This window comes from Pedobacter sp. N36a (assembly GCF_014472395.1).
Taxonomy (GTDB): domain Bacteria; phylum Bacteroidota; class Bacteroidia; order Sphingobacteriales; family Sphingobacteriaceae; genus Pedobacter.
In genome coordinates this window covers 115343-197028 of the sequence record NZ_JACSZW010000010.1, presented here as the reverse complement: position 1 = coordinate 197028, position 81686 = coordinate 115343, and the positions used below count along the sequence as shown (strand labels likewise).

The following is an 81686-nucleotide window of genomic DNA, read 5'->3' as shown; positions in this document are numbered from 1 at the left end:
CGACTTCTACGCCGGTTCCGACACCAACTACAGACAGGTCTCTGACTAAAACTGTTGACAATGCGACACCGGCGGTAGGCAGTAACGTGGTATTTACCCTGGTAGCCAACAATAATGGTCCTAGTGATGGTGCCGGTATTACCGTCACCGATCTGCTTCCATCAGGTTATACCTATGTGAGCTCGGCTCCTGCGGCAGGTACCACTTATGATCCGCTAACGGGACTCTGGAACATTGGTACAATGATCAATGCTGCTACTGCAACCTTAACCATTACCGCTAAGGTCAATGCAGCAGGCATTTATGCCAATACTGCAACGATTACCGGAACAGAAAATGATCCGACTCCAGGTAACAACACCCCGACTTCTACGCCGGTTCCGACACCAACTACAGACAGGTCTCTGACTAAAACTGTTGACAATGCGACACCGGCGGTAGGCAGTAACGTGGTATTTACCCTGGTAGCCAACAATAATGGTCCTAGTGATGGTGCCGGTATTACCGTCACCGATCTGCTTCCATCAGGTTATACCTATGTGAGTTCTACTCCACCAGCAGGTACCACTTATGATCCGCTAACAGGACTCTGGAACATTGGCACAATGATCAATGCTGCTACTGCAACCTTAACCATTACCGCTAAGGTCAATGCAACAGGCATTTATGCCAATACCGCATCCATTACCGGAACAGAAAATGATCCGACTCCAGGTAACAACACCCCGACTTCTACGCCGGTTCCGACACCAACTACAGACAGGTCTCTGACTAAAACTGTTGATAATGCGACACCAGCGATAGGTAGTAACGTGGTATTTACCCTGGTAGCCACCAATAATGGTCCTAGTGATGGTACCGGTATTACCGTCACCGATCTGCTTCCATCAGGTTATACCTATGTGAATTCGGCCCCTGCGACTGGAACAACTTACAATGCTGCAACCGGTATATGGATTATAGGCACATTGACAAACGGCTCAAGTCGCACACTTACAATTACTGCAAGGGTAAATCCAACAGGAATTTACACTAATTCTGCCACGATATCCGGAACAGAAAATGATGCGGTAACGAGCAACAATACTGCCACAGCGACCACAACACCTGTAACTAATACAGGAATTGTACTTACTAAAACTGGACCTGCCAACATTAATGCTGGTTCAAGAATTACCTATGTAATTGTAGCCACAAATGGCGGACCTAGTGATGCCACTAACCTGGCCATTACCGATATCGTGAACGCACAAATTAGTAATGTGACCTGGACCGCGGTAGCCGCAGGCAATGCAACTGTCACAACAGGAACATCTGGAACAGGCAATTCAGTTATGGTCAACGGTAACATCACTGCGAACAGCAATGATAAAATTACCATCACCATTACCGGAACGGTATCGCCCTCATTTGCAGGTCAGATCAGCAATATTGCGACAGCGACTCCATCAGAGCCTGGAAATCCTCCGGTAGTCACCTCTACGGTAGAAACCAAGGTGACCAGAATCCCGGTGCTTTCTATTCTTAAAACCGGGCCTTCCAGCCTTAAATCAGGTGATGTGATTAACTACGTAATTGAACTGACCAATAGTTCAGCCAGTGACGCCAAAAACCTAACCCTGAGCGATCTTGTCCCTTCTGCCATAGGAGACGTAGAATGGTCTGCTTCTGTTAACGGCGCTGCCAAAATTCTATCAGCAAGTTCAGGAACAGGCAGCAACATCAGTTTATCGGCAGATTTACCTGCAGGCGTAGCCAACAAGGTGATCGTTAATATTAAAGGTAACATCAGTAAAACCTTTACAGGTAACCTGGCCAACACGGCTAAGGCGCAATCTTCCGAAAGCGGAGCATCAGAAGTATCCAGTAATACGGTGGCCACTACAGTTGAAAATGCAGACTTCATCATTCCCAATATCTTTACTCCAAATGGTGATGGCAGCAATGATCTTTTCAAAATCAAAGGACTGGAAAACCATCCTGGAACTCAGGTCACCGTATTTAACAGGTGGGGTAACGAGGTGTATCGTTCTGCCAATTATCTGAACGATTGGGATGGCAGTGATCTCAACGAAGGCACCTATTATTATCTGATACTCAGGAAAGAGAAATCTGGCAGTATAACTACATTTAAAGGATGGTTATTTCTCAAACGGTAATACCAAATTAAGACGCGCTACTTATGAAAAATTTAAAAAAAATCAGTATATTATCCATTCTCCTGCTAGCCATGAGCAATGGATACGCACAACAGACGATCCAGTTCAGTCAATATGTTTTTAATGGCCTTGCCGTTAACCCAGCTTACGCAGGTTATAAAGAAAACTGGACAGCCAACTTCAGTTTCCGCTCACAATGGGTAGGAATCCAAGGGGCTCCACGTACCGCTACCGCATCTTTTGATGGTTTAACGGACCAAGAGGGAAAGAAAATGGGATTAGGATTTATAGCCACTACTGACCGCCTGGGACCCCAGAATACCTCTGCTTTTTACGCAAATTATGCTTACCGCTTGCAATTGGATGCGGAAGATACCAAACGACTAAGTTTTGGGATTGGTGCAGGAGTCACTCAGTACAATCTGGATGGGACTAAATTTATCCCTACCGATCCCGGAGACGGTACGATTCCTATAGGAAATGAGAGTAAGCTGAGTCCCGATGTTCGTTTCGGAGTTTATTTCTACACACCCAAATTCTATATCGGTGCTTCGGTTATGGATTTATTATCCGGATTAAGGAAAAATGAAACTCAAACGGAAGGCGATTATAAAGTGATTCGTCAGGTTCGTCATATTTATCTGACAGGAGGAATGATGATTCCCTTATCGGAATCACTGGATCTGAAACCGACCTTTATGCTGAAAGAAGATTTTAGAGGACCCACAAATTTAGATCTGAATGCTTATCTGCTAATTAGCAAGGTACTTTGGCTAGGCGCCTCTTATCGTACAGGGGTGGCCTTATGGGATAAAAAAAACCTGCAAAAAGGCTTAAGTCACAGTGATGCCATAGCTGGAATTGTAGAACTTCAGATGAGCAACCATTTTCGCCTAGGGTATTCTTTTGATTATACCACGAGCAAATTATCCAGCTATCAGAGCGGGTCGCATGAGCTTTCTCTAAGTATCAGTCTTCCCGGAAAGAAAGCAAGAATATTAAGTCCACGTTATTTTTAAGCTGCAACAAATATGAAAAACATCATCACCATCAGTCTCTTTGCTTTATTTTTAATAAGCATTAGTCATGCACAGGAGCAACTGAGCAGGAAACAACAGGCAGACCTGCAGTTTAACCGTTTTGAATATTTCAATGCCGCCGGACTCTACCTTCCTCTGGCAGAGAAAAAGAAACCTGACGTTAAGGTTGTAGAAAAACTTGCCGCCTGTTACCGCATGATGAATGACTATGGACAGGCAGAAAAGTGGTACAGCGTAGCCATAGCTGATCCAAAGGCTGAAGCCCTCAGTCACTATTATTATGCTCAGGCATTGCAAACAAATCAAAAATTCGATGCTGCAAAAACCCAGTATCAGATCTATGGCAGCAAAACGGGGAAAACGGAACAAATGAGCTTCAGAATCAACTCCTGCGACAGTGCAGCATTCTGGATGAAAAACCCGGTCAACATCAGTATAAAAAATATGCAGGAACTGAATTCCAGCGCTGCAGACTGGGGAATGAATGACTATGGCCGGGATGGCTTTGTATTTACTTCAGAACGCAGTCTGCAGAAAAATCCGAAAATTAAAGATATCTACAAATGGACTGGAAATCCTTGGTTGAAATTATACCTCGCCAATGCGAAAGGGCAGCTTAAGGAAGAACTCACTGTCGCAACGGATCTGAGCCTACCTTCCAAAACCGAATACCACGTAGGTCCTATGGTATTAAATGCTGCTGGAGATACCGCTTATGTAACCATAGCAACCAGAGAACAAAGAACTGCCCTCCCGGTAGAAAAAGTAGTCACAGAGCGCTTATATACTCGTCGCCTGGAACTGATCTCGGCAGTGAAGAAAGATGGAAAATGGGGAGACCTAAAAGCTTTTCCCTATAACAATGTAAAGGAATATTCTTTGGGAAATGCAGCGATCAGCAAAGATGGACGCATCTTATATTTTACCTCAGACCGTCCGGGCGGACAAGGAAAGACAGATATCTGGTATAGTGAAAAACAGGCTGACGGAAGCTGGGGAAATCCGCTGAACTGCGGCCCTGAAATCAATACTCCTGAAGAAGAAAATTTCCCAACTATAGTCACCGATGGATCTTTATATTATTCCTCCAAAGGAAAAATAGGATTGGGAGGTTATGATATCTACCTCAGTAAAGGCGAAAAAAGCAAATGGGGCAAATCATTAAATCTTAAATATCCATTGAACACCACCAGTGATGATTTCTACCTAACCAGTGATGATGGAAGAAGCGGATATTTTTCCTCCAACAGACCGGGTGGATTGGGGAATGATGATATCTATGCTTTTAACAGACCAGATGAACCTGTGGTTGTTGCTGAAAAACCAGTCCAGCCAGTTGTTCCTAAAATCCCTTCAGATAGGCCAGAAAAAGGACAGCTATTCGTGATTTACTACGATTTTGACAGATCAAAAATCAGAACAGATGCCGTGCCGGTTTTGGATAGTTTATCTGTACTGATGCGTAAATATCCTGAAATACATGTGGCACTCTCCTCTCACACCGATTCAAGAGGTAATGATGATTACAACATGATTTTGTCAGATAAGCGTGTTAAATCCGCAATTGCTTACTTAGTCAAAAAGGGAATTGCCTCAGAGCGAATTACAGGTAAAGGATATGGCGAAACTCGTTTGCTCAATAATTGTAACAACGGAGTGAAATGCACGGAAGCGAAACATCAACTGAACAGAAGAACGGAAGCTATGATTGTAAATTAAAACCGTTCTTAGTCCACCAGAAAACTATCCAATTCATCCATCATATCCTCATTTGCGAGAGGTCGCACTGCCTCTATTACGCCTCCCAACAAATTTGCCGGAGCGTCTCATCGAAGCACAAAAATCAAGCAAGCAACCGAGCTTATTGCCCAGATAAACAACAAGTTATGACATAAAAAAACCGGAGTAAAATTTCTTGAAAAATTTTACTCCGGTGATGTGCACTTGTAGGGATTCGAACCCCAAACCTTCTCATCCGTAGTGAGATGCTCTATCCAATTGAGCTACAAATGCGTTTTTCATTTGCGTTATATCGATATCGGCTATAAAACCTATAATCGAAACGATTAACAAAAAAAACCTTAGATTTCTCTAAGGTTTTCGTGCACTTGTAGGGATTCGAACCCCAAACCTTCTCATCCGTAGTGAGATGCTCTATCCAATTGAGCTACAAATGCATTTCCTTCAAACGTTGTTTCGTTATTGGACTGCAAAAGTAGTGTTTGAAATTGAAAATACAAACTTTATTTAAAAAAAACTTCAAACACTACTGCTTAAAAACTGCGATTAGGCTTCAATTGAACGCTTAATAGCATCAAAATCAGGCATATTCCCTGCATCTTCTAAAACTTCTGCATGAATAACTTTTCCTTCTTCATCGATCACAAAAGCAGCTCTTTTTGAAATTCCTTTCATATTAAATGCGAAATCTTCGTAAAAAGCACCGTAGGCCTGAGATACTTCTTTGTTAAAATCAGAAAGTAAAGGGAACTGGTAGCTTTGATCTTCTTTAAATTTAGCCAGGGTAAAAGGAGAATCCACAGAAATACCTACTACATCTGCATTCATTCCTTCATAATAACCAAAGCTATCTCTCATGGTGCATAACTGGGCAGTACATACGCCGGTAAACGCCAATGGGAAGAAATGGATCACTAATTTCCTTCCTTTGTAGTCAGCAAGGGACACTTCTTTCAGTTCTGAGCTGAATAATTTAAAATCTGGGGCTTGATCGCCAACTTGTAATGCCATAATATATATAATTAAAGATTTAAACGGTTGCTTGCAATTGTGTATCTAATAAGGCCAGCCCTTCTTCAAAGCTGTGCGGGGCATAACCCAGATCGCGGATGGTTTTATCCAGGATAAATCCCGTTCTTGCCGGACGTTTAGCGGTTTGGTTTAAAGTTTCAGCAGAGATCTCTTTAATCAGCCCTTTATCCAGATTCCAGAAATCGGCCACTCTGCCCACTAATTCCGAAATGCTCATCATGTCTTTTCCAGAAGCATTATATATGCCCTGTGCATTTTTTTCTACGGCCAGCAGACAGCAATCGGCTAAGTCTTCTGCCAGGGTTGGCATGCGCCATTGGTCGTTCACAACATTAATAGGCTGTCCTTTTTCTAAAGTACCTTTTGCCCAAAGTACAATATTACTGCGGCTCATATCGCTCACAATACCATATACGATAATCGTTCTCAATGCGGCCCATTTGCAATTTGACTTTTGCAGTGCTTGTTCGGCCTCAACTTTGGTTTGTCCGTAATAACTTAATGGGCAGGTGGGCGCTTCTTCATCATACGGTCCATTTTTGCCATCAAAAACAAAGTCTGTAGACAAATGAACCAGCTGTACGTCGAATTTCTCACAAACTGCAATAAGTGTCTCCACTGCTTTCACATTTAGCGCATAAGCCAGCTCTTTTTGATCTTCGCAGGTATCCACATTGGTCATCGCGGCCGTATGAATGATGGCATCTGGTGTATATTTCGCTACAATTTCTTCGACATTGGCAGCATCTAAAATATCCATTTCAGCATAAACATATCCCTCTTTAATTGGATAACGGTTCTCCCCTTTTGCGGTCGCGATCAGATTAAACTGTTTTGCTGCGAGCACTCTTTCTGTGATTTTCTGCCCTAGAAGGCCATTGCTACCCGTTACTAATATTGTTTTCATGAATTTATACTGTTTCCTTATGATGAATGTAACGCCACAAATACGCTCTTTTTAACGTCAAAAACGGCTTGTTCGTACCTTGTTTTATACCGGCTAAAATATTGATTTAAAAACTGTGGAAAAACTTTTTATTTATATATGCAATTTATGTTGAAAAATCTTAACTTTGCAAACCGAATTGTGGGCTCTGAAAACGGCCTTTAACATTTTGATATTTATAATTTTACCCAAAACAATATATGCCTAACATTGGAAAAATAGCGCAGATTATAGGACCGGTAGTTGACGTGAGTTTTGCTGACGATGCTCATTTACCTCAAATTTTCTCTGCATTAGAGATTGAAAAAGAAAACGGTCAAAAGGTCGTTTTAGAAGTTCAACAACATCTTGGTGAAGACCGCGTACGTGCAATTGCAATGGACTCAACCGACGGTTTAGTTCGTGGCATGAAAGCAGTAGATACTGGCGCACCTATCAAAATGCCTGTTGGTGATCAGATTAAAGGTCGTCTATTCAATGTTGTTGGTGATGCTATCGATGGTATCAACACGATTGATAAAACTAACGGTAGACCAATCCACAATGCTCCGCCAAAATTTGACGAGCTATCAACTGAATCAGAAGTACTATTTACTGGTATCAAAGTAATCGATTTATTAGAGCCTTACGCTAAAGGTGGTAAAATCGGTTTATTCGGTGGTGCTGGTGTTGGTAAAACAGTATTGATCATGGAGTTGGTAAACAACATCGCGAAAGCGTATGCTGGTTTATCAGTATTCGCTGGTGTAGGTGAGCGTACACGTGAAGGTAATGACCTTTTACGTGAGTTTATCGAATCTGGTGTAATCAACTATGGTGAAGAATTCCTTCATTCGATGGAAAAAGGCGGATGGGATTTAAGCAAAGTTGACACAGAAAAACTAAAAGATTCTAAAGCAACATTGGTATTCGGTCAGATGAATGAACCTCCTGGAGCTCGTGCTCGTGTAGCATTATCAGGATTAACAGTTGCAGAATACTTCCGTGATGGTGATGGTGAAGGCGCAGGAAAAGACATCCTTTTCTTCGTTGATAACATCTTCCGTTTCACTCAGGCAGGTTCTGAAGTATCGGCACTTTTAGGTCGTATGCCTTCTGCGGTAGGTTACCAACCAACTTTGGCAACAGAGATGGGATTAATGCAGGAACGTATTACTTCAACTAAACGTGGATCAATTACTTCTGTACAGGCGGTTTATGTACCTGCGGATGATTTAACGGATCCAGCTCCGGCTACAACGTTTGCCCACTTAGATGCAACTACAGTATTGTCTCGTAAAATCTCTGAGCTAGGTATTTATCCTGCGGTGGATCCATTGGATTCAACTTCAAGAATCTTATCTCCAGCGGTATTAGGTGACGAGCACTATAACACTGCTCAACGTGTGAAAGAAATCTTACAACGTTACAAAGAGTTACAGGATATCATCGCGATCTTAGGTATGGACGAATTATCTGAAGAAGATAAATTAATCGTTCACCGTGCGCGCCGTGTTCAACGTTTCTTATCTCAACCATTCCACGTAGCTGAACAGTTTACAGGCTTAAAAGGTGTGTTAGTTGACATTAAAGATACCATCAAAGCATTTAACATGATTATGGATGGTGAAGTTGATGAATATCCAGAGGCTGCATTTAACTTAGTAGGTGGTATCGAAGATGCAATCGAAAAAGGTAAAAAACTATTAGCTGAAGCAAACGCTTAATTAAAGCGCATACACTTTGAATATGACACTAGAAATATTAACACCAGATAAAAAAGTCTTTGAAGGCGAAGTAACAGCTGTTACTGTACCAGGTACCATGGGTTCATTTCAAATTTTGCATGACCATGCTCCTATTATCTCAACCTTAGAAGACGGACCAGTAATTGTTAAAACCAAAACAGGTGTTGAAACCTTTAATATTAAAGGTGGCGTTGTAGAGGTTTTGAAAAACAAGATTATTGTTCTAGCCGAAGGGGTTGCTTAATATTTAAAGCATAATAAAAAAAGGATGTCCGAAACGACATCCTTTTTTTTTGTCCCCTGTTTTTGAATTTCATCGTAATCCCGTTTTTTATGAGCTCTACGAACACTTCAATTTTTATATCATGCTGTAAAAGAACGATACGCTATTTTAAAACAGCACTAGGAATTGCATTTATTTCTTTGAAAAGACCGCCAATTTTTATTTGGTTACCTCCCTCTATTTTAGTCGTATTTTCTTCAACTTTTTCGGGCATTATCCGATTTTAGGCAGAAAACGACAGAAAATACAATGCAAGCATAATACCCATACCGAATACCGATTTCATATTTGGTATAGGAGCATCCACGTAAAACAACTAATAATACAGTTTTTAAGATATTATATTTGTTTTAAAAACAAATAATACAAATTATATTTTTTTTCATTTATTTTAATGTAGCTATTGATAGTATAGATCACAAGACCTAAATTGGATTTATAAAGCAACAACAAATACAACCTGCTAATAAAGACCAACAAAATGAACTTTAACATCACCGCCTTAATTATTGTCATTATTAATGTGATTCTTCTGCTGGTAATTCAGAAGGATAAGGCGCTGCAATAGAATATTTTAAATAAAAAAATAAACTCAAGCGCCCCCCACAAGTGGCGCTTTTTTAATGAACCGATAGAACCAATACCACAACCAACACGACACCTAGCTTTAACCATCATGAAATACGTCAATTCAAATACAGTGTTATACTTAAACGGCAAGTTCCAGAAAGCCGCCAACAGCACCGCCGAGATATATGAGCAATCGCTCCACTATGGCTATGCAGTATTTGAAGGAATCAGGGCATATCAGACGCACAATGGAACCCGTGTATTTAAAGCCAGAGAACATTTTGAAAGATTAAAAAGATCTGCAGAATTGGTCAATCTGCCTTTTCCATGGGAAGTAAGTGATTTGATCAAGCAAACTTATAAGTTACTTCAATTGAATAATTTAAAAGATGCTTACATCCGTCCCTTGGTATACTGTGCCCCTAATATGTCGATGGTTGCGGCTACAGAGGTATCGATCATGATCTGTGCCTGGGAATGGGATGCCTATCCCGGTAACGAACAATTAAAAATTGGGGTGTCCAGTTATGAAAGTCCGAATCCAAAATCTTTTCCTATAGCAGCTAAAGTTACCGGCAACGATGGAAATTCCACTTTAGCGACTATCGAAGCAAAACGAAATGGATTTGATGAAGCTTTACTATTGGATATGAATGGCAATATCGCTACAGGTCCAGGAGCAAATATCTTTATCGAGAAAAACGGAAAATTATTTACCCCCCCGCTAGGTAACATCTTTCCAGGAATCACCCGCGCAACGGTAATTGAACTATGTCATATACTAGATATAGAAATTATAGAAAAACACTTGTCGGTAGCTGATGTGAAACATGCAGACAGCGCTTTCTTCAGTGGCACCGCTACAGAGATTGCAGGAATTGCATCGATAGATGACTATCAGTTTCCAATCAGATGGAATGATAGTGTTGGTGCCACCATACAACGCACTTACAAATGTTTAGTGTTAGAAAAACAAAATTACGAAGTAATCATATAATATGTCACAATCACCAGAATTAAACCGCTACAGTAAAGTATTCACGCAGGATCCAACCCAACCTGCTGCCCAGGCCATGTTGTATGGAATTGGCTTGACCAAAGAAGATATGGACAAAGCCCAGGTCGGCATTGCAAGTATGGGATACGATGGAAACACCTGCAACATGCACCTAAATGATTTAGCAAAAATCGTTAAAGAAGGAGTCTGGGATAATGGAATGGTCGGTTTAACCTTCAGCACCATCGGTGTAAGCGATGGAATGTCTAACGGTACAGATGGAATGCGTTATTCTCTGGTTTCCAGAGATGTAATTGCAGATTCAATTGAAACCATTTGTGGTGGACAATATTATGATGGCGTGATTGCATTGCCAGGCTGTGATAAAAATATGCCAGGTTCTATCATGGCAATGGGTCGGTTAAATCGCCCTGCGATCATGGTATACGGAGGAAGTATCCACTCCGGACATTATAAAGGTAAAACATTAAACATTGTATCTGCTTTTGAAGCCCTTGGCGAAAAGTTAGCAGGTAATTTAGAAGAAGAAGATTTTCAAGGTATCATCCGCAACACTTGTCCAGGTGCTGGCGCTTGCGGTGGTATGTATACTGCAAATACAATGGCTTCAGCAATCGAAGCTTTAGGAATGAGCTTACCTTATAGCTCTTCTTACCCTGCATTGAGTGCGGAAAAGAAAGAAGAATGTTTAGCTGCTGGTAAAGCCATCCGTGTTTTATTAGAAAAAAACATCCTTCCTTCCGATATCATGACAGAGAAAGCATTTCACAATGCTATTGTAACGGTAATGGTATTGGGTGGTTCGACAAATGCAGTACTGCATTTAATCGCTATGGCGAAATCAGTAGGATTAACCTTGAAATTAGATGATTTCCAAGCGGTAAGTGATGCTACTCCAGTATTGGCAGATTTGAAACCTAGTGGTAACTATCTCATGGAAGATGTTCATGAGATCGGTGGTGTTCCTGCCATTTTAAAATATCTGTTGAAAGTAGGCTTGATTCATGGCGATTGTATCACCGTAACTGGAAAAACGCTTGCTGAGAACGTTGAACAAGCATTAGACTTAGATTTTGATACGCAAAAAGTAATTCTTCCGGTAACAAACCCAATCAAGGCAACAGGTCACCTTCAAATGCTGTATGGTAACATCGCAGAAAAAGGTTCAGTAGCAAAGATCTCTGGTAAAGAAGGAGAAAGATTTGAAGGTCCGGCACGTGTATTTAATGGTGAGAAATCATTGATCGCAGGAATTCAAAGTGGTAAAGTGAAAAAAGGTGATGTAGTGGTGATCAGACAGGTAGGCCCTAAAGGTGCTCCTGGGATGCCGGAAATGTTGAAACCAACTTCTGCCATTATTGGTGCAGGATTAGGAAAATCAGTTGCTTTAATTACTGATGGTCGTTTCTCTGGTGGTACGCATGGTTTTGTGGTAGGTCACATCACTCCTGAAGCCTGGGACGGTGGAAATATCGCTTTTGTGCACGACAATGACATCATCATCATTGATGCGGTGAACAACACCTTACACCTTCAGATTACGGAAGAGGAAATGGAAAACCGTAAAGCGGTTTGGAAACAATTGCCACCACCCGTCAAAGGAGGCGTACTTTATAAATACCTGAAACAAGTAAGCGATGCCAGCGAAGGCTGTGTAACTGATGCCTACACTCACTAATCAATTTAAAAACCCATACCTAAAAATAAAATAATGGACACAGCACAAGAGGAAGCAACCACCTTAACAGAACCGAAGAAAACAGTAACTGTTTCTGGTTCTGTGGCTTTATTGGAAGGATTAATAGCGGAAGGTACCGATACCATTTTTGGTTATCCAGGTGGTGCCATCATGCCTATTTATGATGCATTATACGATTACAAAGACAAATTAAAACATATTTTAGTACGTCATGAGCAAGGCGGCACACATGCCGGTCAGGGTTATGCACGTACTTCCGGAAAAGTGGGTGTCGTATTTGCGACTAGCGGTCCGGGTGCGACAAATCTGGTAACAGGTTTGGCAGATGCACAAATCGACAGTACCCCGATGGTTTGTATCACCGGCCAGGTGTATGCTCACTTATTAGGTACTGATGCTTTCCAAGAGACAGACGTGATCAATATCACTACCCCTGTTACCAAATGGAACTACCAGATTACTGATGCTACTGAGATTCCAGCAGTATTAGCGAAAGCTTTTTATATTGCCCGCAGCGGCAGACCAGGCCCGGTACTGATCGACATTACCAAAAACGCACAATTGCAGCTATTTGAATATGCTGGTTACGTTCCTTGCGACCATGTGCGCAGCTACCGTCCGAAACCAAATGTTCGTGTAGAATACATTGAGCAAGCGGCAGCGTTAATCAATTCAGCAAAGAAACCTTTCGTATTGTTCGGTCAAGGTGTTTCCTTAGGAAATGCAGAACAGGAGTTTAAAGCTTTCGTAGAGAAAAGCGGTATTCCTTCAGCATGGACAATTTTAGGAGCTGGCGCAATCGGTACAGACCATCCATTAAATGTTGGGATGCTGGGCATGCACGGTAACTATGGCCCGAATGTGCAAACCAATTCTTGTGATGTATTGATCGCGATCGGTATGCGTTTTGACGACCGTGTAACTGGCCGTTTAGACAAATATGCAAAACAGGCGAAAGTGATTCACCTGGATATTGACCCTGCAGAGATCGACAAAAACGTAAAAGCAGATGTTCCGGTTTGGGGAGATTGTAAAGAAACCTTACCTCTTCTAACTGCATTGGTTGAAGAGAAAAAACATACCGAATGGTTGGCAGAATTCAGAGCTTTTGATAAAACGGAGCAGGAAGTTGTCATTCATCCGGAATTGAATCCTGGAACAGGAGAATTGACCATGGGCGAGGTGATCAATCAATTGAACATCTTAACGAAAGGCGAAGCTGTTGTGGTGACTGACGTTGGTCAGCATCAAATGGTAGCTTGTCGTTATGCCAAATTCAACCATACCAGAAGTAATGTAACCAGTGGTGGTTTAGGCACAATGGGTTTTGGCTTACCTGCTGCAATCGGTGCTAAATTTGGTGCTCCAGACCGTACCGTGGTTGCGGTAATTGGTGATGGTGGTTTCCAAATGACTTGTCAGGAATTAGGCACCATCATGCAAAGCGGCGTTGATGTGAAAATCATGATCTTAAATAACAGGTTCCTGGGAATGGTTCGCCAATGGCAGCAATTGTTCCATGAGAAACGCTACTCTTTTGTAGACATCACCAGTCCGGATTTCGTGAAACTTGCCGATTCGTATTATATCGCCGGCAAAAAAGTTTCAGAACGTAAAGACTTAGTGAGTTCATTAGAAGAAATGTTGAACCATAAAGGTTCATTCCTTCTAGAAGTAATGGTAGCCCAGGAGCACAATGTGTTCCCTATGGTTCCTCAAGGTAGCAGTGTAAGTGAAATCAGACTTAAATAATTAAAGATCATGAGCAATTCCCAGGATATAGAAACAAACGAAAAACAGGAATTTACGATTACTGTATACACCGAAAATCAAATCGGCTTATTGAATCGTATTGCCATCATTTTTTCAAGAAGAAAAATCAATATTGACAGCTTAAACACCTCCCCTTCGGAGATTGAGCATATTCACCGCTTCAACATCGTGATCAATGAAACAGAAGAAGTAGTACGCAAGCTGGCACGTCAGATTGAAAAACAAGTAGAAGTATTGAAAGTATATTTCAATACCAATGAAGATATCATCTGGCAGGAAATGGCGCTTTATAAGGTGCCTACAGATACGATTGCAGAATTGGTATCGGTTGAACGTTTACTTCGTGAAAACGGTGCAAGAGCGGTAGTGATCCGTAAGGATTATACCGTTTTCGAAACCACTGGTCACCGTGAAGAAACAGATAAGCTGATCGAAGTACTTCAACCTTTCGGCCTGATTGAATTTGTAAGAAGTGCAAGAGTAGCCATCATCAAAAGTAGTGATGGTTTTAACCGCAAACTCAGAGAATTTGAACGCAGAGAACCAGGACAGGAAGTGATCGAAAACGAATTCCTTGACGCAGAGAAAAACGTATTTAGCATGTAAACTCCGTTAAAAAACGGATCAGCAAATCAGGTAATATGGAACAGCATTTAAATTTCATCAGACAAACCAGAAAGAACTTCATCCAATTGCTGGAGCGTTGTTCTATTGAAGAGTTGAACCAGGTTCCTGAGGGCTTTAACAACAACATCATCTGGAACTTTGGTCACATCATCACCAGTCAGCAGGGACTTTGTTATACCTTGTCGGGTTTGACCCCAAAGATTGCCCCTTCTTACATCAATACCTATAAAAAGGGAACGAAACCAGAAGTATTCATCGGACAAGAAGAGATTGATGAATTAAAAAAGTTAGCGCTCAGTCTGATCGATGAACTGGAGGAAGACCTAAAGAACCAGGTATTTACAGGTTACAATTCCTTTACCACCAGCTACGGCGTGACTTTAAACACTACGCAAGATGCGGTACAATTTTTCCCAATACACGATTCTTATCATTATGGCTGCGCTTGGGCCATCAAAAGAATCATCACTAAAAATTAAAAGAACCTTTACAATCAAATAAAACAAAAAGATGTCAAACTATTTCAACACGTTACCTCTTAGAGAAAAATTAAACCAATTGGGTGTATGCGATTTCATGGACAGTTCAGAGTTTCTGGATGGCGTAAACGCACTTAAAGGCAAGAAACTAGTCGTGATCGGTTGCGGTGCACAAGGACTAAACCAAGGTTTAAACTTAAGAGATAGCGGTTTAGATGTTTCTTATACTTTACGTAAAGAAGCCATTGAAGGTAAAAGAGATTCCTGGAAAAATGCTACAGAAAACAATTTTACAGTTGGTACTTACGAAGAATTAATTCCTACAGCAGATGTAGTAATCAACCTTACTCCTGATAAACAACATACTGCAGTAGTGACTGCTGTGATGCCATTAATGAAATCAGGTGCGACTTTATTGTACTCTCATGGTTTCAACATTGTAGAAGAAGGCATGCAGATCCGTAAAGACCTTACGGTGATCATGGTGGCTCCAAAATGTCCAGGAAGTGAAGTAAGAGCAGAATATGTGCGTGGTTTTGGTGTTCCTACTCTAATCGCGGTGCACCCTGAGAATGATCCTGAAGGAAAGGGTCTATTACAGGCTAAAGCTTATTGCGTTGGTACTGGCGGACATAAAGCAGGGGTATTAAAATCATCTTTCGTTGCGGAAGTGAAATCTGATTTAATGGGTGAGCAAACCATTCTTTGTGGTTTATTGCAAACTGGCTCTATTTTATCGTTTGATAAAATGGTAGAAAAAGGAATCGATCCAGGTTATGCCTCTAAATTGGTTCAATATGGTGTGGAAGTGATTACTGAAGCCTTGAAACAAGGTGGTATCACTGCGATGATGGACAGATTGAGCAATATTGCTAAGATCAAAGCTTTTGAAATTTCTGAAGAATTGAAAACTATCATGCGTCCATTATTCCAAAAGCATCAGGATGATATCATGAGCGGTGAGTTTAGCCGTATCATGATGGAAGACTGGGCAAATGGTGACAAAAACCTATTGGCTTGGCGGGCTGCTACCGGTGAAACTGCTTTTGAGAAAACACCAGCAGGTGATGTTAAAATTGGTGAGCAGGAATATTTCGATAACTATACGTTAATGGTTGCTTTCGTTAGAGCGGGTGTGGAATTGGCTTTCGAAACTATGGTTGAAGCAGGAATCAAACCTGAGTCGGCTTACTACGAGTCATTGCACGAAACACCACTAATTGCAAACACGATTGCACGTAAGAAATTGTTCGAAATGAACCGTGTAATTTCTGATACTGCTGAATATGGCTGTTACTTATTTGATTACGCTTGTAAGCCATTACTTGCTGATTTCATGAAAACAGTAGATACTGAATTGGTAGGTAAAAACTTTAATGAAGGTAAAGATGGTGCTGTGGATAACAGAGCATTAATCGCAGTAAATGAAGTGATTCGTTCACATCAGGTGGAACTTGTAGGTGCAGAGCTGAGAAAAGCGATGACAGCAATGAAATCAATTAAAACTGCCTAATCAACAAAAAAACGGCTGAGGTCTTCATGGCCTCAGCCATTTAAAAGCAATAGAAAATGTCAAAAACATTAGTAGAAAAGATTTGGGATGCGCATGTTGTAAAAAGCGAAGCTGGTTTCCCTGATATTTTATATATCGATACCCATTTGATTCATGAAGTGACTTCACCTCAGGCATTTGATGGTTTACGCAAAAGAGGATTGCCTGTTTTCCGTCCGCAGCAAACAGTAGCCACTGCAGATCATAACGTTCCAACTTTAAATCAGCTACAGCCGATTAAAGAGGAACTTTCCCGTTTTCAGGTGGATATGCTGACTAAAAACTGTGCGGAATTCGGTATCGAGCTGTATGGACTAGGTCATCCTTTCCAAGGGATTGTCCATGTCATCGGTCCGGAATTGGGAATCACCCTTCCGGGAAAAACTATGGTTTGTGGCGATAGTCACACTTCTACGCATGGTGCTTTCGGTGCGATTGCTTTTGGTATCGGAACTTCACAGGTAGAGCAGGTTTTTGCGACACAATGTTTATTACAACAGCGTCCGAAAACGATGAAAATCGAGGTAAACGGAGAATTAGGTAAAGGTGTTTCTGCTAAAGACATTATTCTATACATTATTGCGAAGATATCTGCTGCCGGTGGTACAGGTTATTTTATCGAATATGCTGGGTCGACTATTGAAGCTTTGAGTATGGAAGCGAGAATGACGATCTGTAATATGAGTATTGAAATGGGTGCCAGAGGTGGTTTAATTGCCCCTGACCAGATCACTTACGATTATATCAAAGGAAGAGAATTTGCTCCGGCAGGCGAAGAGTGGGATAAAGCTTTAGCTTATTGGAAAACCTTATATAGCGATGCTGACGCGAAATTTGATAGCGTATTAACGTTTGACGCCGCAGACATCAGCCCGATGATTACTTATGGAACAAATCCGGGTATGGGTATGGGCATTTCCGCACACATCCCTGCTACAGGTGATCAGGCGGTTTCTGAACAAGCTTCTTTCCAGAAAGCTTTGGATTACATGGGCATCGAAGGAGATACAGAATTGGTAGGAAAAGCGATTGATTATGTGTTTATCGGCAGCTGTACCAATTCAAGAATCGAGGATTTACGTGAAGTGGCGGAGTTTGTAAAAGGTCGTCAGAAAGCAGAAAATGTGATTGCATGGATCGTTCCGGGTTCTAAACAAGTGGAACAGCAGGCGATTGCGGAAGGTTTGGATAAGATCTTTGAATCGGCAGGCTTTCAATTGCGCGAGCCGGGATGCAGTGCTTGTTTAGGGATGAATGAGGATAAGATTCCAGCAGGAAAATACTGTGTATCTACTTCTAACAGAAACTTTGAAGGCAGACAAGGTCCAGATTCCCGCACATTTTTAGCCAGTCCGCTAACTGCAGCAGCTGCTGCTATTACTGGAAAGGTAACTGATGTAAGAACTTTATTGAACGAACCTGTACACGCTTAATCCGAAGAATCATGAGAAAATTTGAAAAGTTAACCTCGGCAATTGTGCCTTTAAATATTGAGAATATTGATACGGATCAGATCATTCCGGCAAGGTTCTTAAAGGCGACTACCCGTGAAGGTTTTGGAGAAAACTTATTCCGCGACTGGCGTTACAATGGTGATCATTCCCTGAAAGCTGATTTCGTAATGAATAACCCTGCTTATAAAGGAAGAATCCTGGTTGCAGGAAAGAACTTCGGTTGTGGCAGTAGTCGTGAGCACGCTGCATGGGCAATTCAGGACGCAGGTTTTGATGTAGTGATCAGCAGCTTCTTTGCGGACATCTTTAAAGGAAATGCGTTGAACAATGGTCTGTTACCTATCCAGGTAACTGATGCGTTCTTAGCGGAGATCTTCAACACCGTTGAAAAAGACCATGCTGCAACATTGGAAGTAGATTTAGAAAATCAAACGGTAACGATCGTTGCGAGCGGTGCTCAAGAAGGTTTTGAAATCAATGCCTATAAAAAGTCTTGCTTAATCAATGGTTATGATGACATCGATTTCATCTTAAACCAAAAGCATTTAATTGAAGAATTTGAACAAACAAAATAATGTCGAATCCCGTCGTCCATATCCACAACCTTAATTTAAAGTATCAGCAGCAACCTGTATTACAGGATTTGTACTGGACGATAAATCGCTATGACAATTGGTTGTTATGCGGCGAAAGTGGCAGTGGTAAAACGACTTTAGCAAAAGCAATTGCAGGTTTGATCCCGAGCCTTGAGGGCGACATACAGTTGAATTTTGATCTTTCTTCTGCCTTACCAGCAAAGGTCCATTATGTGGCCAACTGGTACCAGTTTAAAGATCTTGAAGGGGCTTCTAACTTCTATTATCAGCAGCGTTACCAAAGTTTAGCCACTGCCATTACGGCTACGGTGATCGCCGAGTTAACGCGCTTTGGAAATGACCAGGGCCTTTCATTTGATACTTTAGAGCAGCTGTTAACCGCTTTAGGTTTTGCTGCTTTAAAAAACTCCGCGCTTTTACAGTTATCCAGCGGAGAACATAAAAAATTGCAATTGGTGAAGGCTTTATGGTCAAAACCTCAATTGTTGATCTTGGATCAACCTTACAATGGATTAGATAAACTTTCCCGTGCAAATCTTAACGATTTATTGATCGAATTATCGGAAAATGGGACACAGTTGATCATCATTAGTAATGAAACCGAATTGCCAGCTACTATCAATCGTTTCGCAGTTTTAGCAGCAGGTAAATTAAAAGAGATTTCTTCCCCTGAATCCTATACAAAACAAGTGGAAGAAATCATCAAACCTTTACCTTCTTTTCTTCAAAGAGAGAAGGTTTCAGATTCAACGGGCATTTCTGATTCATTTTTTGGCTTAGCGCCTTCTTCAACCACAACTGTTCACATCATAAAAATGATTGATGTGAACATCAGATATGGAGACAAGCAGGTATTGAAAAACATCAACTGGGAGGTTAATGCCGGTGAAAAATGGCTTCTACAAGGTCATAATGGTTCTGGGAAATCTACTTTATTAAGCTTGATCAGTGGAGATCATCCTCAGGCTTATGCCAACAACTTTTATCTTTTCGGGAATAAAAGAGGCACAGGTGAAAGCATTTGGGAAATCAAAGAACGCATTGGTTTAATCTCACCGGAATTACACTGGTATTTTGATGCCTCTGCCACCGTTTGGCAAAGCATCGCCTCTGGCTTTTACGACAGTTCAGGATTGTATTGCAGTCCGGGCTCTACCAAACATGCCCAGGTAGATGAGTTAGTGGAGTATTTCGGCTTAACCGCCTACAAAAACACACTGATGAACGAATTGCCTTTAGGCAAACAGCGTTTAACTTTACTGGCTAGAACAATCGTTAAAAACCCGGCAATATTGATCCTTGATGAACCTTGTCAGGGTTTAGATCAGCAGCAAACACAACATTTCAACAAACTGGTAGATGAATTATGTAAAGATGGCACCACGTTAATTTACGTTGGCCATTTTGACTCCCAACTGCCAGCATGTATAGAGAGAAGATTATTATTAGAAGACGGTGCAGTAAAATCCGTTGAACACTTATTACAAAGCATTTAGAAAATGAAAAAAAATATATTAGTCATTCCTGGTGATGGTATTGGCCCAGAGGTCACTACCTGGGGTAAAGCGGTATTAGAAGAAATTGCTAAAAATTTCGGACACGAATTCAGCTATGATGAGGCGCTAATGGGCCATGCTGCAATCGAAGCCACCGGTAATCCCCTACCTGATGAAACGCTGGAAAAAGCACAAAAGAGCGATGCCATCCTTTTTGGTGCAGTAGGCCATGCATTATATGACAATGATCCTTCTTTGAAAGTACGTCCAGAGCAAGGCTTACTTAAAATCCGTAAAGAATTAGGCTTATATGCTAACCTACGCCCGATTTTATTATTTGATGAGTTGTTAAATGCCTCCAGCATTAAACCTAGTATATTAAAAGGTACCGATATTCTGTTTTTCAGAGAACTGACCGGAGATGTTTATTTCGGTGAAAAAAACCGCTCTGAAGACAAAAACACTGCTTCTGACTTAATGATCTACCACCGTTATGAGGTAGAAAGAATTGCACACAAAGCATTTGAAGCTGCGATGAAACGTAGAAAAAAACTTTGTTCTGTAGATAAAGCCAATGTATTGGAAAGCTCAAGATTATGGAGAGAAACCGTACAGCAAGTAGCCAAACAATACCCGGAAGTGGAAACAAGTCACATGTTTATCGACAATGCAGCGATGCAGTTGATCAAAGATCCGAAACAGTTTGACGTGGTATTAACTGCTAACTTATTCGGTGATATCTTAACTGATGAGGCTTCACAAATTGCAGGTTCTATGGGGATGTTAGCTTCTGCTTCTGTAGGAGAAAGTACTGGTTTTTTTGAACCCATCCATGGCTCGGCACATGACATCACCGGAAAAAATCTGGCGAACCCACTAGCTTCTATCCTATCTGTTTCTCTGATGCTGGAAATCGGATTCGGACTGCTGGCAGAAGCAAAAGTGATCATTGATGCCGTAGATCAGGTATTGAAAGAAGGTTACAGAACAAATGACATTGCCGATGATACGACCAGCCCTTACCACGTTCTTGGAACGAAAGAAATGGGTCAATTGGTCTTAAAATATATTGCACAGAATACTTCAAAATCTAACTAAACACCAAGAATTATGTTACACGATCCTAATAGAGTCTATGTGTTTGACACCACCTTACGTGATGGTGAACAAGTGCCGGGCTGCCAGTTGTCGAGCCCAGAGAAAATTCAAATTGCAAAAGCACTCGAAGCACTTGGAGTAGATGTGATTGAAGCAGGTTTCCCTATTTCCAGCCCTGGAGACTTCCAGAGCGTGGTAGACTTATCAAAAGCGATAAGAGAGCCGATCATCTGTGCATTGACACGTGCCAATAGAAAAGACATTGATTCCGCTGTTGCGGCATTACAATACGCGAAGAGACCAAGGATCCATACTGGAATCGGCTCTTCAGATATGCACATTAAATACAAGTTCAACAGCACAAGAGAAGAAATTCTGGAGAGAGCGGTTGCAGCAGTAAAATATGCAAAGCAATTTGTGGAAGATATTGAGTTTTTCGCAGAAGATGCTGGTCGTGCAGACAATGCTTATTTAGCGCAAATGATTGAAGCCGTAATTGCTGCTGGTGCTACTGTAGTGAACATTCCTGATACGAATGGCTATTGCTTACCAGATCAATATGGTTCAAAAATTCTTTACCTAAAAGAAAACGTTAAAAATATAGACCAGGCGATCATCTCTGTTCATTGTCACAATGACTTAGGTTTAGCAACAGCAAACAGTCTTGCAGGCTTAATCAATGGTGCGCGTCAGGTAGAATGTACCATTAACGGTATCGGTGAGCGTGCTGGAAACACGGCTTTGGAAGAAATCGCGATGGTATTGAAAACACACCATGCTTTGAATCTAACCACTAACATCAACAGCAAACACTTCACTGAGATCAGTGGTATGGTGAGCCGTATGATGCACATGCCGGTACAGCCAAACAAAGCCATCATCGGTCAGAATGCCTTTGCACACAGCTCAGGAATTCACCAGGATGGTTTCTTGAAACACAGAGAAAACTATGAGATCATCAATCCGGAAGATGTTGGTTTGAACTCAGCAGATATTATCCTGACTGCACGCAGCGGTCGCCATGCCTTAAAACATCACTTAGAACGTTTAGGTTATGAAATCGATCGTTTAAACCTGGATCAGGTATACGAGCGTTTCTTAATCATGGCAGATGAGAAGAAAACGATCTGTGATGATGATATTCTTTTCTTAATGAGTGATGGCGAGGAAGGTGCAGTAAAAAATGGTTACAAACTGAACTTATTACAAGTACTTTGCGGTGATCCATTAAGCCCTACTGCCAGCATCAGATTGGAACATGAAGGCGTAGAAAAAGAAGCGATGGCAACTGGAAACGGTCCTGTTAACGCGACGATTAAAGCCATTCAATCCATCGTAGGAAAAGACATTCTATTAAATGAATTCACCATTCAGGCGATGCATGGTGGCAGCGATGATGTGAGCAAGGTGAACATGAAGGTTTCTTACGAAGGAAAATCTTATGTAGGCTATGGTTTTAGTACAGATATCGTAAAAGCTTCGGCCAATGCTTATCTGGATGCAATGAATAAATTTATCTAAAAATGAGTGTAGAAAAAGAAGTGATACTGGATTTTCTGGCGGCAGCGGAACGATTAAAAGGTACGGTAAAACGTACCCCTTTGGAGTATAATGCAGGACTTTCTAAAACCTACCAGGCAAATATTTACCTGAAAAGAGAAGATTTGCAATTGGTACGCTCATATAAATTAAGAGGTGCTTACAACATGATTAGCACCCTTGAACCTGAGCAGGTAGCAAAGGGTGTGGTTTGCGCCAGTGCTGGAAATCATGCACAGGGTGTTGCCCATTCCTGCAAAAAGCTGAACATCAAAGGGGTTATTTTTATGCCGGAAATTACCCCTAAGCAAAAGGTAAAACAAACAGAAATGTTTGGTGGCGACCATATTCAGATTGTTTTAGTAGGCGATACTTTTGACGATTGCTTAAGAGAAGCATTGGCCTATACTGCAGAACATGGGATGACTTTTGTGCCTCCGTTCGACAATACAAAGGTGATTGAAGGTCAGGGAACAGTAGGTGTAGAAATTTTTGAAGACCTTCCGGAATTGGATATGGTGATCATGCCTATCGGTGGTGGTGGCCTGGCTTCAGGAGTAGGCAGCTACCTAAGAAACCTGAAACCAGCAATTGAACTGATTGGAGTAGAACCTGAAGGTGCTCCTTCCATGAAACAAGCCCTGAATAGTGGTGCTCCAGTTTTATTAGCGGATATCGATCGCTTTGTAGATGGTGCTGCAGTGAAAAGAGTGGGTAACCTTACTTTTGCTTATTGCAATGAACTTCTGGATCAGATGTTATTGATTCCTGAAGGAAAAATCTGTACTACTATTTTGAAACTCTATAATGAAGACGCTATTGTTGTAGAACCAGCGGGTGCTTTAGCTGTAGCCTCATTAGAGCAAATCAAAGATCAAATCATTGGTAAAACAGTAGTTTGTGTCGTGAGCGGTGGTAACAACGATATCGAGAGAATGCAGGAGATCAAAGAAAAGTCACTACTTTTTGAAGGATTGAAACATTATTTCATTGTACGTTTCCCTCAGCGACCAGGTGCTTTAAAACTCTTTGTGAACAATGTTTTAGGTCCGCATGATGACATCACCAGGTTTGAGTTTATCAAAAAAACAAACCGGGAAAGTGGTCCTGCATTGGTCGGAATTGAGCTTCAGGAGAAAACAGATTACGAATCTTTACTGCAAAGAATGAGAGAGTTTAAGTTTGAAATTATTGAACTGAACAACGATCAGACTTTATTTGAATATCTGGTTTAAGGAACTTCTGACATCACTTTTTTGCAACCGATTTCGTCCATTCAAAGCGGTTAACAGTCATAAATTACACAAGAATGCCGTATCAATTCTTTGATGCGGCATTTTTCATTTATATCTACTAAAATATTTATAATTTTATAACAGCGATCAATAGTACAGACGCAGTATAAAATTATGGAAGAATTACCATTAATAGACCAGGATTTATTACTGGAACGCTTCCCTGGAAAGGGTGGCTGGACCTATGTTCGTTTCCCTGAAATACAGCCCGGCAAGCATAATTATTTTAGCTGGCAGAAAGTCAAGGGCTTTATCGACGGTTATGAAATTAGCAAAGCGACTTTGATGCCCATGAAAAAAGGTGTACTTTTTCTTCCGGTAAAAGCAGCCATCCGAAAAGAGATTAAGAAACAAGAAGGAGAACGGGTTAAGGTGTGCCTGTACCCTGACAGTGACCCTAAGCTGGAAATTGCCAATGAAGATTTTATTGAATGCTTAAAAGATGAGCCCGCAGCATGGGCTGCTTTTAAAAAACTATCCTCAACTAAACAAGAAGAATGTTTTGCCTGGCTGCTGGACTCTCCTGTCCTTCAAACCAGGATTCAACGCATGGCAGATGCCATTACTAACCTGGCTTCTGGACTTCCATTTCATGCTACTAAACGTTGATCAGCATTCGCTCAAAAACTGTAATACAGCTATTTTACCATACAATATATGGTATCACATTTTAGATACGATATAAGTAAAAACAGAATTGTATTTTTATGGCAAAAGATTTGCTATACGAACATCAAACACACAAATTATATGAAAAAGATATTACTATTATTACTTTGCACGGCCACGCTAGGTTTGGCATCCTGCAAGAAGGAAGTGATCATTGATCCAGGACTTCCAAATGAAACGATTGAAATGACTATTTTACCTGGAGATTGGACCTATATCAATGATGGAGAAACTTTAACTACTACAGTTCCTTTCCCTGAATTAGATGTCCCTACATTTACCAATGATGCAGTACATGTTTATATATATCCAGATAATGCTGTAGATGAGTATAGACCAGTACCTTTTACTTACAATTATGAAGCTTATAGCTGTATAGTACGAAGAGGTTCAATTTCAGTTGATCTTGAATCAACAGTACCTGGAGTAAGACCAAAAATACCAACTACTAAAAAAGGCTTAAGAGTTGTTATTGTGACTTCAAAGTTAAGATAATAAATATTCAGACCTGATCTTTTTAATGGAGATCAGGTGATAACGACAAGAAACGACCAATGTTCGCCTGAACGTGGTCGTTTTTTTTATGTGTACCCCTATTCAATTGAATGGCTCTGATTTTCACCCCATTTCTTTCCAGCAAAAGCTCCTCATAAAATCCTTTATAATACACATCTTTCACTTCAAAGCGCCTGCTGTTCCAGGAATTGTTCAGCTCCACCCATTCCGGATAGAACACGGCATGTCCTTCCTTCAATTCCAAACCTAGTTTTTTCGCTTCTTCCGGGTTTAAAACCACGGCATTTCCTAACATTCTAGCGGTGTATATATGTTTAGGATGCTGATAAATATCTTCTGGTTTACCACGTTCCAGCAAATGACCATCTTTCATGATCAATAACTCGTCGGCAAGGAACAATCCGTCTGCAGGGTCATGAGAAACCATAATCACGGTCACGCCTGTCTCCGCAGCAATCCTTTTAATATCTGCGCGAAGCTGATTTTTAAGCAGTGCATCTACCTGACTAAAAGGTTCATCCAGTAGTAAAACGGAAGTATTTGTAACCAAAGCTTTGGCAATTGCCACCCTTTGCTGCTCTCCCCCACTTAATTCCGTAATCTTTTTATCTTTCAGGTGATCAATATGCAAATGAACCATCATTTCCATCGTTTTTTGATGTTTATGATTTACATCTGTATTGGCCATCATCGAAGCGATATTGTCATAGACCTTTGCATAGATGTTCAGTGAAAAATCCTGAGTCACCATTTTCATTTGCTTGTGCCCTGGAATCAGCAATACATCTGGTCCCCATACCTTTTCATCCTGATAGCGAACTTCACCTTCATCAATCGTCAGTAAACCATAAATACATTTCAGCAGGGTCGACTTACCACTGCCACTTTCGCCAATAATGGCGATGATATCCCCTTTATTGATGTCGAAACTAATGTTATGGATTCCTGAAGCTTGTTCCTGCTGATACTGTTTGCTGATGTTGTTAACGCTGATGATTTTTTCCTTCACGCCATAAAGATAAAGTATTTAGGCTTGCCAAAAAAAAATCCCGCAACCTATGAGGGTTACGGGATCATTAATATTTGTGTGTGTGGTTAGTTTAATCCGAAGGTGACTCCAAAAGACATATTTTTAAGTCCTTTTTGTGCGGTAGTCGTAAACATGTCGTTGAAATAATACTTGGTAAAGAGTCCAAATCCACCGTAACCGATGCGCAATGAACCGCCATAACGGAATGGCTCAAAGTTATAGTCATCTTTAAACTTCTCTTTTCCTTTCTCAGTGCTGATTTGTTTCACCTTTCCATTTAACAGGAAAGCCACTTCTGGTCCGAATACAAAGTAAAAACGTTTACCATGGGTATTTTCTTTCGTACGCAATTCAAAGTTTAATGGAATGTGCACATAGCTATTAGATAATCTGTTTTTAGAGAACTCAATGGACTCCTGGTCATAGTCTAAAGTCGGACTGTTCTTTTTCAGGGTGATATTTTGTTTCAAGCGAATCATGGTCCAGTCGAAACCACCGGCAATGTATATTTTGAAATGGGGATCAAAGCGATAGCCAAACTGCACTACATCAAATGAAATCGTACTTGTTTTTCCGCCAGTATAATCCAGGAAGTCATTTTCTTTTGATAAAGAGAAGCTGCCATTATCTACCATTCTGGAGAAACCAATGTCCAGGCGTGTGAAGGTAATACCGCCCATAAAACGACCTTTTGCTGCTTTCGTTTTGCTTGTACTGTCTTTTCCGTTGATTTTGATAGAGATTAAACCATTGTCTATCCCAAACGATGATCTCCTTTTAACACTATCCTGTTGTGCAGATGCGCTTTGCGCAATAACACCGGCAAGCCCGCTTACCAAAAGTGTTGTCCATACTAATTTCTTCATATTGTTGGTTTGAGCTATATATGTGCTACTTGTTCCTTTTTGAATTAAATCTTAAAATGCCAATGTTTACTGCGATTAAAGAAGAGTTATCATCATCATCGGTTTTAAATTGTATCAATTTCTTCTCTCTTTTATCCAATTTATCTACCACAAAGTTGATCACATCCCCTACATTTCTAATGCCTTTTCTTTCCCTGCCTTCTGTTTCTATCAGCTCCTGATCTCCTCGCTGCACATCAGGTATAGGTACATTAGCGATTACAGTTTCAGTTGATAAATCCGGTATCAATTTCAGCTCTTCTTCTTTCAAAGTAGTTTTCATCTCCACTGCTTTTATTTGATGACGCTTGATCTTTTCATTTCGTTGCAGCGCCACTAAATTATTTTCCTGAATCAGGTTTTTCAACTTCAATTTTGGAGCGATAACTAAAGGAGTACCTTTTTCTGAAACGGAAACCGTAGCGCCTTCATCTCCTAGGATAGGAGTAGTTACAGCACCAGTACTTCCAGCGGACGTAACCGTATTTCCTGAGATCGCTACAGTCCCATGCAGCTGCATTTTTTCAGTTTCCGGAAACAACACCCCTACCGACACTGCAATCACTGCTACTGCAGCAGCGGCCACCCAGTAAACCGGGAAAACGCGCTTTTTCGTTGGTGTCAGTTCTTTTTCAATATTGCTCCATAAATTCGCCGATGGCCTGATTTCTGCCCCTTCAAATTTATCTTTGAACAATTGATCAAAATCTTTATCCTGCATAGCTTGCATAATCTATACCCTCCATTTTTATAATCTCCACTCTTAAGATCGCCCTTGCTCTCGACAACTGCGATTTACTTGCTCCTTCAGAAATCCCTAATTTTTCAGCGATTTCCTTATGAGAATATCCTTCTATGATGTACATGTTAAACACCATTCTATAACCGTCAGAAAGCTTTTGAATGACTTTCAATAAATCCTGCATTCCTAACCTGCTAAAGTCGAAACCCACACCCGGCTGCTCATAAGCATCCTCAATCGGCACGACATTCAGTGTCCTTAAATTTCTTCTATAACTCTCAATTGCGGTGTTCACCATGACCCTTCTCATCCAACCTTCAAAAGCCCCCTCTCCTCTATACTCCCCAATCTTTTGAAAAATCTTGATAAAGCCCATTTGCAATACATCTTCCGCCTCCATCCGGTCTTTCGCATAACGCATGCAAACGAGGAGCATCTTAGAGGCAGTCTGCTGATAAAGCGCTTCCTGCATCTTTCGCTTTCCGGCTTTACAGCCTTCCATGAGTTCATTTATCGTATACTGCGTCAAAATCATCTGTTTGTTTGGTATATAGAAGATGAGCACTACCACCTAAAGGTTGCACGCAGCAGGAAAAATAATGAAAAATAAAAATAAAGGGGGATTAGCAGTCGTGCTTTTTACGGTAAGATTTGTACCATTTTACAGCCATCATGATGACACAAGAGAAAACGATCAGACCAATCAGTCCATAAATCCAATTTACTGCACTTTTAAGCACTACAGTGAAAACAATAGCAACCAACAGGACTGTGGCTACTTCATTCCATAAACGCAGCTGGAAAGAGCTGATTTTACATTTGCCATGTTTCAACTGATTCATGATCCGCTGACAAATGAAATGATAAATTAAAAGAAGGACCACAAAAGCGAGCTTCACATGGAACCAGCCAACGGACATCAGACCAGGATTAAGGCAGATCATCGTTATTCCGGCGGCAACAGTCAGCACCATTGCAGGCGTCGTAATGATGTGCCAAAGCTTGGCTTCCATACGCTCATATTCCCTCTGCAGGATATTGCGTTCCAGTTCAGGTCTGGTTTCGGCCTCTACATGGTAGATAAACAAGCGGACACTATAAAACAACCCCGCCATCCAGCTAACCACAAAGATGATGTGCACAGAGAGTACGTAATAATAGTATTCCATTTTGTTTCTTTTTTGATCATTAAAAAGGCCATCTGAAAAGCAAGCTTTAAAGATGGCCTAAATTATATATTAGTATCTGAATTCTTTAACTACTTCGATTGCATATTTCACGTTATCGAATGGAATGTCTGGCATAATACCATGACCAAGGTTAAAGATAAACCCTTTCTCGCCACGCATACGCTCAAACAACTGAAGAATTGTTTTTTTGATGACCGGTTTGTCTGCATATAAGATAAACGGATCCAGGTTACCCTGAACAGCGATACCAGCAGGCAAGCTTTGTTTAATGTTTAATAAATCTGCGTTCCAATCTACAGAGATCACATCAGGTTTTGCCTGTGCCATGATCGGTGCAAATACAGAACTGCCTTTACAGAAAGAGATCACAGGGATATCTTTTCTATTCAGGTTTGCAATAATTTCCTGGATATAACGGTGAGAAAACTCTTGATAATCGTTCCATGACAATGCCATCGCCCAGCTATCAAAAATCTGAATTGCGTTTACACCAGCAGCAATCTGAAGGTTTAAATAATCTGCAGTTACTTTAGCAATTTTCGCTAATAAACGGTGTGCAATTTCTGGCTGATTGTGCATCAACAGCTTGGTCAGTTTGAAATCTTTTGAAGAACCGCCTTCAACCAGATAGCTCATTACTGTAAATGGTGCACCAGCGAAACCGATCAGTGGAATACTGCCATTTAAACGCTGTTGAATTACTTTAATGGCATCTGCTACATATTGCAGCTCGCCCAGGCAATCTACATTTAAGTTATCTACATCTTTCGCAGAGCGTACAGGATTGGCGAATCTTGGCCCAACTCCCTGAGTAAAACTCAGGTCACCGCCCATAGCTTCTCCGGTTACTAAAATATCCGAGAAAAGGATGGCAGCATCGATACCCAGTAAATCCACTGGCAACATCGTTACATCCGCTGCAATTTCTGGCGTTTTGCACATCTCCAGGAAAGAGTATTTGTTTTTGATTTCCCAGTACTCAGGCATAAAACGGCCAGCCTGGCGCATCATCCATACCGGTGGACGTTCTGTTTGCTTCGAAAATGCGGCATCTAAAAATAACGTGTTCATCTATATTGTGTTTGTTTTATAATCGATTTGCTTCTTGCTCAATTTTACTAATGATCTCTTGTGCTCTAGGAGTAGTAGCCAGTTCTTTAGCCCTTTCAATATAGGCTCTGGTACGTTCCAGGTCTTTTTTCCGCAGGGCGAGATTGGCCAGGTGGATCATCACAAAAGCTTTGTCATTCTTACCACCTAATGGAAAGCGACTGGCAATTTGAAAATGACGCTCAGCGTCTTCATATTCTTCTCTTTTCAGCGCAATGTTGGCGCGCATAAATTCGTAATATCCCCTTCTGTTTCGCGCTAAACGATCCGGATTAGGGACCTCTGCCAATATCTTTTCTGTTCTTTCGTAATCCCCACTCTTAAAATACTTGGAGGCCAATAAAATCGAGCTGTGCTTGAAATGGCTCCAAATCACAAAGGCAAAGAAAAAACCGGCCAATACAGCCAGTTGAATTTGATCGTAAAAAAGGCATACTCCCGCAGCAATCACGAAGAGTGCCATGAGGGCATACCTGCCTTTATTATTGTACATTAATGGATATCTGTGAATTTATAACCTACGCCTCTGATCGAATGGAAATAAACCGGGTTTTTCTGATCTGGTTCAAAATACTTACGGAAAGTCAGGATAAAATTATCAATCGTACGTGTTGAAGGATAAACATCATAGTTCCAAACCGTCTCTAAAATCTGCTCACGAGATACTGCTTCGTTCTTGCGTTCGATCAGTAATTTCAGTAACATCGTTTCTTTTTTAGTCAAAGGAACAATGACACCATCATCCTGTTTCAATTCGAAAGAGTTGAAATAGATGGTTTTATCACCGATTTTATAAGAGTTAATTTCTTTCAGGTCATCAGCTTTCATACTGCGTTTCACTAAAATACCTACTCTAAGGATCAGTTCTTCCAGGTTGAAAGGTTTAACCAAGTAATCATCAGCACCTTTTTTCAATCCCATTACACGGTCTTCACTTGTGTTCTTAGCTGTAAGGAAAAGAATAGGTACCTCTGTATTTTCTAATCTGATGGTTTCACACACCTGGAATCCATCCATTTCAGGAAGCATTACATCCAGAATGATCAGGTTAAAACGTTCTTCTTTAAAAACTTTTAAAGCCGTCTTACCGTCTTTTACTGCATGAACTTTATAACCTTCCAGTTCAAGGTTCAATTTTATAGCATCTAACAAGTGGTCTTCATCTTCGACCAGTAATATTCTTAATTTCTGTTGCATAATGATCAACTAAATGTAATTTCAAAAATAGCACCATGCGGTACGTTATCTCTAACGCTAATATCAGCGTCGTGCATTTGTAATACTTCCTTAACAATAAACAGGCCTAATCCTGTTCCTTTTGATTTTCTTACATTCTCATTACCAACGCGATAAAATTTGTCAAAAATCAACATTTTTTCCTGATCTGGGATACCTGGACCTTTATCAGACACCCTTAAAAAGGGGTGGCCATCCTTCACTGTCAATTCGACATCTATTTCCGCACATGGACCTGAATATTTGACAGCATTCTCTATGAGATTCGTCACTACAGAAGACAAGGAAAACTGATCTCCAACTACCTTTATACCAGGTGTTATCGACAAGGTGATCACCTGCTCACAGCCACAAGAATGGATTTGCAGACGGTCTGTAACCTTAGTCACCAGCTCTGAAAAGTCAAACTCTTCTTTCGGAAAAGATAAAGAGCCATTCTCGATTTTCGTGGCCAGCAGCATATTCTCCACCAGGTCGTCCAGACGCTCAATGTCCTTTAGGGAATTGTTCAATAATGAAGTTTGTCTAGCTTTGTCAAGGTCGCGTTTAATGATCGTTTGAACAGACAATTTAATGGCTGCCAAAGGCGATTTTAGTTCATGCGTTACAGAAAGTAAAAAGTTTTGCTGCTGTTCTCTTAAACGGTCTTCTTTTTTAATCGACTGGTGTAAAAAGTAGGCACCTACACACAGTAGAAAAAGGAATACAGATCCCTCTCCCATCACCATGGCCATTCTGGCAGGCTCTAATCTTACTACCAATGCTCCCCAGGAGATCAACTGTACCAACGAGTACAGCAACATAAAATAAAAGATGACAATTGATTTCTTCAAAGCAGCAGTTTTATACTATTTAAATATACGCTATAATTACTTATTTCTGAAAACCACATCAAGACTGTCGAAGATTGCTCTTTTCGCTTTCTCCAGCTCAATTTTAGTATGTGCAGCAGACACAAATCCTACTTCATATCCTGATGGACCTAAGTAAATGCCTCTGTTTAACAACTCTCTGTGCATCAGTTTAAATTTCTCCATGCTTGCCGGATCGATATCCTCGGCGCACTGGATCTTATCTTTATCTGTGAAGGCCATCCAGAAGATAGAACCTACGTGAAATACTTTCAGCTTGTAGTTTCTGGCGGTAGCAAAACGCTGAATGCTTTCTGCAAATTCTGAGGCCTTATTGTTCAATTCTTTGTAGAAACCTGAACGCAACAGCTCTGTCAGCTGAGCGATACCTGCAGCCATCGCTACCGGATTGCCCGATAAAGTACCTGCCTGATAAACGCCGCCATCCGGAGAAATATGACCCATAATTTCTGCTGAAGCACCGTACATTCCTACAGGTAATCCACCACCGATAATTTTACCATAAGTCACAATATCAGGTTTCACTCCGTAATATGCCGCTGCACCTTCAAAACCGATTCTAAATCCAGTGATCACCTCATCAAAAATCAATAAGGCTTTATTTTCTTTACAGATTTGCTCCAGGAATTTGATGTATTCAGCATCCTGCATTAACAAACCGTTATTTGCTGGAATACCTTCAATAATTACCGCAGCAACCTCATCTTTAAACTGCTCGAAAGCTGCTTTGATCGCTTCTGTATCATTCAAAGGAATCACAATCGTTTCCTGAGCGAATGATTTAGGTACACCTGCAGAAGAAGTTTCGCCGAAAGTCACTAGGCCTGAACCTGCTTTTACCAATAATGAATCGGTGTGACCATGGTAACAGCCTTCAAACTTGATGATTTTATCTTTTCCGGTATAACCACGAGCCAGTCTGATTGCCGACATTACGGCTTCCGTACCTGAGCTTGTGAAACGGATTTTCTCTACGAATTTGTTGTTTTTAATGATCAGTTCTGCAAGCTCGTTTTCCAATGCGGTAGGTGCGCCGAAGCTCATTCCACTCTGCATCACTTCCGTTACTTTTTCCCTCACCTTAGCGTTGTTATGACCTAAAATTAATGGGCCCCAGCTTCCGCAAAAATCTATAAATTGATTACCATCGGCATCCCATATAAAACAGCCATCTCCTTTTTGAATAAACAAAGGAGTGCCATACACTGATTTAAAAGCTCTCACCGGAGAATTTACCCCTCCAGGGAAATAGTTCTTTGCTTTTTCATACAGTTCTGCCGACTTTTCTCTCGAAATATCAGGTTTACTACCAGTATTCACTGGCATTTCGCCTTCATTTCCTGAAAACATTTTTTTTAAAGATTCTAACATATTTTTTTTACTTACAACCAATTCTTTTCAACCATATCCCTGATGTGATAAGTGGTAATGATACTTGCACCCGCACGCGCAAAGGCATGCATGGTTTCCATCACTACTTTCTGCTCATCAATCCATCCTTTTTCCGCAGCAGCCTTCACCATCGAGTATTCTCCCGACACGTTATAACAAGCAATCGGCAAATTTGTATGCTGTTTCAGGTTATGCATCACATCAAGGTAAGCCAAAGCTGGCTTCACCATCAATACATCTGCGCCTTCACTTTCATCCAGTAAAGCCTCTCTAAGCGCTTCGTTACCGTTTCTAAAGTCCATCTGATAAGCTTTTCTGTCGCCTTTACTCGGCGCACAGTCTGCCGCTTCACGGAAAGGACCGTAATAAGCAGAAGCAAATTTTGTAGCGTGCGACATGATTGCCGTGTTTACAAAACCTTGTCCATCCAATAAATGCCTCATTGCGGAAATCCTGCCATCCATCATATCTGATGGCGCCAGCATATCTGCACCAGCTTCTGCATGTGCCAGTCCCATTTTAGCGATCACTTCCACTGTTGGATCATTCTGAACATAATCGTCCTTCATAATTCCACAATGACCATGAGTCGTATAAGAACAAACACAAACATCAGTTACGACGTACAAATCTTCTCCAAAATTTTTCTTTAACAGGCGAACTGCCGAAGGAACCAGGGAATGATCATGATAAGCTGATGCGGCATCTTCAGATTTCTCATCACCTACACCAAAAAGCATGATCTTGTTCACACCGAGCTTTAATCCTTTTTCCACATCCTTCAATAAAGTATCTTCAGAAAAATGGCTGATGCCTGGCATTGCTCCTAAAGGATGTACTACATTTTTTCCCGGTACTACAAAGTATGGAAAAATGAACATGTCTTTAGATAACCTCGTTTCAGCTACCATTTCCCTCACTAAAGGATTCTTTCTCAATCTACGCGGACGGTGCACCATATTAAATTTACTTTTATTGTTTTATATCTATTCCGAATACTGCTTCGGCCAATCCGATCTCATCAGGAGAATAGGGCTGAATGTAGCTTACGCCCATCTCATCAAATTTCTTTCCTGTCGAGTTTCCGATGGCAATAACCTGCTGTCCCGGTTCTAATAAGTTTTCTACAAAATAAGCTTCCACATTGGAAGGGCTGGTAAAGATCAGCACCTCTGCGTACGTCTGGTCTACATCTTCTTCAATTACAGTCTCATAAATTGGAAGATCCACTACTTTCGTATCTGGTGTTAACGCTTTTTGTATGCTCTGTAATGAATCCTGCGCTCTTGGGAACAATACAGTTTGTCCTGCGACCAATTTGGCGAAAAGTTCCGCTACTTCATCAATATCACCACCTTCACCTACGTAGTCTGCCAGGTGTCCGGCCTTTCTCAATGAATCTTCAGAACCTCTTCCTGCTACGCCAAACTTCACATGTTTAGGCAATAAAGGCTTCAATGCGAAGAAATATTCCACGCTATTGCGGCTGCTAAAGAATATCCAGTTGAGGTGTTTAAGATAGAAGGGATCCAATACGGTTACGATTGGGAACGTACGGATCAATGATCTGCCTTCAATTTCAATATTATGTTTTTCTAATGCTTTTCTAAAATAGCTATGTTCACCAATTTCTCTGGAGATAAACACCTTTGCAGGTAATTTTCTATCCGTACTGAATTTAGCAACAATCTTTTCGGCTACACCTTCCAGGCTTTCCTCGCGACAAAAGAAACGATCAGGGAAATGTTCATCAGTTTCCGCTTTGGAAGTCCAGATTTCATACATTCCATCTTCTTTTTTGCAGTAACATCCTAAAGGCATGTGACAGCCACCTTCAAAAAGGTTTAATACCTTACGTTCTACACCAATAGCGTCGATCGTTTCCTGGTGGTTTAGTTTTTTCAGCAATTCCGCCAGCTCATGATCATTTTCTCTGATCTGAATGGCTAAAGCACCTTGTGCAGGCGCTGGAACTAATTCCGTTGTATCTACTACTTCCACATGGAATTCTGAAAGGTCTATGTTTAAACGATTCACACCAGCTTTGGCCAGTAAAATCGCATCATAATCCTCGTCTCTTAGCTTTTGAATCCTTGTAGGCACATTACCTCTTAAATCTTCAATGTTCAGGTCAGAGCGAAGGGAAAGCATTTGCGCTTTACGTCTGTTAGAAGAAGTACCCACCATTGCTCCCGTTTTTAGGGAAAGCTTTTGTTTGATGTCTACACAATCTTTCAGGATCAATAACAGCTCTGAGGGATCCTCACGCTCTGTTACTGCCGCAATGGTTAATCCTGCAGGGTGCGTAGTTGGTAAATCTTTATGGGAGTGTACGGCTATATCAATGGTACCCCCCAAAAGTTCTTCTTCCAGCTCTTTGGTGAAAAAACCTTTACCTTCCAGCTTATCCAGCCTAAGGTTTAGAATTTTGTCTCCTTGAGTTTTGATGATCTTTAGTTCGGCTTCGGCACCAATCTCTGCAAGTCTATCCTTAATAAAATTGGCCTGCCATAAAGCCAGGTCGCTACCTCTCGTACCGATAATAAGTCTTTTCACGTTAATGCTATTTTTTGGGCAAATCTAGCTATTCTTTACCAATATCTCCTTGGCCATGACCATTGGAATGCTGATACATTTTTTTTCCATGTAATTCATCACTTTTTCCAACACCAATCTTGAGTTTTCATCAAGACCGCTGATCTCTTCGGCAAAGACACCATTGATAGCAGTATGCTTAATTTCCTTGATTTTCTGAGGAACACTACTCATTGCAATCTCTATCTTGCGCTGACGTAATACCAATTCAAAGTCCTTGATATTTTCTTCTATGATGTGCTCGGCATTCACCAGCTCATCATAACGTTCCTGAATATTTTTGCGTGCAATCTCTTTCAGAGATTCGACTTCTATAAAATGAATTGGGAATTCTGCGACCACTTCTGGAGCGGTATCATTAGGAATAGCTAAATCGACAATAATCTTTTTGCCAGTTTCCCCATTTAGAAGTTTTGTATAGATTTCTTTTGTGATGATGGGCTCAGTAGCACCTGTACAGGTGATGATCACATCAAATCCCTGGTTGAAGTTTTCCAGTTCAGACAGCGGGTAGGCTGTCCCATTTAATTCTTTAGCCAATACTTCTGCGTTTTCAACCGTTCTGTTGAAAATCGAGAAATTGGAGTATTTATGTTTTTTAAGGTACTGAGCGATATTTTTATTCGTCTCACCAGCACCAATAATTAGCAGTCTTGAATTGCTGACAATTTTCAGGTCTCGCAATTTACGATAAGCCAGAGATACAACTGAAACCGGGTTTTTAGAAATATTGGTATGTGTATAAACTTCTTTCGCCGTTTTCACCACCCTATTCATAATCATGCGCATATAATCCGCTGTAAATCCTGCCACGCGACAAGCTTCATAAGCTTTCCGCACCTGAGCAAGAATTTCCTTCTCCCCTACTACCAAACTCTCTAAAGAGCAGGAAGTACGTAATAAATGATTAAAGGCTTCCACTTGTTCATACACCACAACGTTTTCAACAAACTTGTCCATGTACTCTTCAGGCAAGCCCATATTCAATACCGTAAGGAAACGTGTAATAAAGGCTTTGTCCAGATGATGGGCAGAAGTAAACACAAACTCAACCCTATTGCAGGTTCCAATGTAGAATATTTCTTTAACACCTAACTCCGATTGAATGTTCTTCAATCTGTCGTCTAATGTCTGCTCACATATCACCAATTTACCCAATGCTTTTAGGTCAATATGTTTATGCGTAAAAGCAATGATTTTTAAATATTCCAAAATGTCTTACTCTGTTTATTTTTAGTGTAACAAAAGTAACAACCGAAGCTTATTTCACTGTCATTATGGAGTAATTAAGAGCTATTTAAAACGATTCCAAATAACTACAGGTACTAGAAACATCTTTTCCTTAATTTTGTTATAGAGGATGTAAAACAATAAAACACACCTACATGATTAAAAACGAGCAATTTAGCCTAACCGGCTCATCAGGGAAGCCCATAATTGGTGATTATACCGTTGATGATCAGCAGCAAAATTCGTCCATTATAATTTTCGTTCACGGCTTTAAAGGCTTTAAAGATTGGGGAGCGCACCACCTGGTTGCCCGATATTTCGCAGAAAACGGGTATCCTTATCTCAAATTTAACTTGTCGCACAGCGGAGTTAGTCCGGAAAAGCCAAATGATGTGACAGATATGGAGGCATTTGCATCCAATACTATCAGTATGGAACTTGCAGATTTAAATACCATAGTCAACTACACAGCGCAATCCTACCATCCAAAAAAGATCTACCTCATTGGCCATAGCCGAGGCGGAGGTTTAGTGATATTACAAGCAGCAAAAGATCCCAGAATTACCAAGCTCATCACCTGGTCAGCCATTGCCGATTTCTCCAGTTTATGGAAACCAGAACAGGAAGAAGAATGGGTAAAAACTGGCAAAATCTACGTAGAAAATGCAAGAACAAAAGAGAAGATGCCTTTAAACAGTACATTGCTACAAGATTTCAACTCCAATAAAGAATCATTTAGCATTATCCAAGCCGCAGCGCGAGTAAAAATCCCCTGGCTCATCCTACATGGTGATGAAGATGTAAATGTTAAATTCAGTGTCGCCCAAGAATTAGCGCAGAAGCAGTTAAAAGCCGAAATCCATAAGATTGAAGGAGCTAACCATGTATTTGGTGCCAGTCATCCCTATCAGGAAACAGAACTGCCTAAACACTTACAAGAAGTCTGCAATAAAAGCCTTGAATTCCTAAAACGTAAGTAACAAAGGTCCAAACCCAGTAAACAACAAAGGTTCAAACCAAGTAAGCAATCACCTCCTCAACGGACCTAAAATAAAAAAAAGAGGATGATGAAAGAAAAGGCCTAGGAATTTTGCCCTCTTCGGGCAAAGGTTCCAGCCTTTGAATCATCAACCTCTTTTTTAAACTTTATTTCACGCGGAAAGAAACTGATTTGTCTCCCCATAGCAACGTTACCTTCCCTGACTTGTCAATTTTGAATGTCATCTGTTCCGTGAACACTGAAGATTTTTCTGGTTTCACTGTTACGCGTAACGCATCATCTGCCTCTGCATAATTTGTACCCCATTGTTTCCAGGTTTTATTAAAGATAATCGTCCATTCTTTTTCTCCGGGAATTGTGTACAAACCATATTTCCCGGCAGGAAGATTTTTACCTTCAACTTTTACAGCTTTGCTGACTTCAAAAGTGGTGGCTTCATTGGCACCGGTACGCCATACTTTACCATAAGGCGCAATTTCTCCACCAATTGTTCTGCCCTTCACAGAGGGCTGACTATAATCAATGGCAATAGTCACCCCAGAACTGGTGGTTTCTTTAACACTTGCCGGCGGACTGGCTTTCTTTTTCTCCTGTGCGCTTGCATTCAGGCTGAAAAACCCTACAAATAGGGTTAATGCTAACAATGTATTTCTTTTCATCATCTTTTGGGTTTTGATGCACTAAGATGATGAAAATTTATAGAATAAAAAGCAACAATTAACTTACATACACCCAGTTGCCATCTTCTTTAATCAGGTCGATTAAATCATCCAGCGCACGGTCTGCATTTACGTTTTTCTTCACGACTTCCTTACCCCGGTAAAGCGTAATTTTCCCCGGACCTGTTCCTACATAACCATAATCCGCATCAGCCATTTCACCTGGACCGTTCACGATACAACCCATGATACCGATCTTGATTCCCTTCAAATGATCTGTACGTGACCTGATCAATTGTGTCGTCTCCTGAAGATCAAACAGCGTACGTCCACAACTTGGACAAGAGATATATTCTGTCTTAGAGATCCTCGTACGCGTAGCCTGTAAAATGCCAAAGCTGGTAGAATTCACCAATGCAAGACCTACAGATTCTGCGGCGGTAAGCCAAATTCCATCCCCTAAACCATCGGTAAACAGAGCACCAGTATCTGTAGCAGCGTACAACATGAAGTCATCTGCGTTCAGCTCGGGGTAGTTTCTTCTGATAATTACCGGAAGCTGAATCTTTTCATTTAACAGCTGGACAAAGAAGGCGCGCTGTGCGGCCATGCCATGATCGGCAGTGGTTTCCAACACCAGCAGTATGTTTTCTTTATCTTTCAGCAGCGACCAATCTACCCCCTCATTGGCATCCACACTGATCAGATTTAACTGTGTATCTTTTACTGCGGCTTCCTGATATTCAGCAAGGCTCATTAAAGGGTGACAATTGTGCTTATCTTTCAGATTTAACCAGGTCTGGTAATTATAGATTTGCTTCAGGTTTCCAGGAAATGAAAATGAAGGAAGCGCATCGCCAAGATAAACAAGATCACAAGCCTGATCGGCCATATTGTATTTATCCAGTCCGGCGCTATATTTATACCCTACAGCGGTTAAAAAGTAAGGATCTTTTAAATTTTCTTTTGACACATCCAGCATCACAACTGGATGATGATGCCCACCAATATGCTGCACAGGAGCAGTCACCCTGCGGTTGTACTCATAGGGTTGGTAAGGCAGGTTTTTGATGGTGATCTTCTCGCGCTCCGGGCTTAGCAAAGTATTTAAAGCTCTCTTTTCATAGCGCATAGCCATTGCTTTCGCTACTGGTGCTTCGAATTCCGGATCTTCAGTCAGGGAAACACGGATTGTATCTCCTAAACCATCTTCCAGCAAAGTGCCTATGCCGACCGCCGACTTAATCCTGCCATCTTCGCCGTCTCCGGCCTCAGTTACGCCGAGGTGTAAAGGATAATTCATTCCTTCTTTCACCATCGTTTCTACGAGTAAGCGATAAGCCTGCACCATCACCTGTGTGTTACTCGCTTTCATTGAAATCACCAGGTTATAATAGTTTTGCACCTCGCACATGCGGATAAACTCCATTGCCGACTCTACCATTCCTCTTGGGGTATCGCCATAATGGCTCATGATCCGATCTGATAAAGAGCCGTGATTGGTACCTATCCTCATGGCCGTACCGTACTCTTTACAGATTTTTACTAAAGGAATGAACTTCTTATAAATCCTGTCCAGTTCTGCCTGATAGGCTTGCTGGGTATATTCTATATTTTCAAATTTCTTCTTATCAGCGTAATTACCTGGGTTTACCCTTACCTTTTCTACAATCCTTGCTGCAGATTCTGCGGCATTTGGTGTAAAATGGATATCAGCAACCAGGGGTACATGATACCCACGGTAACGCAATTCTTTCTTGATGTTGGCTAGATTTTCCGCTTCTTTGATACTTGGCGCAGTAATACGTACGTATTCACAGCCAGATTCTACCATGCGAATGGTTTGTTCTACGGTACCAATCGTGTCCATCGTATCTGTGGTGGTCATCGATTGTATCCGGATTGGATTTAATCCACCCATAGGCACATCACCGATGTTCACCTCACGGGTTAAAAACCTAGAATATTGGGTTAAACTATTGCAATACCCACCACTTAACTCTTTTTGAACAGCTGCTTCTTCCATCAATTTAAGACATCAACATCAACTTACGATGTGAATATGAAGCAAAGATAAAGATTATGTTGGTTAAATCAGTCTATCCTTCACCACAAGTGTGTCTGCAATCAGGTCATGAAAACATTGCTGTTTCCGATTTAGGAAACTGTATAGATAGCCAAAGAAAATAGGAAGTACCGATAATATTTTCGCGGCATTCCTACCATAAGATTTCTCCAGGCTAATGCGGTTCCCTTTCATATCTGTCACCTGGATATTCAGCAAAGCCTTTCCGAGTGTCGCCTGTTTAATACCGGCTTCTGCGATGCTGCCATAGAAAAACTTGGCAATTGGGATCAGCGGCAAGCCGATCACGATCGCGGCAATGCGTTCTGTTTTTTCCGAAATAAAAGCAAAGCTGATCAGCACTAAAACTGCGTAGCAGATAGTGATCAGAAAATAATCAATCACACTGGCCAGCAGGCGCTGGTCAAATGAAGCAAAATATTGAGGTGCGGTCTTGGTGTAAGTAAAACCAAGAAGCTCACGAAGTTCTACGAACTCCTGAGCTTCTTTATAATCGTCCATTCCAGGTTTCCTGATAAATGTTCCCGGGAGGATGGACAAGGTTTTCAGCATATCTAAAGCATACGGCCCCGTTGGTTTTCCGTTGATCACAACGGTATATTCTGGGCTAACCCCGTTTTCCATGCTTTAATATTTTAGATATAGTATTGATAAAAATGGCGAACCACCTTTTAATTTCCGGTGCTAATTGCGCTTCACTTCAAAGTTACTCAATCCACCATCCAGATTAATAAAAATTTTGTTGGTTGAACTGGCATAGTTTGGCGTCTCATAAGTACCGTCTTTCATTTTTGTGAATCCAGTAAAATCTTTAGCAGAAAGTCCGGTTTTAGTTTTTATCCTGCAGCCTGATTCCGTTGGCACACTAATCTTCACATCAGCGATTCCTGTTTTCACATTCACATCGGTGATCGGCAGCAGACTGCCAAACTTAATATCCAATGCTGCAGCACCCCCATCAAAGTTAAAATTACGCACTTTATAATCGGTGAAATCGAAATCTACCTCCCCGGCACCCATGTTCATCCTCAGGTCCCATTCCGGATTCTTATTCAAATGAAAATCTACATCATTTCCTCCGTCATTCATCGTCCAGCCTTTGCCTTTCATTTTGAAAGTAACCGTGGTGGAACTATCTGTTGTACTTTTACTCAGCGAGAACTCGCCCGCCTTTTTCTGTACACGCGCCTGCAGCAAGCTATCTGTCGATCCTTTCAACTCAAAAGAAGTACCACCACCAGAGATGTTCAGCACTACTTTTTTACCCAGACTATCTGTATAAGGCTCCGAAAAGTTCAACTCTTCATACGTTTTACCGTTGTCATTTTCATCGGTATTGATCTCTGCGCTCAGTTCATCTCCCAGCCAATTGCGACCGTCATTAGGTCTTTGCTGGCCTTTTACAAACAGCATCGACAAGGTCACCACTAAAACGGCTATGGATACAATGCCACCTACCTGTGATTTATTCCTGCTAAAAAGGATGTTTACCCCAGCAATGATCAGGAAGATTGGCCAGAAGCGGATCACACTGCGCCAGTAAAAGTCAATAATATGAAAATTCTCTAGAAGTAATACGCCGCCTATAAACAACAGCACGATACCCCACATTATTCTATCTGTCTTCATCTGTCTAAATTTATTAAAATGAAAAATACCTTACAATTGATCACGTTTGGTAAACCTGTCGTCTACAGGTGGCACTGTTCCTTCCGTATCTGTAACAGACGCTGAAGGAGGAGTTACAGGAGCTTCAGTACTTCCTGGTGTATCCCCATTAAAACCTCTTGCCTGCTGTTCTTTCCAATTTTCCCATGCGTTTTTATTCTTGCCTTTCATAATGAAACTCGCACCGATGGCAACGAATACCAACGGCCATAATTTACCAAGGCTAAACCAGAATGGGATGATATCAAACTCATTCATCAGGAAATAAATCCCGATCACCAGCAGGAACAAACCAGCTACTGTTCTACCGGTTTCATTAGTTGTTTTAGGGAATACCTTATTCAAATCCTCTCCTTTAGCGCCAAAGTTAAATGGATCTTCATTTATAGTAGATGAAGTCCAGCTGCTTGCCGAAGCAGGCTGTTCAGGTTTTGGCGGTGGCGGCGTTTGAGAAAAATTTCCCGGTGTACTAAAAGGATTATTGGGCTGCCCTTTAAAAAAGTCGTTGAATTTGGAGAACCGCTTTGTCGGATCATTATTTACAGGAACAATTATCCACATCACAATGTACACCAATACCCCTGTACCCACCAAAAACATGGTCGAAAGCACAAACAATAATCTGATAATGGTCACATCCACCTCCATATACTCCGCAATTCCCGAGGAAACACCTGCTAAAACTTTATCGTGTTCATTTCTAAATAATCGCTTTTCCATAATTCTATCCTCCTTTTCTTATTTATTTTTTTCTTTAAAACTGTAACGGCTTTAAGGTTACTTCATCAACATTTACACCGGCACTTAGGTTTAAAACACTATATATGGTATTGGCAATATCTTCCGGCTGTACAAAACGCTCCGCAGGGATCTCTGTCCCCTCCCATGAAGACGTTAAGGTGGAACCTGGCAAAATTGCCGTCACTTTAACATTGTATTTCGATAACTCCTCCCGGCATACATTATTAAGACTAAGCAAGGCTGATTTAGTTACACAGTACCCACCGGCGTTTGGTATGATTTCTTTACTTGCTACTGAGCAGATGTTAAAAACATGCCCTGAGCGCTGATTACGCATGATTTTTCCGAAATATTTAGAAAGATAATAAGGAGCCAACAAATTCAGATTCAACTGTTTCTCAAAGGCATCATCTGCTTCATCCAGCAGTACAGCGGGCAAATACGTCCCTGCATTATTTACTAAAACGTCTATTTTAGAAAAACTTTCGCTAACGGCATTACAAAAATTGGAGACCTGTTCTTTCAGCTCCAGATCGGCAACATAGGTCAGTACCTGAACCCCTGTATCACTCAATTCAGCGCTAAAAGCCTCCAATTCAGCGGCGTTCCTAGCACATATCGCAATATTGTATCCCTTTTCTGCCAGCTTAATGGCAATAGCTCTTCCAATTCCTTTGGTAGCTCCTGTAATTACGGCATTCATCTCCTATAAATTTGTCAGCAATATTACATAAAATGCGCTATAGTATATAGGCCTTACCACACTTAAACTCGCACTAAACGAGCAGTAAACGAAATATTTATTTAATAAATAAAGCAATGACCCAACAATTTTTGTTGTTTCTTTGTAGTAATATTGCATTATTACCATAGCTAATTTTTCATTAAATGAATTTCACCAATTTTGGCAGATACATACTCTTATTAAAGGCTGTTTTCAGAAGGCCAGAGAAGTTAAGCATATATATGAAGGCCATTTTCAAACAAATGGACTTTATCGGCGTAGGCTCACTCGGTCTGATTTCCATTATCTCTACCTTTATTGGTGCGGTAATGACCTTACAAATCGCCTTTCAGCTGGTTAGCGATTTTATCCCTAAAACCATTATTGGTTCTGTAAACAGAGACTCCAGTATTCTGGAACTGAGTCCAACGATCACCGCAATTGTATTAGCCGGAAAAATCGGCTCTGCCATCTCTTCGGAGATTGGTACCATGCGCGTAAGTGAGCAGATTGACGCCTTAGAAATTATGGGTATCAACTCTCCAGGATACCTGATCTTACCTAAGATCCTTGCCGGAATCACGATGGTTCCCTTATTGGTAATCATCTCAATGGTATTGAGTATTGGTGGTGGATTTATTGGTGGTACGTTATCAGGTGCAGTTTCTGCAGCTGAATATATTCAAGGTATCACCACCGACTTTAACCCTTACACCATTGTAGTAGCCCTGGTTAAAGCTTTTGTATTTGGCTTTATCATTACCTCAGTTCCTGCTTATGAAGGTTTTTACGTAAAAGGCGGCGCATTGGAAGTAGCTCAGGCAAGTACCAGAGCAGTTGTAGTCAGTTGTATTACTATTTTAGCTTGTGATTACATCGTAACCCAATTATTACTATGATCGAAATCAAAGATATTTACAAATCATTCGGCAGCAATGATGTTTTAAAAGGGATTTCGGCCATATTTAAACCCGGAGTGACCAACCTGATCATTGGGGGTTCCGGGTCCGGAAAAACCACCTTATTAAAGTGTATGATTGGTTTACACCATCCTGAAAAAGGAAGTGTAGAATATGATGGACGCGAGTTCACGACCATGAACTTTGAGGAAAAGATTGAGATCAGAAAAGAAATCGGCATGCTGTTTCAGGGCTCCGCACTTTTTGATTCCATGACGGTAGAAGAGAACATCATGTTCCCTTTAAATATGTTCACCGATCAGGCACGTTCTGAAAAACTGGACAGAGTCAACTTCTGTCTGGAAAGGGTAAACCTGGTTGGCAAAAATGCCTTATTTCCTGCGGAACTTTCCGGAGGAATGAAAAAAAGAGTGGGGATTGCCCGTGCGATCGCGATGAACCCTAAATATTTGTTTGTGGATGAGCCCAACTCTGGTCTGGATCCAAAAACATCTATCGTGATCGATGAGCTGATTAAAGAGCTGACAGAAGAGTACAACACTACCACTGTGGTCGTGACACACGATATGAACTCCGTAATGGGAATTGGAGATTACATCCTATTCTTACACGAAGGAAAAAAATTCTGGGAAGGATCCAATAAAGAAATCGCCCATACTAACATTCAAGAACTAAATGATTTTGTTTTTGCCAGCCGCTTTATGAAAGCTGCAAAAGACAAATTTTAATACCCATATTTTTATGATAAGCCTGTTAACACCCACACACTGGAAAGATTACGAGTTGATTGATTGTGGTGATTTTGAAAAATTAGAACGCTTTGGAAATCTGATCTTATGCAGACCTGAACCTCAGGCTGTATGGAAAAAGATGATGTCTGAACAAGAATGGAAAAAATTAACCCATATCAGGTTCAAAGGTCGCTCGGCAACAACCGGCGAATGGACAAAAACCTCCGCACACCTTCCGGATCGCTGGAATGTAAACTATAAAAATGATGAAGTAAGCATCAACCTGCGTTTAGGTTTAACTTCATTCAAACATGTAGGAGTATTCCCTGAGCAAGCAGTAAACTGGGATTATATCTCTTCCTGCGTTAAAAAGTTCAAAACACCAGTACCTAAAGTATTGAATCTTTTCGCTTATACTGGTGCAGCATCATTGATCGCGAAAGCGGCAGGTGCAGATACCACTCACGTAGATTCTATCAAACAAGTGGTGAACTGGGCCAATGAGAACCAGGAACTTTCGAACCTTAAAGATGTGCGCTGGGTAGTAGAAGATGCTTTAAAGTTCGTAAAAAGAGAACTGAAACGCGGTAAAAAATACAATGGTATCATCTTAGATCCTCCAGCATTTGGCCATGGACCAAATGGCGAGAAATGGAAACTGGAAGACCATATTCAAGAGATGATGCAGGATGTAGTACAGTTATTGGATGAAGAAGAACACTTCTTAATCTTAAACACCTACTCTTTAGGATTCTCTTCTGTGATTGTAGAAAACCTGATCAAGACTTCTTTCCCACAGGTTCAAAACCTGGAGACTGGAGAATTGTTCTTACAAGCGACCTCTGGGATTAAATTACCATTGGGTGTTTTCGGAAAATTCAATCATTTCGGCAAATAAACATATCAGCTATAAAAAACAAAGCGTCGGGGCCTAATCCGACGCTTTAAACACACCTAAACCCAAGCAACCCACTTGAGGAATTAGAATTTTCAGCTAACTACAGCCAATTCATTTGCAATAAATCTCCAGTTTTCATCTTCTGGAATACCCGGTTTACGCTTTCCGAAAAACTGAACGATGATTTCACCTTTATCGTCAAAGACTTCAATACTGGTCACGATACCATCTTTTGTTGGCTTTTTAACCAACCAGATCGAATCAATCGCATCCATTCTTAAATGCAGGTTAAAATTAGGATCCAATACATTGAACCAAGGACCTGTTTCTACTAATTTTTTCACCAACCCCGTGTGGATCTGAATACATCCCGCACTACCGGTAAATACCATCATCTGCAGGTCTGTTTCTGAGGCTTTATGTAATATGGATTTCAAAGAATCTAAGGTAATCGAGAAGGCATGACCTTCCGGAGCCAAGCGCAGCGCCTGAGTCCTGGTTACGGTATAGGTTTTCAAAAGACCATGAAAATCATGCGTATCTTCTAATGCCAACCATGCTTTCTGGAAAACTTCCACTTTAATTTCTGCATCTGGCAATTCAGCAACAGGAGCTCTTGCAGCGCTCATGGCTACTGGTGCTTTTTGATCTTCAGCCGTATATTTAGCCACTAGCGCTTCATAAGCAGACTCCAGACTATCTTCCGTCAGGTATATTTTATGTACTGCCTCTCCATCTTTCCCAAAGAATTGCAGACTTTTCCTATTGTTCTCATTTACGGCAAAACCAGAAGCCCATTGGCTCATGAACAACCTTAGGTCAATATCAGGGTTTACGGCAAGGCCCATTGAGCCGCGGAAAGTAACTTTATGATAAACGCCTTTACGTTCATGGACACAATTGTTATTGCGTGTTAAAGCCATTACCTTTCCTAAAGCTTCTACCCCTTGCAGGATTTCAGGGAATTCATCTTTTAAGCGGATGGAGGTATCCCCAACTGTGGTGGCAATTAGCGCTGCTTCGGCAGTGCCTAATGCGCTAGCCGCATCTCTGATTCTTAGTTTAGGGTTTTCAATTTTGAAAGCTTCCCATTGCTGTTTTAAATCTAATGTCTGTTCCATAATTCTTACTTTAATATCGTCGCTGGTACGACCAGCGGACAAGTATAACCTTCACATTCCATCAGTTTTACTTTTATACTGAAGGTTTCGTGTATATTTTCACAATTGATAACCTCTATTGGCAGGCCTTCGGCCACTTTTTTCCCTTGCTTCAGCATCATGATGCGGTCTGCAAAACGGGAGGCAAAATTAATATCATGCAGGATACAAACCACGCAGTAACCGCGGTCTGCCAGTTTCCTGGCCAGCTCCATAATCTGCTGCTGGTATAATAAATCAAGGCCATTGGTGGGTTCATCTAAGAATAAACAGGCATTTGGACTATCGTAAATCTGTGCGATCACCCTCGCCAGCTGCACCCTTTGCTGCTCTCCACCAGAAAGTGTGTTGTAATCTCTGGAAGCCAAATGCGTAATCCCTGTTTCTTCCATCGCCTCGCGGACAATCTTAAAATCTTCTTCGGTAGGCTTTTGCTTAAAATGAGGATAACGACCCATTAATACCAGTTCACTGACCTGAAAAGAAACCGACAAAGTGTTGTGCTGCGACAATACCGCTCGTGTTTTTGCGAGGTCTTCCAGACGGTAATCATTTAAGGCTTTATCATGGATCGAAATCGTTCCTGAAGAAGGGCGGATCTCTTTACAAAGCAATTTCATCAATGTGCTTTTTCCAGCGCCATTAGCTCCTAATATGGCCAGCAACTCTCCTCTATAGGCGTCAAAGCTCAGGTTATCCAATAACTTTTTATTCCCTACCTTAAAACTCAGTTCTCTTACCTTGATCATTTATGGGTTCGTTTTATTTCTTTCCGTAATGATGATATAAATAAATACAGGGGCACCAATCATGGCAGTCAATATACCTATTGGCAATTCTGCCGGTGCAACCACTGTTCTTGCAATCAAATCTGCCAGGGTAAGCAAAGCTGCACCCAGCAATGCCGATCCTGGAATAACCAGGCGATGATCGGCAGTAAACATCATTCTTAAAATATGTGGAATAATCAGCCCGATAAAGGCGATAATTCCTGCCACAGCTACGGAAGCACCAACGGCCATCGTAGCCAGACCAATCACCAGTAATTTTACCACCTTCACATTTACGCCCATATGCATCGCCTGAGCTTCACCCAATGCCAGCGCATTTAAGGATTTAGACAAAAAAGGCAAGCCCAATATCGGGATCAATACAAAAGGCAATAAAGCAGTTACTGTTGGCCAGCTTGCACCGCCTAAACTCCCCAGACTCCAAAATGTAATGTTGCGGAGCTGTGCGTCTGTAGCCATATAAGTTAAGAGTCCTGTAAATGCACCTGCCAGGGCATTGATCGCTATTCCACCCAACAGCAAAGTGGTGATGATGGTTTTTCCGTTTCTCATCGCAATGCGATACACCAGCATAGTGGTTAATGCCGCACCAATAAATGCTGCTACCGACAAAGCGTAAAACCCAAGAACTCCCGTTAATTGTTTAAATATTTTCGTTTCCAGCACGATCATCACGACCGCAAACAGCGTAGCCCCTGAGGAAATACCAATCAATCCGGGTTCTGCCAATGGATTTCTGAAAAGCCCTTGAATAGCAGCACCGGAAATGCCAAGCGCAGCACCAATCAACACCCCCAACATCACCCTTGGCAAGCGCAGGTTTAAAAATACCGCTGCCTGCTGGGACTCAAAATTCTGATGCCCTGAAAGCCCGGTATGGTAAGCGATGATGGACATTAATTCAGAAAAACTGATGGGCACCGCCCCTACACAAGACGAGATGACCATCGTTAAAATTAAAACGAGGGTTAAACTTAAAAGGATATAGCCTGTTTTCCTGATCACTTTATCTTTTCTGCTAATGAGGTTACCGCCTGGCCTAATCGCGGACCAAAACTGGTCAGCATTTCGCCCGGCATGGTCACTACTCTTCTATTTTTTCCTGCATTCGTTTGAGCTACACCCTGCACTTTCAACAGTCCGGGAATACCCCCTAAACTTTCCAGTCCGTCGTCAAATAACAACAGCACATCAGGATTTGCTTTCACCAATGCTTCAGAAGTCAGAGGTTTGTATTCTTCAAATTCAGTAATGGCATTGACACCGCCAGCCATTTCAATCACCTTTTCTACCGGTGTTCCAGTCCCGCCAACCATCATTGTTCCCGTGCCACGGGCATAAATGAACAATACTCTAGGTTTTTTTGTGTTATTGACATGCGCTTGTGCTTCGGCCAATTGCGTTTCAAAAGCTTTGGCCAGTGAATTTGCTTTTGCCGTATACTGAAGGCTGTCTGCCACCGCATGAATCAACTTTTTCGTCCCTTCTGCAGTAAATTCCTGATCGAAAAGGATCAATCGGATTCCTGCTGCTTTAAACTGCGTAGCCAGCTGCGGGCTCATTTCTTTCGCCATGCCGACTACGATATTTGGTTGTAGGGATAACACACCTTCTGCATTAATTCTCCGGTTATGTCCTACTTTAGGCTTGCTTTTCAGGCTCTCCGGGTAATTGCTGGTGATATCTGTCCCTACAATATTTTTCTCCAGACCAAGGCCGGCAACAATCTCAGAAATAGTTCCGTTAAGGGAAACAATTTTGATACTGTCCAGCTGCTGGTTGGCTGTCTTTTTGTCTGCATCGGCATTACAAGCACTCAGTGCCAATACGCCGCAGAACAAAATAATTAGTTTGTATTTCATGTTTTTGTATTTAAAATCTGCTGCGGTAAAAGAAGGATGAGCTTCCGGCATCCACCGGAAGCTTCCTACAACCTAAACTAACCAAATTTTAGCCCTTCTTAACGAGTACATACTCAATCACTGGCTCACCGCGTTTACCGCCATCACCAGCACCCATTGAGATGAATCTCAGTTTATATACATTTCCTGAACCGTCTTTAATGACATAGAAACGATCCGATTTAACTCCTGTTGCCGGACTGGTAGAACGCCAGTCTGAACCAATTACATTACGATCCGCTTTGAAAGTAGTCGTCGCAATGTTGCTTTCTTTATAGTTGGCAAAAGAAACCGTAGTAGTCGCCACTTGTGCTGCCTGAACGCCACCCACATTGTTCACAAAAACAATATCAGAGAATCCGTAAGGATAAGTCGTTGCACCTGCTGCTCCATAATAGATAGACCAGGTCCATACCAGATCCCATTTCGCTTTTGCAGGCTCTACGTTCACTACTTTCGCTACATCGCTGAAATCTACAAACACATAGTTATTTGCGTCATCTTTAACCAGGTCGATCGTTTTGAAAGTGGTTTCTTTCAATTTCGCATATTGTAAAGTATATCCTGTTCCTTTTCTCAGCACACGAATTTTCAATAAGTTGTCTAATGACAATACTGAAGTATGGCTGCCTCCTGAAGGATTCACGATAAATACTTTATTGTCTGCATCAGTCGCAGAAACATTGGCCATCACATCTTTCGTTACATCACCATGTACGTTGTCGATATTTACAAAAGGATGGTCGGTTGCAGATTCAGAGACGCCCAAAGCAATTGCTAAATCATCCAATACCACATCTGATGCAGTTACGGCATTCAAATCAGTTTTACCAGCCAGTTTAATCGCTGAAGTTCCATTGGTATTGTTCAATCTTACGCGGAAGTCAGCTCCAGAAGCAAATCCAAGTACCCATGCATCTCTTTTCACATTGACCATGGAGTTGCTGCTTAAATCAACATACACCGAATTTAATGCACCGCTTCCAGCTTCAGCCCCGAAAATTCCTTTCAGTGTCAATTGAGATCCTTCAGAAGTAATTGAAGAGAAAGCCAATTCTGTTTTCACCAAGCTGCCCATTACTGCAGGACTTCCGGCAGCGCCAATGGTAAAAGCAATGGTTTCTGTCCCATTCAGAATGGCATTGGCTACCTTTTTCACTTTAAATGAAACACTGGTTGAACCAGCTGGGATGCTCAATGTCAATACATTTGCGGTTGCTGCTGGTTCAGTAATATATTCTGTTCCGTAAGTTAATCCAGTTCCCTGAAGGTTAACTGTTACTGCTACAGCAGCATCTGCTGCTCTTGCTAAGTTGATTTTCAAAACTGCTTCAGAAACTGCGGCCTCTAAACCTTGCTTTGCAGCTTCAAAATTGATCGTATTGTCTGGCAATGGCGGATCCGACTTTTTGCAGGATACTGCCGTTGCCATCAGAGAGATCATCAAAAGGAAATGGAAAACTTTTTTCATAATATTCTTATTTTTTTTTGTTTATTTTTTAGCCCAGTTCATCGTTAAGCCCAGGAAATAAGAACGTCCATAGCCGAATGGATTGCTGCCATCATTGGTATGTGCTCCCGCTTCTACACCTGTAGCACGAATCCTTGTGACATCGAATAAGTTTCTGACTCCTCCGTTAAGGCTCAGGTATTTGTTAATGGTTTTATTTAAAGTCAGGTCTGCAATATGAAACGCAGCCATTTTCGACAATCTTGCAGTGGTACCGCTGGTTCCCTGGCTCAAGATATAAGTCGATTTCTTCCCTGTGAACTTATAGAACAAGCTGATATTGGTGTTGATTTTTGGCAGCAGATAAGATATATTGGAATTGATTTCCGGTGTCCACACAAAGTTCGGGGTATCACCAAATTGTTCTTTCTCTTCCGAATACAAATTATATTGCCCGATATAAGCGAAGCCTAAACTGGCTTGTAAACCTTTCCAGTATAAAGTATTGTTCCACTCTCCGCCTGTCGTTTTATTCTTAGCGATGTTGAGGTAGGTATTTACATTCGTAGTCCCCTCCACTAGTCCTAAATCAATCTTGTTTTTATAGTCGTTGAAAAAACCACTTACAATCGTGTTGAATCGCAGATCAGGAGAAGTTTTTACTGCCCAGGCAAGAGAGCCATAAAAGCTATTCGAGTATTCAGCTTTCAGGTCCAGGTTCCCGGCCATGTCATGGTTGGTATCTTTATAGTAAAAATAAAGCTCTCTCAGCATTGGCGCTCTAAACCCTCTTGCATAAGAAAGGCGAAGGTCAAGGTCTTTATTCAATCTGATTTTTGAATGCAAGGACGGAATGATTGGCGGCGCTTTATAGATGGAGTTTTTAGTCAGCCTGAAACCAGGTTTCAATTGAATGGCTTCATTTACCTGCCATTGTGTGGATAAGAAAAATGAATAATCATTGATGACCGGTGATCCGCTGATTCTCCCCCCCTGACCAGAATTCCTATTGTATTCAATACCCGGCTGTAAAACCAGTTCCGGTGATATTTGATATTGAGCCGTAGTTCTAAAAAATACCGTAGCCAATTCATCCAGATCCTGTGAACCCAATTCTGTTGATAAGGTTTCTTTTCCTGTAGCCAGTTCCAAATCTGTGGATAAAGTCCGGCGACTATAATCTGTATAGGCCGCAGCAGCATCGATGCTCAGTTTATCGTTTACAAATACAGATCCCTGCAATTGGTGGAACCAACGTTTAGAAATGTATTCTTTATCGGATACCCTTGGTGAATTGGTAATCGGGCCTAAAAGTTTTAAACTTTCGTCGGCTCCGTTGAAACGATACCATACATCGAATTTCTCATTTTTATATCCGGCAGCAGCCGAGGTCAGCCATTGATTTTTAGGCAGCCATTCTTGCTCGCGGCCAATCTTATGACCTTGCCAGCCACCAAAATTATTACGGCTGCCGGAAGCTGCCACATTCCAGCCGTTTTTCTGCCAGTTGAAGCCCAGAAATTCATTGTGTGTTCCTTTGCCGTCAAAGGCATCATATTCTTTACCCGCAGTTTCTTCCTGAACTCTGGCGGTTACTGAAAAATGATCTTGTCCGCGGCTTTTGGTAATGATATTGATCACTCCTGCCATGGCGTCAGTGCCATAAATCACAGACATAGGACCTTCCAAAATTTCTATACGCTCAACGGTATTGACATCAATCTGTCCTAAACTTTCTTTACCTGTACCACGATCCATCATCGGAACCCCATCCAGCAGGACTTTAATCCCTGCACCAGACATGCCCATCAAGTCTGGACTGCTGATTCCGGTTGGCCGATCGGTCGTAAAACGAATGCCCAATTCGGTACTTAATATATTTTTCAACTCTGTTGCCCCACGTAAACGAATCATTTCACTGCTGATCGTTCGAACATTATAGACAGAATTTCGTAGAGATTGTGGTTCGTACTGACCAGTAATCACCACTTCATGGAGTTCATAAGAATTTTCTTTTAAGCTGACTGCAGGAGTTTCCTGCTGCAGATTCCCTGTTACCGTAACTGGCTGTTCTATTTGTTTTTTTGTGGCTGTTTGAAAAACCAAAACTTGCGCCCCCTGCGGAGAAAAGATTTTAAAATTTCCTTCCGCATTGGTATAAGCGATACTTTTCAAGCCTTTGATAAAAACCAAGACATTTCCTGCTGGCTTGCCATCTGCTGTATTTACTTTTCCAGAGATAAATCCGCCTCTTTCCTGAGCATTAACTGTAATGAAGGGAAAAAGAAGTAAAATTGGCAACAGCAGCAATCGTTTCATTGTTTAATTATTTAGAATGATTTTAAATAGCACTGCAAGTATAAGGACTTATTTAGAATTATTCCAAATATTATTTAGAATAATTCTAATAAACATTAGAAATAATAGGACCTTGCTTTACTAAACTGCTTTTTTATTACTTTAAAGAGTGTTATACTTGTAACAATATTTATCTTTAAAAAACAATTACCTTTATATGAAAATACCTCAGTTAGCAGGAAGAGTTTTGATAGGAATGGCATCGCTAGGTGTATTCATCAGCTGCACTTCTGACGCAAAAAAAACGAACGATAAGACGAAGACGGTTACTGCCAATGGAGATACCGTAGCTACCCCAGAGCCTGAAATAGGCTCAGTACGTGAACCGGTAGACACTGCAAAATATAATGCCCTGATCCGTAAAATGGCCAATGGCGATACTACAGGAAACTGGGGACTAAAAAAAGGCCCGTATCCATTAGCTGGTGCCATCCTGCCATTTAAACGTATTGTGGTTTATTACGGAAACTTACACTCTAAAAAAATGGGTGCTTTAGGTGAGTATGCCCCTAAAGAAATGTGGAGCCGCTTAAATAAGGAAGTAAAACACTGGGAAAAGGCAGATCCAAGTACGCCGGTACAGCCAGGTGTGCATTACATTGCTTCTGTAGCAAGTGGTACACCAGGAAAAGACGGAATGTACATCAACCGTATGGGTGATAAACAGATCGACTCCGTTCTGGCCATTGCTAAAATGCAGAATGCAATTGTATTTTTAGATATTCAGGTAGGCTTAAGCAGCATTCAGAAAGAATTGCCAAGATTAGAAAAATACCTGCAGATGCCTCAGGTACATTTAGGTATTGATCCGGAATTCTCCATGAAAGATGGCAGCAAACCAGGAAAGAAAATTGGCACTTATGATGCTGCAGACATTAACTATGTGTCAGAATACCTGGCTAATCTGGTAAAAAAATACAACCTTCCTCCTAAAGTATTTGTGGTTCACCGCTTCACCCGTAAAATGGTGACGAACTATAAAAACATTAAACTTCGTCCGGAAGTTCAAATCGTGATGCACATGGATGGATGGGGTGAACCAGATCTTAAAATCGGAACTTACCGCCACTTTATCTTCCCTGAACCAGTTCAGTTTACCGGATTTAAATTGTTCTATAAAAATGACTTGAAAAAAGCACCGAACAGATTAATGACTCCTGAAGAGTTATTGAAACTTAAACCAGTGCCGCTTTACATACAATACCAATAATAGCACTGTGCTATACTCATATAAAAAAAGGAGATCCAATGGATCTCCTTTTTTTATGCCAGGCATTTAATTTCGACCAGCTCAAGATCAAAAAGATTAAGAAAATACCTATTTTAAGAAATGTATATTCTTTAAGAAAAAGAAAAAACAAGATATGAGCAGTTCATTAAAACATTAAGCTGGCTAAGTTTTTAGGATTGTCTAGTTTGGTACTTTTTCTTTTTCCGTTTACGGTAACATGGATCATGTTAGACTGGGATTCATGCTCAGCAAAGAGCAGATCATTTTTAACCTCGATGTTTTTAATGGTTGGAATGGCAGGACTTTCAAAATAACACCAGGCGGCATCTTCTTCGATCTCATAACCCAGGTACTTAAAACTCAAAGTTTGCTGATTGACTTTAATCTGCAGGTGCTTCCTGATATAATCGGCCAGAAGTAAATCCACTTTTTTACGATCTGTGGGCTTCAAAATATTTACCTTCTCTTTATACTGATGATCCAGCGCTTTTTCAAAGTCGTCAAAGAACACACGTACACTGATTTGCAGCACTTTTGATTTGGGATCCTGTGTAATCTCCGTTACACTTACGTAAAACGGATGAAAAATAGGTAACAGATAAATCAATAGAATATTCAACATAGCCCTCTGGATGCCCTGAAATTAAAAAAATGTGTGTATAATTAATTCGAAATTACGAATTCAATTCACAATGCAAGATTTTTGGCTTTATTTCCAGTTAGGCTGGCAACACATTTTAGACTGGCAAGGATACGACCATATCCTTTTTGTGGTGGTACTTTGCGTCACCTACGCCCTCAGCGACTGGAAGAAAGTCCTAATTTTAGTAACCGCTTTTACCATTGGCCACAGCATTACCCTCGCTTTAAGCGTTTTTAAAGTCGTCAGTTTACACACTCCATTGATTGAATTCCTTATTCCTGTAACCATTCTGATTACTGCGGCAGGCAATATTTTAAACAAAAGACCCAAAAAAGGAGGAACAAATTTCAAATACTTGCTGGCTTTATTTTTCGGCCTCATCCATGGACTAGGCTTCTCCAATTACCTGAAAAGTTTGCTTGGGAAAAGCAGCAACATTGTCCCTGAGCTTTTGGCTTTTAATCTTGGATTGGAATTTGGTCAGGTAATCATTGTCATCGGAATTCTTCTATTTTCCGCGATCCTCATTGGCGTATTCAAAATTAAACGCTGGGATTGGACTTTCTTTGTTTCATCTGCTATATTTGGTATCTCCTTTATCATGGCTGCAGAACGCTTTTCCGCTGCCTTTTAAATCGGGAAGAATAATATATCACAGCACCAATTTTAACCAAACCACCACCTCAAGAATAACTAATGAAAAGAAATTTACTCCTGCTTGCTTTACTCGTTATCGGTTTCAACAGCAATGCACAATATTTGAACAATCCGGGATCCAATCACGGCAACAAGTTTGAGCAGCTAGGAACGATCATTTCTGATCCAAATTCTTACCGTTCCGCTTCCGGAGCTCCCGGACCAGCTTATTGGCAGCAACGTGCCGATTATGAAATCAATGCAGAACTGGATGAAAAAAACCTACGCCTGAAAGGTTCAGAATCTATTACTTATTACAACAATTCCCCTGATCCGCTCAGCTATTTATGGGTGCAGCTGGATGAAAATGAACATAAATCTACCAGTGATAACAAGCTGACGGAAACCAGCAAGATCAGCAATCAAATGAATTTCGAGGACCTGGCAGGCATCATCAACAGTCCTAATGAATTGGGGGTAAAAATTATCAGTGTGACCGATGAAAAAGGAACCAAACTTCCTTATACCATCAACAATACCATGATGAGGATTGACCTTCCAACTGTGCTTCAGCCTAAAGGAAAATACAAACTAAAGATTTCCTGGACTTATAACATTTCCAACCGGATGACTGTTCATGGCAGAGGTGGTTATGAATACTTCCCGGAAGACGACAATTACCTTTTCACCATCACCCAATGGTTCCCAAGAATGGCGGTTTATTCCGATTACCAGGGCTGGCAAAACAAACAATTCGAAGGAAGAGGAGAATTTGCATTGGTATTTGGAAACTATAAAGTAAACATGACTGTTCCTGCCGACCATGTGGTGGGTGCCACAGGCGAATGTCAGAATTACGCACAAGTACTTAGCAGCAGCAGTTTAAAGCGATGGAATGCTGCTCAAACTGCAAAATCTCCTGTAGAAATTGTAGACCTGAAAGAGGCAAAATCTGCTTTAGCTAAAAAAGCAACCAATACAAAGACATGGACTTACCTGGCAGAAAACGTTAGGGATTTTGCCTGGGTATCTTCCCGTAGGTTAATCTGGGATGCAATGGCTACCACCATCAATGGTAAAAAAATCATGTCTATGTCGTATTATGGCCCGGAAGCTTATCCGCTTTACAGCAAATACTCGACTAAAGTAATTGACCATACGCTGAAAGTATACTCGAAACATACCATCCCCTATCCTTATCCCGTAGCGATTTCTGTGGAGGCGGCTAACGGCATGGAATACCCGATGATCTGCTTCAATCACGGTCGCGCGGAAAAAGATGGCACCTATACAGAATCAACGAAATATGGGATGATCGGGGTGATTATCCATGAAGTTGGGCATAATTTTTTTCCAATGATTGTAAATTCAGACGAGCGCCAATGGTCATGGATGGATGAAGGATTAAATACTTTTTGCCAGTATCTGGCGGAACAGGAATGGGACAACAATTATCCATCGCAGCGTGGTCCGGCACATAAAATCGTCGATTATATGAAAATGCCTAAAGATCAGCTGGAGCCAATCATGACCAATTCTGAAAACATCATCAACTTTGGGCCTAATGCCTATGCAAAACCGGCAACCGCATTAAATATCCTTAGAGAGACAGTGATGGGCAGAGAGCTGTTCGACTATGCCTTTAAAGAATACGCGAAAAGATGGGCTTTTAAACACCCTACACCGGCTGATTTGTTCCGCACGATGGAAGATGCTTCGGCAGTAGATCTGGATTGGTTCTGGAGAGGCTGGTTTTTTGGAACAGATCCAGTTGATATTGCCTTAAATGAGGTCCGCTATTACCGAATGGACAGCAAAAAACAGTCTTTAGAAAATAAAGAAGATCAAAAGTCTTATGAAAAAAATAATGACAACATCAGCAGAGGCCGAAACAGAAAAGAAGGTATAAAATTCGCAGTAGAACAGGACACCAGCTTAATGGATTTTTACAACAAATTTGACCGTTTTGAAGTCAGCAAAACCGCAGATGAGCAATTCCAAAAATACTACGGTTCACTATCTGCAGAAGAGCAAAAACTGTACGAAAGCAAAAAGAACTTTTATGAATTATCATTTTCAAATGAAGGCGGACTAGTGATGCCGATTATCATTGAATGGACTTTTAAAGATGGCAGCAAGGAGATTGACCGGATTCCTGCGTATATCTGGAGAAAGAATGAAAACCAGGTGACTAAGGTTTTTGCAAAAGACAAGGACGTGATCTCGGTTCAGCTTGACCCTTACCGTGAAACGGCCGATATAGACGAGAATAATAACTCCTGGCCAAGAAAAGCGCAGCCATCCAGGTTTGAGCTGTTCAAACAGCAGCAAGCTCCTAGAGGCAGTTCAACAGGAGGCAACCCGATGCAGCAAGCCCAACAAAAATAAAGCATAGCGTATCACCTATAAAAAGAGGAGCCCATAAAGTATACAACTTTATGGGCTCATTTTATTTATGATTTTTGATCAGTCCTGATCGCTCAAAAGGATTTAAAACAAATCCAACTGATCTCTATTCGTGATCTCTAAAGGAACTTTCTTAGCATTCCATGCTTTCTTAGGCTTTTCTGTTTCTGCCGGTGCTACTGCTGTGTTTGCCTGAGCAGCTGCTGATTCCTCCTCAGCTGGCGGTACAATTGCCTGCTTCGGTTTCTCCACATCCGCAGCAGCAGGCTTAACAGCCTCTTTTGCAGGGACATTAAAAGGCTTTTTTAACACTGGCTTTTCTTTATTCTCCACAGCCTTATCCACAGAGTTATCCACATTTGAATGTGGAATATCTTCTTTTACCAACAGTTTCTCCACAAAAGGTGCTACTGAGGCATTTTCTTCCAATGCCAGCTTCTTAGTTTTCGGCTTTGTTTCTTTTATTGGAGCTGCTGCTGGTATGTTTTCTACCACAGGTTCGTTTTCAGCTGCCTTTTCGGGTGCTGCTGCAATTTCCTCAGCCTGCACTGGAATTTCCGGGCTAGGTGGTGCTGGATCATCATCACCATCCTGATCGTCAGCATCTGTTTCACCATCTTCAGTTTCGTCATCATTTTCTCCGCTGTTTTCCACAGCTGCTTTTTCATTCGCTGATGCTGCATCTTCCGTCTCTTCCTCCGAATCCTCTTCTGTACTGGTATCCGCTTTTCCTAGTTCTTCTAATTCTTCTTCTTCATGGTTGAAGATCTCGATGTGCTGAACGTCATGCTGAGTTAAACGATTTCCATTTGCACGAATCCCTTTCAGGTCAATAAATTCAGAAAGCAGGATTTCCAAGGTCTCTGGTGTCTGCGTTTTACCTTTTAACACATCCACCTTCAATATCGCCTCAGGATTACTGGTCAAGTAGAGGAACTTGGAGCCATTTTCTTCGGAGATCAGACTGAGTTTTTTACCTACTCCAATCGGTTCGAAAACAAAGCGTTTCACGAAATGGTTCTTCGCTTTGCCTTCATATTGAACTACCGTAAATGGTTTTTCAGCATCATACTTTTGAATCAGGATCAAATCCGCATCAAAGTGATTGGTCAAATCAAAAGTACTCAGCTCGTACCAGCCGTCTTTATGTACCTGCAGGATTTTATCATCTCCATCAAACTCGCCGAGGTATTTACCTCTGCCGTCAACGTTTAACCTTCTCAAAAGTTCGTCATACCAGATTTTCAATCCAGATAAGGTAGAAACACCTTTACTTTTCAGCAAGACCTTTTTGATTGGATATTTAGAAACAATATTTCCTTGTGAACCACGTCCTTTGATCGCGATTTCCGCAAAGTCCAGGTCGAACTGCAGTTTCTTTAATTTCGTATGCGGTTTCAACATCACCGTTACGATTTCCGCTTCTCCGTTAGGATTAGGCGTAAAATAAAGCACTTTAGAACCTTTACTGCCTTTCGTCAGGTCGTATTCTTTATCACGGGTAATGCCGACTACCGCGAAACGTTTCACGTAAGAAATACCACTCGCTCCATCTTTATAGATCAGGTTGTAAATCGTCCGCTCGTCGCCTTTTTTAAACACTTGTGCGTGTAAGATTCCTTTGCCCACAAATGTTTTATCAGCTACCTTGGTAATGATGCATTTTCCATCTTCCCTGAATACGATCACTTCGTCAATATCCGAACAATCGGCTATAAACTCATCTTTACGTAAACCGGTACCGATGAAACCGTCTTCTCTGTTCAGGTACAGCTTCACATTGGCCAAAGCCACTTTGGAAGCTTCTACCCTATCGAATAAACGGATTTCTGTTTTTCTTTCTCTTCCTTTGCCGTATTTATCCAATAATCGCTGGAACCAGGCAATGGCATAATCTGTTAAATGGCGAAGGTGATTTTTCACCACTTTAATCTCATCCGCCAGGGCCTGCATCTGATCATCCGCTTTCTTCACATCGAAGCGTGTGATGCTGCTCATCGGTTTATCGATCAGCTTTTTGAAATCTTCCGGCAGGATCACCCTGTAAAGCTGTGGCGTAAAAGGTTCGAACAACCTGTTCAATACCTCTACTACTGTATCAAAGTTACTGGAGTTCTCATACTCCGCATTTTTATACATTCCCTCCTGAATAAAGATTTTCAGCAATGAGCTGAAGAAAATCTTCTCCTGAAGTTCGTTTAATTTAATTTCTAATTCCAGTTTCAGTAAAGCCTTTGTATTTTGTGTATTCTCAATTAGAATATCGTTTACACTCAGGAAATGAGGTTTATCTCCTTTAATGATACAGGTATTTGGAGAGATCGAGACTTCGCAGGAAGTAAAAGCATAGAGCGCATCAATCGTCACATCTGGTGAGATACCAGGGGCAAGTTGTACCACAATCTCCACATGAGCGGCAGTATTGTCTTCAATCTTTTTGATTTTGATCTTTCCTTTATCATTTGCAGAGAGAATACTGTCAATTACAGAACCGGTAGTGGTGCTGAATGGAATCTCTGTGATGACTAAGGTTTTCTTATCTTTTTCTGTGATTTTGGCTCTCACTCTCACTTTACCACCACGCATACCTTCATTATAGGCAGAAAAATCGGCCATTCCACCAGTAAAGAAATCTGGCAATATATTTGGGCGCTGACCTCTTAAAACTTCTATTGAAGCTTCCAGCAATTCGATAAAATTGTGAGGCATTACCTTCGTTGCCAAACCAACCGCAATACCTTCTGCTCCTTGAGCCAACAGCAAAGGGAACTTTACAGGTAAAGTAACGGGTTCATTGTTACGACCGTCATAACTCAACTGCCATACCGTAGTATCTCCATTAAAAACAACTTCATTGGCAAATTTCGATAAACGTGCTTCGATATAACGAGGTGCCGCAGCACTGTCGCCAGTAATTGGATCACCCCAGTTACCCTGACAATCAATCAGCAGGTCTTTTTGCCCAATCTGCACCATGGCATCACCAATCGAAGCATCCCCATGCGGGTGATACTTCATCGTATTCCCAATCACATTGGCTGCTTTATTAAAACGGCCATCGTCCATCTCTTTCAAAGAGTGTAAAATACGTCTCTGAACTGGCTTCAAACCGTCATTAATGTGTGGTACGGCCCGATCTAGGATCACATAAGAAGCATAATCCAGGAACCAATTTTCATAAAGTCCATTGATAGGAATTACGGTGTGTTTGCTCTCTTCGTTTATGTTTTTTTCTATTTCGTCGCTCATCAAGAATGGATTGTATGCTGTAAATATAAGAGTTGAATTATACTGAAAGTCGCGATTCCACAAATGCGAAAGGCATCAGATTTTTCACCCCTTTAACTTTTAAAATTTCGCCGTTAATGCAATAAAACAAGATTTCAATCTCCTGATTTTGTCGCTGTTCGAATTCTGCCATGACCTGTAAACAGCCGCCACAGCAAGTCACCGGTTTTTCGATGACAAAGTTATCAGTTTTTGCGGTAATTGCCATACTTTCAATCACTGCATTCGGATCTTCTGAACCGATTGCAAATAATGCTACTCTCTCTGCGCACAATCCCGAAGGATAAGCTACATTCTCCTGGTTACTGCCCAGTACCACTCTTCCACCTTTTAACTGTAATGCTGTTCCTACTTTGAATCCGGAATACGGAGAATATGACGTTTTCAAGGCTTCCTCGGCCTTTAAGCACAATGCTCGATCTTTTTCGTTTAACTCTTCCATTCCCTTAAATGACTGGTAGCTGATTGTGAAGTTTCTTTCTTCCATGGGCTAAACATACAAATTTCGGAATTATACTGAACATCAAATTTTAACCGCCTTCATAAACAATTTTATTATATTGATTGTACTTATAGAGATAACGCTCCCGAATCTGCTTGGTGGCATGGTTTTAGTTAACCAATAATACTGCAAACTATCAATTTAAGTCAATTGAATAAATATATACGTAAAAGTCTTAAAGTCGTTCTATGGATTATCGCCAGCATCATTTTGCTCGTGGTCCTGCTTACGATTTCACTAAACATTCCTGCTGTTCAGAACTTTGTAAAAAACCAGGCGATCAGCTATTTAAAAAACAAGACCAAGACGGAGGTGAGTCTGGAAAGTATCCATATTGCCTTCCCAAAGGACATTGTATTGAACAAGTTTTATCTGGAAGACCGAAAAGGCGACACCTTATTGTACGCGCAGAAATTGGCAGTCGACCTGAACCTGTTCAAAATATTGAACAATAAAGTAGAAATTAATAATATTTCCTTAGAAAAAATCAGAGCAAATGTGACCCGGATTAATCCGGATACCACATTCAATTTCTCCTTTTTAGTAGACGCATTCATGTCTGATCAGAATAAACCGGAAGATCAGGTGGAAAAAGACACGACCTCTACCCTAAAATTTTCGGTCAGCAAAATCAGTCTGGAGGATATTGGAATTGTTTACCGTGATGATGTGGCAGGAAATGAGATGAAACTTAATCTTGGTGAATTTAAAACCGACATTAAGGACTTTGATATGGATCAGCAGCGCTATATAATCAAATCCCTTTCCCTAAAAAATACCGATTTAAAATACGCACAGCGGAAACCGCTCACAGTATTAAAAGCACAGCTAGAACAAAGTATCGATACGGCAAAAACGGAATCAGGAAAACTTCCTTTAGTCGAGATCCAGGATTTCGGCTTTAACAATGTGAAGATTAATTTTGAAGACCAGGTATCGCAGATGAATGCAGATGTAAACCTGAATAAGGTAGTATTGACACAGTTGATTGCCGATCTAACCCATAATAAATATAACATTGCCACTGGAAAAATTAACAATTCTACGGTAGATTATAAAGCCTCCGCTACGCAGATGAAGGCAAAAGTAAACCTGAAAGAATTCTCCATTAATAAACTGATGGCAGATTTGACGAAAAGCAATTACCAGTTGGAAGAGGCTACGTTAAACAACTCTGATGTGCTTTTTGCGTTTAAACCTGCATCACCGTCAAAAGCATCATCCACTGGAAAACCTGGAACAGCCGGAAAGGACGGCGCAGCTTCAGCTGAATCAGCCCCAATTTCATTACTTTTAAGCAAGCTAAACCTTTCAAAAAACAACATACAGTATGACGACCTTAGCGCCAAGCCGACCAAAGGCATGGACTTTGGCCATCTAAAAATCCGCGATCTGGATGTAATAGCAGAGGGTTTAAGTTACAGTCCCAAAGGCATCAAAGTGAAGGTAAAAAAAGGCTTTATGAAAGAGAAAAGCGGCTTCCAGTTATCAAGACTTCAAGGGGACATTTCTTATACTGACCAGGCGATTTATGTTAAAAACTTTATCTTAAAAACACCGAATACTTCCGTTGAAAATGCGACTTCATTGACGTATACCTCAATGGACGACCTGACGAAACATCCGGAAAGGGTAAAAATCAACCTAGTGGTTAAAAATTCTACTATCGGTTTAAAAGACGCCGGTTATTTTTCTGAGGCTATCCCTGCCGCTTATAGGAATGAAAAGTTAAAGATCGATGGCAGTGTGAATGGTTATATGAATAACCTGAACATCCCACGTTTCCAGGCGACTGGTTTAAAAAACACCAAAATCGACCTCAATGGTAAAATCAGAGGATTGCCGGATATGAACAAGCTGTACGCAGACTTAAATATTAAGCAGTTTTCAATGACCAAACAAGACCTGATGGTGGTGATCCCGAAGGGCACATTACCGACTAATATAGAACTGCCAAATACGATTCAGGCCAACGGTAAGTTTACAGGTTCCCTAACCAATTTCAATACCGGATTTAATATCAATACGGATATGGGATCGGCCAAATTACTGGCTAATATGAAAGGGCCGAAAGGAAAAGAACAATATACTGCAGATATCAACCTGAACAATTTCAATGTTGGAAAGCTGCTAAAACAACAAGCACAGCTGGGTAGAATCACGGTTAAAGCGCATATCAATGGAACTGGCTTAGATCCAAAAACTGCTGCCGTTAAAATCAATGGGCAAGTGCTGAGCGCTGTTTACAACAAATACACTTATAAAAACCTGAGTTTGAATGGTACTTATGCGCAGCAGGAGTTGAACCTGAAAAGCAAAATGGCCGACAGTAACCTGAATTTCAACCTGACTGCGGCCGTAAATATTGCAGGTAAATATCCTGCCGTAAAAGCGCAGATGGACTTGACACAGGTAGATCTTAAAGCGTTGAACTTTAGTCCGACGGAATTTAAAGTTGCCGGATCGATAGATGCAGACTTGAGCTCGGCGGATGTCGATTACCTGAATGGCGACGTCTTTATCAAAGGTTTACAAGTAGTAAAAGATGGTGCAAAATTTAACGTGGATACTATTCAGCTTCATGCAGAAACTACTGCAGAAAAAAGCTTGCTGACCTTAAAATCAGAGCTGATGAGCGCCCGCATCGACGGAAAGTATCAATTGACCAATCTGGCTACCGCGGTCACCAATCAAATCAATAAATACTATCAATTTGGAGAAGTAAAACAGATTCCTGATCAGCGGATTCGCTTCTTTGCCAAAATTTACAACCCTAAATTTATACAGAATTTTGTGCCTTCGCTGACCACCTTCTCCCCTTCCTATATCTACGGATTGCTGGATACGAAGAAAGACAGCTTAGCAATGAAAGCCTGGGTTCCTCATGTAGTTTATGGTGATTACAAGGTCGACAGCACAAAATTGAGCATTGACAATACAGACCAGAAAATCAATTATAAGCTGACCGTAAAAAGCCTGCAAAGCTCCTCGATTAATCTCTACAATACAGAGGTAAGCGGAGATGCAGTAAACGATCACTTAGGCGTTAACATTTATTTAAGAGACAGTAAGCTGAAAGATAAATACCAGCTGGGTGGTACTTTCCAATCGATCAATAAAGATTTCCGCTTTAGTCTGGACCCTCAGAAACTGCTGTTGAACTACCAGAAATGGTTAGTGGCGCCAGACAATTACATTCAGTTTGGACAATCCGGCATCATGGCCAGGAATTTTGATATCAGCAGAAATAACCAGCTCCTGAGTGTAAACAGTGTGAGTAATGAGCCTAATGCACCATTAAAAGTGTTGTTCAAAGATTTCAAAATCGAGACATTAACCCAGTTTGCAGAACAGGATAGTACTTTAGTTGGTGGTTCAATCAATGGTACGGTAGATGCAAAAGACCTGATGGGCACACCGAAGTTTGAAGCTAACCTGACTATTGATCAATTGCGCTATCAGAAAGACCAGTTGGGTACTTTACGCCTGGCCGTCAATAACAATACAGAAAATGCATTTGAAACGAATATCTCCTTATCTGGTGTTCATGAGCTTAGGGCAAATGGCTTCTACTATACCGCCCCTGAAAGTGCTTTAGATTTAACGTTACACGTCGATAAGATTGACCTGAAACAGCTGGAAAGTGTTTCTATGGGTCAGATTAAAAATGGTTCTGGAACGATCAGCGGGGAAATGTCAGTTAGGGGTGCTTTAACAGCACCTGTCATCCGTGGTGAAGTGAAATTTAACCAGGCTGCATTTACTGCTACCTACGTGAATTCTTATTTCAGAATGCCAAATGAAACCATCAGCTTCAATGAGGAAGGGATTAAATTCAACAACTTTACAGTATTGGATTCCTTAAATCAGCCGTTAAAAGTGAATGGAATGGTGTATACAAAAACCTATACAGATTTCCGTTTTGGATTGGACATTTCTGCAAATAATTTCAGGCTGATGAATTCAACGGAAGCCGATAATGACATGATTTATGGTAAAGTGTTTGTCACCACCCGTGCCTTTAAAATACGGGGAGATCTAAATCAGCCACAGATCAATATCGCGATGTCTGTTAACAAAGGAACCAAATTCTTCTTTGCCATGCCAAGTTCAGATCCTTCAATTATAGATCAGGAAGGCGTGGTTCAATTTATAGATGAGAGTGCACCACCATTTAATGGCAAAATGGCATTGTCAAGCGCAGCAGATAGCATCAATAAAGCACCAATCCAGGGCATCAATCTGAGTGTAGATATAGAAATGGATAAAGAAGCGGAGTTTAACGTTGTGGTTGACCCTTCTAATGGTGATATGCTGAAGGTAAAAGGAGAAGGTACTTTAAATGCGACGATGGATCCAAGTGGCAAGATCAGTATGACCGGCAGGTATGAATTGAGCGGTGGATCATACAAACTTTCTGTCGGCGGTCTTGCAACCAGAGAATTTAAAATCCAACAAGGCAGCAGTATTGTTTGGACCGGCGAACCGACGTCGGCAAATGTGGACATCACGGCATTGTATGAGGTAAATGCCCCTGCAATTGATCTAGTTGCTAATGAGGTGGATGATGCGACAAGAATTCAATCCAAACAGAAATTCCCGTTCCAGGTATACCTGATGATTGATGGAGAAATTATGAAACCGATCATCAGTTTCAAGCTGGACTTGCCAGAAAATGAACGTGGAATTATAGGTGGGCGTGTGTATACAAAACTACAGCAGGTAAATGCCAATGAGAGTGAATTGAATAAACAGGTATTTGCTTTACTGGCACTGGAACGCTTTGTAGCGGACAATCCATTCCAAAGTTTAGCAGGAAGCGGCAATGGATTGGTAGCCAATTATGCGCGTCAGAGTGTGAGTAAGCTATTGACACAGCAATTGAACAACCTGGCTTCCGACCTGATTAAAGGAGTAGATGTGAATTTTGGACTGAATACTTCGGAGGATTATTCAACCGGAAAATTAGAGAACCGTACCGAGTTGGAAATTGGTTTATCTAAAAAACTTTTGGACGACAGACTGACGGTAACGGTCGGTAGTTCTTTTGGATTAGAAGGAGGTTCAGGTCAGAATAATGAAAATGCCAGCAACATTGCCGGAAACGTCAATATAGAATATTTACTCTCTAAAGATGGACGTTATCGCCTCCGCGCCTACAGAAGGAACCAGACGGAAGGGATAATTGAAGGTCAGATTATAGAAACCGGTTTAGGTTTCGCATTGGTAGTAGATTACAATAAATTCAGTGAGATCTTTAGAAGATTTAAAGATAGAAGAACGATTAAAAAAGAACAGAAGCCCAAAAATGAGAAAGCGAATTAGACCTTTATTTTTTATGAGTCTTTGCCTGGTATTTTCTGCCTGCAGCAACATTAAATACCTGCCGGCTGGCCAGAATTTATATACAGGTGCGACGGTAAGGATCAACCCGGATTCTACAGGAAAGATTGCTGAGGAAAAAGATGTGAAGGGAGTTTTGGAGGCTAAAACCAGGCCAATCCCAAATAAATCATTTTTGGGATTAAAAATAAAATTATACATCTATAACCTGGCTGGCGAACCTAAAAAGCAAAAAGGGATCCGTTATTGGCTGCGCAATAAAGTGGGAGAACCACCAGTATTGCAAAGTCAGGTAAAAATCCCTTATAACAATGCCGTGCTGACCAGCTATTTAATTAGTCAGGGATATTTACAGGCAAAAGTAACCGGAGATACGATCGTAAAAAACAGAAGAGCTAAAGCACTATATACTGCTGAAACTGGTGATAGGTATCAAATTAATAAGGTAAATTTTCCGACAGACAGCTCGGGAATTGCCGCAATCATCCGAACAAATGCTTCAAAAAGTTTACTTAAACCAGGTAATTTTTATGACTTTGAGGTGTTCAAAGCGGAGCGAGAACGTATTGATGACGACCTGAAGCAAAGTGGCTATTTTTACTTTAATCCAGATTATCTGATTCTTCAGGTAGACAGTACAATTGGCAAGCACAATGTAAATATCTTTTTAAAAGTAAAAGAGATTACCCCAAATGCAGCATTGAAACCTTATACCATTAATGACATCACCATTTACCCTAATTACTCCTTAAGGTTTGATTCTTTAATCCGAGGCAGCAAACCGGTACTTTATAAAGATTTCATCATTAAAGATCCAAGGAATACTTTTAAACTAGGTGTATTTGATCGCCTTGTATTTTTCCATAAAGGGGAGTTATACAACCGTCAAAACCATAATCAGTCCTTGAATAGAATGGTCAACATTGGTACATTTAAGGTGGTGAAAGCAGATTTTCTACCAGTAGACAGCTTTAAAAACAACCAGCTGGATGTGAATTTCTACCTCACACCCTTAAAGAAAAACTCACTGTCCTTCCAGGTGATCGGGACCAGTAAGTCTAACAACTTTGTGGGATCAGAAGTGAAGATCACGCAAACGACCAGAAATGTGTTTCGTGGCGCCGAGCAATTGGAAATTAGTGCCAGCGGTGGTTTCGAACAGCAAATCCGAGGATCTCAACAAGCACAGGGTAATTCCTACTCCTTAACCGGACAGGCGAAACTGATTTTCCCACGCTTCCTGCTGCCGTTTTTCAAGTTCAACAGCACAAACGCTTTCATTCCAAAAACCAATATTCTCACCTCTTATCAGATTCTCAACAGAAAAGACTACAGCTTAAATGCCATCAAGGCTGAGTTTGGTTACGATTGGAAAGAGAACATTTATAAAGAGCATATTTTCAACCCAATCTCGATCAATTATGTAAGGTCTAATGTAAAAGACACCACGATATTTGCTAGTAGCCCTTCTTTAAGAAGCAGCTTAGAGAATCAGTTTATCATTGGCTTAAATTATAATTTCACCTATAATGACCAGGTGAATCAAAACAAAAGAAATAACATATATTTCTCTGCCGATCTGGAAACCTCAGGTACTTTATTTGGCCTATTCGCCCCTAAAGACGATGCTGGAAAAAGATCTATATTTGGTACTGCCTTATCTCAGTTTATCAGGCTGGAAGGAGATTTAAGAAACTATTATAAAGTCAACAAAAAGGTAACCTGGGCCAATCGTTTAAATGTAGGTATGGGTTACGCGTATGGAAATAGTAAAGCACTCCCTTTTGTTCGTCAGTTTTTTGCGGGAGGAAGCAGTGATATCCGCGCTTATGGATCAAGGTTATTGGGACCAGGTACTTATCAGGTACCTGACACCCTAAAGTTCAGAGATCAGGGCGGTGACATTAAAGTCATGCTGAATTCTGAACTTCGTTTCAAAATTGTGAGTATGCTTTATGGCGCAGCATTTATTGATGCAGGAAATATCTGGCTGAGGAAAAACGATCCGGACAGACCGGGCGGGCAATTTAAATTTAACAGTTTCTTAAATCAGATGGCTGTAGGTACAGGTGCCGGATTAAGGGTAGATGCTTCCTTCTTTGTTATTCGCCTGGATCTGGCCTTCCCTATCAGGCGACCTGATTTACCTACCGGACCGGCATGGGTGATCAAAGACATCGATTTTGGCAGCAGTACCTGGAGAAAACAAAATTTAACATTTAACCTGGGTATTGGTTACCCATTCTAACAGCAAAATGAATTTTATCAAAAAAACCATCGCCTTTCTTAAAGCCACAGGCCACCTATTTATTGCCGCCGGAAAAGGCTTTATGGAAGACCGGGTGATGAAACTAAGTGCTGCCCTTGCCTATTATACCATATTCTCTTTAACGCCATTGATCATTATTGTGCTTTCTGCAGCCAGCTTATTTTTAGGTGATACCGCAGATATCGGGACCATCAACCCCGGAGAAAAGTTCTTTGCCGAGATTGGTGACATGGTAGGTAAAGATGCCGCCAATCAATTGAGAAGCTTTGTGAACAATGCCAATTATAGTGGAAAGAGTACTTTGGGATTGATCATCGGAATCGGTACTTTAATCATCGGTGCTACTGCGGTTTTCATTGAGATTCAAGACAGCATCAACCTGATCTGGAAGGTAAAAGCAGTCCCTAAAAAAGGATGGAAAAAACTCATTGTAAATAGATTGCTTTCTTTCTCACTGATTGCTTCCCTAGGCTTTCTAATGCTGGTCTCTTTAGTGGTGAACAGTGTAGTGGTGGGCCTCGGACATAAGATCGCCAATTATATCAACATCGCAGAAGTTTCTGAACTGATGATGTTGATTGTTACCAATGCAATCACACTGGCCGTGGTGACCAGTATCTTTGCCATTATATTTAAGGTCTTGCCAGATGTGGAACTGAAATGGAAACCGGCCATTATTGGTGCCCTGTTTACCGCCCTGCTGTTTGGCATCGGTAAATATCTCATCGGGATTTACATAGAAGTGGGCAATCCAGCTTCGGCATTTGGTGCCGCTGGATCGATCATCGTGATTCTATTATGGATTTATTATACCGCAATTATCCTTTATTTTGGAGCTGAATTTACACAAGCTTATGCGGAAAAATATGATACTGGAATTAAACCCAGCAAATATGCAGTGCATACTAAAGTAGTAGTGGTGGAAAAAGAAGTGACTGCTTTGCCTCCGCAGCATCCTGAGGATACGGTTCATTTAAAGAAGGGGTAGTTTAACCTCTTTTCGATTGCTGTAAATAAAAAGCATGGCCCGTAAATCATTAGATCTACGGGCCATGCTTTTTATGTACAAAACACCTATTTTAAGCGGACTCTGCGATCATTTCTTCATCCGTTCTTTCATCAGCTTCCTGCTTTAGTGCTGCAGCTGCCTTAGAACGATCTGCCGGAGCAACGATATCTTCCAAAGTGTCTTTTTCTATTCTCAGGTTTTTGATGATATGACGCTGCCTGTCTGGGGTATTTTTGCCCATATAATATTCCAATAGACTTTTGATCGTTTGGTCTTTAAGTATCACCGGGTCTAAACGGATATCTTTTCCAATGAACAAGCCAAACTCATCTGGAGAAATCTCTCCTAATCCTTTAAATCGCGTAATTTCCGGTTTATTGCCCAGTTTGGTGATGGCTGCTTTACGCTCATCATCACTATAGCAATAAATCGTTTCCTTTTTATTACGAACACGGAATAAAGGTGTTTGCAGGATGTAAACGTGTCCTGAACGCACCAAATCCGGGAAGAACTGCAGAAAGAAAGTCATCATCAGTAACCTGATGTGCATCCCATCTACGTCGGCATCGGTAGCGATTACAATATTGTTGTAATGCAAGCCATCCAGACCATCTTCAATGTTCAGGGCATGCTGCAGCAGATTAAACTCTTCGTTCTCATAGACTACTTTCTTAGTCAGCTCATAACAGTTTAAAGGTTTTCCTTTTAAACTGAATACCGCCTGACAATCCACGTCCCTCGACTTGGTAATAGATCCTGAGGCCGAATCTCCCTCGGTAATGAACAAGGTAGTTTCGTATCGTTTCTCATGGGTGCTGTTAAAATGCACCTTACAATCTCTCAGTTTTTTATTGTGCAGGGATGCTTTTTTAGCCCTATCGTTGGCCAGTTTTTTAATTCCGGCGATGTCTTTACGCTCTCTTTCCGACTGTAAGATCCTTTTCAGTAAAGCATCTGCTACATCGGTATGTTTGTGCAGGTAATCGTCTAATTCTTTCTTTACGAAATCATTGATAAACGTTCTTACTGAAGGCCCATCTGGCCCCATATTCTGGGAACCCAATTTAGTCTTTGTCTGAGATTCAAATACCGGCTCCTGTACCCTGATAGAAATCGCGGCAATAATGGAAGCCCTGATATCCGCAGCATCATATTCTTTTTTATAAAACTCTCTTACCGTTTTCACTACTGCTTCACGGAATGCCGCCTGATGCGTTCCTCCCTGAGTAGTATGCTGACCGTTTACAAAAGAGTGGTAATCTTCTCCATATTGCTGACCGTGGGTCATAGCAACCTCTATATCATTCCCTTTCAGATGAATGATCGGATAGCGAATCGTTTCCGCCCCTGCGTGCTTATGCAGCAAGTCGTAAAGTCCACGCTCAGATAAATATTTTTGTCCGTTGAAGTTGATGGTTAATCCCGCATTCAGGAACACATAGTTCCAGATCATGCTTTCCACAAAATCAGTGATGTAATGGTAGTTTCTGAAAATTGTTTCGTCCGGATAAAACGTAATGGCAGTACCATTGCGCTGTGTAGTATCAATGACTGGATTCTCCAGGGTGATTTCTCCTTTTGAAAACTCTACCTTTTTGGTTTTATTGTCACGGTAAGATTGTACTACGAAATTATTGGACAAGGCATTTACGGCCTTGGTACCTACCCCATTCAGACCTACAGATTTCTGAAAGGCATTGCTATCATATTTACCACCGGTGTTAATTTTCGACACACAGTCAATCACTTTACCTAATGGTATTCCCCGGCCATAATCGCGGACGTTTACTTTCTGATCAGAAACGGTAATTTCTATGGTTCGTCCGGCTCCCATCACGAACTCATCAATTGAGTTGTCGACGATCTCCTTCAGCAATACATAAATCCCGTCATCCTGAGCAGAACCATCTCCAAGTTTACCGATATACATACCGGGACGCAGTCTGATGTGTTCCTTCCAATCGAGGGAGCGTATACTATCTTCGTTATAATTCGGTTCAGCCATGATGTAATTTGAGTAGAATTACAAATTTAAGGTAATATGCCGGGGAATCAACATCAAAGTTTCAACAAATACACATTTTCGTGTATATTCAAGGAATAAAACAAATCCCTTATGCCTGAGAAGAAACAGCTCTCTCTCTTCGACTTATCTATGATTGTGATTAGCTTGGTGATCGGGATGGGCATCTTCCGAACACCGGTAAATGTGGCTGCAGCGGCACAGGTTCCAAAGTTGTTTTTCTCTGCATGGGTCATTGGTGGACTTGTTGCCCTTTGCGGCGCATTGACTTATGCCGAAATTGGCTCCAGATTTCCCGTTACCGGCGGTTATTACAAGATTTTCTCTGCTTTTTACCATCCTTCTATTGCCTTTGCCATCAATTGTATCATTGTGGTTTCTAATGCCGCCTCCGTTGCCGGCGTTTCCCTGATCGGTGCTGAATATTTTAGTAAGATCATTCTTCCCATAGAATTGCAAACAGAATTTTATAGGATTGTGATTGCTGCAGTGACCATTTTCTTGTTTTACCTGCTCAATTTATTTGGTTTAAAAGTGAGTTCAAAGACACAGAATGTATTGTCTATGGTGAAAATAGGTATGGTGCTGATCTTGATCTGCGCCATCTTTACCGGTCCTGGGGCCACAAATATCAGCAATAGCTTACCAGAATTTAAAACCATCACCGGTGTTGCGCCTGATTGGATGGATTATGGAAAAGCACTCGGCGTTTGCCTGATTGCGATCTCTTTTACTTTTGGAGGCTACCAGCAAAGCATCAACTTCGGGGGCGAAACGAAAGAACCCAGCAAGGTGATTCCCCGCGCCATTATGATCGGCCTTGCCATTATTATTTTGTTGTATATGGCCATCAATTATGCTTACGTGAAAGTCATCGGTTTTGAACAATTGAAAACTGCGGAAAGCATTGCGGCAATCCTTGCCGGAAAACTATTCGGCCCAATGGGCTTCACCATCCTCTCCTGCCTGGTTTATTTTTCTGTATTGGGTTATGTGAATGTGAATTTATTGAGCAACCCAAGGGTGATGTTTGCCATGGGCGAAGAAAGAGCCCTACCTGCTGTCTTCAGTAAAAAGAGCAAAAAGAATGACGTGATGTTTGTGAGCCTCAGCGTATTTTCTGTGATCTCCATTTTCACGCTGTTCTATGCACAAACCTTCGATAAAATTTTAAATTATACGATATTTTTAGACTGTATCGGGATGGCAACCTCTGCGGCAACCATCTTTTTTCTGAGGAAAAAAACTGCCCATTTAGACAAGAACATCATTTACAGCATGAAACTTTATCCGTTGCTTCCATTGATTTTTATTGCGGCCTATTCTTTTGTAGGCTTCAGTATCTATTTTAGTGATAAAGAAGCCGGCAGAAATGGCCTGCTGATTTTTGCCGGATTTATTCTGCTCTATTTTGTCAATACCTCTCTCCGGAAAAGGAACAATAAAACCTAGTTAAGCTCCACAACAGACCAGTACCCCAATTAAAGAATATGCCGATAAAACCACTGCCATTCAGAAAAGAAATAGCCTACGCTGCCGGAATGATGGGCTGGAGCATCATGACCAATCTAATCATTGTGATGCTGCCTTACTTTTATTTGCCGCCAAATAATTCCGGATTGTATCCACTGGTGCCGCAATTATTGGTATTCGGAGCTTTCAATATTTTATCGCTCATTGCAGCCTCCGGCAGGTTATTTGACGCGTTGTACGATCCTTTTATTGCTGCTGTAAGTGATGCCAGTACCAATCCTAAAGGCCGGAGAATTCCGATCATGAAGTACGCGATTGTACCCGCGGTTATTTTTTGTGCCCTGGTTTTCTACCCATTGGTGAGGGGCGAAAGCATTACCAATGCCTGGTGGCTGACCTTTGTATTGGCTGGTTTTTTCATTTCGGTCACCACTTATATCATTCCATACAATGCTTTACTGGCAGAGCTGACCAATAGTGCAGATCAGAAAGTAAGGCTTTCTACCTATCAGCAGATTGGGTTTGTATTGGGCATGATTCTGGCCGCTTTATGTAATAATTATGCCGACCTGATCCAGCAATTTTTTCCACTAACCGGACGTGCCGAAGCCTTGCAGTATACCATCTGGGCTCTCAGTATTTTTTCCGGACTGGTCATGATCCTACCCATTATCTTTATTAATGAAAAAGAATATACCAATGCCAAGCCCACACATATCGCCCTGCTACCGGCTATAAAAAACACATTCAGGAATTCAAATTTCAAATATTACCTGATTTCAGATTTCAGCTATTACATCGCATTGAGCATCATTTCCAGTGGACTGCTGTTCTTCGTCACCGTATTATTGGGTCTACCAGATTCCGATGGCGGGAAGTTTATGGGCATCATGGTATTGCTGTCACTGGTCTTCTACCCTTTCATCAATTATGGGGCTAAAAGATTCGGAAAGAAGCCACTCGTACTCGTTGCTTTTGGCGTGCTCAGCCTGATATTTGTAACTATATTTTTCCTGGGGAAACTTCCTTTCTCGCCAACCATGCAGATGTCTATCCTGGTTTGCTGTGCTTCCTTCCCCCTGGCTGCATTAGGTATCCTTCCCAATGCGATCCTTGCCGACATCGCCCAGAAAGACACCGAAGAAACGGGAGAAAACCATGAAGGGATGTTTTTTGCGGTAAAATACCTATTTGTGAAACTCGGTCAGACGCTCGGAATCGCTATTTTCGCCATGCTGACAGTCTATGGAAAAGACCCCGGACAGGACTATGGACTGCGCTTAAATGGAGTCGTTGGCTTTGTACTCTGCGTGCTCGCCTTATTGTTTTTTAGCCGTTTCAAAGAAAATAAACCAACTAATTAACAGACACTTAGCTATAAATAAGCGAATTACCTAAAAGCCAAAAGTTATACGTATCTTTGCATTGAACGATATTCTTTCGTTTCATTATTACACATTAAAAGACAAACACATTGTTATTCGAAGAATTAAACCTGATTGAGCCAATTTTAAAAGCGCTCCAAACAGAAGGTTATACACAACCTACCCCAATACAAGAACAATCCATCCCAACTATACTTCAAGGCAGAGATTTATTAGGCTGCGCGCAAACTGGTACAGGTAAAACTGCCGCTTTCGCAATTCCTATGCTTCAATTGCTGAGCAAGCCTCACGCAAATACTAAAGTTCATAAGAACATCAAAGCATTGGTTTTAACACCAACACGCGAATTGGCCATCCAGATTGAGGAGAGCTTTAAAGCGTATGGTAAAAACTTACCGCTTCGTCATTTGGTGATCTTCGGTGGTGTGGGCCAAAAAGCACAAACTGATGCGCTAAACCGCGGTGTAGACATTTTGATCGCCACTCCAGGCAGACTATTAGATTTAATGAACCAGGGTTTTATCAACCTGAAGGACGTTGAGATCTTCGTACTGGATGAGGCTGACAGAATGCTGGACATGGGATTCATTCATGATGTTAAAAAAGTAATTGCTAAGCTGCCTGTAAAAAGACAGACTTTGTTTTTCTCGGCTACCATGCCTCAGGAAATCCAAAAGCTTGCGGATACGATCTTAACAAACCCTTTAAAAGTAGAGGTTACTCCAGTATCTTCTACCGCTGAAAAGATCAAACAAGAAATGTTTTTCGTAGCGAAGAACGATAAGAAAAACTTATTGATTCACATTTTACAAGATAAGTCAATTGAAACAGCATTAGTTTTTACCAGAACTAAACATGGTGCAGACCGTATCGTTAAAGATCTGATCAAAGTAGGAATTAAAGCAGAAGCGATTCACGGTAATAAATCACAAAATGCCAGACAAAGGGCATTGACTAATTTCAAAGCTAAAGCAACGAGGATTCTTGTGGCTACAGATATCGCAGCACGTGGTATTGATGTGGATGAATTGGCGCATGTGATCAATTATGAATTGCCAAACATTCCAGAAACTTATGTACACAGAATCGGTCGTACCGGTCGCGCGGGATTAAGTGGAACAGCGCTTTCTTTCTGCGATGCGGAAGAAAGAGACTTTTTGAAAGATATTGAGAAATTAATTGCACTAAGCATTCCGGTAACGGAAGATCATCCTTACGCGATGAGCTGGCAAAGCCTGATGAGCGCAGCAACTGAGAAACCTAAAGGTGGCGGTGGTTCACGTGGTGGTGGTGGTTCTCGTGGTGGCAATAGCAGAGGCGGTAATGGTGGAGGTAAACCATCTGGCGGTAAAGGGCAAGGTGGCGGTCAACGCGAACCTAACCTGAGCGGAGCGAAAAGAACACCAAGCAGCGGCAGCCGCAGGTGGAGCTCTAAAGGCAGCGCTGCAAAAGGATAAAATAGAGCGGAGGGTCGATCCTTTAACCCTCTTCTAAAAAAGCAAGCAAGACTATTCGATGACTGAAATCTTTCACCCTGAAAAAGGGTGAAATTTTCTAGGTCTTCTCATAGCATGCTTGCTTTTTTTGTTAATGGTCAAAATACTTGGGGAGATTAAATTGCAGGGAGGTGATTTTTAAGAAGTTGATTTTTGAGATGGGGAATTTGTGAGGCCAGCGGGCTTTTTTTCTTTCTTAACATTGATTTAAGCGCATTAAATAAATTGGGAAAATATATTTGCAAGTGATTTTCTTCAAATAATTTAATTCCAGGCACTGTTTAAAAAACAATTTTGTTAAACTTTTTTTAACATCAGACGTTAAGTTATTTAGCTATCTTGTAGCTACATTCTTAACAGAACAGATTGAGCAACAATAGTTTAAACAAAACCTATCTAAACATGAAAAAACTAATGAGCAAAATGATGGCTCTGGTTATCGCGACTGCCTTTATGGTGACTGCAATTGCCGGTTGTAAAAGCACGCCGAAAGATGCTGACCTAAAAACCGCGGTTGAAACTGCAATCCAGTCGAGCCCTAACTTATCTGCCTCAGGTGTTGCTGTCGACAAAGGTGTCGTTACAATTACCGGGCAGGTGACAGACGAAGCGAGTAAAGACGCTTTGGGAAAAGCTGCAGCAGCAGTTCCAGGAGTAAAATCTGTAGTGAATAACCTAACTATAGAAGTCGCTAAAGTTGAGGTGACTGCCGATACCCCATTAGCACTTGCAGTAAAAGATGCTACAAAAGACTTCCCTACGGTTGCAGCAACAGTGAACGATGGTGTGGTTACTTTAAAAGGAGAACTTAAAAAAGCCGACCTTCAAAAATTAATGATGGCAGTGAATGCCTTGAAACCTAAAAAGGTAGACAATCAATTGGTGATTAAATAATCCAGGAGGACAGAAAAATGGCTTTACAAGAAAAATATAAAGAACTTATTGATGCGGCAACCAGCGCAGGTGTAAACGACCTAAATGTTCGTGAACAGGATGGTGTGTTATATATTGATGGCGCTACTAGTGGTGCTGTAAAACAACAGCTTTGGGATTCTTACGAACGTCTTGATCCAAATTATGCTTCAGGAGACCTCGTGATGAACATTAATAGCGTTGCTGGCATCCCTGAGGGCGCTAAGCTAAAGGTAACCACCAACAGCTCCAACCTGAACATCCGTAAAGGTCCAAGTACCAATGATGACATCGTTGGAAAAGCTGCCCGCCATGAAATTGTAACACTTGTTGGAAAAGAAAATGATCAATGGTGGCTCATTAAAACCGACGATGGAGAACAAGGTTATTCCTATACACAATACCTAACTCCGGTAGAGTAAATTCGGCACTCATGTTTTATGCCTGAAAAATTTATATTGTTACTTTTAGACCTAGAAAATTTTGTCCTCTTCAGGGCAAAAGATTTCAGTCTAAAAGTAACAATATAGATTTTGAAATTTAAATTCTTTTTTAATCTCCACCAGGAATCCTATCTGGTAATATTGTTCGGCCTCACATACACCATCTGCATCACATTGATATTCCTCATTGCAAAAGCCGCTTCGCAATAATTAAAATAATACTGCCACTTCCGAATAAACCGATCGTCAAAGCCAAGCGCCTTTACTGCCAGACGGTGTCTGTTAAACTGTTCCGTCCACAATTGCAGTGTCCGTTCATAATCCAGTCCCAAATCCTTTAAATCTACCATTGTCAGGTTACTGGTCTTATTGATGGCCTCATTTATTTTCGCTACGGATGGCAATAATGAACCTGGAAATATATGCTTCTGAATCCAGTCTACCCCCTTACGCAGACTATCATACCTGGAGTCCGGGCTGGTGATCACCTGAATCGCAAGGATCCCATCAGCTTTTAGCAGCGCATTACATTTACTAAAATACTCCTGATAATAATTATGTCCTACTGCTTCCAGCATTTCAATGGAAACAATTTTATCGAAGCTCCCTTTAAGGTCTCTATAATCCATGATTTCTATAGTAATCAGATCCGATAAACCAGCTGCGCTGACCTGCTCCATTGCCCAATGCTGCTGTTCCTTAGAAATAGTTACGGAGGTGACTTTACAGCCGTAATTTTTAGCCATGAAGATCGCATTAGCTCCCCAGCCACTTCCAATTTCCAGCACATGATCAGTAGGTTTTAAACATAGCTGAGTACAAAGCCTCTGGTATTTTGCATTCTGAGCTGCTGCCAGCGACAATCCTTCTTTATAAAAATAACCACTGGAATAGGTCATTGAGGGATCAAGAAACAGCGAAAAGAAGTCATTATTCAGGTCGTAATGTTCCGAAATATTTTTTTGAGAACCAGAGATGCTATTTGACCTGCTGTTATGGTATACCCTATTTAACCATTTAAATACATTTAATGCCCAGGTTTTATGCTGACTACCAGATACGGAAGGTGCATTTTCAATATTGAGTAATACCCATTTGATGACATTAGTAATACTGTCTGTTTCCCATAAACCGTCTACATAGGCTTCGCCAAAACCAATATCGCCATAGAGCATCAGGTTCTTAAAAAAAGCTGTGTCTATAATTTGAATATTGGCTTTTACAGCTGATTGCTCCTCCCCGATTTGTATTTCCTGAGCATCTGGTAACGTAATCTTTAAACTGCCTTTTGTCATTTTGGACAAGGCATTCAAGACTAATTTCTCATAAAATCCAGCTTTAGATAGCGTAATGGAAAGCGACGACCTCATTTTTAATTCGTTTTTAAAGGTTTATATACGTCTTTTTGTAGATGTTGGTTTGCTTTCTTTTTATGAAAAGCGAACTTCTTCCTCCACAATAAAAAAGCCTGCCAATGAATCAGGCTCATCACCTGAAGTGGAATCAGGGGGATGGAGAAAAAATAACGCAGTAAGTTGATGTTGGTTAAGGGTTTTCTATCCCCCATCAGTGTACTAAGAAAAAAACAATTCCCTTGTTGATCATAATCATCAATACGAATGACTAATTTTTCATTCGGGATGGCCAGATCGAAGTCGAACAGCGTATCCAGGTCGATAAAAGGAGATACGTAGAAATATTTTTCTACCCGCTGCCGGAACCGCTCCCCTTTCATTTCTTCTTTTTTAATCAGGAATAGTTTCATCTCCCGGAATGTGTTACTGATCTCTGCGACCGCACAAAACGGATCTCCCAGCTCATCAAAGCAAAAGTAAAATGATACCGGATTAAAATTATAGCCCAGAACGGCAAGATTAGTGAGGAGCATAACGCGGCCTGCTCCCAGCTCCAATCCGTGTTGATCCAGGTA

Annotated in this window: 67 protein-coding genes and 2 tRNA genes (1 of these 69 cut by a window edge); 34 read left to right on the top strand and 35 right to left on the bottom strand. The window is 41.1% G+C overall.

Going from position 1 to position 81686, the window contains the following annotated elements; genetic code table 11:
* From H9X96_RS18875 to H9X96_RS18865, 3 genes are all read left to right on the top strand, one after another.
* Window positions 1-2159 (top strand): gliding motility-associated C-terminal domain-containing protein (locus H9X96_RS18875; RefSeq protein WP_187667768.1); only part of this gene is annotated, 2159 nt, incomplete at its 5' end.
* Between the two features lie 23 nt (window positions 2160-2182).
* Complete coding sequence (locus H9X96_RS18870) at window positions 2183-3178, top strand: type IX secretion system membrane protein PorP/SprF (protein ID WP_187667767.1); 996 nt, start codon at window positions 2183-2185, stop codon at window positions 3176-3178.
* A 12-nt stretch (window positions 3179-3190) separates the two neighbouring features.
* Window positions 3191-4918: an OmpA family protein gene (locus tag H9X96_RS18865; protein WP_187667766.1), complete on the top strand. Its 1728-nt coding sequence runs from the start codon at window positions 3191-3193 to the stop codon at window positions 4916-4918.
* A gap of 220 nt (window positions 4919-5138) precedes the next feature.
* Here the strand turns inward: H9X96_RS18865 and H9X96_RS18860 are convergent.
* From H9X96_RS18860 to H9X96_RS18845, 4 genes are all read right to left on the bottom strand, one after another.
* A tRNA-Arg gene (locus H9X96_RS18860) sits at window positions 5139-5212 on the bottom strand.
* A 90-nt stretch (window positions 5213-5302) separates the two neighbouring features.
* Window positions 5303-5376, bottom strand: a tRNA-Arg gene (locus H9X96_RS18855).
* 109 nt (window positions 5377-5485) lie between these two features.
* Complete coding sequence (locus H9X96_RS18850) at window positions 5486-5950, bottom strand: redoxin domain-containing protein (RefSeq protein WP_187667765.1); 465 nt, start codon at window positions 5948-5950, stop codon at window positions 5486-5488.
* Between the two features lie 19 nt (window positions 5951-5969).
* Window positions 5970-6878 (bottom strand): SDR family oxidoreductase, encoded by a 909-nt coding sequence (locus H9X96_RS18845; protein WP_187667764.1) that lies wholly within the window; start codon window positions 6876-6878, stop codon window positions 5970-5972.
* A gap of 239 nt (window positions 6879-7117) precedes the next feature.
* Here H9X96_RS18845 and atpD point away from each other — a divergent pair, with 239 nt between their 5' ends.
* The 16 genes from atpD to H9X96_RS18765 all read left to right on the top strand — a co-directional run bounded on the left by atpD (window position 7118) and on the right by H9X96_RS18765 (window position 25287).
* A complete protein-coding gene (gene atpD / locus H9X96_RS18840; RefSeq protein WP_062547054.1) occupies window positions 7118-8623 on the top strand; it encodes a F0F1 ATP synthase subunit beta in 1506 nt (501 codons plus the stop codon).
* Window positions 8624-8645: 22 nt separating this feature from the next.
* Window positions 8646-8888, top strand: coding sequence for an ATP synthase F1 subunit epsilon (gene atpC / locus H9X96_RS18835; RefSeq protein WP_187667763.1), 243 nt, complete (start codon window positions 8646-8648; stop codon window positions 8886-8888).
* Window positions 8889-9603: 715 nt separating this feature from the next.
* Entirely contained in the window at window positions 9604-10494 is an 891-nt protein-coding gene (ilvE, locus tag H9X96_RS18830; protein ID WP_187667762.1) for a branched-chain-amino-acid transaminase, read from the top strand.
* 1 nt (window position 10495) lies between these two features.
* Window positions 10496-12193, top strand: coding sequence for a dihydroxy-acid dehydratase (ilvD, locus tag H9X96_RS18825; RefSeq protein ID WP_187667761.1), 1698 nt, complete (start codon window positions 10496-10498; stop codon window positions 12191-12193).
* A gap of 33 nt (window positions 12194-12226) precedes the next feature.
* Window positions 12227-13966, top strand: coding sequence for a biosynthetic-type acetolactate synthase large subunit (gene ilvB, locus H9X96_RS18820; RefSeq protein WP_187667760.1), 1740 nt, complete (start codon window positions 12227-12229; stop codon window positions 13964-13966).
* Window positions 13967-13975: 9 nt separating this feature from the next.
* Entirely contained in the window at window positions 13976-14593 is a 618-nt protein-coding gene (ilvN, locus tag H9X96_RS18815) for an acetolactate synthase small subunit (protein ID WP_187667759.1), read from the top strand.
* Window positions 14594-14628: 35 nt separating this feature from the next.
* Window positions 14629-15093, top strand: a complete 465-nt coding sequence (locus H9X96_RS18810; RefSeq protein WP_187667758.1) for a DinB family protein — start codon at window positions 14629-14631, stop codon at window positions 15091-15093.
* Between the two features lie 31 nt (window positions 15094-15124).
* Complete coding sequence (gene ilvC / locus H9X96_RS18805) at window positions 15125-16606, top strand: ketol-acid reductoisomerase (protein ID WP_187667757.1); 1482 nt, start codon at window positions 15125-15127, stop codon at window positions 16604-16606.
* Between the two features lie 56 nt (window positions 16607-16662).
* On the top strand, window positions 16663-18078 hold the full coding sequence (gene leuC / locus H9X96_RS18800) for a 3-isopropylmalate dehydratase large subunit (protein ID WP_187667756.1): 1416 nt from the start codon (window positions 16663-16665) through the stop codon (window positions 18076-18078).
* An 11-nt stretch (window positions 18079-18089) separates the two neighbouring features.
* Entirely contained in the window at window positions 18090-18674 is a 585-nt protein-coding gene (leuD, locus tag H9X96_RS18795) for a 3-isopropylmalate dehydratase small subunit (protein ID WP_187667755.1), read from the top strand.
* On the top strand, window positions 18674-20191 hold the full coding sequence (locus tag H9X96_RS18790; protein WP_187667754.1) for an ATP-binding cassette domain-containing protein: 1518 nt from the start codon (window positions 18674-18676) through the stop codon (window positions 20189-20191). The genes leuD and H9X96_RS18790 overlap by 1 nt, the downstream gene beginning before the upstream one ends.
* Window positions 20192-20194: 3 nt before the next feature.
* On the top strand, window positions 20195-21289 hold the full coding sequence (gene leuB, locus H9X96_RS18785) for a 3-isopropylmalate dehydrogenase (RefSeq protein WP_187667753.1): 1095 nt from the start codon (window positions 20195-20197) through the stop codon (window positions 21287-21289).
* A gap of 12 nt (window positions 21290-21301) precedes the next feature.
* A complete protein-coding gene (locus tag H9X96_RS18780; protein WP_062547042.1) occupies window positions 21302-22810 on the top strand; it encodes a 2-isopropylmalate synthase in 1509 nt (502 codons plus the stop codon).
* A gap of 2 nt (window positions 22811-22812) precedes the next feature.
* Complete coding sequence (gene ilvA / locus H9X96_RS18775; protein ID WP_187667752.1) at window positions 22813-24063, top strand: threonine ammonia-lyase IlvA; 1251 nt, start codon at window positions 22813-22815, stop codon at window positions 24061-24063.
* Window positions 24064-24237: 174 nt separating this feature from the next.
* Window positions 24238-24732 (top strand): YdeI/OmpD-associated family protein, encoded by a 495-nt coding sequence (locus H9X96_RS18770; RefSeq protein ID WP_187667751.1) that lies wholly within the window; start codon window positions 24238-24240, stop codon window positions 24730-24732.
* 141 nt (window positions 24733-24873) lie between these two features.
* The gene (locus H9X96_RS18765) at window positions 24874-25287 is read left to right on the top strand and encodes a hypothetical protein (protein WP_187667750.1); all 414 of its coding nucleotides are present in this window, start codon (window positions 24874-24876) and stop codon (window positions 25285-25287) included.
* Between the two features lie 22 nt (window positions 25288-25309).
* Here H9X96_RS18765 and H9X96_RS18760 read toward each other — a convergent pair whose 3' ends face one another.
* The 13 genes from H9X96_RS18760 to hemA form a co-directional block, all read right to left on the bottom strand.
* The gene (locus H9X96_RS18760; protein WP_187667749.1) at window positions 25310-26317 is read right to left on the bottom strand and encodes an ABC transporter ATP-binding protein; all 1008 of its coding nucleotides are present in this window, start codon (window positions 26315-26317) and stop codon (window positions 25310-25312) included.
* Window positions 26318-26403: 86 nt separating this feature from the next.
* Window positions 26404-27204 (bottom strand): outer membrane beta-barrel protein, encoded by an 801-nt coding sequence (locus H9X96_RS22700; protein WP_222943932.1) that lies wholly within the window; start codon window positions 27202-27204, stop codon window positions 26404-26406.
* A gap of 25 nt (window positions 27205-27229) precedes the next feature.
* The gene (locus H9X96_RS18750; RefSeq protein ID WP_187667748.1) at window positions 27230-27973 is read right to left on the bottom strand and encodes a hypothetical protein; all 744 of its coding nucleotides are present in this window, start codon (window positions 27971-27973) and stop codon (window positions 27230-27232) included.
* The gene (locus tag H9X96_RS18745) at window positions 27954-28520 is read right to left on the bottom strand and encodes an RNA polymerase sigma factor (protein WP_187667747.1); all 567 of its coding nucleotides are present in this window, start codon (window positions 28518-28520) and stop codon (window positions 27954-27956) included. The genes H9X96_RS18750 and H9X96_RS18745 overlap by 20 nt, the downstream gene beginning before the upstream one ends.
* Before the next feature lie 88 nt (window positions 28521-28608).
* Window positions 28609-29154 carry a protoporphyrinogen oxidase HemJ gene (hemJ, locus tag H9X96_RS18740; RefSeq protein WP_187667746.1) on the bottom strand — a complete coding sequence of 182 codons (546 nt, stop codon included), beginning with the start codon at window positions 29152-29154 and terminating at the stop codon, window positions 28609-28611.
* 69 nt (window positions 29155-29223) lie between these two features.
* Entirely contained in the window at window positions 29224-30246 is a 1023-nt protein-coding gene (gene hemE, locus H9X96_RS18735) for a uroporphyrinogen decarboxylase (RefSeq protein WP_062547034.1), read from the bottom strand.
* 16 nt (window positions 30247-30262) lie between these two features.
* Window positions 30263-30778 carry a hypothetical protein gene (locus H9X96_RS18730; RefSeq protein WP_187667745.1) on the bottom strand — a complete coding sequence of 172 codons (516 nt, stop codon included), beginning with the start codon at window positions 30776-30778 and terminating at the stop codon, window positions 30263-30265.
* Window positions 30778-31482 (bottom strand): response regulator transcription factor, encoded by a 705-nt coding sequence (locus H9X96_RS18725; protein ID WP_015809248.1) that lies wholly within the window; start codon window positions 31480-31482, stop codon window positions 30778-30780. Before H9X96_RS18725 ends, H9X96_RS18730 begins: the two co-directional genes overlap by 1 nt.
* Window positions 31483-31487: 5 nt before the next feature.
* Window positions 31488-32354, bottom strand: coding sequence for a sensor histidine kinase KdpD (locus tag H9X96_RS18720; protein WP_187667744.1), 867 nt, complete (start codon window positions 32352-32354; stop codon window positions 31488-31490).
* Window positions 32355-32390: 36 nt separating this feature from the next.
* Window positions 32391-33764, bottom strand: coding sequence for a glutamate-1-semialdehyde 2,1-aminomutase (gene hemL, locus H9X96_RS18715; protein ID WP_187667743.1), 1374 nt, complete (start codon window positions 33762-33764; stop codon window positions 32391-32393).
* A gap of 11 nt (window positions 33765-33775) precedes the next feature.
* Window positions 33776-34744 carry a porphobilinogen synthase gene (gene hemB / locus H9X96_RS18710; RefSeq protein WP_187667742.1) on the bottom strand — a complete coding sequence of 323 codons (969 nt, stop codon included), beginning with the start codon at window positions 34742-34744 and terminating at the stop codon, window positions 33776-33778.
* 13 nt (window positions 34745-34757) lie between these two features.
* Window positions 34758-36341 carry a hydroxymethylbilane synthase gene (hemC, locus tag H9X96_RS18705; RefSeq protein ID WP_187667741.1) on the bottom strand — a complete coding sequence of 528 codons (1584 nt, stop codon included), beginning with the start codon at window positions 36339-36341 and terminating at the stop codon, window positions 34758-34760.
* A 24-nt stretch (window positions 36342-36365) separates the two neighbouring features.
* Window positions 36366-37592, bottom strand: a complete 1227-nt coding sequence (gene hemA / locus H9X96_RS18700) for a glutamyl-tRNA reductase (protein ID WP_187667740.1) — start codon at window positions 37590-37592, stop codon at window positions 36366-36368.
* 173 nt (window positions 37593-37765) lie between these two features.
* Here hemA and H9X96_RS18695 point away from each other — a divergent pair, with 173 nt between their 5' ends.
* The gene (locus H9X96_RS18695) at window positions 37766-38590 is read left to right on the top strand and encodes a S9 family peptidase (protein WP_187667739.1); all 825 of its coding nucleotides are present in this window, start codon (window positions 37766-37768) and stop codon (window positions 38588-38590) included.
* A 166-nt stretch (window positions 38591-38756) separates the two neighbouring features.
* On the opposite strand, the gene H9X96_RS18690 is transcribed toward H9X96_RS18695, so the two are convergent.
* The 6 genes from H9X96_RS18690 to H9X96_RS18665 all read right to left on the bottom strand — a co-directional run bounded on the left by H9X96_RS18690 (window position 38757) and on the right by H9X96_RS18665 (window position 44467).
* Entirely contained in the window at window positions 38757-39269 is a 513-nt protein-coding gene (locus H9X96_RS18690; protein ID WP_187667774.1) for a DUF2911 domain-containing protein, read from the bottom strand.
* Between the two features lie 58 nt (window positions 39270-39327).
* Window positions 39328-41295 carry a (E)-4-hydroxy-3-methylbut-2-enyl-diphosphate synthase gene (gene ispG / locus H9X96_RS18685; RefSeq protein ID WP_187667738.1) on the bottom strand — a complete coding sequence of 656 codons (1968 nt, stop codon included), beginning with the start codon at window positions 41293-41295 and terminating at the stop codon, window positions 39328-39330.
* Window positions 41296-41358: 63 nt separating this feature from the next.
* Entirely contained in the window at window positions 41359-41979 is a 621-nt protein-coding gene (locus tag H9X96_RS18680) for an RDD family protein (RefSeq protein WP_187667737.1), read from the bottom strand.
* 60 nt (window positions 41980-42039) lie between these two features.
* Window positions 42040-42984, bottom strand: coding sequence for a LiaI-LiaF-like domain-containing protein (locus tag H9X96_RS18675; protein WP_187667736.1), 945 nt, complete (start codon window positions 42982-42984; stop codon window positions 42040-42042).
* 30 nt (window positions 42985-43014) lie between these two features.
* Window positions 43015-43743, bottom strand: a complete 729-nt coding sequence (locus H9X96_RS18670; protein ID WP_187667735.1) for a PspC domain-containing protein — start codon at window positions 43741-43743, stop codon at window positions 43015-43017.
* A gap of 34 nt (window positions 43744-43777) precedes the next feature.
* Window positions 43778-44467 (bottom strand): SDR family oxidoreductase, encoded by a 690-nt coding sequence (locus tag H9X96_RS18665; RefSeq protein ID WP_187667734.1) that lies wholly within the window; start codon window positions 44465-44467, stop codon window positions 43778-43780.
* 185 nt (window positions 44468-44652) lie between these two features.
* On the opposite strand from H9X96_RS18665, the gene H9X96_RS18660 reads away from it, so the two are divergent.
* Genes H9X96_RS18660 through H9X96_RS18650 form a run of 3 tightly spaced genes read left to right on the top strand, consistent with a single transcriptional unit; the run spans window position 44653 to window position 47037 of the window.
* Complete coding sequence (locus tag H9X96_RS18660) at window positions 44653-45387, top strand: ABC transporter permease (RefSeq protein WP_187667733.1); 735 nt, start codon at window positions 44653-44655, stop codon at window positions 45385-45387.
* Entirely contained in the window at window positions 45384-46136 is a 753-nt protein-coding gene (locus tag H9X96_RS18655) for an ABC transporter ATP-binding protein (protein ID WP_187667732.1), read from the top strand. Before H9X96_RS18660 ends, H9X96_RS18655 begins: the two co-directional genes overlap by 4 nt.
* Before the next feature lie 13 nt (window positions 46137-46149).
* A complete protein-coding gene (locus H9X96_RS18650) occupies window positions 46150-47037 on the top strand; it encodes a class I SAM-dependent methyltransferase (RefSeq protein WP_187667731.1) in 888 nt (295 codons plus the stop codon).
* A 92-nt stretch (window positions 47038-47129) separates the two neighbouring features.
* Here H9X96_RS18650 and H9X96_RS18645 read toward each other — a convergent pair whose 3' ends face one another.
* From H9X96_RS18645 to H9X96_RS18620, 6 genes are all read right to left on the bottom strand, one after another.
* Window positions 47130-48158 carry a hemin-degrading factor gene (locus H9X96_RS18645; RefSeq protein ID WP_187667730.1) on the bottom strand — a complete coding sequence of 343 codons (1029 nt, stop codon included), beginning with the start codon at window positions 48156-48158 and terminating at the stop codon, window positions 47130-47132.
* Window positions 48159-48163: 5 nt separating this feature from the next.
* Window positions 48164-48946 (bottom strand): heme ABC transporter ATP-binding protein, encoded by a 783-nt coding sequence (locus H9X96_RS18640; protein WP_187667729.1) that lies wholly within the window; start codon window positions 48944-48946, stop codon window positions 48164-48166.
* Window positions 48947-49936, bottom strand: coding sequence for an iron ABC transporter permease (locus H9X96_RS18635; RefSeq protein WP_187667728.1), 990 nt, complete (start codon window positions 49934-49936; stop codon window positions 48947-48949).
* A gap of 53 nt (window positions 49937-49989) precedes the next feature.
* On the bottom strand, window positions 49990-50850 hold the full coding sequence (locus H9X96_RS18630) for a hemin ABC transporter substrate-binding protein (RefSeq protein WP_187667727.1): 861 nt from the start codon (window positions 50848-50850) through the stop codon (window positions 49990-49992).
* Between the two features lie 88 nt (window positions 50851-50938).
* Entirely contained in the window at window positions 50939-52360 is a 1422-nt protein-coding gene (locus tag H9X96_RS18625; RefSeq protein WP_187667726.1) for an HmuY family protein, read from the bottom strand.
* Between the two features lie 21 nt (window positions 52361-52381).
* Window positions 52382-54658: a TonB-dependent receptor gene (locus H9X96_RS18620; RefSeq protein WP_187667725.1), complete on the bottom strand. Its 2277-nt coding sequence runs from the start codon at window positions 54656-54658 to the stop codon at window positions 52382-52384.
* Between the two features lie 196 nt (window positions 54659-54854).
* On the opposite strand from H9X96_RS18620, the gene H9X96_RS18615 reads away from it, so the two are divergent.
* Window positions 54855-55907: a hypothetical protein gene (locus H9X96_RS18615; protein WP_187667724.1), complete on the top strand. Its 1053-nt coding sequence runs from the start codon at window positions 54855-54857 to the stop codon at window positions 55905-55907.
* A 166-nt stretch (window positions 55908-56073) separates the two neighbouring features.
* Here the strand turns inward: H9X96_RS18615 and H9X96_RS18610 are convergent, their stop codons facing one another.
* Window positions 56074-56550 (bottom strand): DUF6702 family protein, encoded by a 477-nt coding sequence (locus H9X96_RS18610; protein ID WP_187667723.1) that lies wholly within the window; start codon window positions 56548-56550, stop codon window positions 56074-56076.
* 70 nt (window positions 56551-56620) lie between these two features.
* Between H9X96_RS18610 and H9X96_RS18605 the strand changes: the two genes are divergently transcribed.
* Both H9X96_RS18605 and H9X96_RS18600 read left to right on the top strand, forming a co-directional pair.
* Window positions 56621-57205 carry a HupE/UreJ family protein gene (locus H9X96_RS18605; RefSeq protein ID WP_187667722.1) on the top strand — a complete coding sequence of 195 codons (585 nt, stop codon included), beginning with the start codon at window positions 56621-56623 and terminating at the stop codon, window positions 57203-57205.
* Window positions 57206-57267: 62 nt separating this feature from the next.
* Window positions 57268-59595 carry a M1 family metallopeptidase gene (locus H9X96_RS18600; protein ID WP_187667721.1) on the top strand — a complete coding sequence of 776 codons (2328 nt, stop codon included), beginning with the start codon at window positions 57268-57270 and terminating at the stop codon, window positions 59593-59595.
* 102 nt (window positions 59596-59697) lie between these two features.
* On the opposite strand, the gene H9X96_RS18595 is transcribed toward H9X96_RS18600, so the two are convergent.
* Together H9X96_RS18595 and H9X96_RS18590 are read right to left on the bottom strand one after the other, a co-directional pair.
* Window positions 59698-62862 carry a DNA gyrase/topoisomerase IV subunit A gene (locus tag H9X96_RS18595; protein WP_187667720.1) on the bottom strand — a complete coding sequence of 1055 codons (3165 nt, stop codon included), beginning with the start codon at window positions 62860-62862 and terminating at the stop codon, window positions 59698-59700.
* 37 nt (window positions 62863-62899) lie between these two features.
* Window positions 62900-63388: a cytidine deaminase gene (locus tag H9X96_RS18590; RefSeq protein WP_187667719.1), complete on the bottom strand. Its 489-nt coding sequence runs from the start codon at window positions 63386-63388 to the stop codon at window positions 62900-62902.
* Between the two features lie 165 nt (window positions 63389-63553).
* Here H9X96_RS18590 and H9X96_RS18585 point away from each other — a divergent pair, with 165 nt between their 5' ends.
* The 3 genes from H9X96_RS18585 to H9X96_RS18575 are packed head-to-tail and all read left to right on the top strand — an operon-like array spanning window position 63554 to window position 72003.
* Complete coding sequence (locus H9X96_RS18585) at window positions 63554-68728, top strand: translocation/assembly module TamB (protein ID WP_187667718.1); 5175 nt, start codon at window positions 63554-63556, stop codon at window positions 68726-68728.
* On the top strand, window positions 68712-70994 hold the full coding sequence (locus H9X96_RS18580; RefSeq protein ID WP_187667717.1) for a BamA/TamA family outer membrane protein: 2283 nt from the start codon (window positions 68712-68714) through the stop codon (window positions 70992-70994). Before H9X96_RS18585 ends, H9X96_RS18580 begins: the two co-directional genes overlap by 17 nt.
* Before the next feature lie 7 nt (window positions 70995-71001).
* On the top strand, window positions 71002-72003 hold the full coding sequence (locus H9X96_RS18575; RefSeq protein ID WP_187667716.1) for a YihY/virulence factor BrkB family protein: 1002 nt from the start codon (window positions 71002-71004) through the stop codon (window positions 72001-72003).
* Between the two features lie 91 nt (window positions 72004-72094).
* Here H9X96_RS18575 and H9X96_RS18570 read toward each other — a convergent pair whose 3' ends face one another.
* Window positions 72095-74029: a DNA topoisomerase IV subunit B gene (locus H9X96_RS18570; RefSeq protein WP_187667715.1), complete on the bottom strand. Its 1935-nt coding sequence runs from the start codon at window positions 74027-74029 to the stop codon at window positions 72095-72097.
* A gap of 111 nt (window positions 74030-74140) precedes the next feature.
* Here H9X96_RS18570 and H9X96_RS18565 point away from each other — a divergent pair, with 111 nt between their 5' ends.
* From H9X96_RS18565 to H9X96_RS18545, 5 genes are all read left to right on the top strand, one after another.
* On the top strand, window positions 74141-75499 hold the full coding sequence (locus H9X96_RS18565; protein WP_187667714.1) for an APC family permease: 1359 nt from the start codon (window positions 74141-74143) through the stop codon (window positions 75497-75499).
* A gap of 38 nt (window positions 75500-75537) precedes the next feature.
* Window positions 75538-76884 (top strand): MFS transporter, encoded by a 1347-nt coding sequence (locus H9X96_RS18560; protein ID WP_187667713.1) that lies wholly within the window; start codon window positions 75538-75540, stop codon window positions 76882-76884.
* A gap of 110 nt (window positions 76885-76994) precedes the next feature.
* Complete coding sequence (locus H9X96_RS18555; protein WP_187667712.1) at window positions 76995-78362, top strand: DEAD/DEAH box helicase; 1368 nt, start codon at window positions 76995-76997, stop codon at window positions 78360-78362.
* Between the two features lie 441 nt (window positions 78363-78803).
* Window positions 78804-79295, top strand: coding sequence for a BON domain-containing protein (locus tag H9X96_RS18550; protein WP_187667711.1), 492 nt, complete (start codon window positions 78804-78806; stop codon window positions 79293-79295).
* A gap of 17 nt (window positions 79296-79312) precedes the next feature.
* Window positions 79313-79735, top strand: a complete 423-nt coding sequence (locus H9X96_RS18545; RefSeq protein ID WP_187667710.1) for an SH3 domain-containing protein — start codon at window positions 79313-79315, stop codon at window positions 79733-79735.
* A gap of 149 nt (window positions 79736-79884) precedes the next feature.
* On the opposite strand, the gene H9X96_RS18540 is transcribed toward H9X96_RS18545, so the two are convergent.
* Both H9X96_RS18540 and H9X96_RS18535 read right to left on the bottom strand, forming a co-directional pair.
* On the bottom strand, window positions 79885-81126 hold the full coding sequence (locus H9X96_RS18540; RefSeq protein WP_187667709.1) for a cyclopropane-fatty-acyl-phospholipid synthase family protein: 1242 nt from the start codon (window positions 81124-81126) through the stop codon (window positions 79885-79887).
* A 2-nt stretch (window positions 81127-81128) separates the two neighbouring features.
* Window positions 81129-81686, bottom strand: partial view of a DUF1365 domain-containing protein gene (locus H9X96_RS18535; RefSeq protein ID WP_187667708.1) — the 3' portion only. 282 nt of this gene lie beyond the right edge of the window; the window shows 558 of its 840 coding nt (coding positions 283-840); its start codon lies beyond the right edge, outside the window — the gene reads right to left on this strand; it ends in the stop codon at window positions 81129-81131.

Excerpts from the sequence above, each read along its gene's own strand:
- H9X96_RS18870 (WP_187667767.1), top strand. The coding sequence starts at position 2,183 with ATGAAAAATTTAAAAAAAATCAGTATATTATCCATTCTCCTGCTAGCC.
- H9X96_RS18865 (WP_187667766.1), top strand. The coding sequence starts at position 3,191 with ATGAAAAACATCATCACCATCAGTCTCTTTGCTTTATTTTTAATAAGC.
- H9X96_RS18850 (WP_187667765.1), bottom strand. The coding sequence starts at position 5,950 with ATGGCATTACAAGTTGGCGATCAAGCCCCAGATTTTAAATTATTCAGC.
- H9X96_RS18845 (WP_187667764.1), bottom strand. The coding sequence starts at position 6,878 with ATGAAAACAATATTAGTAACGGGTAGCAATGGCCTTCTAGGGCAGAAA.
- atpD (WP_062547054.1), top strand. The coding sequence starts at position 7,118 with ATGCCTAACATTGGAAAAATAGCGCAGATTATAGGACCGGTAGTTGAC.
- atpC (WP_187667763.1), top strand. The coding sequence starts at position 8,646 with ATGACACTAGAAATATTAACACCAGATAAAAAAGTCTTTGAAGGCGAA.
- ilvE (WP_187667762.1), top strand. The coding sequence starts at position 9,604 with ATGAAATACGTCAATTCAAATACAGTGTTATACTTAAACGGCAAGTTC.
- ilvD (WP_187667761.1), top strand. The coding sequence starts at position 10,496 with ATGTCACAATCACCAGAATTAAACCGCTACAGTAAAGTATTCACGCAG.
- ilvB (WP_187667760.1), top strand. The coding sequence starts at position 12,227 with ATGGACACAGCACAAGAGGAAGCAACCACCTTAACAGAACCGAAGAAA.
- ilvN (WP_187667759.1), top strand. The coding sequence starts at position 13,976 with ATGAGCAATTCCCAGGATATAGAAACAAACGAAAAACAGGAATTTACG.
- H9X96_RS18810 (WP_187667758.1), top strand. The coding sequence starts at position 14,629 with ATGGAACAGCATTTAAATTTCATCAGACAAACCAGAAAGAACTTCATC.
- ilvC (WP_187667757.1), top strand. The coding sequence starts at position 15,125 with ATGTCAAACTATTTCAACACGTTACCTCTTAGAGAAAAATTAAACCAA.
- leuC (WP_187667756.1), top strand. The coding sequence starts at position 16,663 with ATGTCAAAAACATTAGTAGAAAAGATTTGGGATGCGCATGTTGTAAAA.
- leuD (WP_187667755.1), top strand. The coding sequence starts at position 18,090 with ATGAGAAAATTTGAAAAGTTAACCTCGGCAATTGTGCCTTTAAATATT.
- H9X96_RS18790 (WP_187667754.1), top strand. The coding sequence starts at position 18,674 with ATGTCGAATCCCGTCGTCCATATCCACAACCTTAATTTAAAGTATCAG.
- leuB (WP_187667753.1), top strand. The coding sequence starts at position 20,195 with ATGAAAAAAAATATATTAGTCATTCCTGGTGATGGTATTGGCCCAGAG.
- H9X96_RS18780 (WP_062547042.1), top strand. The coding sequence starts at position 21,302 with ATGTTACACGATCCTAATAGAGTCTATGTGTTTGACACCACCTTACGT.
- ilvA (WP_187667752.1), top strand. The coding sequence starts at position 22,813 with ATGAGTGTAGAAAAAGAAGTGATACTGGATTTTCTGGCGGCAGCGGAA.
- H9X96_RS18770 (WP_187667751.1), top strand. The coding sequence starts at position 24,238 with ATGGAAGAATTACCATTAATAGACCAGGATTTATTACTGGAACGCTTC.
- H9X96_RS18765 (WP_187667750.1), top strand. The coding sequence starts at position 24,874 with ATGAAAAAGATATTACTATTATTACTTTGCACGGCCACGCTAGGTTTG.
- H9X96_RS22700 (WP_222943932.1), bottom strand. The coding sequence starts at position 27,204 with ATGAAGAAATTAGTATGGACAACACTTTTGGTAAGCGGGCTTGCCGGT.
- H9X96_RS18750 (WP_187667748.1), bottom strand. The coding sequence starts at position 27,973 with ATGCAAGCTATGCAGGATAAAGATTTTGATCAATTGTTCAAAGATAAA.
- H9X96_RS18745 (WP_187667747.1), bottom strand. The coding sequence starts at position 28,520 with ATGATTTTGACGCAGTATACGATAAATGAACTCATGGAAGGCTGTAAA.
- hemJ (WP_187667746.1), bottom strand. The coding sequence starts at position 29,154 with ATGGAATACTATTATTACGTACTCTCTGTGCACATCATCTTTGTGGTT.
- hemE (WP_062547034.1), bottom strand. The coding sequence starts at position 30,246 with ATGAACACGTTATTTTTAGATGCCGCATTTTCGAAGCAAACAGAACGT.
- H9X96_RS18730 (WP_187667745.1), bottom strand. The coding sequence starts at position 30,778 with ATGTACAATAATAAAGGCAGGTATGCCCTCATGGCACTCTTCGTGATT.
- H9X96_RS18725 (WP_015809248.1), bottom strand. The coding sequence starts at position 31,482 with ATGCAACAGAAATTAAGAATATTACTGGTCGAAGATGAAGACCACTTG.
- hemL (WP_187667743.1), bottom strand. The coding sequence starts at position 33,764 with ATGTTAGAATCTTTAAAAAAAATGTTTTCAGGAAATGAAGGCGAAATG.
- hemB (WP_187667742.1), bottom strand. The coding sequence starts at position 34,744 with ATGGTGCACCGTCCGCGTAGATTGAGAAAGAATCCTTTAGTGAGGGAA.
- H9X96_RS18695 (WP_187667739.1), top strand. The coding sequence starts at position 37,766 with ATGATTAAAAACGAGCAATTTAGCCTAACCGGCTCATCAGGGAAGCCC.
- H9X96_RS18690 (WP_187667774.1), bottom strand. The coding sequence starts at position 39,269 with ATGAAAAGAAATACATTGTTAGCATTAACCCTATTTGTAGGGTTTTTC.
- ispG (WP_187667738.1), bottom strand. The coding sequence starts at position 41,295 with ATGGAAGAAGCAGCTGTTCAAAAAGAGTTAAGTGGTGGGTATTGCAAT.
- H9X96_RS18680 (WP_187667737.1), bottom strand. The coding sequence starts at position 41,979 with ATGGAAAACGGGGTTAGCCCAGAATATACCGTTGTGATCAACGGAAAA.
- H9X96_RS18675 (WP_187667736.1), bottom strand. The coding sequence starts at position 42,984 with ATGAAGACAGATAGAATAATGTGGGGTATCGTGCTGTTGTTTATAGGC.
- H9X96_RS18670 (WP_187667735.1), bottom strand. The coding sequence starts at position 43,743 with ATGGAAAAGCGATTATTTAGAAATGAACACGATAAAGTTTTAGCAGGT.
- H9X96_RS18665 (WP_187667734.1), bottom strand. The coding sequence starts at position 44,467 with ATGAATGCCGTAATTACAGGAGCTACCAAAGGAATTGGAAGAGCTATT.
- H9X96_RS18660 (WP_187667733.1), top strand. The coding sequence starts at position 44,653 with ATGAATTTCACCAATTTTGGCAGATACATACTCTTATTAAAGGCTGTT.
- H9X96_RS18655 (WP_187667732.1), top strand. The coding sequence starts at position 45,384 with ATGATCGAAATCAAAGATATTTACAAATCATTCGGCAGCAATGATGTT.
- H9X96_RS18650 (WP_187667731.1), top strand. The coding sequence starts at position 46,150 with ATGATAAGCCTGTTAACACCCACACACTGGAAAGATTACGAGTTGATT.
- H9X96_RS18645 (WP_187667730.1), bottom strand. The coding sequence starts at position 48,158 with ATGGAACAGACATTAGATTTAAAACAGCAATGGGAAGCTTTCAAAATT.
- H9X96_RS18640 (WP_187667729.1), bottom strand. The coding sequence starts at position 48,946 with ATGATCAAGGTAAGAGAACTGAGTTTTAAGGTAGGGAATAAAAAGTTA.
- H9X96_RS18635 (WP_187667728.1), bottom strand. The coding sequence starts at position 49,936 with ATGGTCATCTCGTCTTGTGTAGGGGCGGTGCCCATCAGTTTTTCTGAA.
- H9X96_RS18630 (WP_187667727.1), bottom strand. The coding sequence starts at position 50,850 with ATGAAATACAAACTAATTATTTTGTTCTGCGGCGTATTGGCACTGAGT.
- H9X96_RS18625 (WP_187667726.1), bottom strand. The coding sequence starts at position 52,360 with ATGAAAAAAGTTTTCCATTTCCTTTTGATGATCTCTCTGATGGCAACG.
- H9X96_RS18620 (WP_187667725.1), bottom strand. The coding sequence starts at position 54,658 with ATGAAACGATTGCTGCTGTTGCCAATTTTACTTCTTTTTCCCTTCATT.
- H9X96_RS18615 (WP_187667724.1), top strand. The coding sequence starts at position 54,855 with ATGAAAATACCTCAGTTAGCAGGAAGAGTTTTGATAGGAATGGCATCG.
- H9X96_RS18610 (WP_187667723.1), bottom strand. The coding sequence starts at position 56,550 with ATGTTGAATATTCTATTGATTTATCTGTTACCTATTTTTCATCCGTTT.
- H9X96_RS18605 (WP_187667722.1), top strand. The coding sequence starts at position 56,621 with ATGCAAGATTTTTGGCTTTATTTCCAGTTAGGCTGGCAACACATTTTA.
- H9X96_RS18600 (WP_187667721.1), top strand. The coding sequence starts at position 57,268 with ATGAAAAGAAATTTACTCCTGCTTGCTTTACTCGTTATCGGTTTCAAC.
- H9X96_RS18595 (WP_187667720.1), bottom strand. The coding sequence starts at position 62,862 with ATGAGCGACGAAATAGAAAAAAACATAAACGAAGAGAGCAAACACACC.
- H9X96_RS18590 (WP_187667719.1), bottom strand. The coding sequence starts at position 63,388 with ATGGAAGAAAGAAACTTCACAATCAGCTACCAGTCATTTAAGGGAATG.
- H9X96_RS18580 (WP_187667717.1), top strand. The coding sequence starts at position 68,712 with ATGAGAAAGCGAATTAGACCTTTATTTTTTATGAGTCTTTGCCTGGTA.
- H9X96_RS18575 (WP_187667716.1), top strand. The coding sequence starts at position 71,002 with ATGAATTTTATCAAAAAAACCATCGCCTTTCTTAAAGCCACAGGCCAC.
- H9X96_RS18570 (WP_187667715.1), bottom strand. The coding sequence starts at position 74,029 with ATGGCTGAACCGAATTATAACGAAGATAGTATACGCTCCCTCGATTGG.
- H9X96_RS18565 (WP_187667714.1), top strand. The coding sequence starts at position 74,141 with ATGCCTGAGAAGAAACAGCTCTCTCTCTTCGACTTATCTATGATTGTG.
- H9X96_RS18560 (WP_187667713.1), top strand. The coding sequence starts at position 75,538 with ATGCCGATAAAACCACTGCCATTCAGAAAAGAAATAGCCTACGCTGCC.
- H9X96_RS18550 (WP_187667711.1), top strand. The coding sequence starts at position 78,804 with ATGAAAAAACTAATGAGCAAAATGATGGCTCTGGTTATCGCGACTGCC.
- H9X96_RS18545 (WP_187667710.1), top strand. The coding sequence starts at position 79,313 with ATGGCTTTACAAGAAAAATATAAAGAACTTATTGATGCGGCAACCAGC.
- H9X96_RS18540 (WP_187667709.1), bottom strand. The coding sequence starts at position 81,126 with ATGAGGTCGTCGCTTTCCATTACGCTATCTAAAGCTGGATTTTATGAG.